This window comes from Burkholderia sp. RF2-non_BP3 (assembly GCF_001522185.1).
In the GTDB taxonomy this organism is placed as follows: domain Bacteria; phylum Pseudomonadota; class Gammaproteobacteria; order Burkholderiales; family Burkholderiaceae; genus Burkholderia; species Burkholderia diffusa.
On the sequence record NZ_LOSU01000001.1, the window covers coordinates 1 to 115,343 of the forward strand.

General features: G+C 65.2%; 94 protein-coding genes and 2 pseudogenes (1 of these 96 running past the window's edge). 46 read left to right on the top strand and 50 right to left on the bottom strand.

Going from position 1 to position 115,343, the window contains the following annotated elements; translation table 11 throughout:
• The first annotated feature begins 780 nt into the window (after positions 1–780).
• Together WS45_RS00005 and WS45_RS00010 are read left to right on the top strand one after the other, a co-directional pair.
• Positions 781–1,092, top strand: coding sequence for a DUF4148 domain-containing protein (locus tag WS45_RS00005; RefSeq protein WP_059697418.1), 312 nt, complete (start codon positions 781–783; stop codon positions 1,090–1,092).
• Between the two features lie 311 nt (positions 1,093–1,403).
• Positions 1,404–2,117, top strand: coding sequence for a dienelactone hydrolase family protein (locus WS45_RS00010; protein ID WP_059697420.1), 714 nt, complete (start codon positions 1,404–1,406; stop codon positions 2,115–2,117).
• 317 nt (positions 2,118–2,434) lie between these two features.
• Here WS45_RS00010 and WS45_RS00015 read toward each other — a convergent pair whose 3' ends face one another.
• Entirely contained in the window at positions 2,435–3,376 is a 942-nt protein-coding gene (locus tag WS45_RS00015; protein ID WP_059697535.1) for a LysR family transcriptional regulator, read from the bottom strand.
• A gap of 235 nt (positions 3,377–3,611) precedes the next feature.
• Positions 3,612–4,901: an adenylosuccinate synthase gene (locus WS45_RS00020; protein WP_059697422.1), complete on the bottom strand. Its 1,290-nt coding sequence runs from the start codon at positions 4,899–4,901 to the stop codon at positions 3,612–3,614.
• A gap of 140 nt (positions 4,902–5,041) precedes the next feature.
• Between WS45_RS00020 and gcvA the strand changes: the two genes are divergently transcribed.
• On the top strand, positions 5,042–5,944 hold the full coding sequence (gcvA, locus tag WS45_RS00025; RefSeq protein ID WP_059697424.1) for a transcriptional regulator GcvA: 903 nt from the start codon (positions 5,042–5,044) through the stop codon (positions 5,942–5,944).
• 369 nt (positions 5,945–6,313) lie between these two features.
• Here gcvA and WS45_RS00030 read toward each other — a convergent pair whose 3' ends face one another.
• A complete protein-coding gene (locus WS45_RS00030; RefSeq protein ID WP_044848822.1) occupies positions 6,314–6,640 on the bottom strand; it encodes a hypothetical protein in 327 nt (108 codons plus the stop codon).
• A gap of 2,554 nt (positions 6,641–9,194) precedes the next feature.
• Between WS45_RS00030 and WS45_RS00035 the strand changes: the two genes are divergently transcribed.
• The gene (locus WS45_RS00035; protein ID WP_059530829.1) at positions 9,195–10,511 is read left to right on the top strand and encodes a replication initiation protein; all 1,317 of its coding nucleotides are present in this window, start codon (positions 9,195–9,197) and stop codon (positions 10,509–10,511) included.
• Between the two features lie 95 nt (positions 10,512–10,606).
• On the opposite strand, the gene WS45_RS00040 is transcribed toward WS45_RS00035, so the two are convergent.
• The 3 genes from WS45_RS00040 to WS45_RS00050 all read right to left on the bottom strand — a co-directional run bounded on the left by WS45_RS00040 (position 10,607) and on the right by WS45_RS00050 (position 15,238).
• Positions 10,607–11,638: a ParB/RepB/Spo0J family partition protein gene (locus WS45_RS00040; protein WP_059697426.1), complete on the bottom strand. Its 1,032-nt coding sequence runs from the start codon at positions 11,636–11,638 to the stop codon at positions 10,607–10,609.
• Positions 11,631–12,326, bottom strand: coding sequence for a ParA family protein (locus WS45_RS00045; RefSeq protein ID WP_006759638.1), 696 nt, complete (start codon positions 12,324–12,326; stop codon positions 11,631–11,633). The genes WS45_RS00040 and WS45_RS00045 overlap by 8 nt, the downstream gene beginning before the upstream one ends.
• Before the next feature lie 1,784 nt (positions 12,327–14,110).
• Positions 14,111–15,238 carry an MBL fold metallo-hydrolase gene (locus tag WS45_RS00050; protein WP_059697427.1) on the bottom strand — a complete coding sequence of 376 codons (1,128 nt, stop codon included), beginning with the start codon at positions 15,236–15,238 and terminating at the stop codon, positions 14,111–14,113.
• 84 nt (positions 15,239–15,322) lie between these two features.
• Between WS45_RS00050 and WS45_RS00055 the strand changes: the two genes are divergently transcribed.
• Both WS45_RS00055 and WS45_RS00060 read left to right on the top strand, forming a co-directional pair.
• Complete coding sequence (locus tag WS45_RS00055) at positions 15,323–15,976, top strand: TetR/AcrR family transcriptional regulator (RefSeq protein WP_059697428.1); 654 nt, start codon at positions 15,323–15,325, stop codon at positions 15,974–15,976.
• Positions 15,977–16,169: 193 nt separating this feature from the next.
• Positions 16,170–16,661 carry a flavodoxin family protein gene (locus WS45_RS00060; protein ID WP_059697429.1) on the top strand — a complete coding sequence of 164 codons (492 nt, stop codon included), beginning with the start codon at positions 16,170–16,172 and terminating at the stop codon, positions 16,659–16,661.
• A 172-nt stretch (positions 16,662–16,833) separates the two neighbouring features.
• Here the strand turns inward: WS45_RS00060 and WS45_RS00065 are convergent, their stop codons facing one another.
• Positions 16,834–17,418 carry a DUF2889 domain-containing protein gene (locus WS45_RS00065; RefSeq protein WP_059697431.1) on the bottom strand — a complete coding sequence of 195 codons (585 nt, stop codon included), beginning with the start codon at positions 17,416–17,418 and terminating at the stop codon, positions 16,834–16,836.
• Positions 17,419–18,094: 676 nt separating this feature from the next.
• Here WS45_RS00065 and WS45_RS00070 point away from each other — a divergent pair.
• Positions 18,095–18,751, top strand: a complete 657-nt coding sequence (locus WS45_RS00070) for a ProQ/FinO family protein (protein WP_059697433.1) — start codon at positions 18,095–18,097, stop codon at positions 18,749–18,751.
• A gap of 570 nt (positions 18,752–19,321) precedes the next feature.
• Positions 19,322–20,383, top strand: coding sequence for a DMT family transporter (locus WS45_RS00075; protein WP_059697435.1), 1,062 nt, complete (start codon positions 19,322–19,324; stop codon positions 20,381–20,383).
• A 111-nt stretch (positions 20,384–20,494) separates the two neighbouring features.
• Here the strand turns inward: WS45_RS00075 and WS45_RS00080 are convergent, their stop codons facing one another.
• The 8 genes from WS45_RS00080 to WS45_RS00115 all read right to left on the bottom strand — a co-directional run bounded on the left by WS45_RS00080 (position 20,495) and on the right by WS45_RS00115 (position 27,514).
• Complete coding sequence (locus tag WS45_RS00080; protein ID WP_059697436.1) at positions 20,495–20,860, bottom strand: bleomycin resistance protein; 366 nt, start codon at positions 20,858–20,860, stop codon at positions 20,495–20,497.
• Positions 20,861–20,979: 119 nt separating this feature from the next.
• A complete protein-coding gene (locus WS45_RS00085) occupies positions 20,980–21,570 on the bottom strand; it encodes a nitrogen fixation protein NifQ (RefSeq protein WP_059697439.1) in 591 nt (196 codons plus the stop codon).
• Between the two features lie 16 nt (positions 21,571–21,586).
• The gene (locus WS45_RS00090) at positions 21,587–22,012 is read right to left on the bottom strand and encodes a TOBE domain-containing protein (protein WP_059690987.1); all 426 of its coding nucleotides are present in this window, start codon (positions 22,010–22,012) and stop codon (positions 21,587–21,589) included.
• Between the two features lie 176 nt (positions 22,013–22,188).
• Complete coding sequence (locus WS45_RS00095; RefSeq protein WP_059697440.1) at positions 22,189–23,688, bottom strand: efflux transporter outer membrane subunit; 1,500 nt, start codon at positions 23,686–23,688, stop codon at positions 22,189–22,191.
• Positions 23,685–24,638: an efflux RND transporter periplasmic adaptor subunit gene (locus WS45_RS00100; RefSeq protein WP_059697442.1), complete on the bottom strand. Its 954-nt coding sequence runs from the start codon at positions 24,636–24,638 to the stop codon at positions 23,685–23,687. Before WS45_RS00100 ends, WS45_RS00095 begins: the two co-directional genes overlap by 4 nt.
• Positions 24,639–24,640: 2 nt before the next feature.
• Positions 24,641–24,853, bottom strand: coding sequence for a DUF1656 domain-containing protein (locus WS45_RS00105; protein WP_044849171.1), 213 nt, complete (start codon positions 24,851–24,853; stop codon positions 24,641–24,643).
• 34 nt (positions 24,854–24,887) lie between these two features.
• On the bottom strand, positions 24,888–27,038 hold the full coding sequence (locus WS45_RS00110) for an FUSC family protein (protein WP_059697444.1): 2,151 nt from the start codon (positions 27,036–27,038) through the stop codon (positions 24,888–24,890).
• Positions 27,035–27,514, bottom strand: coding sequence for a MarR family winged helix-turn-helix transcriptional regulator (locus WS45_RS00115; RefSeq protein ID WP_059697446.1), 480 nt, complete (start codon positions 27,512–27,514; stop codon positions 27,035–27,037). The genes WS45_RS00110 and WS45_RS00115 overlap by 4 nt, the downstream gene beginning before the upstream one ends.
• A gap of 402 nt (positions 27,515–27,916) precedes the next feature.
• Here WS45_RS00115 and ehuR point away from each other — a divergent pair, with 402 nt between their 5' ends.
• The 8 genes from ehuR (at position 27,917) to WS45_RS00155 (ending at position 37,177) form a co-directional block, all read left to right on the top strand.
• Positions 27,917–29,329 carry a MocR-like ectoine utilization transcription factor EhuR gene (gene ehuR, locus WS45_RS00120; protein WP_059697448.1) on the top strand — a complete coding sequence of 471 codons (1,413 nt, stop codon included), beginning with the start codon at positions 27,917–27,919 and terminating at the stop codon, positions 29,327–29,329.
• 108 nt (positions 29,330–29,437) lie between these two features.
• Positions 29,438–30,409: a hydroxyectoine utilization dehydratase EutB gene (gene eutB / locus WS45_RS00125; protein ID WP_059697450.1), complete on the top strand. Its 972-nt coding sequence runs from the start codon at positions 29,438–29,440 to the stop codon at positions 30,407–30,409.
• A gap of 1 nt (position 30,410) precedes the next feature.
• Entirely contained in the window at positions 30,411–31,415 is a 1,005-nt protein-coding gene (locus tag WS45_RS00130; protein WP_059697452.1) for a cyclodeaminase, read from the top strand.
• A gap of 10 nt (positions 31,416–31,425) precedes the next feature.
• The gene (gene doeA, locus WS45_RS00135) at positions 31,426–32,634 is read left to right on the top strand and encodes an ectoine hydrolase DoeA (protein ID WP_059697454.1); all 1,209 of its coding nucleotides are present in this window, start codon (positions 31,426–31,428) and stop codon (positions 32,632–32,634) included.
• 4 nt (positions 32,635–32,638) lie between these two features.
• Positions 32,639–33,676 (top strand): N(2)-acetyl-L-2,4-diaminobutanoate deacetylase DoeB, encoded by a 1,038-nt coding sequence (gene doeB / locus WS45_RS00140; RefSeq protein ID WP_059697456.1) that lies wholly within the window; start codon positions 32,639–32,641, stop codon positions 33,674–33,676.
• 13 nt (positions 33,677–33,689) lie between these two features.
• Complete coding sequence (locus WS45_RS00145) at positions 33,690–34,160, top strand: Lrp/AsnC family transcriptional regulator (RefSeq protein WP_059697458.1); 471 nt, start codon at positions 33,690–33,692, stop codon at positions 34,158–34,160.
• Positions 34,161–34,283: 123 nt separating this feature from the next.
• A complete protein-coding gene (locus WS45_RS00150; protein ID WP_059697460.1) occupies positions 34,284–35,762 on the top strand; it encodes an NAD-dependent succinate-semialdehyde dehydrogenase in 1,479 nt (492 codons plus the stop codon).
• Positions 35,763–35,782: 20 nt separating this feature from the next.
• Positions 35,783–37,177 carry an aspartate aminotransferase family protein gene (locus tag WS45_RS00155; protein ID WP_059690998.1) on the top strand — a complete coding sequence of 465 codons (1,395 nt, stop codon included), beginning with the start codon at positions 35,783–35,785 and terminating at the stop codon, positions 37,175–37,177.
• A 169-nt stretch (positions 37,178–37,346) separates the two neighbouring features.
• On the opposite strand, the gene WS45_RS00160 is transcribed toward WS45_RS00155, so the two are convergent.
• The 3 genes from WS45_RS00160 to WS45_RS00170 form a co-directional block, all read right to left on the bottom strand.
• Positions 37,347–38,279 carry an MBL fold metallo-hydrolase gene (locus WS45_RS00160; protein WP_059697462.1) on the bottom strand — a complete coding sequence of 311 codons (933 nt, stop codon included), beginning with the start codon at positions 38,277–38,279 and terminating at the stop codon, positions 37,347–37,349.
• A 296-nt stretch (positions 38,280–38,575) separates the two neighbouring features.
• The gene (locus WS45_RS00165; protein WP_059697464.1) at positions 38,576–39,964 is read right to left on the bottom strand and encodes an MFS transporter; all 1,389 of its coding nucleotides are present in this window, start codon (positions 39,962–39,964) and stop codon (positions 38,576–38,578) included.
• A gap of 129 nt (positions 39,965–40,093) precedes the next feature.
• Positions 40,094–41,803 carry a dihydroxyacetone kinase family protein gene (locus WS45_RS00170; protein ID WP_059697466.1) on the bottom strand — a complete coding sequence of 570 codons (1,710 nt, stop codon included), beginning with the start codon at positions 41,801–41,803 and terminating at the stop codon, positions 40,094–40,096.
• 341 nt (positions 41,804–42,144) lie between these two features.
• Here WS45_RS00170 and WS45_RS00175 point away from each other — a divergent pair, with 341 nt between their 5' ends.
• Positions 42,145–43,341 (top strand): collagen-like triple helix repeat-containing protein, encoded by a 1,197-nt coding sequence (locus WS45_RS00175; RefSeq protein ID WP_082721786.1) that lies wholly within the window; start codon positions 42,145–42,147, stop codon positions 43,339–43,341.
• A gap of 165 nt (positions 43,342–43,506) precedes the next feature.
• Here WS45_RS00175 and WS45_RS00180 read toward each other — a convergent pair whose 3' ends face one another.
• Positions 43,507–44,631, bottom strand: coding sequence for a sigma-54 interaction domain-containing protein (locus WS45_RS00180; protein ID WP_082721787.1), 1,125 nt, complete (start codon positions 44,629–44,631; stop codon positions 43,507–43,509).
• A gap of 210 nt (positions 44,632–44,841) precedes the next feature.
• On the opposite strand from WS45_RS00180, the gene WS45_RS34590 reads away from it, so the two are divergent.
• Positions 44,842–45,171, top strand: a complete 330-nt coding sequence (locus WS45_RS34590) for a hypothetical protein (RefSeq protein WP_156436968.1) — start codon at positions 44,842–44,844, stop codon at positions 45,169–45,171.
• On the top strand, positions 45,168–46,271 hold the full coding sequence (gene sfnG / locus WS45_RS00190; RefSeq protein ID WP_059697471.1) for a dimethylsulfone monooxygenase SfnG: 1,104 nt from the start codon (positions 45,168–45,170) through the stop codon (positions 46,269–46,271). Before WS45_RS34590 ends, sfnG begins: the two co-directional genes overlap by 4 nt.
• Before the next feature lie 141 nt (positions 46,272–46,412).
• On the opposite strand, the gene WS45_RS00195 is transcribed toward sfnG, so the two are convergent.
• Positions 46,413–47,060, bottom strand: a complete 648-nt coding sequence (locus WS45_RS00195) for a LysE family translocator (RefSeq protein ID WP_059697473.1) — start codon at positions 47,058–47,060, stop codon at positions 46,413–46,415.
• Positions 47,061–47,166: 106 nt separating this feature from the next.
• Here WS45_RS00195 and WS45_RS00200 point away from each other — a divergent pair, with 106 nt between their 5' ends.
• Positions 47,167–48,018, top strand: a complete 852-nt coding sequence (locus tag WS45_RS00200) for a LysR substrate-binding domain-containing protein (RefSeq protein ID WP_059697475.1) — start codon at positions 47,167–47,169, stop codon at positions 48,016–48,018.
• A gap of 24 nt (positions 48,019–48,042) precedes the next feature.
• Here the strand turns inward: WS45_RS00200 and WS45_RS00205 are convergent, their stop codons facing one another.
• Entirely contained in the window at positions 48,043–48,936 is an 894-nt protein-coding gene (locus WS45_RS00205; protein ID WP_059530738.1) for a LysR substrate-binding domain-containing protein, read from the bottom strand.
• Positions 48,937–49,088: 152 nt separating this feature from the next.
• On the opposite strand from WS45_RS00205, the gene ydiJ reads away from it, so the two are divergent.
• On the top strand, positions 49,089–52,148 hold the full coding sequence (gene ydiJ, locus WS45_RS00210) for a D-2-hydroxyglutarate dehydrogenase YdiJ (protein ID WP_059697477.1): 3,060 nt from the start codon (positions 49,089–49,091) through the stop codon (positions 52,146–52,148).
• An 82-nt stretch (positions 52,149–52,230) separates the two neighbouring features.
• Here the strand turns inward: ydiJ and WS45_RS00215 are convergent, their stop codons facing one another.
• The 3 genes from WS45_RS00215 to WS45_RS00225 all read right to left on the bottom strand — a co-directional run bounded on the left by WS45_RS00215 (position 52,231) and on the right by WS45_RS00225 (position 55,237).
• Positions 52,231–52,533 (bottom strand): hypothetical protein, encoded by a 303-nt coding sequence (locus WS45_RS00215; RefSeq protein WP_059697479.1) that lies wholly within the window; start codon positions 52,531–52,533, stop codon positions 52,231–52,233.
• A gap of 88 nt (positions 52,534–52,621) precedes the next feature.
• A complete protein-coding gene (locus WS45_RS00220) occupies positions 52,622–53,776 on the bottom strand; it encodes a branched-chain amino acid ABC transporter substrate-binding protein (protein ID WP_059530729.1) in 1,155 nt (384 codons plus the stop codon).
• Between the two features lie 558 nt (positions 53,777–54,334).
• Positions 54,335–55,237 (bottom strand): DMT family transporter, encoded by a 903-nt coding sequence (locus WS45_RS00225; protein WP_059697481.1) that lies wholly within the window; start codon positions 55,235–55,237, stop codon positions 54,335–54,337.
• Between the two features lie 57 nt (positions 55,238–55,294).
• On the opposite strand from WS45_RS00225, the gene WS45_RS00230 reads away from it, so the two are divergent.
• From WS45_RS00230 to WS45_RS32785, 10 genes and pseudogenes are all read left to right on the top strand, one after another.
• A complete protein-coding gene (locus WS45_RS00230) occupies positions 55,295–56,251 on the top strand; it encodes a LysR substrate-binding domain-containing protein (RefSeq protein WP_059530723.1) in 957 nt (318 codons plus the stop codon).
• A 167-nt stretch (positions 56,252–56,418) separates the two neighbouring features.
• Positions 56,419–57,078, top strand: coding sequence for a hypothetical protein (locus WS45_RS00235; RefSeq protein ID WP_059530720.1), 660 nt, complete (start codon positions 56,419–56,421; stop codon positions 57,076–57,078).
• A gap of 34 nt (positions 57,079–57,112) precedes the next feature.
• Positions 57,113–57,580, top strand: coding sequence for a hypothetical protein (locus tag WS45_RS00240; RefSeq protein ID WP_059697483.1), 468 nt, complete (start codon positions 57,113–57,115; stop codon positions 57,578–57,580).
• Positions 57,581–57,733: 153 nt separating this feature from the next.
• A complete protein-coding gene (locus WS45_RS00245; RefSeq protein ID WP_059697539.1) occupies positions 57,734–58,216 on the top strand; it encodes a hypothetical protein in 483 nt (160 codons plus the stop codon).
• 180 nt (positions 58,217–58,396) lie between these two features.
• Positions 58,397–58,786 (top strand): annotated as a pseudogene (locus WS45_RS00250) (transposase); the annotation flags it as partial.
• Between the two features lie 212 nt (positions 58,787–58,998).
• On the top strand, positions 58,999–60,150 hold the full coding sequence (locus tag WS45_RS00255) for a TDT family transporter (RefSeq protein WP_059697485.1): 1,152 nt from the start codon (positions 58,999–59,001) through the stop codon (positions 60,148–60,150).
• 103 nt (positions 60,151–60,253) lie between these two features.
• Positions 60,254–61,240 (top strand): malate dehydrogenase, encoded by a 987-nt coding sequence (locus tag WS45_RS00260; RefSeq protein ID WP_059697487.1) that lies wholly within the window; start codon positions 60,254–60,256, stop codon positions 61,238–61,240.
• A 62-nt stretch (positions 61,241–61,302) separates the two neighbouring features.
• On the top strand, positions 61,303–62,109 hold the full coding sequence (locus WS45_RS00265; RefSeq protein ID WP_059697489.1) for an extracellular solute-binding protein: 807 nt from the start codon (positions 61,303–61,305) through the stop codon (positions 62,107–62,109).
• Between the two features lie 586 nt (positions 62,110–62,695).
• Positions 62,696–63,196, top strand: a pseudogene (locus tag WS45_RS00270) (AraC family transcriptional regulator); the annotation flags it as partial.
• 11 nt (positions 63,197–63,207) lie between these two features.
• Positions 63,208–63,636, top strand: coding sequence for a DUF3331 domain-containing protein (locus WS45_RS32785; protein ID WP_082721788.1), 429 nt, complete (start codon positions 63,208–63,210; stop codon positions 63,634–63,636).
• A gap of 308 nt (positions 63,637–63,944) precedes the next feature.
• On the opposite strand, the gene WS45_RS00275 is transcribed toward WS45_RS32785, so the two are convergent.
• From WS45_RS00275 to WS45_RS00310, 9 genes are all read right to left on the bottom strand, one after another.
• Positions 63,945–64,901, bottom strand: coding sequence for a LysR family transcriptional regulator (locus tag WS45_RS00275; protein WP_059691047.1), 957 nt, complete (start codon positions 64,899–64,901; stop codon positions 63,945–63,947).
• Positions 64,902–64,998: 97 nt separating this feature from the next.
• Positions 64,999–65,346 carry a DUF4148 domain-containing protein gene (locus WS45_RS32790; protein ID WP_082721789.1) on the bottom strand — a complete coding sequence of 116 codons (348 nt, stop codon included), beginning with the start codon at positions 65,344–65,346 and terminating at the stop codon, positions 64,999–65,001.
• A 194-nt stretch (positions 65,347–65,540) separates the two neighbouring features.
• Positions 65,541–65,975, bottom strand: coding sequence for a c-type cytochrome (locus tag WS45_RS00280; protein WP_059697491.1), 435 nt, complete (start codon positions 65,973–65,975; stop codon positions 65,541–65,543).
• 15 nt (positions 65,976–65,990) lie between these two features.
• Positions 65,991–67,235 carry a molybdopterin-dependent oxidoreductase gene (locus tag WS45_RS00285; protein WP_059697493.1) on the bottom strand — a complete coding sequence of 415 codons (1,245 nt, stop codon included), beginning with the start codon at positions 67,233–67,235 and terminating at the stop codon, positions 65,991–65,993.
• Positions 67,232–69,514: a heavy metal translocating P-type ATPase gene (locus WS45_RS00290; RefSeq protein WP_257140236.1), complete on the bottom strand. Its 2,283-nt coding sequence runs from the start codon at positions 69,512–69,514 to the stop codon at positions 67,232–67,234. The genes WS45_RS00285 and WS45_RS00290 overlap by 4 nt, the downstream gene beginning before the upstream one ends.
• Positions 69,511–70,104 carry a c-type cytochrome gene (locus WS45_RS00295; RefSeq protein WP_059691018.1) on the bottom strand — a complete coding sequence of 198 codons (594 nt, stop codon included), beginning with the start codon at positions 70,102–70,104 and terminating at the stop codon, positions 69,511–69,513. Before WS45_RS00295 ends, WS45_RS00290 begins: the two co-directional genes overlap by 4 nt.
• Complete coding sequence (locus WS45_RS00300; protein WP_059697496.1) at positions 70,101–70,700, bottom strand: cbb3-type cytochrome c oxidase subunit II; 600 nt, start codon at positions 70,698–70,700, stop codon at positions 70,101–70,103. The genes WS45_RS00295 and WS45_RS00300 overlap by 4 nt, the downstream gene beginning before the upstream one ends.
• Position 70,701: 1 nt before the next feature.
• Positions 70,702–72,366, bottom strand: a complete 1,665-nt coding sequence (locus WS45_RS00305; RefSeq protein ID WP_059697498.1) for a cbb3-type cytochrome c oxidase subunit I — start codon at positions 72,364–72,366, stop codon at positions 70,702–70,704.
• Between the two features lie 722 nt (positions 72,367–73,088).
• Positions 73,089–73,595 carry a Dps family protein gene (locus WS45_RS00310; protein ID WP_059697500.1) on the bottom strand — a complete coding sequence of 169 codons (507 nt, stop codon included), beginning with the start codon at positions 73,593–73,595 and terminating at the stop codon, positions 73,089–73,091.
• Positions 73,596–74,211: 616 nt separating this feature from the next.
• On the opposite strand from WS45_RS00310, the gene WS45_RS00315 reads away from it, so the two are divergent.
• Positions 74,212–74,889 (top strand): heavy metal response regulator transcription factor, encoded by a 678-nt coding sequence (locus WS45_RS00315; protein ID WP_027786146.1) that lies wholly within the window; start codon positions 74,212–74,214, stop codon positions 74,887–74,889.
• The gene (locus WS45_RS00320; RefSeq protein ID WP_059691022.1) at positions 74,886–76,349 is read left to right on the top strand and encodes a heavy metal sensor histidine kinase; all 1,464 of its coding nucleotides are present in this window, start codon (positions 74,886–74,888) and stop codon (positions 76,347–76,349) included. Before WS45_RS00315 ends, WS45_RS00320 begins: the two co-directional genes overlap by 4 nt.
• Here WS45_RS00320 and WS45_RS00325 read toward each other — a convergent pair.
• The 4 genes from WS45_RS00325 to WS45_RS35925 all read right to left on the bottom strand — a co-directional run bounded on the left by WS45_RS00325 (position 76,327) and on the right by WS45_RS35925 (position 83,560).
• The gene (locus WS45_RS00325; RefSeq protein WP_059697502.1) at positions 76,327–77,844 is read right to left on the bottom strand and encodes an efflux transporter outer membrane subunit; all 1,518 of its coding nucleotides are present in this window, start codon (positions 77,842–77,844) and stop codon (positions 76,327–76,329) included. The two genes, WS45_RS00320 and WS45_RS00325, sit on opposite strands and share 23 nt — an antisense overlap.
• Positions 77,845–77,875: 31 nt before the next feature.
• Positions 77,876–79,255 carry an efflux RND transporter periplasmic adaptor subunit gene (locus WS45_RS00330; protein ID WP_059697504.1) on the bottom strand — a complete coding sequence of 460 codons (1,380 nt, stop codon included), beginning with the start codon at positions 79,253–79,255 and terminating at the stop codon, positions 77,876–77,878.
• A gap of 56 nt (positions 79,256–79,311) precedes the next feature.
• Positions 79,312–82,560 carry an efflux RND transporter permease subunit gene (locus tag WS45_RS00335; RefSeq protein ID WP_059697506.1) on the bottom strand — a complete coding sequence of 1,083 codons (3,249 nt, stop codon included), beginning with the start codon at positions 82,558–82,560 and terminating at the stop codon, positions 79,312–79,314.
• A 406-nt stretch (positions 82,561–82,966) separates the two neighbouring features.
• The gene (locus tag WS45_RS35925) at positions 82,967–83,560 is read right to left on the bottom strand and encodes a BON domain-containing protein (protein WP_257127762.1); all 594 of its coding nucleotides are present in this window, start codon (positions 83,558–83,560) and stop codon (positions 82,967–82,969) included.
• Between the two features lie 445 nt (positions 83,561–84,005).
• On the opposite strand from WS45_RS35925, the gene WS45_RS00350 reads away from it, so the two are divergent.
• The 3 genes from WS45_RS00350 to WS45_RS00360 are packed head-to-tail and all read left to right on the top strand — an operon-like array spanning position 84,006 to position 85,625.
• The gene (locus tag WS45_RS00350) at positions 84,006–84,956 is read left to right on the top strand and encodes a helix-turn-helix domain-containing protein (RefSeq protein WP_059691048.1); all 951 of its coding nucleotides are present in this window, start codon (positions 84,006–84,008) and stop codon (positions 84,954–84,956) included.
• Positions 84,943–85,194, top strand: a complete 252-nt coding sequence (locus WS45_RS00355; RefSeq protein WP_059530693.1) for a hypothetical protein — start codon at positions 84,943–84,945, stop codon at positions 85,192–85,194. Before WS45_RS00350 ends, WS45_RS00355 begins: the two co-directional genes overlap by 14 nt.
• Positions 85,191–85,625, top strand: coding sequence for a DUF3331 domain-containing protein (locus WS45_RS00360; RefSeq protein ID WP_059697510.1), 435 nt, complete (start codon positions 85,191–85,193; stop codon positions 85,623–85,625). Before WS45_RS00355 ends, WS45_RS00360 begins: the two co-directional genes overlap by 4 nt.
• 83 nt (positions 85,626–85,708) lie before the next feature.
• On the opposite strand, the gene WS45_RS00365 is transcribed toward WS45_RS00360, so the two are convergent.
• The 7 genes from WS45_RS00365 to WS45_RS00395 form a co-directional block, all read right to left on the bottom strand.
• On the bottom strand, positions 85,709–86,059 hold the full coding sequence (locus WS45_RS00365) for a hypothetical protein (protein ID WP_059697511.1): 351 nt from the start codon (positions 86,057–86,059) through the stop codon (positions 85,709–85,711).
• A 155-nt stretch (positions 86,060–86,214) separates the two neighbouring features.
• A complete protein-coding gene (locus tag WS45_RS00370) occupies positions 86,215–86,955 on the bottom strand; it encodes an SDR family oxidoreductase (protein ID WP_059530685.1) in 741 nt (246 codons plus the stop codon).
• A gap of 104 nt (positions 86,956–87,059) precedes the next feature.
• Positions 87,060–87,965 (bottom strand): SDR family oxidoreductase, encoded by a 906-nt coding sequence (locus WS45_RS00375; RefSeq protein ID WP_059697513.1) that lies wholly within the window; start codon positions 87,963–87,965, stop codon positions 87,060–87,062.
• Between the two features lie 43 nt (positions 87,966–88,008).
• Positions 88,009–89,118, bottom strand: coding sequence for a HoxN/HupN/NixA family nickel/cobalt transporter (locus WS45_RS00380; protein WP_082721791.1), 1,110 nt, complete (start codon positions 89,116–89,118; stop codon positions 88,009–88,011).
• Positions 89,119–89,192: 74 nt separating this feature from the next.
• Positions 89,193–90,224, bottom strand: a complete 1,032-nt coding sequence (locus tag WS45_RS00385) for a DUF4331 family protein (protein ID WP_059530679.1) — start codon at positions 90,222–90,224, stop codon at positions 89,193–89,195.
• A gap of 240 nt (positions 90,225–90,464) precedes the next feature.
• Complete coding sequence (locus tag WS45_RS00390; RefSeq protein ID WP_059697541.1) at positions 90,465–91,697, bottom strand: MFS transporter; 1,233 nt, start codon at positions 91,695–91,697, stop codon at positions 90,465–90,467.
• Between the two features lie 80 nt (positions 91,698–91,777).
• Complete coding sequence (locus WS45_RS00395) at positions 91,778–93,085, bottom strand: sensor histidine kinase (RefSeq protein WP_059697515.1); 1,308 nt, start codon at positions 93,083–93,085, stop codon at positions 91,778–91,780.
• 322 nt (positions 93,086–93,407) lie between these two features.
• On the opposite strand from WS45_RS00395, the gene WS45_RS00400 reads away from it, so the two are divergent.
• Positions 93,408–94,229 (top strand): alpha/beta fold hydrolase, encoded by an 822-nt coding sequence (locus WS45_RS00400; protein ID WP_059697517.1) that lies wholly within the window; start codon positions 93,408–93,410, stop codon positions 94,227–94,229.
• 53 nt (positions 94,230–94,282) lie between these two features.
• Here WS45_RS00400 and WS45_RS00405 read toward each other — a convergent pair whose 3' ends face one another.
• The gene (locus WS45_RS00405) at positions 94,283–94,636 is read right to left on the bottom strand and encodes a DUF4148 domain-containing protein (protein WP_059530672.1); all 354 of its coding nucleotides are present in this window, start codon (positions 94,634–94,636) and stop codon (positions 94,283–94,285) included.
• Positions 94,637–95,077: 441 nt separating this feature from the next.
• Between WS45_RS00405 and WS45_RS00410 the strand changes: the two genes are divergently transcribed.
• The 4 genes from WS45_RS00410 (at position 95,078) to WS45_RS00425 (ending at position 99,641) form a co-directional block, all read left to right on the top strand.
• Positions 95,078–95,464 carry a response regulator transcription factor gene (locus tag WS45_RS00410; protein WP_059691031.1) on the top strand — a complete coding sequence of 129 codons (387 nt, stop codon included), beginning with the start codon at positions 95,078–95,080 and terminating at the stop codon, positions 95,462–95,464.
• A 42-nt stretch (positions 95,465–95,506) separates the two neighbouring features.
• Positions 95,507–97,702 (top strand): PAS domain S-box protein, encoded by a 2,196-nt coding sequence (locus WS45_RS00415; protein WP_059697543.1) that lies wholly within the window; start codon positions 95,507–95,509, stop codon positions 97,700–97,702.
• Positions 97,692–98,360: a response regulator transcription factor gene (locus tag WS45_RS00420; protein WP_059697519.1), complete on the top strand. Its 669-nt coding sequence runs from the start codon at positions 97,692–97,694 to the stop codon at positions 98,358–98,360. The genes WS45_RS00415 and WS45_RS00420 overlap by 11 nt, the downstream gene beginning before the upstream one ends.
• 225 nt (positions 98,361–98,585) lie before the next feature.
• The gene (locus tag WS45_RS00425; RefSeq protein WP_059530666.1) at positions 98,586–99,641 is read left to right on the top strand and encodes an alpha/beta hydrolase; all 1,056 of its coding nucleotides are present in this window, start codon (positions 98,586–98,588) and stop codon (positions 99,639–99,641) included.
• 60 nt (positions 99,642–99,701) lie between these two features.
• Here WS45_RS00425 and WS45_RS00430 read toward each other — a convergent pair whose 3' ends face one another.
• The 3 genes from WS45_RS00430 to WS45_RS00440 all read right to left on the bottom strand — a co-directional run bounded on the left by WS45_RS00430 (position 99,702) and on the right by WS45_RS00440 (position 107,387).
• Positions 99,702–100,862: an NAD-dependent formate dehydrogenase gene (locus tag WS45_RS00430; protein ID WP_059530663.1), complete on the bottom strand. Its 1,161-nt coding sequence runs from the start codon at positions 100,860–100,862 to the stop codon at positions 99,702–99,704.
• 184 nt (positions 100,863–101,046) lie between these two features.
• Positions 101,047–106,596, bottom strand: a complete 5,550-nt coding sequence (locus WS45_RS00435; protein ID WP_082721792.1) for a trifunctional serine/threonine-protein kinase/ATP-binding protein/sensor histidine kinase — start codon at positions 106,594–106,596, stop codon at positions 101,047–101,049.
• A 134-nt stretch (positions 106,597–106,730) separates the two neighbouring features.
• Entirely contained in the window at positions 106,731–107,387 is a 657-nt protein-coding gene (locus WS45_RS00440) for a response regulator transcription factor (protein WP_179949158.1), read from the bottom strand.
• A gap of 256 nt (positions 107,388–107,643) precedes the next feature.
• On the opposite strand from WS45_RS00440, the gene WS45_RS00445 reads away from it, so the two are divergent.
• The 3 genes from WS45_RS00445 to WS45_RS00455 all read left to right on the top strand — a co-directional run bounded on the left by WS45_RS00445 (position 107,644) and on the right by WS45_RS00455 (position 109,185).
• Positions 107,644–108,111, top strand: a complete 468-nt coding sequence (locus tag WS45_RS00445; RefSeq protein ID WP_059697521.1) for an MEKHLA domain-containing protein — start codon at positions 107,644–107,646, stop codon at positions 108,109–108,111.
• Positions 108,112–108,345: 234 nt separating this feature from the next.
• Complete coding sequence (locus tag WS45_RS00450; RefSeq protein WP_059697547.1) at positions 108,346–108,651, top strand: DUF4148 domain-containing protein; 306 nt, start codon at positions 108,346–108,348, stop codon at positions 108,649–108,651.
• Between the two features lie 267 nt (positions 108,652–108,918).
• Positions 108,919–109,185, top strand: coding sequence for a hypothetical protein (locus WS45_RS00455; protein ID WP_059691034.1), 267 nt, complete (start codon positions 108,919–108,921; stop codon positions 109,183–109,185).
• 234 nt (positions 109,186–109,419) lie between these two features.
• Here the strand turns inward: WS45_RS00455 and WS45_RS00460 are convergent, their stop codons facing one another.
• Positions 109,420–110,841, bottom strand: a complete 1,422-nt coding sequence (locus WS45_RS00460) for an aminotransferase-like domain-containing protein (RefSeq protein WP_059697523.1) — start codon at positions 110,839–110,841, stop codon at positions 109,420–109,422.
• 391 nt (positions 110,842–111,232) lie between these two features.
• On the opposite strand from WS45_RS00460, the gene WS45_RS00465 reads away from it, so the two are divergent.
• Complete coding sequence (locus WS45_RS00465; RefSeq protein ID WP_257130000.1) at positions 111,233–111,769, top strand: nuclear transport factor 2 family protein; 537 nt, start codon at positions 111,233–111,235, stop codon at positions 111,767–111,769.
• A 765-nt stretch (positions 111,770–112,534) separates the two neighbouring features.
• Here the strand turns inward: WS45_RS00465 and WS45_RS00475 are convergent.
• The gene (locus WS45_RS00475; protein ID WP_179949156.1) at positions 112,535–114,652 is read right to left on the bottom strand and encodes a cation:proton antiporter; all 2,118 of its coding nucleotides are present in this window, start codon (positions 114,650–114,652) and stop codon (positions 112,535–112,537) included.
• A 409-nt stretch (positions 114,653–115,061) separates the two neighbouring features.
• Between WS45_RS00475 and WS45_RS00480 the strand changes: the two genes are divergently transcribed.
• Positions 115,062–115,343 carry the 5' portion of a PRC-barrel domain-containing protein gene (locus WS45_RS00480; protein ID WP_059530875.1) on the top strand. Its footprint extends 159 nt past the window's final position, so the window shows 282 of its 441 coding nt (coding positions 1–282); the start codon lies at positions 115,062–115,064; the stop codon falls past the right edge of the window.

Genomic DNA, 115,343 nt, shown 5'->3' on the forward strand with positions numbered 1-115,343 from the left:
GCCATGCTGCGTGACGGCACCATTTACCAACCCAAGTCAGCCCCTAACGCTTGACGAAACATATAGGGGCACCCCCCACCCATCAGCCGGCCCACGCCGACGATCGGATCACGTTGTAGAAATTGCCTGCCTGGAAACGCGAACCCTTGTCGACCAGCACATCGGCAGCATAGGTCGAAGCGCCCCGTGTCTCAGCAACTCGCCAGTTGCTCGAAAACGGTCATGACACACCGAAGCAGGTCACCGCGAAATTCGGCTTCGCGAGTGTCTATACGCTCAGTCAGTCAGTCAAGGCATGTCGGGATCACATCTGCCGAATAGCGGAAACGACAGGCGATCATCGAGGGTACGCAGCGAAACGGCACGGACACTCCCGTCGGCGTATGAAGGCAAAGTCCTGTCTCAATTGCAAAGCAATTGGGCAAGCGAATTTCCGTGCCCGCCATCGATACTTCGGTATCCGATTCAATTTGACCATCTACCGAACGGGATCGGCCTGCAGTCGCCCTCCCGGAACGCGCCCGCCCATCGGTTCTGCGCCAACATGCTTTGCGAATCATCCGGTCCGCCGACGATGCTGCGCCAACTGCAACCCGCGACCGCCATCATGCACACCAACAATCATCAGACAAAACCCCATTTCGCCCTTGAATCGTTTACCCAGTTGCAATAATTATTCGCTGGAACGCGTATTTCCGACCGGTATCGCGATCGCTACGATGCAATCAACCGCTCAACGCAACCAGCGAAGCGCGAAATCTACGAAAACCGGAGGTCACCATGAAGTCGTTCATCTACGCAGTCGCCGCTGCCGCCGCCCTGTCCGCATCCCTTGGCGCATTCGCTCAGTCGAACCCGTCGGACCAACTGACGCGCGCTCAGGTCCGCGCAGAACTCGTCCAGCTCGAACAGGCCGGGTACAAGCCGGAAGTGTCCGACGTCCACTATCCGAATGCGCTGCAGACCGCACAGGCACGCGTGACGAACAGCGACTCAACGGGTTACGGCGCACAGGCTGCGGCCGGCGTGCGTACTGGCCGCGCGATCGCGGTCAAGCAGAACGCTCACGACTCGGTCTATTTCGGTCAGTAAGACCGCCGCACGCTGCGCATACCGCGATACGCCCGCTGCCGACGAAGCACCCCGCTCCCGTTCACCGGGGCGGGGTGTTTCGCTTTCGGTGCACGCGGCATGCGCGCTGCACGCAGCCCAACCGACGCGTGGGCGCGGATCGGCCGCCGCAACGCGCTGTTCACGCAGACCGCCAGCGTTTGCGCATAGAATGGCCGCGTGGTCGGCGCCGGCCGAAGCGAACGCGAGCGAAGCCTCGACTCACCGGGCATATCCACTCGCTGGCCGATCCGATGCCGCACTCATCGCATTTTTCGAAAAGGAGCGGTTTCATGTCTCAAACATCCGGTTCCATGATCACGTTTCGCCGTCCGGACGGCCAGGAACTGCAGGGCTACCTCGCCACGCCGGAAAAGACCGACGGTGCACCCGCGGTCGTCGTCATTCAGGAGTGGTGGGGCCTGAATGACCAGATTCGCGGCGTCGCCGATCGCCTCGCGCGCTGCGGCTACATTGCGCTCGTGCCCGACCTGTATCGCGGCAAGTCGACGGTCGAGGAGGAAGAAGCGCATCACCTGATGACGGGCCTCGATTTCGGCGATGCGGCATCGCAGGACATTCCCGGCGCGGTGCAATACCTGAAGACGCGCGCGGCGCGCGTGGCGATCACCGGCTTCTGCATGGGCGGCGCTCTCACGCTGCTGTCGCTGCAGTTCGCCGATGCGGACGCCGGCGTCACCTGGTACGGCTTCCCCCCGCTCGACTACCTCGATCCGTCGAAGATCAAGGTGCCGCTGATGGGCCACTGGGGCACGCAGGATGCGTTCTTCGCGATCGAACAGGTCGATGCGCTGGAGAAGAAGCTGACCGGCGCAAAGGTCGACGTCGAATTCCACCGCTATCTCGCGCATCACGCGTTCGCGAACGAAACGGCTGTCGGCCCGGGCCGCATCGGCGGCACGCAGTTCGATCCGGTGTGGTCGCAGATCGCGTGGGATCGAACACTCACGTTCTTCGGGCGCACGCTCTGGGACAAGCAGCAGTAATATCGCAGCGGATCTCCACCGCTGCTGGGCTGCGATGCACATGAAGCAAACGCCACGACCTTGCAATCGTGGCGTTGTCGTTTTATGGAGCGAATTCGTTATGCGACCATCTCGCGCGTCACGGGTTCGACACCGAAGCGCGCACGACGGAATGCGAGTGCCACGGCCGGCTCCGCAATACACCACATTTTCGAAAACTCGGCTGCGCCCTCACCATCAAGTTCGGTGTGCAAAGTATTAGCATGGCAGAACGTCGATTCACGGAGCACGTTGCGAATGCCGGGTCATTCAACCCGGCACTCGTTGTCCGCCTTCGCTCAGGACTCGCAGGAACCGCGCAGCGCCGCCTCGTCGGCGGACAACATTTCGGGCACGCATTCGCGCAGGAAATCGACGAACGTGCGGATCTTTGCATCGAGGTACTGGCGCGACGCATACAGCGTGTAGACCGTCAGCTTCTGCAGCCGGTACTCGGGCAACACGCGAACCAGCGCACCGCTCGCCAGAGCAGGCACCGCGGTCGACATCGGCAATGAGCCGATCCCGAGACCGGCGCGCAATGCGGCGCCGAGCGCATCGGCGATATTGACCTGGAAATCCGGCAGCGGCAGTTCGAACGTCTCGCGACCATCGGGGCCGTCGAGATGCCACCGGTCGCGCGGAAAGATCGGCGTGACGATCTGCAGGCACGCATGCGATTCGAGATCGCGCACGGTGCGCGGCGTGCCCCGTTCCTTCAGGTATGCCGGCGACGCACACAGCACGCTGTGCACATCGCCGAGCCGCTGCGACACCAGCCCCGAGTCGGGCAGCTCCGTCGCGCTCAATTGGAGCGACACGTCGTAGCCTTCGTCGATGATGTCGGGCACGTGCTGCGACAGCGTGAGCTCGACGGCCACCGACGGATAACGCTGCCGGTATCGCACCACCGCCGGCACCAGGTAGGCCTGACCGAAACTGGTCGTCGCATGCACATGCAAGCGGCCCGACGGCTTCGCCTGCGCGTCGGCCGCCTCGGCTTCCGCTTCGTCGATATAGCCGAGGATGCGCTGGCAGCGGTCGAGATAGCGCTGTCCGGCATCCGTCAATGCGATGCGGCGCGTGCTCCGGTTGAGCAGACGGGTGCGCAGGTGCGTTTCGAGTTGCGCGACCGAACGCGATGCGTAGGCAGTGGTGATATCCAGGCGCTGGGCCGCGCTCGTGAAGCTGCCCTCCTCCGCCACCCGGACGAAAATGCGCATCATCTGTAACGTGTCCATCGACATGTCCCCGGGATTGAAATCGCCTTGCAGCGGCGCCCGCCCCGGCACGTTCCGGTCTGGCGCGAATTGTGCGGAACAGTACCGCAGCGGTGCAGACGTGTCCAGTTTGCCGTGCGCCGCATCGGCGGGCGATCGCTCATGCGGCGCCGCATGTCGAAGGACGACCGGCACCGGATCGTTGCAGGCCGCATCGCGGCCTGCCGGGGCACACATCGCGCGTGTAGCGTCGCGCTCAGATCGGGTCGAAGGGATTGCGCAGCACGATCGTGTCGTCGCGCTCGGCGCCGGTCGTGATCATCGACACCGGCACGCCCGCGATCGCCTCGACGCGCGCGATGAAATCCCGTGCGGCACGCGGCAACGCCGCGCGCTCACGTACACCCTTCACGGTGCCGTCCCACCCGGGGAACGTTTCGTAGACGGGCGTTGCGCGCGCCTGCGCATCGACGCTCGCGGGCAGATGGTCGACACGTGCGCCGTCAAGTTCGTAGCCGACGCACAGCTGGATTGACTTGACGCCGTCGAGCACGTCGAGCTTGGTGAGCGCGAGTGAATCGATGCCCGAAATCCGCACCGCCTGCCGCAACTGCGCGGCGTCGAGCCATCCGCAGCGGCGCGGCCGGCCCGTGTTGACGCCGAACTCCTGGCCACGCGCGCGCAGCGCTTCGCCGGTGGCGTCGGTCAGTTCGGTGAGGAACGGTCCGCCGCCGACGCGTGTCGCGTACGCCTTGGTCACACCCAGCACATGGCCGAGTCTGGACGCGCCGAGGCCCGTGCCGGCCGCCGCGGCCGATGCAACGGTGCCCGACGACGTCACGAACGGATACGTGCCCCAGTCGATGTCGAGCATCACGGCCTGCGAGCCCTCGAACAAGATGCGCTCGCCGCGGTCGTTCGCATCGTTGAGGTCGGCCCACACGGGACGCACGAACGGCAGGATCTTCGGCGCGATGTCGATCAGCGTTGCCAGCATCGCGTCGCGTGAGCACGGCTCGAGCCCCAGGCCGCGGAACCATGCATTGTGGTGATCGACCAGCACGTCGAGCTTGTCGGCAAGCCGGTTCGGCTCCGCCAGATCCGCGACCCGCAGCCCGCGGCGCCCGACCTTGTCCTCGTAAGCGGGCCCGATCCCACGCAGCGTGGTGCCGATGGGTTCGCGACGCAGACGCTCCTGCGCCTGGTCGATCGCACGGTGAATCGGCAGGACCAGCGTGGCATTCTCCGCGATCGACAGATTGTCCGGCGTCACCGACAGCCCGAGCTGGGCCATCCGTCCGATCTCGGCCAGCAGCGCTTCCGGATCGAGCGCCACGCCGTTGCCGATCACGCCGCGCTTGCCGCGCACGATGCCGCTCGGCAGCAGCGCGAGCTTGTACGTCTTGTCGCCGACGACCAGCGTATGCCCCGCGTTGTGGCCGCCGTTGTAGCGTGCGACGAGATCGGCCTGCGCCGCCAGCCAGTCCACGACGCGTCCCTTGCCTTCGTCACCCCATTGGGCGCCCACCACCACCACGTTCGGCATGCTCCATACTCCATGTGAGAAATCCAGACACACATTCCGGCCACATCGGCCGTTTGTGTGCCATATTGGCGGAGCAGGATCACCCGATCAAACGATTAAATCTGAGCAGTCGCGTGAGTAAATTTCACGCGAAACGATACATGGCCCGACGACTCCCTCCGTTGAATTCGCTGCGCGCGTTCGAAGCCGCGGCCCGCCTCGGCAGTTTCACGCTCGCCGCCAACGAGCTGTGCGTGACGCATGGCGCGATCAGCCGGCATGTTCAGCAACTGGAGGCATGGCTTGGCCGACCGCTGTTCGAGCGCCACAACCGGCGCGTCGAACTGACCGACGCCGGTCGCATGTACCTTGCCGAGGTCGGTGCGTCGTTCGACCGGATCGCGCTCGCCACCGCGCAGCATTTCGGTCAGGGGCTGCAGCGCGTGCTGCGCGTCAGCGCGCCCGCGACGTTTTCACTGCGCTGGCTCGTGCCGAAGCTGTCGTCGTTCCAGGTTGCACATCCGGCCATCGAGGTGCGGCTGTCGACGTCGAACGAGCCGATCGAGAAGTTGCGCGACAAGGTCGACCTGATCGTCCGCGGCGGCCCGCAGGCGATCGACGGATATGTTGCCGAAGAGTTTCTATCCGAAATCCGGCTGCCCGTATGCGCGCCGAAGCTGCTCGAGGGTCGGCCGTTGCGTACGCCGGCCGATCTCGCCGGCTTCACGCTGCTGCATGCGGCGACGTACCCCGGTATGTGGCCCGAGTGGCTCGCGGCGGCCGGGTACGCGAATCTGGCGCCGCGGCATTCGCTCACGCTCGAGCATTTCTATCTGACGCTGCAAGGCGCGCTCGACGGCCTCGGCGTCGCAATGGGGCCGATCGCCCTCGTCGCGGACGACATCGCCGAAGGCCGGCTGGTGCAGCCGTTCAGCGAACCGGCACTACCGCCGTGGCGCTATTTCACTTACGTGGCGGCTGCGCGCGCGGAAGACGAAGCCGTGCGAGCATTCAAGGACTGGCTGAAAGCAACGGGGAACACAACGGCGGACGCGCGGCGCTGATCAAGTCGGTATGTCGGCGACCAGTCGTTGCGCAATGCGCACCAGCTCGATTGATGCGGGGTTTCGTGTTCCATTGCGCGGAGCCATATTGTTCGCGCATGATCGGTTTTCGCCTCGTGACTCATCCTGAGATCTGTTGCAATCCGTAGGATTCCTCTTAGACTGAACAAGCAGAATGGCGCATGTCGTTCAAGTAGCGAAGGATGACTAAACGAATCGAGTTGGCATTCATCTCACCGAGAAACAAAGGATATCGAATCAATTGACTCGGATATCACACTTCCATGGTGACCGGTCGCGCATCGCGTTTCAGCAGCAGAAACGACAAACCCCGGCTCGCGCCGGGGTTTGTCTCGTGGGGGGAAATGCTTATTGGCTTGCGCCAGCGGCTTCGCCCGCCTTCTTCTCAGCGTTCTGCAGATTCTGCGGATAGTTCGGATCGTTGGCCGCCGGCTTGTAACCAGCGTCTTCGAGTTTCTTCAGTTCGGCGTTGTTCTTCGCACGCGCTGCCTTGTGTTCGGCTTTGCGTTTTGCCCGTGCTGCCTTGCGTGCTTCACGTTTCGCGGCTTTCGCATCCGATGCGGCGGATGCGGCCGGTGCACTGGCGTCGGTCTGCGCGAACACCGGAGCGGCGGAGCCGAAGAGGAACGCGGCTGCCGTCGCAGCCAGCGTCAGTTTTTTGATCTGGATTCGCATCGCTGAACTCTCTTTTCTGATTGGTCACGGAGTGAAAGCACATCGAGATACCGCCCCTGCCCCTGATCGGTCTTCATGTCTCGGTCAGGGCCTTTGCATCATAACCGCGTTGAAAAAAATGTGGCGCCATCATGCGTACATTGTTGGGAATACGCGTATGGGGACGTCGTATCGTCATGTGTCCCGCGCCCGTCCGCTCCGCGTTTCGCAGGGGCCAAGTGATGCATCATGCTCGGGAATCACGCAACGTGCACGACCGCGGCAACCGCGTGGCGAAGCGGATCGTTCTACCGATACGGTGCAGATTGCCGATGAAGATGAGATCGATTTCGGTGCTTTACGCACTCGCACGACGCCGACTGTTTCACCCGTGGAATCTGCTGCTCGCGCAACGCGATCGTCGCCTCATGAACGGGATATGCGACGGAATCGCGAACCTGTGCACCATGTTGTGATTCGCTGTCGCGCGAACGACGGTTCCTCCCATAAACGACCACACTTCATTCTGTACCGAGCCTGCCGCCTTTCCCGCACGTCGACACGATGCGAACGATCGGGTAACCGATCGTCGCACGCGTGGCTACCTGTTCGGTTCTATTCGTCGCCAGATGTGGGAGATGACGTTTGCGGGTTGAGACGACCTCCGCCGCTCAAGGTGAACGCTTCGATAGGCATTTGCTCACGACTGGCACGGGCACCACGCTAACGGTCGCATGAGCGAATGCGCGACACTTGTCATCGTGCTGACGTCGCGAAAAGTCTCGAGTCTATGCGGCAAGGACGGCGACACATCAGGCGCTGCGTGCGTGCCTCACAGCTTTTCCATCGGGTGATCGCATCTGGTGCGGGGGCGTCGCGCGCACGGTTTGTTCATCCGACGGACACCCTGTAGGTGAGCTTTTACAGGACGCCGCAACTTCCAGCGGTGAGAATTTTCGGGATTCGAGTACGGGTTCGATGAGGGTGAGCCATATTGATGGCGCCAACTTCACGTTCGAGGCAGTTGCCGAGATTGTTGTGTTCGAGGGGCCCAGTCGGCGTCTCGCTCGGCACAGCGATGGGTTTTCGTCGCACCGGTCGAGACACGTCGCAATTCAGATGTCGGTTCAAAGGTAGAAAACCGCGACGGAGAGTGACCGGTGCAAGAGCCAGCCCATTTCGTCTGTGCACGGGTCATCGAGCAGAAAGCCCCAGACAGACCAACACGTGACAGTCGAAGACTTTTCCACGAAAGCACCGACTCGGACGCTAAAAAAACCGCTTGAGAACGAATTCCGATGATTTCTCACTGCCATGACGAAAACCGGCGGCACTCCCCTGTTGGTCGCGGTGGCCGTAACCTGCGGGTAATCCCGGATGGGAAACATACCGCTGGGGTGCCTTTTTCGATCCCATAGATGGGAACCTACGGACTGAAAGCGGGGATTTCCTCCCATAAGTTTCTACGTTTGAATGTTTGTTAGTGGGTACTCACCTTCATGGGGAGCCTTGCGAGACCTGGGACGCTTGCAAAATAAGGCCGAGATCGAGGGTTCCACAGGCCTTAGGCCCAGAATACCTGTGCTCGACGAGCCTCACAGGTTCGCTTTGGTAGCGGTTTATGGGGTTGCTTTTTCTGCACAGGCACACGTGTGTTTATATCTTTGGTAAACCACGTTTACTTCTTTAACTACTTTTAGACGGCTCACAGCCTTGTCTGGCAAGGGTTTGACAGGTGTTCGGTACCCATTTATGGGGGCACAGGCGGAAGGATATGGGGTTTCAGGTCTGTGGATTTGGGGAATCGGGTACCGCGCTGTGGGAAATGGGGGTTGTGGATATGGGGCACGCGTAGCCTGCTATGGGATTTTGGCCCAAAAACACCTCAGGTAACCTTTTATGGGGGGAATCTATTGGTACCCATTTATGGTGCGTCCTTGCTGATTCGTCTATGGTGGCGGGCACAGCATTTCATGTGGGGTTGCCGGTTATGGGATGGATTTCAGGTAGTCGTTTATGGGTGCCGTCGCGGACAGAACGATCTAGCCCTGCTTGTCCCCTCGGAGCTGGGGTCCCATAAACAGTATCAGGCTGGCGGAAAGGGAGCCTTCTGTGGGGAAATCCCACGGTAGTCATTCATGGGAAGTATTTTCGGCTGCCGAGCGCAGATGAAGGCAAAATGCCGAGCTGGAGGATCTGGATAGGTAACCATTCATGGGATGTGCTAAAGGTAGCGTGTTATGGGGGAATGCAGACCGTGTTGCAGGGCACCACGAATCGGGTTCACCGATCCCGTTCCTCCGGATTATTTCCCATGAATGGCTACCTTCAGTTAGGCAAGTCCCGTGCCGGATTCTGGCCACAGATCACACAGGTAGCAGGTTTTGGGAGCTGATTCTGGCGGAAAGGTAGATGGATATGGGGTTCCGCACAAATCGTAAAAGTGGAATTTTTCCTTTTAAGACGAGGCCTTAGCGGCGATATTGGAAGTGACACTGGAGAAGAAGGCATTGCCCGGTAACTCGAAAAGGTATAAAGTCCGCCATCAATACGGTCACCTTCTCCGGACATCACGATGCCGCGCAAGCCCGCAATCAAAGGCTCCGACAAGCAGGTTTCGCTATTTCAGACGCCCGAGCCCCCCGATCTGCTGCGCAAGGCGGTCCAGGCAATTCATATCGCTCCGAAGTCCGGAAAGATCGGTCTGCAGCAGCGCAAGATGTTCAGCTCGCTGATCAAGAACGCCCTTCGTCAGGAAGCGTTCGAACCCGGCCGGACCAGCTTCTCGATCTCGATCGCCGCGCTGTCGCACGAGAGCGGGTTGAACAGCAACAACACGAAGTATGTGAAGGATACGGTCAACTCGCTGATCAGTACCGTCGTCAACTGGGACTACCTTGCCGCGGACCGCTCGACGGTGTGGAAGGCGTCGGGCCTGCTCGCCGGCGCCGAGCTCGAGCAATCGGTGCTGAAGTACAGCTTCTCCGACCAGATTCGCAGCGAGCTGCTCAATCCGGAAATCTATGCGCTCATCGATATGCGGATCGCGCGCGAGTTTCGGCGTTCGCACTCGCTTGCCCTTTGGGAAAACACGGTGCGCTACGAGGGGATCGGCATCACGGCAAAGATTCCACTGCCGAAATTCCGCGACCTCATTCTCGGTCAGGACAAGGCGTCGCAGTCGTACAAGGAGTACAAGCTCTTCAAGAGCAAGGTCCTGGTGCCGTGCATTCAGGAGGTGAACGAAGTTTCCGACCATACGCTCGAGCTGATCGAACACAAGTCAGGTCGCAGTGTGGAGGCCGTCCAGTTCAAGGTGACGCGCAAGCAGAGCGCGGATACGGTCGAGGAAGGCGACGTCAAGAACGAAGCACTTGTCGACGAGGTCGCCAAGTTCGGCATCCCGCGTTCGGAAGCGCGCCGGTTGATCACGCAGTACGGTGTGCAGCGCATCAAGGCGGCGATCGCCTATACGCTCAATCGGACTACGAAGAAGAACGCAGCGCCGGTCGACAATGTGGCCGCGTATTTCCGCAAGGCGCTGACGCACGGCTATACGTTGGCCGACGGGCAGGGGACCGAAACGGCCGCGCCGGCAAAGGAATCCGGGCAGAGCAAGCAGGAACAGATTCGCGACAAATACCTGGCGGCGAAGGTCGAGGAAGCCGGCGCGTATTTCCGCGAGCTGGAGATCGACGACCAGACCAAGCTGATCGAGCGCTACAACGAAACGGTGGCCGGTTCGAAGGATCTCACGCTGTCGCCGAAGAAGAAGGCGAGCAAGCTGGCGCAAACCAGCTTCTTCCGATGGTTGGCGCTCGATACCTGGGGCGAACCGACCTCGGACGACTTGCTGGAATTCCTGCTGAAAAGCAGCCTCGCGACCAACTGATCAAGGCCTCGCAGCCTGGCATGCGCCGTGCACCGGATTTCATCCGGCAGCGCGGTGCCATGCCGGTGCGAGGCCTTTGCTTTGGACGCCTTTTTTTATTTTTGCGCGGCTACCGCCAGATCAGCGACGTATGCGTCGATCACGGTCTTGAGCCGGTCGGCGAGCGCTTCCTGGTGGGACGCATCGACTCCCTTCAGTTGCAGATCCAGACGCCCGTCCGGATAGGTCTTCAACTGGCCGATCGCGCGTGATTCGAGCGCGAAATCGTGGCGAACGCTGTAACGCGTGCGCCCCGTCTTCTTGTTGCCGTCGCTCTGCGCGCGCAGGAAATTCTCAAGGTCGCGCACCGACTTTTTCCGGTCGATCACCGCCGTGAGCAGACGGTCGGCAGCCGGTTCGCCCAGGCGCTCGAAAATCAGTTTCAGGAAGTACGCGGCCTGCAGCCCGACCACATCGTTCGCGCTGGCCATCCGTTCGAGCAATGTGTTCGGCAGTGCGTTCAGCGACAATGTCTTGCTGATCGATGCCTTGTCCTTGCCGATCTTCTCCGCGAGCGTGTTCTGGTCGGGGAATACCTTTTCGTCGAGGAGACGCTTCCATGCGACTGCATCGTCGAAAATGGTCTGGCGTTCGTGGTCGTGGTTGGCGCGATACGCGATCGTGTAGAGCTGCTCGGGCGTGTGGTCCGTGCGGAATGTCGCATTGATCGTTTCGTCGCCGTTGATGCTCGTCGCGCGCAAGCGGCGTTGCCCGTCGATCACGACGAGCTTGCCGGGAAATTCCGGAAGACGCGTGACCTTGATCGGCTCGATCTGCCCTTCCCGCTTCAGCGTCAGTGCGAGTTCGTGCAGGCTCGACTCGGAATAGAACACGCGCGGGTTGAACGGGTTCGGGATGCAGTCCTTGACCGCGACCTTCTGCGGCGCACCGAGATCGAGCGCGTCGGATGCGGGGACAGCGGTCGAGATGACGGGGGTTGTGGCTTCGACGGGAGGATTCGACGCGGGCGTCGGCTCGGGCAGGCGCGTTTCCAGCGCTGCGTTTTCCTGTGCGAGCCCGCGCAGCAAGCCTGCTGCGAGATGCAGGTTGCCGGTCGGCTTCTTGTCTTTCGATGTGTCTTTAGCCATGAGCGGCTCCGGTAGCGCGCGTCGACGCGATGTATTGGGCCATTTCGGTGACCAGTCTCTCGATTTCCGCGCGGGCTTCCTTCAGTCCCTTCAGGTATCGATTGTGATGATGGATCGTGGTGCCGAGGGCAAATGTCTGCCGGTAGACCTCGCGCTGCGCGATCTGACTGTCGAGCAGATGCTCCCCTATTTCTTCAGCCCTTAGAATTTTTAAAATTTCTTCTCGCATTTTAGTTTTTCCATTGACACTATTCAGCATCAGCGCGGAAGACAAATTCGGGTTACGAACGGCACGCATCGATTCGATCATACGAATCATCGCGACGGTGCTGTACAGGTCGGCCGGCGATGGCGACAGCGGCACGAGGCAGAAGTCGGCGACTTCGAGTACGGATGCGATGCGCGGGTCTTCGAGGTTGCCGGGGCAATCGACGACGATCACATCGAAATTTGCATCCTGCTTCTTGATCTCGCCGCCGATGCCACGGCCGGCGGGGGCCAACGACAGAACTGTCATCGGGAGCGTATTTTCGCCGCTCGTCACCCATCTGACCGATGTGCCTTGAGGGTCGGCATCGATCAAGGCGACCTTGTTGCCACCCGCCTCGAAGGCTGCAGCGATATTGACGGAGATGGTGGTCTTTCCAGTACCACCTTTTTGATTACTGACGGCGATCTTGAAAGCCATTAAATTCCTCCAAGGAGTTTTGCGTAATATATGCAGTTATTGCCAAAAAGTCCAGAAAAGCATCGGAGGAAAAGAAGGATTTTCTGATAGATGTTGTTGTCACGTGACAAGCTGGTCGAACGGTTGGAGAATTATTTGTCATTCGAATGAAAAATAAAAACATATGGCATTTCGTTCGAGATGAAGGTGCTAATGAAGTGCTGGCAACTTCAGTGCCGGTAGCATGGGTCACAGTGCTGATCCCAGATGTGATCTCGCTATCGTTGGTAATTCCGGCGCAAATTGGCAATCCGCTCGTGACTCGCCCTGAGCTGCGTCGGGATCTAAAGTTGTCACGTGACAAGCCGATTCGGTGGGTTAAGACGTCAAATGCTGCTGGCCGGTAAGCATGCAGACACGACGCGCGATGGTAATGCCGACGATTTCTTCTCCCTCGATCCCCGTTACGACGCCCTGCATTCATGACGACTGGCACTGGCACTGCGACTGAGGCGGGTTGTTACGTGACAACGCACCTAAACGATGATTCTGGACACATATCTCCTGTCTTGGCGCAGCCACTGTAGACGGCACGGGTGCAAAGAAGTCCGTGCGATATATGAGTTGGTCATGTTCGATTAGGTCCAAGTCACTTATTCGCAAGGCATTGGGTTGTTGTCACGTGACAACCGCCACGGATGGATGCCGGAATCAGCAGCTTGATACCGGCGCAGCATTTTCAGCGGTACCGTATGGGGAGGTGCTGGACCAGCCGGGGATGTGTCAGCGATCGATGCCGGTCCAGTCGGTTGATGTCTTGGGTAGACCCGCCCGAACTGTGCGTGTCTCTGGACCTGCGGAGGCACACTAATTCTGGTGATGTGATATGTCCCCAATAAAAAAGGCGGTTCGGCATCCTGAGGCCACGACGATGGCATAGGGTAGGGGCGGGACAGATATCGCATCTTGTTGTGTCGGCCGCCGCTTCGACGGTCGAGGGCATCGGCATTGCGTCACACGTTCTCGATGGGCTTTGGGGGGGGCGCAAATTCCTGGGCGTCGGCGAGGAGAGATGGCGCAAACTAGCAGGGCGTGAAACAATTCCGAAAAAAGGTGGGCATTCGGAAACCCTTGTCTAGCAATGGGTTGTGCCACTTTCTTCACGTTGTTTCACGCAAAACGAGCGCGCGCGACGGGTGAAATAGGGGCGCATGAATTTGACGTGCGTTATCGTGTCTAGGTGATGATGAACCACACAATACTGTGTTAAATAAAACGTGTTTTGTGGTATATGATACAAATATCTGGGTCGACGCGCAGTTCGATCTGCCTATTGGCGACCCGAGACATCGCGTGGATCGACCAGCAGGGACTTGATAGATGTAGCGAGTTCTATATCGCTAGTTGTCACGTGACAACGCGCTGCGGCGACGGTGCCGGATCGCAAGCCGGTCGGCATCGGGGAAATCGAAGCGGTCGCCTGGTCGATATTGCATTTGCGACGTGCACCCAGGCAGCGTTGAGCTAAGGCGGATTCTGTAGACGGCCTCGGAAGACTGTTTCCTATGTGTCTTGCCAGTGTCCATCACAATGCGGCTGAAGGGGAATCTGCAGACTTCGTGTCAACAGGGTGAAGCGCATCGCCACCGGCGGTATATATCTTCCACTTCTCCGGATGTCTGCTATCTGGGGCGACTGATCATCGTCACCGACGATCGACCAAAGAGTCCGCTACTAAGTCGCATACCACAACGAAAATTCACCGCCGCGGCGTTCCCGTCCAGAAACCTCCGCGGCCAGCGGACCTACTTCGTCGCCTGCGATGCGCACAGCTGCTGCCACCGACGCGCCTTCGTCGCAGAAGCCTTTGCTGGCTCATCGACCGTTCGCCACCAACGTTCGCCGCGATGCGGAGCATCCAGATTGAGTCGCTCGCCCATCCTGGGCGTTGATAGCTCGACGCCGCGCACCATTGCCAACGCGGTGACGCGCTCGAACGGTTCCTGCCAACGGTGCATCGCGAGATCGAACGTGCCGTTGTGAATCGGCATCAGCGTGCGCCCGCGCAGGTCGATGTGCGCTTGCACGGTTTCTTCCGGCTGCATGTGCACGTAGGGCCACTGCGGATCGTATGCCCCGGTCTCGATCAGCGTCACGTCGAAGGGCCCTAGCCGTTCGCCTATCGTCCGGAAACCGTCGAAGTAGCCGGTATCGCCGCTGAAGAACACCCGCAGGTCGTCGTCGACGATGACCCATGACGCCCATAGCGTGCTGTTGCCGTCAAACAAGCTGCGCCCGGAGAAGTGCTGCGCCGGTGTCGCGGTCAGCATCAGTCCATCGACATTGACACTTTGCCACCAGTCGAGCTGGCGTACCTTTTTTGCGTCGATACCCCATTCGATCAGGCGGTCGCCGACGCCCAACGTCGTGACGAACACGCCAGTGGTCGCCGCAAGCGCGAGCACAGTCTCACGGTCAAGGTGATCGTAGTGATCGTGCGACAGGAGCACGCCACGCAACGGCGGGAGGTCCTCGAGCGCGATCGGCGGCGCATGGAAGCGCTTGGGGCCGATGCGTCGGAACGGCGATGCGCGTTCGGCAAATATGGGATCGGTCAGCCAGAATTCGCCGCGCAGTTTCAACAGTAGCGTCGAGTGTCCTAGCCGATACAGGCTGCGGTCGGGGGCTGCATCGAGTTGTTCGCGAGTCAGTGAATCGATGGGCAATGCGCCTGTCGGAACCGTGTTGCGTGGTTTGTTGACCAGCATATTCCATGCAATGCCCAGCGTTTTACCGAAGCCTTCAGCCGGTCGCGGTGCAACGTTGCTGAAGCGTTCGCCGTTGTGCTGCGGCGACTCGCCGGACAGGGTGCGGCCACGCCTGGCGGCGGCGAAACCTAGCATGCGATGAAGAAATACGAGAGGCGAAGCCATGTCGATTCGTCCGGAAAATAAAGTACACCGAGCAGTGTAGTTTATCTCCGTAAAAAGTAAACTCAAGGGTGTAGAATTTTTCGAATGAATACGAGCACTTCTCCTCAACGGCTGACCGACCGAAAGCGTGCGGCAATACTCGCCGCGGCGATCGACGAATTCCTCGCGGCCGGCTATGACGCGACCAGCATGGATCGCATCGCCGCTCGCGCGGACGTGTCGAAGCGCACCGTCTATAACCATTTCCCAGGCAAGGAAGCATTGTTCGCGGCGATCCTGCATCAGCTGTGGGACGCTACGCTGACCGCCGGCGCGCCGGCCTACTGCGCCGACGTCCCGCTGCGCGATCAACTGATCGCGCTGCTGGGCCGCAAGTTGCGGTTGCTGAACGACGAAGCGTTTCTTGCACTCGCCCGCGTCGCGATCGGTGCGGCTATCCATTCGCCGGAGCGCGCGCGCGACATGGTCGAACGCATGGGCGAGCGCGAAGAAGACGTGACGGTCTGGATTCGTGCTGCCGCGGCGGCTGGCCGGTTGTCGTTGACCGATCCCGTATTTGCCGCGCATCAACTGCACGGGATCGTGAAAGCGTTCGCGTTCTGGCCGCAAGTGACGATGGGCCAGCCGCCGCTCGGCGTGCAGGAACAACAGAAGGTCGCGGAAACGGCTGCCGACATGTTTCTTGCGTACTACGCGCGCGCGGATCACGCCGACGTGTCACGTACAGTGCAAGACTGACCGCGCGTCGCGCGAAGCGCGATGCGGAATAGTCGCGTCGATATCCGCAACGCGAGCCTCATCCTCCGCCTCGAGGAAAGCGCCATTCGACAACCGGCGAACGCATGCACAGGTACACACGTCGACGTTGCCGGATTGAGCCGTACCGACGCATGCGGCAGGCGCCAATGAAACCGAACGCGAGCGAAAACCAATGAAGACGCTGTTGATCGTCTATCACACGATGACCGGAGGCACGCAGCAAATGGCCGAAGCGGCCGCGGCTGCTGCGCGCGCGCAACCCGGCGTCGACGTCAGGTTGCAGCGTGCGGATGCGACCAGCGCCGACGACGTGCTCGCCGCCGACGCCTACCTGTTCGCGACGCCGGAAAATCTCGCCGCGATGTCCGGGCTGATGAAGGATTTCTTCGATCGCTGTTACTACGCCGCGCTTGATCGCGTGAACGGTCGCCCGTATGCGGCGATGATCTGCGCAGGCAGTGACGGACAGAACGCGCTGCGTCAGATCGACCGGATCGCAACCGGATGGCGGCTCAGGAATGTGTCGCCAGGCCTGATCATCTGCACCCATGCGCAAACGCCGGAGCGGATCCTCGCGCCGAAGACGATTGGCAGCGAGGATCTCGCGCGCTGCGCGGAGATCGGCGCGGGGCTCGCTGCGGGTCTTGCACTCGGCGTGTTCTGATTGCCGGCGATCAAGCCGGCCGAAGCGGAGCTGCGGCAGCGCGACCCGAGCGCGACGCATGCCGTCTGGCGCCCGTTGCAGCGAATTCCCGAGACGCGCATTTTGCGCGAGACATCGCTCGTGCGAATCGCATTGCCGTTTGCGACAGCTGCACCCGTGGAATGTCGATGCCTTAGTCGGCCCTTGTCGACACTGGCGGCCGATGGTATTCGGGCCACAGGCTTTTCACGAGATCGCGTGAAGCGCCATACGCATGGCAGCTGTCGATCTTGAGCGGTTTCCCGTCGTCGCCTCGCTGATTCAGCGACGACGGGCGCACGCCGACCGTCGTCTGATAGGCCGCGGTCGCGACAGGACCGAGCATTTCCTTCAGATGCGTGCACGTGTCACACGACGGCAGACGCTTGCGGACCTCGCTGTTCCACCCGGCACCGATGCGCAGTCCGACGAGCGCCTGCAGCGTGTCGCCGCCGCCCGGACACTGCGCATAAGGATGCGACCTGATGAACGTGGATACCGCGCGCACGATCATGTCGGTGTCGAAGACCAGCGTTACGCCGAGATCGTGAATCGGCGCCAGCGCCGCGATGGTGCGCGTGCCGCCGGGCGGCGTGAAATCGTTCGTCTTGCGGTCCGCGAGACAGGCCGAGACTTCGAACAGACCGTCGCTGCGCCGATAGCCGCGCATGTCGATCTGCCGATGGTGAATCTCTTCGCGCGTGATGCCGTCGTGCGGGAGGGCGTGTCGGGGATTCATGTATTCGCTCCGTGTCGTACGGCCGGGGTCATTTTGCATTCGACCGCGATGTCGTCGGCTGAACAGCGCGTCGTGAAGCCGGCCACGGCGAACCGCCGACGCTGTCGATCCGGCCAATAGTACGCACTTTCCGATGCCGGCATGCGCTCGATGATCGATGCGGCCGCAACTAATAGCCTGACGACAGAGATCGACGCACACTCGCCACGCCACGCTCATCGTATGCGAAAGCCCGGTCTTTCGGACGATGCGAATCGGCGGAATCCGACGTATTCGCTATCCGTACCATTGCTCGCCATTTCGTACTGTGGAATAACCGATGCATCGCATGACTGGCGCACTGAAGCAGAAAGACCCGTAACGACACTACGTAACGCGAGTGTCGATCCACCGCGAAAACGCCGCCATAATGCGCAACACGACCGCGCGGACGCATTGCTTTTCCACCGGATCCGTCAAATGCGAACCGGTGAGTCAACCGACTGCCGCGCGTACCGGTATACTTCCACACCTGCCTTTGTCCGGCATCGTGGCCGGGTGCCTGAAACAGTGGTGTTGGCGATGCGGCCCCGCAATGATCCGCGTCGGTGGCAGACGCGCCGCAGGCGATGCGGCGAACGCCGATGTGCGGAATGACTGCACGAACCACACCTTATATTCCTGGTGGATTGAATTTATGGGTTTTGAACAACTTGCCGAATTGCGGGCGCAGCTCGCAGCAAAGGCCAAGCAGGAGCGCAACGCGAAGCGACCGGCTACGCAACCGGACGCAGGCGCGAAGCCAAAGTCCGGCGACCGGCCCGCTCGTGGGGCCAAATCGGGTACCGGGGCCAAAGCGTCGTCCGGCGCGAAGCCCGCTTCGGCGAAGCCGTCGACGCCGGTCGATCCGGTCATCGTCGCGATCGGCAAACTGCAGCGCCGCTTCCCGCGCGCGTTCCCGAAGAATCCGGCTCCGAAGGTGCCGCTGAAGGTCGGTATCTGGGACGACCTCGCTCGCGAGGCGCAAGCCGTCGGCCTGAGCGAGGCCGAGCTGCGCGAGGCGATGTCCACGTGGTGCCGCGGCAATCGTTACTGGTCGTGTCTCGTCGAAGACGCGGTACGGGTCGATCTGCAAGGTAACGAAGCGGGGCGCGTGACGCACGACGACGCGGCGCGTGCGCGCCGGCTGAAGTCGCGCCGTCCGGGCAACAAGGGCGGCGCGCAAGCAGCGAAGGGCGCACCGCAGCAGCCGAAGGTGGAAGCGCAGGCCGCCGCCGCGCCGCAGCCGGCGACCGCGGAAGCACCGGCCGACGCAGCACCGCAGCCCGAGCAGCAAACGGCCGCGAGCGAGTAACACGCGATGTGTCGCCGCGCGACCGCGCGGTGACGGCCTGCCTGCACCACGCATGCAGCGCACACATGACAGACCGACCTGTCCTCCGGGGCAGGTCGGGACTGCCTCCGCTGGCGACACAGCCAGTCAGCCTCACCCAATCCTCATCGAACTGCCAATCGTGACCCACGTCCACTCGCTCACGTTTCGTCCACGATAATTCGTTTTCCTAATGTAATCGGATTGAAGATGAAACCCTGGATGCGCTCCCACACGAACTTGTCGCACGTGGGCCGCAGCACAAACGCGAAGTACGGCCATATTCGAAAGGCCGCAGGGCGATGTCCGGACGCACCGCACGGCCGCCCGCCCGTCAGTTGGCGACCAGTCACACACACGCGATAATCTCCCCGGCACGAATCGTCGGGCCGGCGCGTTGCCGGTCGCGCATGACGCGAAAGCTACCTGAAAGCCGGCGCAATTCGTCCGACATTCCCCAAAATTGAAAGGCACCGGCAAGGCGTACGCGTCACCGCGTCACACGAAGCTTGCCGATTTCATACGCACAACGCGCTACGCAAAGACCGCATCATGAACCTGAGACATTCCGCGATTCTCGTCGCGCTCACGGCTGCCGCGCTGTTCGGCGCCGCGACGCCGCTCGCCAAGGCGCTGATCGGCGCGATGTCGCCGTTCATGGTCGCCGGCCTGTTTTATCTCGGCAGCGGGACCGGCCTCGGCGTTGGAATCCTGTTGCGCGGGCTGCGCCGCCGCCGCGCGCCGGCCGAGAACGCCGCGCCGCTGCAACGTTCGGACCTGCCGTGGCTCGCCGGCGCGATCGCGGCCGGCGGCGTCGCGGGTCCGGCGCTGCTGATGCTCGGACTGTCGAGCACACCGGCTGCGACGAGTGCGCTGCTGCTCAATCTCGAAGGCGTGCTGACGGCGGTCATCGCGTGGGTCGTGTTTCGCGAGAACGTGGATCTTCAGGTGTTTCTCGGCATGGTCGCGATCGTCGCCGGCGGCACGCTGCTGTCGTGGAGCCCGGGGCGCGCGGGCGTGCCGATCGGCGCGTTGCTCATTGCCGGCGCATGCCTGTGCTGGGCGATCGACAACAATCTGACCCGCAAGGTTGCCGCGAACGATGCGATGGTCATCGCGTGTGCGAAGGGCCTGGTCGCCGGGCCCGTGAACATCGGTATCGCGCTCGCGACCGGCGCGGCACTGCCTGCCATTCCGGCCGCGGCCGCCGCGATGCTGACCGGCCTCGGCGGCTACGGGATCAGTCTCGTGTTGTTCGTCGTGGCGCTGCGCCATCTCGGCAGTGCGCGTACGGGCGCGTATTTTTCGGTGGCGCCGCTGTTCGGTGTCGTGCTGTCGTTGCTGATCTGGCCGGCGCTGCCGTCCGTCACGTTCTGGATCGCGGCCGCGTTGATGGCGCTCGGCATCTGGCTGCACGTGCGCGAACGGCACGAACACGAGCACGCGCATGAACGACTCGAGCATACGCACCGGCATCGGCATGACGAACATCATCAGCACACGCACGATTTTCCGTATGACGGTGATGAACCGCACACGCATCCGCACGTGCACTTGCCGATCACGCACAGTCACGCGCATTTCCCGGACATTCACCACCGCCATCGGCACTGATTGCGCGGCAACGGACAACGACGCGCGCGTGCAATGCGCATCGAAAAGTAGCTGTTTATGGGGACGTTATCGGGTGCCCGCGGGGTCGCGTCGACGTCGTTCGATTGCGACTCAGTCTTCCGTCTGAATCAACCGGATCAACGACCCGTCCGGGTCGATCAGCGCGCCGACGGTGCCGCCCCATGCCTCGCGCTTCGGCCGATGCGCGCGTGGCCAGCCGGTCGTCTGTTCCGGAATGCCGGCGGCGAGCACTTCATCGAAAAACGCACCGACGTCGCCGAGCCGGAAACAGCAGCTGAACCAGCTCGTGGCCGGGTCGAGACCGGGATGCGGAAAGAATTCGAGCAGCAGATCGCCGCGTCTCAGGATCATCCAGCCGTCGTCGCGCCAGGTTTCGACGAACCCGAGCTTCGCGTAGAACAGCGACGTGGCTTCGAAATCGCGCGACGGCAGATTGGGACTCGCAAAGTCGGTCAAGGCCGGTTCTCCAGTGAGCGTTGCGGTCGAATGAACGCGCGGGAAAATGCGCGGATGGGATGTCGCGCATCATCGGTCAAACGATGCGCACCGACAAGCTGCGCAGGCCGCCGTCGCGATTATCGCCCCGGGGGGAAGCAGAATCCGAAATCCTCGCAGCCCGGGCATCCTGGCGCGGGCCCGGCCGGCCGGCCGAGCGATGCGGCCACTTCCTGCGCGAGGAATTTCTTCCAGCGCAGCTGCGCCACATTGCGTGCGGCAAGCGCGGGGAAATAGCGATCGAGCATCGCGGTTACCGCGTCGCGTCCGTCAAGGCCAAGATCGCGCCACAGGTGATCGGGGCGCAGGCACGCATGCGCGATGATTGCAGCGACGCAGTCGGCATCGTCGTGCGCGACGGCGAGATGCATATCCCGCATCAACAGCGCGTGCAGCGTCGCGACGAATTGCGCGTGCGCGGCCGGCAGCAGTGCGACGGTGGCTGCCGGCGCGAGCGCCGCCGCATCGGCGGAACTCAGGCGCGGAAACTGGCGGGCAAGCAGGCCGCTCAATCGGGCGGGAGACAGGCCGAGCAGCGCGAGCTCGTTGCGGCATGCGCGTGCCGCAATGAGTTCACCGAACAGACGTGCATCCGGAGAATCGGTATCGGCCGCACCGGACAGCAGCGCTTGCAATATGCGTCGATGCGCATGCTCGAGCGCGGACGTCATTGCAATCACCGGAGGATCACTCGACTCCGACGATCACGCTCGATGCCTTGAACAGCGCGGACGCGGCTTTGCCGCTCGCAAGGCCGAGACGATCGACGCTGTCGTTGGTGACGATCGCGACGATCTCGGCGCCGCCTGCGGCCTTGATCACGACTTCCGAATTGACCGCACCCTTCGCGATCGACGACACGGTGCCCGCGACACAGTTGCGCGCCGACACCTTGCTGCCGTCGACGTCGACCATCACGATCACCGACGATGCCTTGACGAGCGCGAAGGCCTTCGCGCCGGCCGCGAGACCGAGCGATGCGACGCTGCCGTGCGTGATCACGGCGACGATGTCGAGGCCGTCCTGGGTACGCAGCGTGATTTCGTCGTTGACGGCACCGGGCTTGACGGCGCTGATCTGGCCGGCGAATTGATTACGGGCGCTGGTGCGCATGATGACTCTCCAGGAAAGGGGCCGCCCGGCGGGCGGCGAGCGAACGGCGGAAATCGCGGACGAGCTTACCGGCAATGCAAGTCAAGCGCGACGTGAGCATCGACATACCGGACATGCGAAACGGCGCACGATGCTGCGCGACGGCAGGCATGTCGTGCACGCCGCCCCGCGCGCGCTTACTTCGCGGCGGCCGACGCAGCAGCTGGTGTGCCCGCCGTCGACGTCTGCTGTGCCGTAGCGGCCGTTACATCGCCTTCCCAGCCGCCGCCGAGCGCAAGGAACAACTTCACCTGGTCTGCGGCGACCTGACCTTCGGCCGCGGCGACCTGCGCACGCACGCTCGTCAGCGTGCGCGTCGCATCGAGGTCCGAAATGAACGACTCGCGGCCGGCCGTATACAGCCGATGCGTTTCGTCAGCGGAACTGCGCGCCGATTCGTAGGCCGTGCGCAGCGCGTCGGTGCGCTGCACGTCGGCTGCATAGGTCGCAAGGCTCGACTGCGTCTCGCGCAGCGCGTTCAGTACGACGCCGTCGAAGTGCGCGAGCGCGCCGCCGGTCGCCGCCTCGGCTTCGCGCACGCGCGCGCGCTGGCCGTTGACCGGGAACGACCAACTGATCAGCGGTCCGAACGACCAGCGATTCGTGGTGGACGAGAACAGATCGGCGGCGACGCCGACCGAACCGGCGGACGCGCCGATGCTGATCGACGGATACAGCGCGGCGGTCGCGACGCCGATCCGTGCGGTCGAGGCGGCGAGCTGACGCTCGGCTTCGCGAACGTCGGGACGGCGGCGCAGCAGCGCTGCGCCGTCGCCGATCGGAATCGGCTGGCGCAGCTTCGGCAGGCGCTCGCATTCGGTGACCGCCTTCGGCAGATCGGCGGGCGAACGCGCGAGCAGCGCGGCGAGCTGGTATTGCGCGATCTTGCGGCGGCCTTCGAAGCGCGGGATGTCGGCCGCGAGCGTGCGTACCTGCGTGACGCCGCGCGTGACGTCGGTCTGATTGCCGCGTCCCGCATCGCGCAGGCGCTGCGACAGCTTCACGCGCTGCTGCTGCAGCGCGAGCGACTGCTTCGCGATCGCGAGTTCGTCGCCGGCGGAGCACGATTCGACGTAGGCACGCACGACGTCCGCGACGACGGTGATGCGCGCGAGGTCGGCGGCCGCTTGCACGGCTTCGCTGTCCGCGCGCGCGGCCTCGACGCCGCGACGCAGCTTGCCGAACAGATCGAGTTCGTATGACACGCTGATGCCGACCGCGCCTTCGTTCACGACGGGCAACTTGTTTTCGAGCAGATATTGCTCGGCCGATTCCTGCGCGCGCTGCACCGCTGCCTCCGCGCTGCCGGAGAAGCCGCCTTGTTCGTTCGCGACTTCCAGCGCCGCGCGCGAACGCGCGAGGTTGGCCGCGGCGACGCGCAGGTCGGTGTTCGATTTCAGCGCACTGCGCACGAGTTCGTCGAGCACGGGATCGTCGTACAGCTGCCACCAGTTGCCGGGCACTGCGTCGCGCGACACGAGCGTGCCGTTCGCGTCGTCGAGCGCGTGGCTCGCGAGCGGCGCATTCACGTACGCCTGCTGCGGCAGCTTGTAGTCGGGGCCGACGGATGTGCACGCGCCGAGTGCGAGCGCGAGCGGCGCGAGTGCCGCCGCGAGGCGCAGGCCGTGCCGCTTCATTGCGATGCTCCCGCCGCGCTGACGGCCGCGGGCGCGGATGCCGCGGCCGCGCCGGCGGCCGGCTTCGCATTGTCGTCGCGGCGCGTGTCGGTGTGCACCGCGACGGTCGCGGTGCGGCCGGCGATCATTCGGAAGTCGTCGGGCACCTCGTCGAGCACGACGCGCACCGGCACGCGCTGCGCGAGCCGCACCCAGCTGAATGCGGGGTTCACGTTCGGCAGCAGGTTCGCGCCCTGCGTGCGGTCGCGATCCTCGATCGCGGCGACGATGCTCTGTACGTGGCCGCGCAGCGGATGCGGCTCGCCCATCACGACGATGTCGACCGGCTGGCCGATACCGATGCCGCGCAGCTTGGTTTCCTCGAAGTAGCCGTCGACGCGGAACGAATTGCGATCGACCACCGACAGCACCGCGCGGCCGGCCGGCACGTATTCGCCGACGCGCGGTGCGCGGTCGTTCAGGTAGCCGTCGACGGGGCTCACGATCGTCGTGCGCTGCAGATTGAGCTTCGCGGTGTCGAGCGACACCTGTGCATCGGCGGCGGCAGCTTCGCCCTGTTCGACGCGCGTGCGGCTTTCCTCGACCTGCTCGCTGGCGACCAGGTTGCCGAGCTGCAGGTTGCGCGCATATTCGCGCTTCGCCTGAGCAAGCGTCGCGCGACGCTGCGCGAGCGTCGCTTCGGCCAGGCGCTCCGCGAGCGTGTAGCGGGCCTGGTCGATCACGAACAGCACCTGGCCGCGCTTCACCTCCTGGTTGTCGGCGACCTGCACCGCGGTGATGAGCCCCGACACGTCGGGCGCGACCTGGATCACGTCGGCGCGCACATGGCCGTCGCGTGTCCACGGCGAGAACATGTAGTAGTTGATGATCCGCCACAGTACGAGGGCGGCCACGACGACGACGATCAGGGTGAGCAGGATCTGCCCTGCCGAGAGCCAGGTTTTTTTCACGGTTAGCTAGCCACGAGATGGTGAGACACGATGACGACCGCGGCAAGCACGAACACGTAGATGCCGAGGTCGAAGATCGAACGGTGCCAGACGAGGCGGTAAAAGCCGACGCGTTCGAGCAGCGCGCGCACGACGATGTTGATCAGGTAGGCGATCAGCATCAGCACGAGCGGAGCCGGCACGAATACGCCGAAGATGTCGATTTCGCCGATCATGGTCGCGGTCGGAAAGACAGGTTGGAAAGCGGGATCATGCGGGCGCTCCGTCCGGTGCGGCATGCGGCGGCTGCGCGGACGCGGCCGGGTACAGCGACAGGCGCAGGCCGACGAGCGCGTGCAGCGTGTCGCGCAGCCGGCGGTGTGTCGCGGGCGTGGTCGGCGCTGCGGGAGCGGCGTGCGTCGTGCCGTCGCCCGCCGATGCGGCGGCCGTGCCGGGCAGGTTGCGGCCGGCCACGCGCTGCAGCGCGTCGTCGATCGATGCGAGCAGCGCGGGCGGTGCAGGCTGTCGCGCATTCGCGGCCGCGCAGCGCGTGTAGTGATCGGTGACGCCGGCCAGCACGCGGTCGATCGCGTCGGGCACGTCGCCCGTCAGCTTGCGGCGCGAGCGGCGCAGGTCGAGCGCGTTCAGCGCGATGCGCAGGTCGCGGAAGCTCTCGATCGACGGATGGCGGTGGTCGTCCGACGCGCCGAGGCGCGGCAGCAGTTGCGTGACGCGATCGAGCATGCGCGATGCGTGGTTGCGCTGGTCGTCGAGCGGCTGCGTCGACGCGGAGCGTGCGACGTCCTCCCAGCCCGAACGCAGCAGGCGCCGCACCGCGAGTTCCGCGCCGAACGGACGCGTCGCGCGCGTCCAGACGTACGCGAACAGCAGCCCGGCGACGCCCGCGAGGTTGCTGTTCAGGAACACGAAGAAATCGGCGTCGTACGCGCTCTGGATGCTGATGAAGGTGGCGGTGTTCACCGCGACGAGCATCGTCACCATGTTGAACTGCGGGCGCGGCAGCAGCGTGCCGATCAGGATGAACGGCCCCGCGAACATCAGGACGAGCATCGGGAAGTCGTGCACGTGCGGCAGCACGGCAAACAGGTACAGCCCGGCGAACACGACGCTCGCGGCCGTCGACAGGAAGAACTTGAACACCAGCGGTGCCGGCTCGTCGAGCGCGGCGAAGAAGCTGCACGACACGGCCACGAGCGTGACGGCCGCGGCGCCGTCGTGCCAGCCTGACGAGATCCACAGCGAGCATGCGACCACGATCGCGAGCACGACGGTGAGCGTCGAGAACAGCATCATCCCGCGATCGAAGAAGCGTTCGGTGCCGCCGAGCCGCCAGTGCCGGAAACGCGGTTGCCAGACGCCCGACTCGTTCGCGATCAATGCGCGCAGCGAGCGGCAGTCCTGCCAGATGTCGATGACCTGATGCAGCCGCCACAGCGCGTTCGACAGCAACGCGCCGTCCCAGCTCGCGAGGGCACTGTCGGACGGCTGCAGCGACGCAATGCGCTCGCGCAGATTGTCCGCGACCGGATCGTGGGCCACGTCGCCGTCGGTGCCGGTCTTCACGGCCGGCAGCGGTGCATCGAACCACTTTGCCGCGTCGGCGAGCAGCGCGTCGAGTGCCGGCGGTCGCACGTGCAGGTCGCGCATCAGCGCGATCAGCGGATCGGCGAGCGACGACATCAGCGGCAGGAACAGCTGCATGCGGCCCGCGAGCGCCTGCGCACGGGCGAGCACGCGCGGGTGCGCATGGTCGTAGCTCAACTGGCTCAGCAGGAATTCGAGGCCGGTAATGGTCGCGGCGAGGCGTTGCCGGCACGCCGACAGCGCCTTGCCCGCGATGTGCCCCGACAGCGTCTCGCGACCGTAGAACGCCGCGTCCTTGAACCATGCGTCGGTGCGCTCGATCAGCGTCGGCGCGAGGCGGTTCGGGAACACGGCGCTGCCGACCACGCTCGCGCACACGATGCCGAGCACGATTTCCTCGGTCCGCGCGATCGCGACGTCGAAGATCGTCGACGGATCGGTCACCGTCGGCAGCGCGACCAGCGGCATCGTGTAGCCGGCGAGCATGAACACGTAGCTGCGCGCGGTGCGGTCGGAGATCGCGAGGTAGAGCAGTGTGCCGCACCACGTCGCGACGATGATGCTGAACAGGAACGGCGTCTCGACGAACGGCGGCACGAACAGGATCGCGGCGGCCGCGCCGAGCGCGGTGCCGAGCGCGCGATACAGCGCCTTCGAGCGCGTCGCGCCGACGAACGGGTTCGACACGATGTAGACGCTCGCCATTGCCCAGTAAGGGCGCGGCAGCTGGAAATACAGGCCGAGATACAACGCCAGCATCGACGCGGCGAACGTCTTGCCCGAGAACAGCCAGTCGCGAAGGCTCGGATAGGTCATGACGCGGAATCGGCGGGGTGAGACGGACGCGACGCCGGATGCTGCACGTCGGCCGCGTTGAACGCGTTCAACACGCGCAGCGTCGCTTCGAGATCGGCACGGGTGACGCCCTTGAGCACCTGGGCGCGCAGCACGCGCAGATCTTCCTCCATCTTGGCGGTGACCGCGCGGCCGGCAGCCGTCAGCGAGATCGTCTTCGCGCGTCGGTCGTGCGGATCCTCGTCGCGGCGAGCGAGGCCGGCCGCGCACAGCTGGTCGAGCAGGCGCACGAGCGACGGCCCCTCGATGCCGACGTGTTCGGCGAGCGTGCCCTGGCGCACGCCTTCGCCGAGGCGGCCGGCAATCAGCAACGGCGTCGCGCAGGCTTCGGACACGTTGTACGCGGTCAGCACGGTGTCGCTCGTGCGGCGCCACTTGCGCGCGGTGAGCACCAGCAGGCTGCTGACGGCGAGGCGGAGGTCGTGCAGATTGGTCATGGGCGAGATGATAGGGGCAAAAACATTCGATAGCAAACTATCGTTTTTGTCACTCGCATGTCATGCCGCACGCCCGGGGCGTCGACCTGTAACGAGCAATTTAGGCGGTCGATCCGACGCCGGTCAAGCTGTCAAATCGCAAGCGAGCGGCGGATCCTTACGTGCCGCGTGCAATCCGGATCGAACGCGGCAATCGCACGTGGCGGCTTGGCGGTCAGGCCTGGGATGTAGGGGCGTTGTAAGAAAAATGCGATCTGGATGATCGCGTACCAGCCGTGCCGCCCGACCGGGATCGCGCGATGCGCACCGTACTGTCCTGGCTCCGCACGCGATTGCACTAGGACAATAATCTCCGGGTGTCTTTCTGAGCGACCATGCGGAAGCAACGACGGAGACATCGAGATGGGACGGACCGAGGTATCGGCGCGCTGGCACGACGCGATCGGCGCGGTGCACGGCATCGAGTCGAAATACAAGCGGCTCGTGAAGGCGATCGCCGCCGACATCGAAAGCGGCGCCCTTGCACCGGGCGCGCGGCTCGCGCCGCAGCGCGACGTGGCGTCGAGTCTCGGCGTCAGCGTGCAGACCGTCACCAATGCCTACAAGGAACTCGAAAGGCAGGGCCTGATCCGCTGCGAAGTCGGGCGCGGCAGCTTCGTGGCCGCGCGCGTGACCGAATCGATGTCGAACTACATCCTCGATACGGCCGAGCGCGAACTGGTCGACTTCTCGATCGCGCGCATCGTGCACACGCCGGAACACGACGCCGCGTGGCGGGCCGTCTGTGCGGTGCTGGCCGATGTCGACGACCAGCCGTGGATCCGCTCGTTCCGGCCGATCGCGGGCCTCGATGCGCATCGCGAGGCCGGTGCCGCATGGCTCGCGTCGCTGAATCTGCCGATTCATCCCGAATCGCTGTTGATCACGAACGGCGCCGCGCACGGCATCTTTCTCGCGCTCGCGTCGATCGTCGGGCCGGGCGACACAGTGCTGTGCGAGAGCCTGACCGACCACGGCGTGATCGGCTCCGCGAACGTGCTCGGGTTTACGCTGAAGGGGCTCGAGATGGATGAACACGGGATCCGTCCCGAACATTTCGAGGAAATGTGCGACGGCGAGCGAATCAGTGCGCTCGTCTGCACGCCGACCCTCAATAACCCCACGGTATCGATGATGTCCGATTCGCGCCGCAAGTCGATCGCGCGCATCGCGTCGCGCTACGGCGTGTACGTGATCGAGGACGACGTATACGGCCCGCTGCCCGCGAAGACGGCCACGCCGATCGCGAGCCTGATTCCGGACCTCGGCTTCTACTGCACGAGCATGACGAAATCGGTGCTGACCGGGCTGCGCACCGGCTATCTCGCGATGCCGAGGCGGCTCGCGCTGCGCGTCGAGAGCGTGCTGCGCGTGAGCAGCTGGATGGCGACGTCACCGATCGCGGAGATCGCGACGCGCTGGATCGCAGACGGCACCGCGCGACGGCTCGTCGAACTGCAGCGGCAGCGGCTCGCGGTGCGCCAGGACATGGTGAAGGCCACGCTCGGCCCGTATGTGCTGGGTGCGCATCCGAATGCGCTGTCCGCGTGGTTGCGCGTGCCCGACTACTGGCAGGCCGACCGGCTCGTGCGCGAATTGCGGACCCGCAAGATCGCCGTGACGTCGCCCGATCCGTTCCTCGTCGGCGGCACCGAGCGGCCGAACGCGGTGCGCGTGTGCATCGGTGCGGAGACGACGGATGCCGCATGCAATGCCGCGCTCGCGACGATCGCGGGCGTGTTCGAGCAGTATCCGCACGTGCACGATTTTCACTGAAGCGAAGCGGGCGTCGTGCCAGCGACGCACAATGTATCAGGACATTCGAAAGCGCAATTTGGAACATTAGACTGGATCGCACTACATCAATGATGAGGCGTGCGATCCATGTCCCTTCTGTCGCTGTCCGACGTCTACCGCGCGCGCCGACGCATCGCCGGGCATGCGTGCGTCACGCCGCTCGTCGCGTCCGCCGCGTTGTCCGCGCGGGTCGGTGCATCCGTCCACCTCAAACTCGAAACGCTGCAGCCGACCGGCAGTTTCAAGCTGCGCGGCGCGACCAACGCGCTTGCCGAACTCGCGGCACGGCGCGTGACGCGCGTCGTCACCGCGTCGACCGGCAATCACGGCCGTGCGGTCGCGCATGCGGCGCGCACGTTTGGCATCGAGGCCGCCGTCTGCATGTCGTCGCTCGTGCCGGCGAACAAGGTCGACGCGGTCGCCGCGCTCGGCGCGCGGGTCGTGATCGCCGGCGATAGCCAGGACGATGCGCAGGCCGCGGCGCGGCGCCTCGTGCGCGACGAAGGCTACACGTACGTGCCGCCGTTCGACGATCCGCGCATCATCGCCGGACAGGCGACGATCGGCGTCGAGATTCTCGAAACGCTGCCCGATACGTGCACGCTCGTCGTGCCGCTGTCCGGCGGCGGATTGTTCAGCGGCGTCGCGTTTGCCGCGAAGGCGATCCGGCCCGCGATCGAGGTGATCGGTGTGTCGATGGCGCGCGGCGCCGCGATGCACGCGAGCCTCGCGGCCGGACGACCGGTCGACATCGATGAACAGCCGACGCTCGCCGATTCGCTCGGCGGCGGCATCGGCCTGGACAACCGCTACACGTTCGACATGACGCGCGCGCTGGCCGACGACGTCGTGCTGCTCGACGAGCCGGCGATTGCGCGCGGCGTCGCGCATGCGTATCGCGAAGAGCGTCTGGTCGTGGAAGGCGCGGGTGCGGTCGGCATCGCCGCCGTGCTGGACGAACGGATCGCGCACCGCGATCGCGGCGGTCCGATCGTCGTGATCGTCAGCGGCGCGAACATCGACATGGCCGTGCATCGCCGGCTCGTTTCGGAGAACTGACATGGCCCATCCCGTCACGCTGCTCGGACAGGCGCAACTGCGCGCACTGGTCCCGCTCGATCTCGCCGCGATCGACCAGGTCGAGGCCGCGTTCACGTCGCTCGCGACCGATGCGGTCGCGATGCCGCCGATCCTCAATCTCGCGCTGCCGGCGCGGCACGGTGAGGTCGACGTGAAGACCGCGTATCTGCCGCGCTTCGACAGCTTCGCGATCAAGGTCAGTCCCGGCTTCTTCGACAACCCGTCGCTCGGGCTGCCGAGCCTGAACGGGCTGATGCTCGTGCTGTCCGCGCGCACCGGCCTGACCGAAGCCGTGCTGCTCGACAACGGCTACCTGACCGCCGTGCGCACCGCGGCGGCCGGCGCGGTGGCCGCGCGCCGGCTCGCGCGCGCCGATGCGCGCCGCGCGGCGATCATCGGTGCGGGCGAACAGGCGCGGCTGCAGCTCGACGCACTGATGCTCGTGCGCGACATCTCGCACGTGACGGTCTGGGCGCGCGACGCCGAGCGTGCCACGCGCTTCGCGGCCGACGTGCGTGCCGCGCACGGGATCGACGCGGTTGTCGCGCGCTCGGTGCATGCAGCGCTCGCCGACGCGGACGTCGCGGTAACGACCACCCCCAGCCGCGAGCCGCTCGTGCACGCCGAGGATCTGCATCCGGGGTTGCACGTGACGGCGATGGGCTCGGACGCCGACTACAAGACCGAACTCGCGCCGTCGGTGTTCGGCGCGGCGCGCTACTTCTGCGACCGGTTGCAGCAGACCCGCGTGGCCGGCGAACTCGCGCACGCGATCGCCGCCGGTGCGGTCGCGCCCGACGCGGTGTTTCCCGAACTCGGCGAAGTGATCGCCGGGCGGCGCGAGGGCCGCACCCATCGCGACGACATCACGATCTGCGACCTGACCGGCACCGGCGCGCAGGACACCGCCATTGCCGTGCTCGCGCTGCAGCGCGCCCGCGCGGCCGAGGTGGGCACGATTTTTCACAACGACCTCACGACTTGAGAGGAGACAGATGTCCGCAGTCATCGAAACCCACGAAGCCGCGCCGCGCCTCGCGTTCGAGCGTAGCGAGTATGCCGCGCGCATCGCGAAGACGCGCGCGGCGATGCAGCGGGCCGGCATCGACCTGCTGATCGTCACCGACCCGACCAACATGGCCTGGCTCACCGGCTATGACGGCTGGTCGTTCTACGTGCACCAGTGCGTGCTGCTGCCGATGGACGGCGAGCCCGTCTGGTACGGCCGCGGCCAGGACGCGAACGGCGCGAAGCGCACCGTGTTCATGGCACACGACAACATCGTCGGCTATCCTGATCATTACGTGCAGTCGACGGCCCGTCACCCGATGGACTTCCTGTCGACCGAGGTGATCGCCGCGCGCGGCTGGAGCACGTTGCGCATCGGTGTCGAACTCGACAACTACTACTTCAGCGCGGCGGCGTACGCGTCGCTGCAGAAGCATCTGCCGGCCGCGCGCTGGGTCGATGCGACGGCGCTCGTGAACTGGCAGCGCGCGGTGAAGTCGCCGCGCGAGATCGAGTACATGCGTGTCGCCGCGCGGATCGTCGAGCGCATGCATGCGCATATCGTCGACACGATCGAGCCCGGCATGAAGAAGAGCGATCTCGTCGCGCAGATCTATGCGACCGGGATCGGCGGCGCGGACGGCTTCGGCGGCGACTATCCCGCGATCGTGCCGCTGCTGCCGACCGGCGCCGACGCGGCCGCGCCGCATCTCACCTGGGACGACACGACATTCGCGCGCGGCGCGGGCACGTTCTTCGAGATCGCGGGCTGCTACCGCCGCTATCACTGCCCGCTGTCGCGCACCGTCTATCTCGGCAAGCCGCCCGCGCACTTCGTCGAAGGCGAGCGCGCGGTGGTGGAGGGGATCGAGGCGGGGCTCGCCGCCGCGAAGCCCGGCAACGTATGCGAAGACATCGCGAATGCGTTCTTCGCGGTCCTGCGCCGTGCCGGCATCGAGAAGGACAGCCGCTGCGGCTACCCGATCGGCGCGAGCTATCCGCCGGACTGGGGCGAGCGCACGATGAGCCTGCGCCCGGGCGATCGCACGGTGCTCGAACCCGGCATGACGTTCCATTTCATGCCGGGACTGTGGCTCGACGACTGGGGGCTGGAGATCACTGAAAGCATCCTGATCACCGAGACCGGCGTGGAGACGTTCTGCAACGTGCCGCGCAAGCTGTTCGTGAAGGAGTAGGGCGATGCGTGCTTCTCCGATCACGCCGACCGTCGATTTCGACGCGGACGGCGAACAGCATGGCTTTCTGAAGCTGCCTTACTCGCGCGACGATTCCGCGTGGGGCGCGATCATGATTCCGGTGACGGTCGTGAAGCGCGGCGACGGGCCGACGGTGTTGCTGACCGGCGGCAACCACGGCGACGAATACGAAGGGCCTGTTGCGCTGTCGAAACTCGCCGGCTCGCTGAAGGCGGCCGACGTGACCGGCCGCGTGATCGTCGTGCCGTTCATGAACTACCCGGCGTTTCGCGCCGGCTGCCGCACGTCGCCGATCGATGCGGGCAACCTCAACCGCAGTTTTCCAGGGCGTCCGGACGGCACCGTCACCGAGAAGATCGCCGACTATTTCCAGCGGCATCTGCTGCCGCTCGCGACGCACGTGCTCGATATCCATGCAGGCGGCCGCACGCTCGATTTCGTGCCGTTCGCGGCGATCCACGTGCTGGATGACCGCGACCAGGAAGCACGCTGCGAACGCGCGATGCGCGCGTTCGGCGCGCCGTACTCGATGCGCATGCTGGAGCTCGACAGCGTCGGGCTTTTCGACACCGCGGCCGAGGCGGCCGGCAAGGTGTTCGTGTCGACCGAGCTCGGCGGCGGCGGATCGTCGACGGCCGCGAGCGTCGCGATCGCCGAGCGCGGCGTGCGCGGCTTTCTCGCGCATGCGGGCGTGCTCGCGAACGTCGACGGCGAGCGCGGACACACGCGCGGCGCGCCACGCACGACCACGCTGCTCGACATGCCGGACGGCTCATGCTTCACGACCAGCGAGCATCGCGGGCTGCTCGAGATGTGCCGCGATCTCGGCAGCGAGGTCGACGCGGGCGACGTGCTCGCGCGCGTGCACGACATCGACCGCACGGGCGTCGCGCCGGTCGAATACGTCGCGCAGCGGCGCGGCCTGCTCGCGGCGCGGCACTTCCCGGGCATCGTGCAGGCCGGCGACACGATCGCGGTGGTCGCCGACATCGTCGAGCGCAACATTCCGGTGGCCGCATGAGGATGCGCACGACGTGATCAAGCTCGACCGATACGACCTGGCGATCCTGCGCATCCTCGAGCGCGATGGGCGCATCACGAAGTCGAAGCTCGCGGAGGCCGTGAACCTGTCGATCTCGCCCGCGTGGGAGCGCGTGCGCAAGCTCGAGGAAAGCGGCGTGATCCGCGGCTATCGCGCGGACGTCGACTGGATCGGCACGTTCTCGGGCAGCCGCATCGTCGTCGAGGTGACGCTGTCGCGTCATACCGCGTCCGACATGCGGCGCTTCGAGGACCGGGTGAGCGCGGCGCCCGAAGTCGCGCAGTGCTATGCGACGGGCGGCGGCGTCGACTACGTGCTGCACGTGATAGCGCGCGACATCGACCACTACCAGCGCTTCATCGATGGCCTGCTGATGGACGACCTCGGCATCGAGCGCTACTTCACGTACGTCGTGACGAAGGTCGTGAAGTGCGAATCGGGCGGCGCGCCGGACTGGCACTGAAACTTCGCGCGAACGCGGGCCAATACGGAAAAAACCGCAAGGCGTGAGCGCCGAAACCGAAATTTCCGCAGCCGGCGGCACGACAGAATGAAGCTCGTGCCCACCCAAACGAGGAGACGCAGCATGCTGCCCGGACACCCCGTTCTGTTCAAGTCGACGTGCTATGTCGACGGTCGCTGGATCCACAGCGACAGTGCCGCGACGGTCGCCGTCGTGAACCCTGCCGATCAGGCCGTGATCGGCCATGTGCCGATGCTGGAGCGCGCACAGATCGTCGCGGCCGTCGACGCCGCCCAGCGTGCATTCGACACGTGGCGCTGGACGCCGCAAGCCGTGCGCAGCGCGGCGCTGCTGCGCTGGCATGCGCTGATCCTGCGGCATCTCGACGATCTCGCCGCGTTGCTGTCGCTCGAACAGGGCAAGCCGCTCGCCGAGTCGCGCGGCGAGATCCGTTATGCAGCGAGCTTCGTCGAGTGGTTCGCAAACGAGGCGAAGCGCGTTGCGGGCCGCACGATCCCGACGCACATCGACGGCGCGCATCTCGGCACGCTGATGGAGCCCGTCGGCGTCGCGGCGCTGATCACGCCGTGGAATTTTCCCGCCGCGATGATCACGCGCAAGGCCGCCGCCGCGATCGCGGCCGGCTGTGCGGTGGTGGTGAAGCCCGCGCACGAAACGCCGTTTTCGGCGCTCGCGCTCGCGCAGCTCGCCGACGAGGCCGGTTTCCCGGCCGGTGTGTTCAACGTCGTGCTCGGCGAGCCGCAGATGGCGATGGAAACGCTCGTCGGCGATGCGCGCGTGCGCGCGGTGAGCTTCACCGGATCGACGCGCGTCGGGCGGCTCGTCACCGAGACCGCCGCCAAGGCCGGCATTCGCAAGGTCGCGCTCGAACTGGGCGGCAACGCGCCGTTCATCGTGACCGAGGACGCGGACCTCGAGCAGGCGGTGCGGATCGCCGTCGGCGCGAAGTTCCAGACCTCCGGCCAGGACTGTTGCGCGGCGAACCGGATCTTCGTCGCGCGCCCGCTCTATGAAGCATTCGTCAACCGCTACGCGAACGCGGTGCGCGAACTGAAAACCGGCCCGGCGTTCGAGCCGGACGTCGACGTCGGTCCGCTGATGCACCAGGCAGCATTCGACGCGACGGCGGCACGCGTCGACGACGCACGTGCACGCGGCGCGCGCATCGTCACCGGCGGGCGGCCGCACGCGCTCGGCGGCTGGTTCTACGAACCGACCGTGATCGCGGATGCCGCACCCGGCATGCGCGTGTACGACGAGGAGAACTTCGCGCCGATCTCGGCGGTGTGTGCGTTCGACACGCTCGACGAAGTGGTCGGCAAGGCCAACGACACCGAATACGGCCTCGCCGCCTACGTGTGTGCGACGCGCATCGACACGATCTTCCAGCTCGTGCGACGGCTCGACTTCGCGATGGTGTCGGTCAACGGCGTGAAATTCACCGGTGCGCCGATCCCGTTCGGCGGGATGAAGGCGTCGGGCCTCGGGCGCGAAGGCGGCGCCGAAGGGTTCGAACCGTTCACCGAAACCAAGTATTTCTGCCTCGGCAATCTCGGCCTGCCCGTCGCGGCGACGGCCTGACCCATTCAAAGGAGCCCATCATGAAACAATCGATCGACGCACTGCTGCGCGAGGACCGCACCCACTTCATGCATCCGTCGACGCACGCATACGACCACGAGACCGGTGCGCTGCCGGGCAAGATCGTGCGCGGCGCGCAAGGCATTCACATCGAGGATCACCAGGGCAAGCGCTATATCGACGCGTTCGCCGGCCTCTACTGCGTGAACATCGGCTACGGCCGTACCGAAGTCGCCGACGCGATGTACGCGCAGGCGAAGCAGCTCGCGTACTACCACACGTATGTCGGCCACTCGTCGGATGCGATCATCGAGCTGTCGTCGCGCATCATCGACTGGGCGCCGGCCGGGATGAAGAAGGTTTACTACGGGATGTCGGGTTCCGACGCGAACGAGACGCAGGTCAAGATCGTCTGGTACTACAACAACGTGCTCGGCCGCCCGAACAAGAAGAAGATCATCTCGCGCGAGCGCGGCTATCATGGCTCCGGCATCGTGACGGGCAGCCTCACGGGCCTGCCGAGTTTCCACCAGCATTTCGACCTGCCGATCGACCGCGTGAAGCATACGGTGTGTCCGCACTGGTATCGCAAGGCGCCGGCCGGCATGAGCGAAGCGCAGTTCGTCGCGTACTGCGTCGACGAACTCGAAAAGCTGATCGCGCGCGAAGGCGCCGACACGATCGCCGCGTTCATCGCGGAGCCGGTGATGGGCACGGGCGGCATCATCGAGCCGCCGGCCGGCTACTGGCCCGCGATCCAGGCCGTGCTGCGCAAGCACGACATCCTGCTGATCTCGGACGAAGTCGTCTGCGGGTTCGGGCGCCTGGGCTCGAAGATGGGCGCGCAGCACTTCGGGATCGCGCCCGATCTGATCACGGTCGCGAAGGGGCTGACGAGTGCGTATGCGCCGCTGTCGGGCGTGATCGTCGGCGAGAAGGTGTGGGACGTGATCGCGCGCGGCTCGCAGGCGCACGGGCCGATGGGGCACGGCTGGACGTATTCGGGTCACCCCGTGTGCGCGGCCGCCGCACTCGCGAACCTCGCGATCCTCGAACGCGAGAACCTGGTCGGCAACGCTGCCGAAGTGGGCGCGTATTTCGGCGCGAAGCTGCGTGACGCGTTCGGCGCGCATCCGCTCGTCGGCGAGGTCCGCAGCGTCGGGATGCTGGCGGCGCTCGAGTTCATGGCAGACAAGGATGCACGCACGCCGTTCGATCCGTCGCTGAAGATCGGCGCGCAGGTATCGGCCGCGGCGCTGCAGCGTGGCGTGATCGCGCGCGCGATGCCGCACGGCGACATTCTCGGCTTCGCACCGCCGCTCGTGATGACGCGCGCCGAAGCCGACGAGATCGTCGGTATCGTGAAGGAAGCGGTGGACGAGGTCGCGGAGCGCAATGTTTCGATCGTAGCCTGAGTTTCCTGCGGGTCCGATGCGCGCGCAAGCGCGCGAAATGACGCCGTCGCACGGAAGTGCGGCGGCGTTTTTGCTTCACGACGCATCACCATCTCTGCAAGAACGGCGGCGATCGCTCAACCATCGTCAATCCGGTCTGCACGGCAGCCCGCTGCGTGCCCCGCATCACTCAGTAGTCCCACACGACAGGGACGAAGCGGAAGCCGTCGCCGTCTCTCGCAATGTGGCCGATCGACGGAAACGCGACATGCGCCGCGGCCAGCATCGCGCCGGTTTCGGCGGCGTCGTTGAACAGTGCGATCCGGACGTCGGTAGCCGCTTGCGGATCGTGCTCGAAGCCGTTTTGCCAGTCAGGATGGTCGAAGTTCACTTCGAAGATCGCGTCGCCCACGAACGTCAGTCGTTCGCCGTTCGATGCGATATCGACCACGCAGTGTCCCGGCGTATGGCCGCCGGTCACGCGCGCCGATACGCCGGCCGCAACTTCCACGGTGTGGTCGAACGGTACGATGTGCTCGCGATACAGCTCCACGAATCGCGCCGCGGCCCTGCGTAGCGCGGGCGGGACGGTTTCCGGCATCACCGTCTTGCTGAAGTCCGGATTTTTCCAGAACGCCAATTCCGCGGCCGACACGTGAATGCGCACGTCGGGGCTCAGCCGGGCCTTGACGCCGTCGACGTTCAGGCCGCCGACGTGATCCATATGCATGTGGGTGATCACGATGTCGGTGATCGCGGCGAGATCGATGCCCGCGGACTCGAGACGCATCACCGACCGTCCCGCGCGCGTGAAGTATTCGAAGCCGTCGCCCACGCCCGAGTCGATCAGGATCAGGCGATCGGCGCTGCGCACCAGCGCGATATTCAGCGCCCAGTCGAACATGTCGCGTTGCAGGAACCGTCCGTCGAACCATTCGTTGCGGTCCGCCTCGCTCACATTGGTGGACATCGTGGAAGTCGGCAGAGGCAGAACGCCGTCGCTGATCAGCACGACGTCGACATCGCCGATGCGCACCGCGTAGCGGGATGGAACGAGTTCACCAGCCGCTTCCTTGCCCAGCGGGGTCGTTACCGGGCGCACGTTGTGGATTGATCCGTTCATGTTCAATCGTCCTCTTCATCGAGTGGGGTCTTCCGCGCCGCGCAGCGCGGTTCGCGCGCGATCGTGCATGACGCGCTTTTCGTGTCGCGCGCATGCCGATCGAGCATGTCGGCGATTGTAGGGAGGCCCGGCGAACGTCTGAAGCACCGCGCCTGCGAACATCGTGTTGTCCTCGCGACAACAATCCGCCGGCGGGTTCATGGCGCCGAAATGCACATCGCCCGCCGTCCGTCGTCGGACCGCGGGCGATACAAGGGATGCCGTTTATGGGAGCGGCGTGCGCGCCGCATCCGGTATCAACCAGGCTGCCGCCCGGGTACCGTCTCGCCGCGCAGTGAGCATCCGCGCGTCTCGATCACCCCCGACAGCGCCACCAGCCCGATCGCACAGGCCGCCATCATGTAATACGCGGGAATCAGCGCATTGCCGGTCTTGCCGATCAGCCAGTCGTTGACGATCGGCGCGGTGCCGCCGAACAGCGACGTCGACACGTTGTACGCGATCGCCATGCCCGCATACCGCACGTGGGTCGGGAACATCGCCGGGAACATCGCGGAGATGGTCGCGAGCTGCGGCACGTACAGCAGGCCCAGCACCGCGAAGCCGACGAATGCGCCGAGCACGCCGTGCGTCATCAATGTGAACATCGGCACGGCCGCGACGAACAGCCCGACCAGCGAGATCCACCACATCGCCTTGCGGCCGACGCGATCCGACAGCCAGCCGGCGAACGGCAGCAGCACCATCATCGCGAGCATGCCGATCAGCGGAATCAGCAACGACATGTTCTCGCTGACGCCGACCTCCTTGTGCATGTAGGTCGGCATGTACGCGAGCAGCACGTAGTTGACGACGTTCAGTGCGACGACGAGCCCGCCGAGCAGCAGCAGTGGCCGCGCAAAACGGACCAGCAGCTGACCGATCGGCAGCGCGGTCGCGGCGGTGCTCTGCTCGCGCCGATGCGCCTGCTCCTCGAGTTCGCGGAACACCGGCGTTTCCTCGAGGCGCGAACGCAGATAGAAGCCGATCAGCCCGAGCGGCGCCGCGACGAGGAACGGCAGGCGCCAGCCCCACGCATGCATCGCGGTGTCGCCGAGCAGCAGCGCGAAGCCGAGCATCAGCAGCGCGCCGAGCGAGAACCCGGCGAGCGTCGCGAATTCGAGGAAGCTGCCGCACAGGCCGCGTCGCGAATCCGGCGCGTATTCGGCGATAAAGGTCGCCGCGCCGCCGTATTCGCCGCCGGTTGAAAAGCCCTGCACCATGCGCAGCACGATCAGCGCGGCCGGCGCGAGCCAGCCGGCGCTCGCATAGGTCGGCAGCACGCCGACGAGCAGGGTCGCGCCCGACATCGTGAGGACGGTCAGCGCGAGCACGCGCTTGCGGCCGAGGCGGTCGCCGAGCGGGCCCCAGAACAGGCCGCCGAGCGGGCGGATCAGGAACGAGATCGCGAAGGTGCCGAGTGCGAACAGCGTCGCGCTGGCCGTGTTGCCGGGAAACAGCGCGGCGGAGATGTAGGCGAGTCCGTACGCGTAAATGCCGTAATCGAACCATTCGGTCGCATTGCCGAGGGCGGCGGCCGCGATCGCGACCCGCGGCAGGCAGTGCGGCTCGTCGCCGCGGGAAGCCGTCTCGTCCGGAACGGACGTGGCGGCGGAAACGGAAGTCCACGATGGCACGTATCGCATGAGGGGTCCTCGCTATCAGCGTGCGCCCGGGCGGGCGCCGACGAGGATCAAAGTAATCCCGCCAATTAGCGATGCCCGATGTCATAGGACGATGTGGGGATCGGGGTTTTCCCGTGCCGTGGTCGCTGTTTACCGCACGTGCGGCAGCAACGCGCGCAGCCAGTACGCGACCGCCACCGCGCCGCCATCCGGCGTGCCGATCGCGCGTTCGCCGAGATAGCTCGCACGCCCCGCGCGCGGCGTCATGCCGGCCGTTCGCTGCGCGCCGTGTTCCGCCGCCTCGACGGCTTGCGCCCATGCGCCGGCGGGGTCGCGATCATGATCGAGCGCGCGATCGAACGCATCGGCGGCCGGCACCAGCGCATCGAGCATCGTCCGGTCGCCGGCACGTGCGCCGCCCAGTTCGGAGATCGCATCCACCGCGCTGCGCAATGCCGCAGCCCAGTCGCGCGCCGACGGTGCGGCGATATCCGAGGCATCGGCGAGGCGCCGCGACGCGCGCAGCAGCGCGGTCGCATAAAACGGTCCCGAGCTGCCCGCGATCGCTCGACGCAACGCGGTGCCCAGCGCCGCGAGCATGCCGGCCGGCGTGCCGTATGCGGCTTCCGGCAACGCGAGGATCGCCTGCGCGGCGCGATACATGCTCGCGCCGAGATCGCCGTCGCCGGCGGCCGTGTCGAGCTCCGTCAGCGTCGCTTCGTTGTCGATCAACGCTTGCGCGACCGCGTGCAGCGCCGGCTGCAGCCGTGCTGCCCACGCATGGCCGGCCGCATCGAGCGGCGGCAGCGGCTGGTCGGGCGCGGCTGCCGAGCCCACGCGGATCTGCGCGTTGACCGCGCCGCCGCCGGGCCATGCGCGCGCCTGCGTCGGCGCGTCGAGCAGGGCGGCGCGTTCGTCGTTCAGCCGCAGCAGCGAGATCGAGCAACCGGGCATGTTCAGCGCCGACAGGAACGTGCCGGCCCATGCCCGCGCGACGGCGATGCCGCGCCGGCTGAGGTTGTCGTACGCGGCGCGCAGCACGATCGCCAGTTCCATGTCCGGCGTCGCGCCGAGACCGTTGACGAACAGCGCGACGCGTTCGCCGCGATCGAGCACGAGATCGGCGACGATGCTCGACAGCAGCGTCTCGACCAGCAAGTCGGCCGGCAGCGGCGCGGTGCGTTCGACGCCTTTTTCGCCGTGGATGCCGAGGCCGAGCTCGATCTCGTGATCGGCGAGGCTGAACCCCGACTTGTCGGCGCCGGGGATCGTGCAGCCGTCGAGCGCGACGCCCATCGTGCCGAGTTCGGCGGCCGCGTCGCGCGCGATTGCCGCGACGCGGGCGAGCGGCAACCCGCGCGCGGCGGCCGCGCCGGCCAGCTTGTGGATCAGAACGGTGCCCGCGATCCCGCGTCGTTGCCCGCGTTCGACGCGGCCGCGCAGCGACACGTCGTCGGCGACGATCACGGTCTCCACGGGAATGCCCTCGGCGCGCGCAAGTTCGGCGGCCAGCCCGAAATTGAGGCGGTCGCCGGTGTAGTTCTTCACGACGAGCAGCGCACCGTTCGGGCCGGCGCACGCGCGGATCGCGGCGAGCACGGCGTCGGTCGGCGGCGACGTGAACACCTCGCCGCAGACGGCCGCGCTCAGCATCCCTTCGCCGACATAGCCGCCGTGCGCGGGCTCGTGGCCGCTGCCGCCGCCGGACAGGATCGCGACGGGGCGCTGCGACGGCTCGGGCAACGGCTGGCGCACGAGCACCTGCTCGTCACCGAGGATCGCGACATGCGGCGACTGCCGGGCGATGCCTTCGAGCATTTCGCGCACGACATCGGACGGGTGGTTCACGAGCTTTTTCATGGCAACGGGTTCCTGACGGTGGGACGAAGCCCGGCCGCACGCATGCGGTGCCGTGGGGCTTCGAACTTTGGATGGTAGACGGCGCACCCCGAAGGTGGCGCGCCGCGCGGCCGGCGTTACGTAACATCGAAGCATTCGTAGCACGAATGTAACGAAAACAGAGCCGCTCATGGGGCCCGAAACGTACCGAGCATGATTGCGGGCAGCACCCGCACGGGCGCGCGGAGGCTGGCGTGGCGTCGGGCAGGCCCGTTCGCCTGGCGCCAATGGCATGGAAAATGCTGTTTCTCTCCCGGTCCTCAACCGAACATTTCCATCGCCCGGACCGCGAGGAGACCACCATGTATCGAACCCGCATTGTCACGTCTGCGGCATTGCTCGCCGCCGCCGGCATGCTGGCCGCCTGTGGCGGCAACGACGTCGCCGCACCGTCGAGCGCGAACGCGAGCACCAGCGGCGCAACCGTCGGCGGCAATACGCCGGGCAGCAACACCTCGGACGGGGGCTGGGGCACCAGCGGCGCCCCTGGCACCCGTGGCGTCGTGAGCACCGCCGGCGCGCTCGCGATCGGCGTTGGCTCGACCGTCAGCGCGATATCGTTGCCGGTACTCGGGAATACCGTGACGCGCAGCGCAGGCGACACGATCTCGAGCGTCAGCACGATTTCGCGCGCCGCGACCGATGCGCTCAGCAACGGGCTCGGCAAGATCGGTTCGACGTCGAACCCGGTCGGCACGACGGTCGCCGGCCTTGGCGACGTTGTCGGCGCGACGGCGAATCCGGTCGCGGGCCTCGCGCAGACCGTCCGCGCGCTCGGCTCGGGGCCGCTGGCGCCGCTCGCGCCGGTGACGACACCCGTCGGCGCGGTGCTCGACACCGTGGCCGGCGGACTCGGCACGGCAGGCAACACGGTCGGCGCGACGCTGGCGTCGGGCGCCGTGCAACAGGTCACGCAGCCGCTCAGCTCGGCCGTCACGCCGCTCGTCATCACGGCCGGCCAGGCGACGCAGCAGATTGGCGCGACCACGGGCCTCGGGCAGCCGGTGGCCGGTCTGCTCGGACAAGTCGGTAGCACGCTGGCGACGACGGGCTCGCGAATGGGGTCCGTTTCGTCGCAGCCGGCCGTCGGCGCGGTGGGGGCGCTCGTCGGCGCGCTCGGCAATACCGTCACGAACGTGGGTGGACTCGTGAACTACAACGGCCCGAACGGCGTCGCGCCGATTCCCGGCCTGATCGTGAGTCTCGCGGGCGCGTCCATCACCACCGTGCAGAACGGTCCGTCGAACGGTTCGAGCGCGTCCGGCCCGCTCGGCGGCGTGCTGTCGGGGCTCGGCTCGACGCCGCTCGGGTCGCTGACCGGTGCGCTCGGCGGCACGACCGGTGCCGGTGCGGCAAGCCCGCTGGCGCCGGTGACGAATCTCGTGTCGACGGTCACCGGCACGCTCGGTGGCGCGGCGGGCGGAGCCGGTTCCTCGGCGAATCCGCTCGCGCCCGTTACGTCGTTGCTCGGCGGCGTGACGGGCGGCGTCGGGAAATAGTGGCGTACCGCACGGCGAGCGGCTGGACCACGCGCTGCTCGCCGTGGCGGAGGCGAGCAGCGCATCGGCTTTGCCGGTCCATGCCGCCGATGAATTGCCACAAGCCGAAGCATCGGGCGCCCGCATCGCCGACACGCGGCGCCGCGTGCTGCCGCGCGATCGCGCTCACTTGAGCGCCGCGATCGCCTTCGCACGAATCAGCCGCGCACGCAGCACATTGCGGCTGATGCCGAGCAGTCGCGCGGCCTGCACCTGATTGTGGTGACTGAAGTCGAATGCGACCCGCATCACAGTGTCCTCGATGCGTTCGAACAGGTTCTCGTGCGGCTCGTCGAACAGCGCGCAGAGTGCCAGTTCGAGCGCTTCCTGACCGGGCACGCGGCTCGCCGTTTCCCGCGCGCCGGCAACCACGGCCCGCACGCATGACGTCGACAGGTTCAGGTCGGTGTCCTGCAGCGCATCGTGGCGGCTCACCAGCAGCGCGTGATGGATCACGTTCTCCAGTTCGCGGATATTGCCGGGCCACGAATGCGCTTCGAGGCGGCGCGCCGCGCGCGGGTCGATGCTGCGCGGCCCGTGGCCGACGCGGCTGCGGTATTCGTCGAGGAAGTGGCGCGCGAGCGGCAGGATGTCGCCCGGCCGTTCGCGCAACGTCGGCACGTCGAGCCGCACGACGTTGAGCCGGTAGAACAGGTCGGCGCGAAACCGTCCGTCCGCCACCGCCTGCTGCAGGTCGACGTTGGTTGCGGCCACCACGCGCACGTCGATCGGAACGCCCGTGCGCGAGCCGAGCCGCACGACCTCGCGCTCCTGCAGCACGCGCAGCAGCTTGACCTGCATCGACAGCGGCAGGTCGCCGATCTCGTCGAGAAACAGCGTGCCGCCGTTCGCGGCTTCGAACCAGCCGGGCTTCGCGCCGACCGCGCCCGTGAATGCGCCTTTCTCGTGACCGAACAGTTCGCTGTCGACGAGCGTGTCGGAGAGCGCGCCGCAGTTCACGGCGATGAACGGGCCGCCGCCGCGATGGCTGACGTCGTGCACGTGGCGCGCGATCAACTCCTTGCCGGTGCCGGTCTCGCCGACGATCAGCACGTTCGCGTCGCTCGGCGCGACGAGCCGCACGCGTTCGAGCAGCGCGAGCGAACGCGGATCGACGAACACGGGCGTGCGGGTGCGGGCTCGCGCATGGTGCGTGGAGCGCTCGAGAACGGTCGCGCCGCGCGATTCGTCCGGCTGCGCGGTGACGACACGAAGGTTGACCGGACGCGGCGTGGCAAACAGGGAAGTCATGGCGATGAAGGCGTGAGTCGATCGAACGGTTCGAACCAGCGTCGACTGGCGCCGCGGTCCGGTTGCTGCCTGATCAGCAGAGTGTTCAGTGTTTTGCGCCGCACGGGAAACATCGATTTCTGATAACGAAAGCCGGATTGCTGCGCAGGATGCAACGGCGCGGAAGCGCGCTGTCGCGACAGCGGATTCGCCGTCATCGCGTTCGATGCAATGGCGTCCGGTCGCGGCGATCCGACGAATGGCGGGCGCGAATCTGCTGATCGAGCAGCAGCGCATCAGCAACGCTGTTTCCGTCGGTTCATCGCGTCGTGGAATATCGATGCGATGCGGCTGGCGAAACGCTTTCCATGGCTGGTTATTTGGCCGCGAATGCCATGCCCGATGGGCGATCGAATGAAACTTCGTGATGCAGATGATCTGCGCGAACGTGCATCCGTCGACAATGGCACGCTCCTTGCGAACCCGACCTGCATTCGCGCGCGCTTGTCGCCGCCGCGTAGCCCGCCTTTCGTTTTTTCCTTCGATCAGGACCTCTCATGAGCATTCACGAACCAACGGCCGACGGCGTCAAATTCGCGTACTGGGTGCCGAACGTCAGCGGCGGCCTCGTCGTCAGCACGATCGAGCAGCGTACCGACTGGAGCCTCGAGTACAACCAGAAGCTCGCGCGCACGGCCGAGGCGGCCGGCTTCGACTACGCGCTGAGCCAGATCCGCTTCACAGCCGGCTATGGCGCCGAATACCAGCACGAGTCGGTCTCGTTCAGCCAGGCGCTGCTGCATGCGACGACGAAACTGAAGGTGCTCGCCGCGATCCTGCCGGGGCCGTGGCATCCGGCCGTGGTCGCGAAGCAGCTCGCGACGATCGACCACATTTCCAACGGACGCATCGCGATCAACGTCGTCAGCGGCTGGTTCAAAGGCGAATTCACATCGATCGGCGAGCCGTGGCTCGAGCACGACGAACGCTATCGGCGCTCGAAGGAATTCATCCAGGCGCTGAAGGGCATCTGGACGCAGGACAATTTCACGTTCAGGGGCGACTTCTACCGCTTCAACGATTACACGCTGAGCCCGAAGCCTGTTCAGAAACCGCACCCGGAGATCTTCCAGGGCGGCAGTTCGCGCGCGGCGCGCGACAACGCGGCGAGCGTGTCGGACTGGTACTTCACGAACGGCAATACGCCGGAGAACCTGAAGGCGCAGATCGACGACATCCGCGCGAAGGCCGCCGCGAACGACCATCGCGTGCGGATCGGCGTCAACGCGTTCGTGATCGCGCGCGACACCGAGGAAGAGGCGCGGGCCGTGCTCGACGACATCGTCCGGCACGCACACGTCGAGGCCGTGCATGCGTTCGGCGATGCGGTGAAGGAGGCCGGCAAGGCGTCACCAGAAGGCGAGGGCAACTGGGCGAAATCCACGTTCGAGGATCTCGTGCAGTACAACGACGGTTTCCGCACGAACCTGATCGGCACGCCGCAACAGATCGCCGAGCGGATCGTCGCGCTGAAGGCGATCGGCGTCGATCTCGTGCTCGCCGGGGTCCTGCATTTCATCGAGGAAGTCGAGTATTTCGGCAAGCGCGTGCTGCCGCTCGTGCGCGAGCTCGAAGCGCAGCAGCAGGCGGTTGCCGCGTGATGCGCGCCGGTGTGCAGGACGTGGCGATCGCGTGAACGTCACGGCCGGCGCCGCGTGCCGCCGGCCGTCGACGATCGCTGCGTCACGACGAACGGCGCGGGTCGGGCGTGAATTCATCCGATCCGCGTCCTGGCGTCCGCGTCACGCCGCACCCGCCATTCTCGACGCCTCGACGAGCATCTGCACGCCGAGGCTGCCGAGCACCGCGCCCATCGCCCAGCGCTGCGCGAGCAGCAGCGCCGGACGCCCATGCAGGAACTTCGCGATGCCGCTCGAGCAGATCGCGACCAGCCCGTTCGCCGACGCGAACGCCGCGATCAGCAACGAACCGAGAAAGAGCGACTGGCCGAACACGCTGCCTTGCCGGTAATCGATGAACTGCGGCAGCAGCGACACGAACAGCATCGCGAGCTTCGGATTCAGCACGCTGGTCGTCGCGCCCATCGCGAGCAGCCGCAGCGGCTGCTCGTTCGGCAATGTCTTCACCTCGAACGGCGACCGGCCGCCCGGCCGGACCGCCTGCCACGCGAGGTAGAGCAGATACGCGGCGCCCACCACGCCGAGCACGGTGCCCGCGTACGGCACGCTCAGGAACAGCGTCGTGATCCCGAACGCGGCGCCGAACATGTAGAACAGATAGCCCACCATCACGCCCGCCAACGAAATCAGCCCGGCGGTGCGCCCCTGCGCGATCGAGCGCGACATCACATGGACCATGTTCGGCCCCGGCGTGATCGCGAGCATGCCGCCGATGACCAGGAATCCGTAGAGCGAGCCGGAGGTGTGCATGGTTGCTGCTTCCCGCGATGAATGTCGATGGCGTTCATTGTCCGGCGATGGAGGCAGCCAGTAAAACGGGATAAACTGAATCGATTGATCAGATTTTCTGAATGCCATGAAAAAGCTCGATCTCGATGTGCTGGCAATGGTGGTGGCGGTGACGGAATCCGGCTCGTTCGCGCAGGGCGCGCAAGTGGTGCACCGGTCGCCGTCGGCGGTGAGCATGCAGATCAAGGCGCTGGAGGATGCGCTCGGCAAGCCGCTGTTCATTCGCGACACGCGCAACGTCACGGCCACCGACGACGGCCGCATGCTCGCCGATTACGGCCGCCGGATGCTGGCGATGCGCGACGAGGCGTGGGCGTCGGTCGTGCGCCCGGAGATCCGCGGGCGCGTGACGATCGGCGTGCCGGACGATTACATCTCGTCGCTGCTGCCGCAGGTGCTCGGCAAGTTCGCCGCGATGCATCCGCGCGTCGAAGTGCGCGTGATCGGCCAGCCGAGCAGCGCGCTCGTGCCGATGCTGAAGGACAACACCGTCGACCTTGCCTGTCTCACGCGCATCAAGGGCGTGACCGGCGAACTGGTGCGGCGCGAGCCGATCGTGTGGACGGGTTCGGCAAAACGGAACGTGTGGGAAGAGCGGCCGCTGCCGGTCGCGTTCTTCACGCACGGCGGCAGCATGGCGCGCGATCACGCGATCAAGGCGCTGAACCGGCAGAAGATTCCGTTCCGGATGTCATACGAGAGCCCGAGCTTCCTCGGCTTGCTCAGCATGGTCGAGGCCGGCCTCGCGGTCGCGCCGCTCGCGCGCTGCAGCATTCCCGCGCATCTGGTTCAACTGTCGCCGAACGAAGGGCTGCCGCCGCTCGACGCGCTCGACGTCGTGCTGGCGCGCAGCGCGCAGTCGGCGCGCCCGCCGTGCGATTACCTCGCCGAACAGATTCTCAATGAATGGCGCGCGTGATCGCGCTGTCCGTCCGCCCGCGCGTCAGCACGATTTCAGCAGCCATTCCCGAAACGCCACCAGCGACGGCAGCGTGTCGTTTTCCGGCGGATACACGAGGTAGTAGCTGCGCTGGCTGGTGATCGCGTCGCCGATCGACACCAGTTCGTTGCGGCTCAGCTCGTCCTCCACCAGCACCTTCGGCACGAGGCCGATCCCCATCCCGGCCCGCACGGCCTGGATCAGGTGCGACGTCAGCTCGAAACTGGGGCCGATCCGCATCTCGCGATGATCGAGCCCGAAATGCGAGAACCATTCGGCCCACGCGTGCTGATTGCTCGTCACGCCCAACAGCGTCTGCCCCACCGCCCACGCCGGCGCACGCGGGCCGGCCTTGCGGCGCCCGGCCGCCGCATCGGGGCTCGCGATCGCGATCAGGAACTCGTTGTACAGCCGGTGCGCGTGCAAGCCGGGCCAGTCGCCCGCGCCGACGGTGATGGCCGCGTCGAGGTCGTCGGTGTGGAAGTCGATGCCGCCGATCCGCGAATGCAGGTGCACGGTCACGCCCGGATGCGCGGCGTAAAAATCGTGCAGGTGCGGCAGTAGCCATTTGGAGCCGAAGGTCGGCAAGGTCGCGAGCCGCAGCGTGCCGGCGCCGGCCTGATGCGACATCGCCTGTAGCGTCGCACCGCGGATGCGCCCGAGCGCGCCGCTCAGCTCGACGAAGTAGCGCCGCCCGACTTCCGTCAGTTTCACCGAGCGGCCCTCACGCCGGAACAGCGGCACACCAAGCTGATCCTCGAGCGTCTGGACCTGCCGACTGATCGCGCTCTGGCTCAGCGACAGCTCGTCGGCCGCGCGCGTGTAGCTTTCGTGGCGCGCGGCGGCTTCGAACACGAGCAGCAACGACATGGACGGGGTCAGGCGGCGGTAATTCATGAGTTTTATGCAAGTTTTGCCGGGAGAGAATTCGTTTGTTTCTCGCGATGATTCGCAAGATACTGGATTTCCGCGTTGCGGGGAATCTTGCTCAAAACTCATGTTTCCGAGCGAAGCCACGCGCCGCTCCATCCACACTGCGCTTTCATCCCATGTCGATCGCTTCGTTGCCCCGTCCCGTCAGCCCGTCCGAGGGCCGTTATCGCGACTTTCTCGCCGCCCTCCAGGCGGCCGGATTCGCCGGAGAAATCCGCTCGGACCATGCGAACCGGACCGTGCAGGCGACCGACAACTCGATCTACCAGCGCCTGCCTCAGGCGGTGGTCTGCCCCGCGCATGCGGACGACGTGCGGCTGCTCGCGCGCCTGCTCGCCGAGCCCGCGCACCGCGACGTCGCCGTGGCGGCGCGCGGTGGCGGCACGGGCACCAACGGGCAGTCGCTGACCGACGGCGTGGTCGTGGATCTGTCGCGCAACATGAACCGGATCCTGGAAATCAACGCCGGCGAGCGCTGGGTACGCGTGCAGGCGGGCGTCGTCAAAGACCAGCTCAACGCCGCGCTGAAGCCGCATGGCCTCTTTTTCGCGCCCGAGCTGTCGACGTCGAACCGCGCGACGGTCGGCGGAATGATCAACACCGATGCGAGCGGGCAGGGCAGTTGCACGTACGGCAAGACGCGCGACCACGTGCTGGCGCTCGACTTCGTGCTGATGGGCGGCGAGCAGCTGCACAGCGACGCGCTCGCCGATGACGAACTGGAACGCCGCTGCGCGCGGCAGGACCGCGTCGGCAAGGTGTATCGCACCGCGCGCCGCATCAGCGACGAAAAGGCCGCGTTGATCGACGCGAAGTTTCCGAAGCTCAATCGCTGCCTGACCGGCTACGATCTCGCGCACCTGCGCGAACCGGACGGCCGCTTCAACCTGAACAGCGTGCTGTGCGGCGCCGAAGGCTCGCTCGGTTTCGTCGTCGAGGCGAAGCTGAACGTGTTGCCGATCCCGAAGTATTCGGTGCTCGTCAACGTGCGCTACGCAGGCTTCATGGACGCGCTGCGCGATGCACGTGCGCTGCTCGAACTCAAGCCGCTGTCGATCGAGACGGTCGACTCGAAGGTGCTGATGCTCGCGATGAAGGATTTCGTGTGGAGCAGTGTGGCCGAGTATTTTCCGCAGGACGATGCGCGTCCGACGCTCGGCATCAACCTGATCGAATTCAGCGGTGACGATGCCGACGACGTCGATGCGCGCGTGCGCGCGTTCGTCGAGCATTTGCGCACCGACACGAGCGTCGAGCGGCTGGGCCACACGCTCGCGACCGGCGACGATGCGGTGAAGCGCGTGTACGCGATGCGCAAGCGCGCGGTCGGCCTGCTCGGCAACGTGCAGGGCGAGGCGCGCCCGCAGCCGTTCGTCGAGGACACCGCGGTGCCGCCCGAGAATCTCGCCGCGTACATCGCCGAATTCCGCGCGCTGCTCGACGGCCACGGGCTGCAGTACGGGATGTTCGGCCACGTCGACGCGGGCGTGCTGCACGTGCGCCCGGCGCTCGACATGAAGGACCCGAAGCAAGCCGCGCTGGTGCGGCCGGTGTCGGACGCGGTGGCCGAACTCACGCAGCGCCATGGTGGCCTGTTATGGGGCGAACACGGCAAGGGCGTGCGCTCCGAATATGCGCCGGCGTTCTTCGGCGAGCTGTATCCGTCGCTGCAGCAACTGAAGGCCGCGTTCGATCCGCACAACCAGTTCAACCCGGGCAAGATCGCGACGCCGCTGGACAACACGCTGCGGCTGCTGAAGATCGACGAAGTGCCCACGCGCGGCGACCACGACCGGCAGATCGACGAGCGCGTGTGGCAGAGCTACGGCACGGCGATGCACTGCAACGGCAACGGCGCGTGCTACAACTTCGATCCGGACGACGCGATGTGCCCGTCGTGGAAGGCGACGCGCGAACGCGTGCAGTCGCCGAAGGGGCGCGCGTCGCTGATGCGCGAATGGTTGCGTCTGCAAGGACAGGCCGGCGTCGACGTCGTCGCGGCGGCGCGCGCGCGACAGCCGTTCCTGCGCGGCCTCGTTGCGCGCTGGCGCAACAGCCGCGCCGCGCGCGACGGCGAAGCCGACTTCTCGCACGAGGTGTACGACGCGATGGCTGGCTGCCTCGCGTGCAAGTCGTGTGCGGGGCAGTGCCCGGTCAAGGTCAACGTGCCCGAGTTCCGCTCGCGTTTTCTCGAGCTGTATCACCAGCGCTACCTGCGGCCGCTGCGCGACTATTTGATCGGCTCGCTCGAATTCACGATGCCGTGGATGGCGCGCGTGCCCGCGCTGTACAACGGCCTGATGCGTGCCGGCTGGGTGCGCACGCTGCTCGAGCGGCACGTCGGCATGGTCGACAGCCCGCTCCTGAGCCGCTTCGACCTCGCGGCCGTGATCCGGCAGTGGAACGTGCGGCCGGCCGATCCGCGGGCGCTCGCCGCGCTGGGCGATGCGCAGCGCGCGCGCAGCGTCGTGATCGTTCAGGATACCTTCACGCGCTATTTCGACACCGAGCAACTGGCGACGCTGATCGAGCTGGCCGCGCGCGTCGGCTTCCAGGTGTGGCTCGCGCCGCTCGCGCCGAACGGCAAGGCGCTGCACGTGCAGGGCTTCCTCCGCGCGTTCGAGCAGGCGGCGATTCGCAATGCGACGCAACTGGCCGCGCTCGCGCGCTCGGGTGTCGCGCTCGTCGGCCTCGATCCGGCGATGACGCTCACGTATCGGCAGGAATACCTGAAGGTGACGGGGCTCGCCGACGTGCCGAATGTCGCGCTGCCGCAGGAGTGGCTGCTGCACGCGCTGCCGGAAGTCGTGGCGGGCGCGGGTTCGGGCGACGTATCGGCGGCGTATCGGCTGCTGCCGCATTGCACCGAGAAGACCAACGCGCCGGACAGCGGCAAGCAGTGGGCGCAGGTGTTCGCGCGTCGCGGGCTGCGCCTGGCGGTTCAGGCGGCCGGGTGCTGCGGGATGTCGGGGACGTACGGGCACGAGGCGCGCAACCTGCAGACGTCGCGGGCGATCTATGCGCAATCGTGGGCCGCGCATGTCGATGCGCCGGAAGAGGCGGGCGAAGCGCTGGCGACCGGGTATTCGTGCCGCAGCCAGGTGAAGCGCATGTCCGCGCGGCAGGTGCGTCATCCGCTGCAGGCGCTGCTCGATCACGTGCGTGCGGCGGGGTGACGGGCGGTGGTGAGCGTGATGCGGCAGCGCGCGCGCCGGATCGAGCGGCACGTGCAATGCCGCGACTGACACCCGCCCTGGCTCAGGCGCCGGCTTTCGCGGCCTTCCGGGCGCGTTGCTTGCGCGCTGTCGGAAACGCGCCGACGCCGCGCGGCCGTTTCGGCTCGATGCCCGTTTTACCGATGACGTGCCGGAAATCGATCTCGTGCGCGGCGAGCGCGCCGATCAGGGTCGCGATGACCGCGAGGTGGGAAGGGACGGTGCCCTTGCTCGAATAGTTCGTGATGGAACTTTCGTTCATACGGATCAGGCGAGCGAATTCCCGAGCCGTCAACTGCGCTTTCTTCAACTCCTGTTGAAATTCCGCATACGCCATTGCACACATGTCGCTTCATCTCCGCAAAACTTGAATCGGCTCCGCGCGGCGCCGGCGCCGACGGATGGCGTTCCCGTCGTGCCGGCGTCGCGGGGCGTTACATCTTCACCTGGTCGAGGAAGGTCTTCTTGCCGCTCTTGTAGCCGTAGATCGAGATGATCCCGTGCGTCAGGTCGCCCTTCGCGTCGAACGTCGTCGTGCCGATCACGCCTTCATATTTCGTCGACGGCATCGCCGCGAGGATCTTCGACGGGTCGGTCGAGTTCGCGCGCTTCATCGCGTCGACCGCGATATAGACCGCGTCGTACGCGAACGGCGCGTCGAACTTGATGCCCTGGTTGAAGCGCTTCTGGTACTTGGCCAGGAACGCCGCGCCGCCCGGCATCTTCTCGAGCGCCGCGCCGGCCTGCGAGCACAGCACGTTGTCGGCCGCCGGGCCGGCCAGCTCGGCCAGCGAGTCGGTGCACACGCCGTCGCCGGACAGGATCTTCGCGCGCAGGCCGAGCTGCTTCGCCTGCTTCGCGAGCGGGCCGCCGGTGGCGTCCATGCCGCCGTACATGATCGCGTCCGGGTTCTCGCCCTTGACCTTCGTCAGAATCGCGCGGAAGTCGACGGCCTTGTCGTTGGTCGCATCGTGGGAGAGCACCTTCAGGCCGAGCGCCTTCGCCTTCTTTTCGAATTCGTTCGCGAGGCCCTGGCCGTACGCGGTCGAATCGTCGATCACCGCCACGCTCTTCACGCCCTTCGACTGCGCGTAGCTCGCGAGTGCCGGACCTTGCTGCGCGTCGGTCGCGACCACGCGATAGGTCGTCTTGAAGCCCTGCTGCGTGTAGGTGGGGTTCGTGGCCGACGGCGAGATCTGCACGATGCCGGCGTCGCTGTAGATCTTCGACGCGGGAATCGACGTGCCCGAGTTCAGGTGGCCGATGACGGCGACGACCTTGTCGTCGACGAGCTTCTGCGCGACCTGCGTGGCCTGGCGCGGGTCAGCCGCGTCATCCTGCGCGTCGAGCTGCAGCGTGATCTTCTTGCCGCCGATCGTCAGGCCCTTCGCATTGATTTCCTCGACCGCGAGGCGCGCGCCATTCTCGTTGTCCTTGCCGAGGTGCGAGATGCCGCCCGTCGTCGGTTCGACGCTGCCGATCTTCACGACCTGGTCGGCCATCGCGCCCGATGCGGCCGCGAATGCGGCGGCGGCCAGTGCGACGGTCATCAGGGGTTTGCAGCGCATGCCGACAATGCTTCGTTCCATCTGCCATCTCCGTTGATTGATATTTCTATTGCCGCCCGGTCGGCCGCGCGCCCTCGTGAGGCGATCGGCGAGCCGGACGCGTCTCCGTGACCCATGACGGGTTCGGCATGCATGTCGCCGGGCCGTCGAGACCGGCGATTTCGTCTGACGACATGCAATTGGTATGAATATATCCGAACCCGTTTGCGGCCGCTTGCGCGAATTGCCCGGCCTTGCGCAAATATGATGCGCTTGCGCGGCTTTTCGCGCAGATGTGGCTGTTTTGTACCGTCGAATGCTCCGATTATTCGACCGGACCGCCACCGATGACCATGGACAGTGCCATGCAATCAATCGAGAACTGTTCGGTCGGTTTGTCTGCACACTTTCATCGTCACGCCACGGCGAAGTCGCCATCCACTCGATGCAACTAACGGTCAAGTCCGCCCGCGTCGATGAATTGGCGCGCCGTATCGAACTGCATGGGTATTCAGTTTTGCAGCCGACGGGGCCCGGCTTGGCGGAACCGCGCCCCCGTCGTTCTTCGAGCAAGTCTTGCCGTCCGACGAAACCGCTCGCCTATGTCCGTCCGCGCAAGGCCACGAGTATCACGCCGGCAATTGCGAGCAGGCCACCGCACACCGTCTCGATGCCGGGGCGCTCGCCCGTCAGCGCCATCGACAATGCCGTCGCGACCGCCGGCGTCAGATAGAGGAAATTGGCGGCGCGCGCCGCGCCGAAGTGGCCAAGCGCGAAGGTCCACGTCGCGTAGCCCAGCGCGGCGGGAAAGACGCCGAGCACCAGGACGGCAAGCACCGTGTCGCGCGAAGCCCCGCCGCCGAGCGACACGAGCGCGCCGGGCAGCCATGGCGTGAGCAGCACCGCACCCGCCAGCAGCGTATAGGCGGCGCAGGGCAGCGCGCCGTACACGGGAATCAGCCGCCGCTGCAACACGAAATAGCTGGCCGAACACAGTGCCGCGCCGAGAATCAGCGTGCTCCCGGAGCCGAGGACGAGACCGCCCGGCTGTCCGTGCGCGATCACCGCGATGCCGGCCAGGCTGACCAGCGAGCCGAGCCATCCCCAGCGATTGAAGCGTTCGCGCAGAAACACCGCGGCCAGCACCGCCGTGAAGATCGGCAGCGTGTTCACGATGAAGCTCGCGGCGCCGGCCGACACGGTCTGCTCGCCGGTATTGAGCAGCGCGTTGTAGAGCGCGATGCCGAGCAAGCCGCAGACGAGGAAGCGCAACGCGTCGCCCGTGGCTGGCAGTCGAGGCCGCCGCCACGCGAGCCATGCGATCACGAGCACGGCCGCGGTCGCGAAGCGTGCGGCCGCGAGCTGCAGCGGGGCCAGGCCGTGCAGGCCGATGCGGATGAACGGGAAGGCGGAGGCCCACGAGACGATCGTGAACGCCACCGCGCCGGCCGCGACGAGCGGCAGTCGCGCGCCGCGCGACGAGGAGGAAGGGAGCGTGTTCATGCGGCAATGGTGCGGCGTAGTCAGATGTTAAGCTAGCGCACAGATCAACATGCGGGTATGAATATGGCTCACAGCTCGGTGCGCATGCGGCGGCGTGTGGCGGACGCGCTGCCGGCCCTCGCGTCGGCACCCGGCCCGCGTCCGCCGCTGGCCAGCCTGGAGACCGTCTGCACGGTGGCGCGCCAGGGGTCGTTTCTGGCGGCCGCCGATGCCTCCGGTGTCACGCATGGCGCGATCAGCCGGCGCGTGGCGGCCGTCGAGAACTGGCTGGGCATGGCATTGTTCGAACGTCATGCGCGCGGCGTGCGGCTGACGCCGGACGGTCAGCGCTTCGTCGGCCGGATCGAACAGGCGTTCGCGATCATCGACGGCGCGGCCGATCAGTGGCGCTTGCCGCGCACGCCGCGACTGGTCAGGATGAGCGTGGTGCCGGCGTTCGCGCAGCTCTGGCTGCTCGAGCGCCAGCATGCGCTCGAGAGCGAGGCGCCCGCGTTGCGCATCGAGCTCGGCATCGAGCTTCGCAACGTGGATATCGCCGCCGGCGAAGCGGATCTGTCGATCCGTTACGGGCGCGGCAACTGGCGTCGGCTCGAGACGCGCGAGTTCATGCCGGAGACGCTTTATCCGGTCGCGCATCCGCGGCTCGCCGCGCAACTGGCCGCGCGGCGCCGTCGAAACGGCGACGCCGCGCTGCTCGAGATGCCGTTGTTGCACGACTCCGACGTGACGGGCTGGCGTACCTGGTTCGACGCGCTCGGCATTCCGTTCAAGCCGCGCGCGCAGGATCGCCGCTTCGAGGACTACAACCTGGTGCTCGCGGCGGCCGAAGCCGGGCTCGGCGTGGCCCTGGCGCGGATGCCGCTCGCCGATGCGTATCTCAAGCGCAGCGCGCTCGTGCGTGTGAGCCGGCATGAGGTCGAGTCGCTGCTGAGGTATCACTTCGTGCATGCGAAGGGCGAGAATCGTCCGGAAGTGCTCGCGCTGATGGAGCGGATGCGGGCGGCGCTGGGGTAGGCGACGGCAGCGTCGGGACCGGCGACACGACGTGCGTCGACGCCGCCGGTGCTCGACCGCGGCCATGGGATCGTCGACAATGCGACCGCGGAAAACCGCGAGATCCGAAGATGAACGAGAATCGACAGTTTTTGCAGACGTGCGGATGCAGAGGGAGAGAGTGAGTAATGAATAGACCAGACAAGTCGTCGAAAGCGCGTGCGGCGCTCGACCAGCTGTTTTCGGGCATGGCGCCCGCGGACGCGCAGCAGCGCGCGTCGCGTCCGGGCAATCCGTTCGAAGCGGCAGGCGACCCCGCCGGCGCCGACGGCCGCGTCGAAGTCACGTTGTCGACGAGAATCCAGTTGCGCGGCTATCCGGGCGCGGATGCGTTCATGAAGCGCATGGCCGAAGCGTGGGGCCTCGCGTGGGGCCCGTACGACGCCGTGCGGGCGACGGCGACGCTGCCGGCCGGCTGGCGCTCGCGCCGGCTTCCGGAAGTCACGCAGATCGTCGATGAACGCGACGTGCTGCGCGCGGAAAGCAGCCTGCAGGGCGGCGAGATGTCGTATCTGAAAGTGCATCCGCGCTATTACATCGATGCGCGCAAGGGGTTCGGCTGGCGCAAGTCGTCGAAGGCGTCCGACGATCCGGATCTCGACGGCCCCGACTGGAACTGCTACGTGATGGATCGGGAAAAGTCCGTCGAAGTGCACGAGATGACGACGTCGTCGTCGAAGGCCGATCTGGACAACGCCCGTGCGACGTTGCTTAAATGGCTCGACGAGCACTACCCGAAGCATCGCGATCCGTTCGCGTACTGGACGGATTGCGAACGCCCATTGTAAGGCGCGCACGGCGCGCCGTCGCCGCGGAGGGCAATTGAAGCAGACCGGTGCGGTCCCGATTCTCTGGGCGGCGTTCGGCGCGGCGTTCGGCTCGACCGTCGTCGAGTTGCTGCTCTGGCCGATCGCCGGAGAAGACGCCTTTCACAACCTGCTTCGCGACGCGCGCCTGACGGCCGCCCTCGTGATGGGGCGATCCGTGCTCGGTGCGCCAGCGGGCTTCGATCCGACGATCATGGGCGTGGCGACACTGGTGCATGCCGCGCTGTCGCTTGCCTATGCGGCCGTGCTGGCGAGAATGGTCCGCAACCTGTCGCCGGGCGTCGCGCTGCTGGCGGGCGGCGCGTTTGGATTCGTTCTCTACGGCATCAACCTGCATGTGTTCACCGCGGTGTTCCCGTGGTTCGCCGCAGTGCGCGGCGCGATCACGCTGGTCGCCCATGTGGCGTTCGGTGTCGTTGCGGCGGGCGTCTACTGCATCGTCCGGCGCTCGCCGCGCGCATGATCGCCGATGGTCCCTGCGTCGCGCATTCGCATCCCGACCCCTGGAATAATCCGGCACGCTACATCGTCTAATGATCGGGTGACCCGATACGAAGCCGCGCGTCGTTCGTGATGCCAAGGATCGGTGGTCGGGGCAATCACGCAGGAGCCGATCATGTGCAACTTGTTTCGGGTCGGGATGGGCGTCGTTTGTCTCGGCTGTTCCATGTGCGTGCTTGCGCAAACGTACGACGACACGCCGGATGAGGGCGCCCGTTGCCGTGCGGTCGTCGTGCAAGCGGAAATCGACGGCACGGAGCAGCAGATCGTCGGGCGCGCGTGCCGGCAAAGCGACGGCACCTGGCACATGATGCAAAGCCAGGACGGCACCATCGTGTGGTACCCGGACACCGCTTATCCGTACGCCGACCCGTGGTACTGGGGGCCGGCGGTGTTCGTCGGCACGGGTGTCAGTTTCGTCTTCATCGACCGTTTCCATCATCGCCATCACTTCGACCACTTCGGTCACGTTGGTCACTTCGGTCACTTCGACGGGGGCATGCGTGGCCGCGTCGGCGTTCCGATGGGCAGCGGCTTTCATCGTGACCCGACCTTTGTCGGCGGGGAGCATGGGTTCGGCGGGATGCGCCGGCATTAGACCTGCGCACACGGCGCGGCGGCCGCACACCGCAATGTGCGTCCGGCCAACGGCATCACGCAGAAACTCGACGATGACATCCATCTGCTCGTCGATCCTGAGCTTCCATTGCCATGACGATGTCTTGCCATCCTTCTGAAAGCGCTCGAACCCACGTTCGGTGAGCTGGGCAGCCAGTGACGCGTAGCCGTCACGCTGGAAGCCTCGCGCGCTGTCGAGACGCTGGAAGAAGCGTTTGCCCGCTACGGGCTGCCGGACATCGTGAACACCGATCAGGGCAGTCAGTTCACGACGGGCGCGTTCATCGATACCGTGCTGGGTCGACAGGTCAGGTTGTCGATGGACGGTAAAGGTGCCTGGCGCGACAACGTGTTTGTCGAGCGGGTCTGGCGCAGTATCAAGTACCAAGAAGTCTATTTGAAAGCGTACGAGTCGGTCAGCCACGCCCTGCGCTCCATCAGCGAATACATCAAGCTGTACAACCGGAAACGGCCCCATTCGACCCTGGCGGATCAGACGTCGGACGAGGCATACTTCGCGACGCTGCCTGCGATCAAATCGGCAGCATGATTGCCTCGGACGTCCCACTTAAAAATCTCAGAAAACTGTCCGAATGAGTGAGGCCACCTCTCAAGCCCTCCGACGCGGGGGCTTCTGCACGCCACGTCTCGCGAGCCGCATCCATAACATGAAGGTATTCGGGCCATGCAAATTATGTATTTTTTGTATGGATGCTCGACGCCTACATTGTCGATATTCGATTTCCTCCAGAGAGAACTGCGATGAAACAGACAATGCCTGGCGCGACGGCGGCAGATAGCCGACAAAAGATTGGAGACAAGATTCGGCAATTCACGCCGAACTGGTTTGCGATGACGATGGGCAACGGCATCGTGTTTCTCGTCATTGCCGGACTGCCTTGGCACTTCGCCGGCCAGATGCAGCTGGCGCGAATGCTCTGGGCAGCCGATAGCGTGCTCTATGTGGTCTTTGCCGGCATGTTTGCGGCGCGCTGGATCTTCTATGCGGACACGATCCGCCCGATGCTGCATCACCCGCTGCAGTCGATGTTCCTCGGCGCGGTGCCGATGGGTCTCGCGCCGATCATCAACGGTTTGGTCATCTTTGCGGCACCGCATGCGGGTGAAGCTGCGAGCCAGCTCGCCTACCGCCTGTGGTGCGTCGACGCCGTGCTGGCACTCGCCGTTGCCATCGCCGTGCCATACATGATGTTCACTGCGCAAGCCCATGCGCTCGAGCGCATCACGGCGGTGTTGCTGTTGCCTATCGTGGCACCCGAAGTGGCCGCCTCGAGCGCGGCCGTACTCGCGCCGCATGTCGACGGGCAAACCGCGCGTTTCCTGGTCACCGCGGGTTACGTTCTGTGGGCGGTGTCGGTGCCGCTCGCTTTCACCGTGCTCACGGTCGTCTTCTTCCGGTTGGTGATACACAAGCTGCCGCATCGTGACCTTGCACCGTCCAGCTGGCTGACACTCGGCCCGATCGGAACCGGCGCGCTGGGCTTGCTCGCACTGGGCCAGGTTGCGCCAGGCGCCTTTGCGGGCACGCCTTTCGCGGCGACCGCGATCGTCGCGCGTGACATCGGATTGATCGGCGGCTTGCTGCTTTGGGGTGTGGGCCTCTGGTGGCTGGCCACGGCGATCCTGTTCACCGTGCGGTATTCCCGTGACGGGCTGCCGTTCAACCTGGGATGGTGGGGCTTCACGTTCCCTCTCGGTGTATATACCGTCGCGACCTTCAGTCTTTATCGGACGACCGGCTTCGTCGCGTTCGCCGCCGTCGGAATGCTGCTCGCCGCCCTGCTCGGCGCGTTGTGGGTGACCGTTCTTTCGCGCACGGTGCGCGGCCTCGTCCGCGGTGAACTGTTCCACGCCCCCTGTCTTGTTGGCCGGGCACGCGTTGCATTCGCCTGAACGCGTTCTCGGCGCCAGCTTCGGCGGTCGTGCCTGCAAAGGGCGGCTTGCCGACGTGTAGAGATGTCCATGCATGTCACTGATCCTTCGAAGGAGATCCAGAATGTCCAAACCTGCCCGCCGTGTGGCCGTGACTGGAGCGGCCGGTCAAATTGCCTATTCGCTGCTGTTCCGAATCGCCCGCGGTGATTTGCTCGGCGACGATCAGCCCGTCATCCTTCAGCTTCTCGAACTGCCGAACGCGCTGGAAGCGCTGCGCGGCGTGGTGATGGAACTCGAAGACTGCGCATTCCCGCTGCTCCAGTCGATCGAAATCGGCGATGATCCGCGCGTCGCGTTTCGCGACGCCGATTACGCGCTGCTCGTCGGCTCGCGGCCGCGCGGGAAGGGCATGGAGCGGCGCGACCTGCTCGCGGCGAACGCGGCGATCTTTCGCGCCCAGGGGCAGGCGCTCAACGAGGTGGCGAGCCGGCGCGTCAAGGTGCTCGTCGTCGGCAATCCGGCCAATACCAACGCGTGGGTGACCCGTCACCATGCGCCCGATCTGCCGGTGGACGCGATTACTGCGATGATCCGTCTCGACCACAATCGCGCGGTGTCCAGGCTCGCTGCGCAATGCGGCGTGGCAGTCGATGCGGTGACTCGCATGATTGTGTGGGGCAATCACTCGCCGACGATGTACCCGGACTATCGCTCTGCATTGATCGACCGGCAACCGGCCCCGATGCTCGTAGGGGATGAGCGCTGGGTTCGCGACACGTTCATTCCGGAAGTCGCGCGCCGGGGCACCGCGATCATCGAGGCGCGCGGAGCATCGTCCGCGGCGTCGGCAGCCAATGCGGCGATTGACCAGATGCGCGACTGGATCCACGGAAGTGACGGGCGTTGGGTGTCGATGAGCATCGTCTCGAGCGGCGAGTATGGCATTCCGCGCGGCCTCGTGTTCGGCATGCCGACGATCTGCAGCGAAGGGCGATATCGTGTCGTCCCGGATATTCAGATCGACTCGTTCGCGCGCTCCCGAATCGACACGTCGGTTGCGGAGCTCACGGACGAACTGCAGGCAGTACGAGCAATTCTTGCGCTTTGATGTGATTCGAAGCAGCTCGCATTCGATCAGTTTCCGTTTCAGACAACACGAAAGGACAAGTCATGTTCGACACTTCGATCAGGAAGACGGCTTTATCATTGGTAATCCTGATGTTCTCGTCGGGAGTTTTTTCGCACGAAGTTCCCGATCCGACTATACGGCGGGATGCCCGCGACGGCGTCGTACGTTTGTACGGCGCAGGCGGCCCGGATACCGCATTTACGAAGGTCGCAAAGGTCTTTACTGACGAGACCGGTATCAAGGTGGAAGTGACGGGCGGGCCCGAACCCACATGGACCAGAAGAGCACAGGCTGACGCGGATATTCTATGGGGAACGTCGGAAGAAGATATGGCCGGCCTTCTCGAAACGTACAAGGCATTTCGCTGGAATGACGTCACGCCGATCTATATTCGCCCGGCCGTCATCGCCGTGAAGAAGGGCAATCCGAAAAATATCCGAGACTTCGACGATCTGCTCAAGGACGGCGTCCGTATCGTCGTCACGGAAGGCGCAGGGGTGGCGAATACGTCCGGCACGGGCACGTGGGAGGATGTTGCCGGCCGCATAGGGCGTCTCGACGACGTGAGACGATTCAGAAGAAATATCGTCGGATTCGGCACGGGCAGCGGTCCGAGTTTCAGGATGTTCGTCGAAAAGGACGCGGATGCTTGGATCACGTGGCCTGACTGGCCGATCACGCACGCCGACAAGGCCGACTACGTCAGCTTGCCTGCCAACAGAGCGATCTGGAGAGACGTCAATGTGGCGCTCGCTCCGGACGCGGATCCCGAAGCAAGGCAGTTCCTCGATTTCCTGAATAGCGACCGTGGTGCCGCAATCATGAAGACCGAGGGGTGGGTGCGTTAAGCGCATTGCTCGGTGGAACGATCGAGCCGCGTCGGTCGTTCCACCGGCCGGCGCGGGTGCATCGAAGCAGGTTCATGCGGATCGCCCACAGCGCTTTCCGCAGGATGCGCTTGTTGCAATGCCAGCGCCGAAATTGGCATCTCTACAGTTCGTGAAGGCAACGACGATGAAAAAACAGGCCCGCGTTGGCGAACGGTGGCTGGCTATGCCAGTTCGATCGTGGACGAACATCGAGAAGATTTACAGACTCACCAATACCTTCGTATAGCTAGCGCCATCGGTTCGTGGAGGGTGAGTTCGGCAGTGATGGTAGGCGGAGTGCCGACTCGGATGTTCGGCGTCGCGCACACCGGCCGCTCGCGGTGTCGGCGTGCGGGGCAACAGCGGAACATCCGTCCCCGCATCGGCGCACATCGTCGGTCTGTACCGCCTCGATCAGTGGATTAAACCTCGGTATGACCGACCCCACCCGTGGATAAGTTCAAGCAACTTTTTGTACGGCTGGTGCAACGTAGTCCGTTTCGATACCGTGTACTCACCGCGCTGGCCGTGCGCAGCGCTTCGTGATCCTGTCAGAAAGTCAGTCATGATTCTCTTGTCATCGTGTTCTTCCAAAACGGTCGCCGACGCCGACACCCTTGTTGGTTTTCACGCGTCCAGCCCTATCGCTGCCGAGAAATCCTGGCGCGACCCGGGCGCCGGGCGGGATTTCGACGTCGCGCTTTCGCGCTGGACGCGGAATGGTTCGGGGACACTTGAGGTGACGAACGACTGCAGTGAGAATCGGCACTGCGTCGGAATCAACCTCAAATGTACTTCTCTGACCCTCTCGCACGCGGGCCGCACGCTGGTGCAAGGCCGCCTGACGGCCGGTACCACGCAAATAACGGCACCGGGCATCGCGTGTCGCGCCGTATTCGACGCGCCGAGCGACGTGCTGCACCTCTTTGCGTCTCAAGCGGTATTTGCCGAATGCTATGCCGACCTGTTCGGTCGTGCCCGTGCGGGCGACATCGTCATCGACGATCCGCGTCTCATCCGGGATCCTGCGCTCGAGCGCCTCGGTCAGGCACTCGCCGTGTCGCATAGAGGATGACGATGAATTTCTCGACTGACGTGATGGCGATGGATCCATGGAAGCAGACGCTAAGCCTGCTTTTTCAATTGTGCCGAAGCAACGATGCGCGATCGTTTGCGTCTTCGAGCGAGTCGCTGCATGCACACCGGACGGAACATCGGTCGCGCCTGCGGACGACCGGAGCGGAGCGTCGGACCGTCTCGGTGAGTTTCGTCGATCGCGTGAGCGCGACAGAGGTAACTATTGCATGGCGCGATTCGACGCATTGCTCGTATGGCGATCAGGCGTGGCATGCAACGCGCGCTCGCGCCAGCGGGGTCTGTGTGATCAGCGGCCGGCCGGTCCGGATCGGTGACACCGTCTATCAGCCCCATGGCCGACCAAGGCCGCTCAATGCCGGGGCAATGATCCTGGCGCCGGCGCTCGACGAAGCGGAAAAAAATCGTTGATGTCTACGACACTGCGGCAAGCTGCGCCCGGGCGGGAGGCGTGCTCGCCTGCTCGCGAACCTGGTTGCCCCGATTCAGTCCGAGATCGTGCGCCAGGGCAATGATACGTCCATGCCGGGCGGTGCGCCGGCAATGCGCTTCCGAGGAAATCCTGTCTCGTTGGTCCCGAGCCGGACTTTTCTGCAATGTCGAGGCCGACGAACATCAGGCTTTCAGGCAGGGTATCGAGGCATGGCGGAGCACGAGATGCGGTGCCTTTCGCGGGAAGAACAGGGTCGACACGTGCCGCCTCGAAAGCAGCGAGAGTTTCACGCGCGCGTATCGAGAGCGCCGTTCCTTGCCCTTTGACGCAGGTCGCTGGCATCGGCCGCTGCGATCGCTGTGTTCAGCGTGCCGCTCGCCACCAGGTCGAACAATGCCTGGCTGCTGGGCGACAGCGATCGTCCCTTCGCCCATACCATGTGTAGCGGTCGGACAATCTGCATGTCCTCGACGTCGATGATGGTCAGCTCGCCACGGCGCAATTCCTCCGTCACGCTAAGCGTCGAGATGTAGGCGAGCGCGTGCTGGGACAGCAACATTCGCTTGATTGCTTCAGTGTGGCTTACCGACATCAGCGGCTCGATCTCGAGCCCGGCGCGCCGGTACGATTCTTCGATGATGGCACGCGTTCCTGACCCGGGCTCGCGCATGATGACGGCTCGATCCACGAGTTCCCGCGCATGTAGCGTCGTCCCCGCGAAGGGATGGCCGGGCGCTGCGATGATGGCGATTTCGTCGGAGCCAATGTGTCGAGCATGCAGAATGGAGTCGTCGAATGGCCCCTCGATAAAGCCGATCGTGAAGGTGAGGTCATGCAGCCCTGCTTCCACGCGCTCGGTATTCGTGACCGTGAGGTCGATGGCGACGGACGGGTGGCTTGCATTGAACCGCGCAATTGCTTCGGGTACGAAAAAGACGCCGAGCGTACCGCTCGCGCCAATTTTCATGTGACCCGAGCCGAGGCCCGAGAGCTCCGCGAGTTCCTTCTCGGCCGTATCCGCGAGTGTGAAGATGCGACTTGCATACTCGTAGAGCAGCTTGCCACCCTCCGTCAGCGCTACGCCGCGCGGCAGCCGGTCGAAGAGGATGATACCTAGGCGATCTTCAAGATCGCGGACCTCCCTGGTGACGGCCGGCTGGCTGACGTGCAAGCGCTCGGCGCCGGCGCTGATGCTGCCAGCGCGCGCCACTTCGTAAAAGGCGAGAAGATGGGTGAAGTTCATGGCGTCCGGGGAGGGTGGCGGCAACTGCGCGCCACGCATGCCCGGCAGAACTGCCGAGCGGGCGAGTTCGGCCGGGCAGCGCACGGCGCTTGGGCAGTCAGCTACCGAAATAGGGATTGCAGAAGCTCGCCGGCCCGACGCACGAAGCCGATGCATGCTTGGGTGCGAGAACGTGCTTGCCGCTTGCTGACGTACCGTCCGGCGGTGCGCTGCCGAAACCGCTCGTTGCCTGCTGCTGCTGAGCAGCGACTTTTGCTTCGGCTGCCTGAATGTCCGAAGGATACTGCGGATCGTTTCCTGTTGCCGGATTATAGCCAGCCCGTTCGACGCGAACCAGATCGGCTCGTACTTGCGCGCGCGTGAGCGGCGTGGCGCTTTGAGCGAAGCTCAGCGCGGGGGCGGTGAAGGTTCCTACGACGATGGCGAGGCATGCAAGCGTTTTCATGGTGCGACTCCTTCGGTTGGGTTGAATACGAAACACTTTTCACTGTTGACCGATTTCGCAGTTGTCCGATAGCCGTGCCGTTGACGGCGTTCGCAGGGTGACAGGTTGCGAGTCGATGAGAGAAGGTTATCGAAGCACGGCGCCCGCAAAAAATGCATTGTTTCGATGCCAGCCATGACGTGGCGTTATGGCATTTAGCTTGCCTGATTGTCGACGCCGGAGGGTCCCGCCTGCGGCTTGCGGCCATCGATACTGTTCAGGTAATGAGCCAGTGCATCGATCTGGTCCGGCGGAATGGGGGCACCGAACGCATTGCGCATCTTCGTGATCTCGACCTTCCATTCGCCTGTGGTCAGCGGCGGTTGCCGCAGCACCATTCCCGTGGAGTGGCACATCACGCAATTCGAATTCGCGATGTCCACCCCCGGCCCTGGCGGAAACGTCGACCGCCCGGGCGGCAAGGATATGCTGAGGGCGCTCAGGTGCACCGGCGGCGCGATCTCGGCCTGGCGTGCAGCCTGCGATGCGATGGATTCGGGAAAGTAATGCCGGCCGACCACGCCGAGCAGCGCGCCCAGGGAAACAGGTACGGCCAGCATTAACGCCATGCGCTTGGGTCTTGCGTTCATGTTCTTCGCTCCTTGTCAGGCCACGTCGAGCTGAATCGATTCGATGACGTTGCGCATGAACCCCGCGCCGTTCCAGTTCGGTGTGGCCGGCTGCGCCTGCCCCGTCGAGTCGACGGCGCGCACCATCAGCGTTTGCTGGCCGCGCTGCGCGAAATGCGCGCTTGTCTGCCATTGGCGGAAGCTGTACTTGCCGTAGTCGTGCCCCAGTTGCGTATCGGCCCAGGTGCGGCCGCCGTCAGTCGAAATCTGCACGCGAGCGAGCGCGTTGATACCGCCGAATGCAATGCCGCGAACCTGTATCGGTCGCCCCGCGCCGACCTTGTCGCCGGTCTTGAGGTTGGTGAAGAACGAGCGCGGCAGCATCCGGTTGATGGGAATCTGCGGCACGTCGGTCTCGCCGGGCCGCACGTTGGCGAAGTGATTGGCAGGGACCTTGTATGCCTTGGCCGTCCAGAAGTTGTCGTCGGGCGCGTCGAGCACGTCGATATCGGTCAGCATCTTGACCCAGTACGTGGCATACCAGCCTGGTACGATGAGCCGTAGCGGATAGCCGTTGAGCAGCGGCAACGGCTCGCCGTTCATCGCGTAGGCGAGCATGACCTCGCCGTCGCGTGCATGGTCGATATCCAGCGACTTGAGGAACTTGGGTGTTTGCGGAATCACGCCTGAATCGAGGCCGTTGAAGCGCACGCAAACGGCATTGGCGCGCACGCCCGCATGGTCGAGCACATCCTTCAGGCGCACGCCTTTCCATAGCGCATTGCCCATCGCGCCGTTGCCCCACTGGCCCCCCGGTACACGCGGGCTGAAGAAGCCGCGCGAATTACCCGAGCATTGATTGACCGCGGCGATTTCGTAGCGCGGGAACCTGCGCATCAGGTCGTCGAGCGAAAGATTCAGCGTTCGCTCGACGGCGCCGCGAACGGCGACGCGGTACGTGGCCGGATCGATCGAGGTTGGAATATTGGCCAGGTGCCAGCGCACGTAGAAGCGGTCGTTCGGCGTGAAGACGCCTTGATCGAAGACGTCGAACGGTGTTTCCAGCAGTGGCGGCCGAGTGCGCTGCAGGATCACGCGGGATTTCTGCGGCAGGTCCGACGTGAGCGGACGGCTCCCATTCTCGAACGGAAGCTCGATGGTGCCGCTCGATGCGCCGCGCGCGAGCATGGGCGTCATGAACGCTGCCGCACCGAGCGCGCCGAGGCCGCTCAGCAGTCGCCGCCGGTGGGACGAGACAGGATCGTAATCGTGTTGACTCATGTGCTGCTCCAGGTCTGTTCGATGGTCAAAGCGGGTGTGGGGCGCGAAGTGTCGGCGCCTGGCGAACGTATGTCTGTGCGGAGCGCGAGGCGGGCGGCGTTCAGCGTGACCGACATCGAACTCGCGACCATCAGTGCGGCCGCTGTGGCGGGCGAAACGAATCCGAAGACCGCGGCCGGAATGGCGAGCGCGTTGTAGACGACCGCGGCGGCGAGGTTCTGATGCATGGCGCGTGTGGTGCGGCGAGCGAGCCGCAAGGCGAGGTCAAGCTTTTCGACACCCGCGTCGACCAGCACGATCGATGCCGCGGCCATCGACGCGGGCAAAGCGCTGCCTACGGCGATGCCGACGTCGGCGGCGGCAAGGGCCGGCGCGTCGTTGAGTCCGTCGCCGACGAATGCGACCGCGCCGCGCCGCGTAGCCTGTGCCTCAACGATGTGTGCCGCCTTTTGTTCGGGGGACTGCGCCGCAAAGATGGCCGAATCGGCCAGGCCTACAGCCGGCGCGATGGCGCGCGCGACGGCCAACCGGTCTCCAGTCAGCATGGCCACCGCTGCACCGTGCGCGCGCAGCAAATCTATGGCTTCTCGAGCGCCGTCGCGTGGGCGATCGGCGAAGCCGAGCATGCCGCGCCAGTGGCCGTCGCGGGCGACGTGGACGGTAATGTTCGCATCGTCGATATCGGGTACCCGTACGTCGTGGCTGCGCAGGAACGCCGCGGTGCCGGCGAGAATGCGCTCGCCATGGCTGCCTCCCCACACCACGCCGGCGCCTGGCACCGCGCGCGAGGTGCCGGGCGCGGCGTCCACGACGCACGCGAGCCTGTCGGGCGAGACGAGTGAGCGGATGGCGGCTGCAATGGGATGCTCGCTGCCGCGTTCGGCGAGCGCAGCATCCTCGAAGAGTTCTGTTTCGAGAACGTCGCTCGCTGGAAGTGCACGGACGAGCCGGGGCTTGCCCTCGGTCAGCGTGCCGGTCTTGTCGAGGAAGAACGTGGAGAGTTTGCCGGCCTTCTCGATCGCCTCGACGTCGCGAAAGAGAATGCCTTCGCGTGCCGCGCGTCCCACCCCTGCGCTCAGCGCGAGCGGCACGGCCATGCCGAGTGCGCACGGGCAGGTAATGACGAGCACCGCGACGGCGCGCTCCAGCGCATTCGTCCACATCATGCCCAGCAGGCCGCCAGCGACGAACACCAGCAACGCGACGGTGGCGATGGCCGGAACGAGGCAGCGCGTGAAGCGTTCGGCGATGGCCTGGGACGCCGTCTTGCGGGCGAGCATCGCACGTACGCTTCTGGCAATCGCGTCTACGCGCCGCTCGCCCCATCCGTACTTCACGCATACGACCAGTTCCCCGTCGGCATTGAGCGCACCCGCCTCGACGAAGCTGCCGCGCCGTACGCCGACGGGCTCGCTTTCGCCCGTCAGCAGCGAACGATCGAGCGATGACTGACCGTCCGTGACGATGCCGTCCAGCGGAAGACGCTCGCCCGGCAGCACGCGAATGAGGCTGCCTCGTGCGACGCGCTTGGCGAGTACGACCGTTTGCGCGCCGTCGCTCGCCAGCACGCGCGCGGTCTGCGCAGGCAGCTCGAGCAGGACGCGAACTGCGTCCGACATGCGGCTGCGCACGCGCAGTTCGAGCCAGCGGCCCGCCAGCAGGAAGGTGACGATCATGGCTGCGGAATCGAAATAGACGACCGATTCGCCGTGCGCAACCCGCCACACGGAAAGCAGGAACGACGCGCTCGTACCCATTGCGACAAGGCAGTCCATGCCGGGCACGCATGCACGCAAGGTTCGCCACGCGGCCTTGAAGAACGGCTGCGCACAATAACCGACCACGGGCAGCGTGGCGACGCCGGCAAGGGCTGCGAGCGCATAGCGCACGTGCTCAGGCACCGTGGCGGCCGTGGTGAAGTAAAGCGTGGTTTGTGCCGTCATCACCCACATCGAACAGAAGACGGCGACGACGAGACGGACCGCGAGATTCTGAAGCAGCGCGGCCGTATGTGCGCGGCGTTCCGGCGTATCGGTTTCCGGCACGCATGCGTATCCGAGCTTCTCCGCGGCCTCGAGCAGATGTCCGAGCGAGGTGCGGCGCGGGTCCCATTCGACAGTCGCGGATTCGGAGGCGAAGCTCACCCGTGCGTCGAGCGTGCCGGGCTGGCGTTGCAGCACCCGTTCGAGCGCATTCGCACAGCTCGTGCACCACATGCCGCGTACGTCGAGCGTTGCGCTGTCGGGTGTGCCCGGCGCGATGGAAGCGGCGTCGCTCACGGGCGCCTCAGCTCGTCTTCGCCCGCCCATGGTGCCGTGCGATTGCCGATGGTCGCTCGCTCGGCTTTCACGACATCGGCGGTCAATGCTGGAGCGTGGTTGCCGAAGCTCGACCGAACATGCGAGGCCACTGCTGCGATCTCCGCGTCGGATAGCGTTGTGCCGAACGCCGGCATCGATCCGTTGAACGTGCTGCCGGCTACCGTGATCTTTCCAGTGACGCCGAGCAACAGGATGCGGGCCACGCGCTTCGGATCGCCGTTGACCCATTCCGAGCCGGCGAGCGGCGGGAACACACCAGGCAGGCCCGCGCCCGTGGCCTGATGACAGGAGGCGCAGCGGCTCGCGAAGAGCATGGCGCCGTCGGGCGTATCTTGAGCCGCGGCGACCGTTCCCGGGCCACCGGGCATGGCCCCACGGGCGACCGTCGAACCAGGCCCGAGCGCTGGATTCAGTAGGAAGTAGCTCACGCCCCAGACCGCCAGCGCGGCGGCCACGAGGCCAAGCAGCCATGGCACCGGATTGCCGCGTTCGACCGGTTCTTCGTGCTCGCGCGCGCGAACGGCATTGGCGTTGTCTTGTTCGCTCATTTCATTGCTCCCGACGGATCGGCCGGAGCCGGATAGGTGTGGTTGAGGGCCGTGAGATAGGCGACGAGATCGAGTGCGTCCTGCGACGCCACAACCTGCTTGCCGCCGGCGGGCGCGAATTGCGGCGGCAATTGCACGACGACTTCATCGGGGCGCGTGTGATCGACGACTTTGAACAGGAACGGATAGGCTGGCATCACGCTGCCCTGCGTCACCGAGCGCGGCTGATAGAGATGCGCGAGCTGCCATGCGGCGCTTGTTTGCCGGGCACCGATGTTGAAGAGATCGGGCCCTGTGCGCGATACACCGAGCAGGTGCGGATAGTCGTACACATAGTCCGCGGGCACGGACGGGCGTCCCCATCCTCGCAGTTCGTCCGGACCCAACGAGGACGCGCGCGGCTGCTGCGAGTGGCAATAGACGCATCCCATGTTCACGTAGGTTGCGCGTCCGCGCAGTTGAGCGATGGTGTAGGGCTTCAGCGATTCGGGCGGCGCTTCGTCGTGCAGTTGCCGATACGGAAGCGCGACGAGCACGAGTGTCGCCATGGCGAGCATGATCAACGAGCCGATTACGACAGTCAGGACGCGATTCATGTCAGGCCCCCATCGAGATCGCTTGACGAGCAGGTGCCGCGTCAGGGCGCTCGCTCTGCCGTCCGAATGAGAGCGCGAAGAAGTGATACGCGAATACGAAGTGGCCCGCCGTCATGAGTGCGCCGCCGAGCGTGCGGGCTTGCAGATATGGCGTGAGGACTTGCACGGATGCCATGAACGGACGCGCGGGATCGAGCAGCGCGATGCCTTGCAGGACGCCGCCGATCGTGAGCGAGACGAAGTAGATCGCAAAGCCGACGGTGGCGAGCCAGAAATGGAGCCAGACGAGTTTCGGATACGGCCACTCGCGATCCAGCACGCGTGGCATCGCGAAGTAGATCGAGCCGAACATGATCATCGAGAAGAAGCCGTAGAGGCCGAGGTGCGCGTGGGCCACCTTGTATTGCGTAAAATGCACGAGCCGGTTGAAGAACGGCAATGCCTCGAGCGACCCCTGTAGCGACACGAGCGTGTACAGCGCGGCGCCCAGCACGACGAAGCGCAGCGTGGGCGAGTGTTTCAGCGCGCCGAAGTGGCTTGCCACCGTCATGTGATGGTTCACGCCGACCGCGAGTACCGGGACGATCATCATCACGCTCTGGACGACCGAGACGCTCTGCAGCCATTGCGGGACCGGGCCGCCGAGCAGGTGGTGAATGCCGGCCTGGCTGTAGAACATGGCGAGCGCCCAAAAGCCGACGAGCGAGAGCGCATACGAGTAGATAGGGCGCCCGAGCACCTTCGCGATGAAATAGTAGGCGGCGGCCAGCCCGATCGGTGTGAGCCAAAGGCCGAGCACGTTGTGCGCGAACCACCAGTTGACGATGGCCTGCTCCACGCCGACGTGCACGCCCGGCACCTTCGCGACGATGTAGAGGATCGGAAACCACAACAGCGCGGCGGCGAGATACCACACCGAGACATAGAGATGGCGTGTGGTGCGCCGTGCAATGGTCATGAGTAGCGGTACTGCCGCGAGCGCGCCGCCCATCGCGAGTAGGATGCCGATTTGCCAGGGAATCTCGAGCCATTGCAGGCCATCGGTCCATCCCGAGAGAATGGCGGCGATGCCGGCGGCGAGGCCGGCATTCCAGAGCCATGCGCCTGCAATGGCGTAGCGTTCGCCCGCCAGCTGCGTTTTGAGCAGGCGCGGCAGCATCCAGAGGGAGATACCGATGCCTGCCATCGACGCCCATCCGTAGACCACCATATTCAGATGCGCGGTACGGATGCGGCCGAACGTGAGCCAGGCGGACTGCGTGAGAAAGTCAGGCGAGGTGAGCTTTTGCGAGGCGACGAGGCCCGCAACTGAACCCAGCAACAGCCAGAACACCGAAGAGCACAGAAAGATGAAGGTCGGCCCCCGGCTCGAAGCGTCTTGCTGCGCGCGTTCCTGGAGGTCCCGGCCTAGTGCGAGCGAGTCGCCCGATGGGCCAGGCAATGAGCCGCGTGTCGCTTGCGATGCGGCCTGCTGAAGGCGCTCGCGATGCATGACGGACAGAGCCGGATCTTCGGTCTGTCCGACTTCTCCGCCGGCGAAGATTACCTCGGCTGCATCCGGGCCCGCCCGCATCAGGCCGTTCATCTGCGCCCACAGGAACAGGAAGAGTCCTAGGACGGAGATCAGGAACGACAACGCGAGCAACGTGCCAATTGTGAAGTTCATTTCGACAAAGCTCCTCGCTGAATTGAAATTCGAGAGAACAATTAAGGCATCCTTCTGAATAGCAAGGTGCTCGAGAGAACGGCGTCAGAAAAAGATCGGCCTAATATAGCTATCGTGGGAAATTGGTTGTTTCAGCGGAAGCCAGTATAGGTATCACCAGCGCGTGTGTAATATTCAAATTAATCATCGCGTGTATGCTTTTTTTGTATGCTTGCCGATCGACGATACGGAGGATTCTGCGCACATATTCCTATAAAGCACTTGCAGTATGCGTGCTTCTCCGCTCGCGTTTTTCATTTCGCCATTTCGGGTTTGAAAATCGCACGATTACGTTGACCTGACTATCCGGCTCGCCGCGCACGTTGACAATGAATTGCTTGACCGAGGTAATGGAGATGGATTTATGCGTGCGGATGCCAAACCAGCGATGCCAATTTAGAGGAATGCCGCTTCGTTGAATGCGCGTCCCGTCGTGTAGAAATCGGCCTGATCGGGATGGTCGAGAAGGCCGTATCCCGGCTGACCGGCAGGTAGCGATCCGACACGCGATCGTAGGTCATCGGATGTCCCAGCGGCGTGCGTGTCGAATTCGCACGCAAGAATGCCGGGCGAAGAGAACGCATGGGTCGGCAACTGTTGGGAGGGGCGAAGAATTCGCACGCACCGCGATTGGGTATGTCGCGTGCCGGGCCCCGGTCAGCGGGGCATCCGGGCGGCACGCGCTAACGGCAGGCTTCGGCCAGAAACCATGCGCGCCGTTGAGCGTCGTCGATCCAGTTTTCGATGAGGCTTGCCGTCGCCACGTCATGATGCGCGTCGCAAACAGCATGCGCCGCGAGCATGAATTGGGCGAGCAGCAGGTTGTCGCGGCGCAGTTCGTCGAGCATCGCCTCGGGTGTGGCGTCCGCCGCATCACTGTCCGCCAGGCGTTGACGTCGCGCCACGTCCCCGATCGACCGCAGCGTGGCTCCGCCGATCTTGCGCACGCGCTCCGCGATGTCGTCCGTGATCGAGAATATCTGGGTGCCGTGCTCGTCGAGCATCAGATGGTAGTCGCGGAAATGCGGCCCACTCATGTGCCAATGGAAATTCTTCGTCTTTACGTAAAGCGCGAATACGTCCGCGAGCAGCGGGTTGAGCGCCTCCGAGATTGCCTCGACAGCGCGCTCGTCGAAGCCGGTCGTGGCTGCGGGAGTCCCGGGGCGTATGATCTGGCTTGCTTTTGACATGATGTAGCTCCTTTCAACGGGAAGGGCGAACGCGTCACGCGCAGTGCTCGTGACGCGTGGCGATGGATTCGCCGATTCGAATACATCGCGCGTTAGGCGGCATGTCGGTGAGCAGGCGAAAGGCCGAAACGTGCGGGAATGGTGACGGACTTTTCGATCGGCGATTTTCGAGTTCGCCCGTTGTACCGCTGATTCGCACGGAGGAACGGCGATCCTCGGGGAAGCGATGCGTAGCGCGTCCTGGCGCCGGAGCCTGAATTCCGCGGATGAGTGTGCTGAGGCGAAAACCCCGAACGGTATCAAAAGGAGCCGAGCGTGTGCGTGGCGATATAGCAGCCGTGTCGCCGTCTCGCCGAAACTGTCGGGTCGTGCCGCAAGGGTTTCCTATCGTTCCAATAGATTTGGACGTAATTCACGGCGACTCATTGGTGAACGGGCGATCGGGAAGGCGGACATAGCCACCGCGTCCTGCATCAAGGCTTCGCGACCGCATGCCAGGCTGACCGCTCGATTACCATTTTGTAATCAACGGCGTTCGCGCCCGCGCGGAGCGATTGCTCGTCGCTGTTTCCCGGTAACATCGTCGGATATCCCCACAAATACGACGGAGTCAGCCATGCGCATTTTGATAGTCGAAGACGAACCAAAGACGGGCGCATACCTGAAGAAAGGGCTCGAGGAATCGGGCTTCAGCGTCGATCTTGCGAAGGACGGCGGCGAAGGGCTGACGCTCGCGCAGGAAGAGCGGTACGACGTGATCGTGCTCGACGTGATGCTGCCCGTGCTCGACGGCTGGGGCGTGCTCAAGCGGCTGCGCGATACGCATACGACGCCGGTGCTGTTCCTGACCGCGCGCGACGACGTGCAGGACCGCGTGCACGGTCTCGAACTCGGCGCCGACGACTACCTCGTGAAGCCGTTCGCGTTCGTCGAGCTGCTTGCCCGCATCCGCACGCTTGCGCGTCGCGGGCCGCCGCGCGAGACCGAACACCTGGCGGTCGGCGATCTGGAAATCGACGTGGTGCGCCGCCGCGTGAAGCGCGGCGCCACGCGCATCGACCTCACGCCGCGCGAATTCTCGCTGCTGCAGCTGCTCGCGCGCCGGCAGGGCGAGGTGCTGAGCCGCACGCAGATCGCATCGTACGTGTGGGACATGAATTTCGACAGCGACACCAACGTCGTCGAGGTCGCGATCCGGCGCCTGCGCGCGAAGATCGACGATGCGTTTCCAGTCAAGCTGATCCATACCGTGCGTGGCGTCGGCTACGTGCTCGAACCGAAGGACGACGCATGACGCGGCCGCGCTCGCTCGCCGCGACGCTCGCGCTCGCGTTCGCCGCGACCACGCTCGCCGCGTTCGCGCTGGTCGGCGCATACGTGTATGCGGGCCTCGAACGGCAGGTGAACACACAGGACGACCTCGACATCGTGCTGGCCGCGCGCCACACGCGCCGGCTCGCGGGCGAGCTCGAGTCGCTCGATGCAGTCCGCACCCATGCAGAACGGCTCACGAGCCAGGTGCTCGGCAACGAGGCGCTGTCGATGGTCGTCGTCAATGCACGCGGCGACGTGCTCGCGCGCCACAACGTCAGGCTCGCCGCGCTCGACGATGCGCCGGTTCCCGCATCGGGCGCGTTGCCGGCCGACGCACAGCTGTTTGCGCCGCATGCGCTGCCGGTGCCCGCGAACGACCGGATCACTGCCGACAGGCTCGCGACGTGGAAGGCCGACGGCGGCACGCCAATGCGCGGCGTCGTGATCGAGGCTGCGCTCGGCGATCACACGCCGATCCGCATCGCGGTCGCGCGCAACATGCGCGACCGCGCGACGTTGCTCGGCGGCTACCGTGACCGACTGAAGCTCGCCGGTGCGCTCGGCGCGCTGTTCGCGCTGCTGCTCGGCTACTGGCTGATCCGCAAGGCGCTCGCGCCGCTGCGCGAGATCGTCGACAACACCGGCCGGATCACGGTCGACAAGCTCGACACGCGGCTCGACGCATCGCGCGCGCCGGCCGAGCTGCGCGCGCTCGTCGATGCCCAGAATGCGATGCTCGGCCGCCTGCAGCAGGCGTTCGCGCATCTGTCGCAATTCAGCGCCGATCTCGCGCACGACCTGCGCACGCCGCTGAACAACATGCGCGGCGCCACGGAGGTCGCGCTCGCGCGGCCGCGTTCGGCCGACGAGTACCAGACGCTGCTCGAATCGAATCTCGAGGAATACGATCGTCTCGCTCGGATGATCGAGAACGTGCTGTTTCTCGCGCGCGCCGAGCATCCGAGCTTCGTCACGCGGCAGCGCGCGTTCGACGTGCACGACGAACTCGAACGCATCGCGGAGTATTTCGAGGGGCTCGCCGACGAAGCGGGCTCGACGTTGCGCGTCGAAGGGCGGGGGCATCTGACCGCCGACGTCGAACTGTTCCGCCGCGCGGTGGGCAACCTGCTTGCGAACGCGCTGCGTTACACGCCGGCCGGCGGCGTGATCACGCTCTCCGTCGACGACACGCCGGACGCGCTGCGCGTCGTGGTCGCGAATCCGGGCGAGCCGATCGATCCCGCGCTGCTGCCGCGGATCTTCGACCGGTTCGTGCGCGGCGACCCCGCACGCAGCGGCGGTGCGCCGGGCGGCACGGCCGGGCTCGGCCTCGCGATCGTGCGTTCGGTGATGGAGTTGCACGGCGGCACCGCGCAGGTTGAAAGCGATGCGCGCGGCACGCGCTTCGTGCTTACGTTCAACCGGCCGTCGGCTGCGTGACGACGGGATCGGGCAACGGGGCGGCCGTACGTTCGTCCGCGCCGGTTTTCGATGCCGCGTCCGCGCTCGCTTGCCAGCCGCCACCCAGCGCCTTCAGCAGGCCGACCGCGGCCTCCATCCGGCGCGCGTCGATCTGATCGGCCGTGCGCCGGTTCGTCAGCGCGATCGTCTGCGCGGTCACCACGTCCAGATAGCTGACGGCGCCGGCGTTGAAGCGATTCGTCGTCAGCTGCAGCGACAGGTCGGCCGCGTCGGTCGCGCGCTGCTGGCTACCGGCTTCGGACGCGAGCGCGTCGAGCGTCGACAACTGATCCTCCACCTGTTGGAACGCGACGAGTGCGGTCTGCCGGTAATCGGCGACCGCGCCGTCGTATTGCGCATGCGCGCCGCGCAGCGACGCACTGTGGCGACCGCCGTCGAACAGCGTGCCGGCGAGTTGCGGGCCGAGCGACCAGAACAGGCTCGGCGCGGCGAGCCACGGCGCGAAGAACGAACTCTCGAGGCCTGCGCTCGCCGACAGCACGAGATCCGGGAAGAACGCGGCGCGCGCCTCGCCGATCTGTGCGTTCGCGGCCGCCACGCGGCGCTCGGCGGCCGCGATGTCGGGCCGCCGCTCCAGTAGCTGCGACGGCACGCCAGCCGGAATGGCCGGCACGTGGAACGCCTGCACGCGCGGCGGCAGCGCGAACGTCGACGCGCTTTCCCCGACGAGCGTCCCGATCGCGTGCTGCAACTGCGCACGCGACGCGTCGATGTCGGTGTCCTGCGTGCGCGTCGATTCGAGTTGCGTCTCGGCTTGCGCGACTGCCGACGCATCGATCGCACCTGCCGCGAGCTGTTGCTTCAGCAGCGTCAGTGCGTCCGCGTAAGCGCGCACCGTGTCGTCGAGCAGTTGCTTCTGCGTGTCGAGCGAGCGCAGCGCGAAATAGTCGGTCGCGAGTTCCGCCGTGATCGACAGCTTCACGGCCTGCAGGTCGGCCGCGCTCGCGGCGGCGTTCGCCTGCGCGCTCGTCACCGCATCGCGCACGCGGCCGAACACGTCGGGTTCCCAACTCGCGGCCACGCCCGCCTGGTAGTCGGGTGTCGTCTTGCCTGCGAGCGACGAGCCGAGCCGGTTCTGCGACACGCGCGCGCGGCTCTGCGAGGCGCCTGCGGTGATCGTCGGCAGGAATCCGGCGTGCTGGTAGTCGACCATCGCGCGGGCCTGTTGCAGATCGGCGACCGCTTTTTTCACAGTCTGGTTCGACACGTCGACGCGCGCTTCGAGCGCGTTCAGTTCGGCGTCGCCGAACACGGTCCACCATGCGCCGCGCGCGGCGCCGTCGGCCGGCATCGCGACATGCCAGCCGGCCTGCGCGGCCGGTGCGCCCGCGTAGTGTGCGGGTACCGTGACGGCGGGCGGCGAATAGGGCGGCAGCGTCGAGCAGGCGGTCAATGTGGCGGCGCCGAGCGCGACGATGCGGCGAGCGAACGGGAGCGGGTGAAGAGGGCGCATGGCAGGCATCTCGTGGGTTGTCGTCGACGGGTTAGCCGTGCGTGGGCGCCGCAACCGGCGCCGATGCGGCCGTCGCGGTACCGGCGGCGCGCATCGGCGGCACGTCGCGCACGGCGGTGGCGGAAGCAGGTTGCGCGGCCCGGGCGGGCGAAGCCGCGGCCGGCGCCGCAGCGGGCGCGGTCGACACGATCTTCACGGCTTCGCCGGCCGTGATCGCATCGCCCGGGTTGTCGACCACGCGATCGGTCGCCGCGAGCCCCGCAACGATCTCCACGCGCGTGCCGAAATCGCGTCCGATCTGCACGGTCTTCAGCGCGGTTCGCCCGTTCGCACCGACGGTGGCGACCGTCACGCCGTTCGGGCGGAACAGCAGCGCACTGACCGGCAGGTCGAGCGCCGGCGCCGCGCTCGGCACGACGAGATGCGCCTGCGCATACGCACCGGGCATCAGCGCGCCGTCGCGGTTGTCGACGTCGATCTCGACGCGCAGCGTGCGCGTGACGGGATCGATCGCGCCCGCGCTGCGCGCGACACGCGCGGCAAAGCGCCGCCCCGGATACTGCGGTGTCGTCAGGTAAACCGTCGTGCCGGTCGATACGCCGGTCGCGCTGTCTTGCGGCACGTCGACGAACACGCGCAGCGTGTCCGTCTGTTCGAGATGAAACAGTTCCCCGGACAGGCCCGGGCTGCCCGGTGTGCCGCCCGCCGTGACCAGCGTGCCGACGTCGACGCTGCGTGCGGTGATCACGCCGTCGAACGGCGCGGTGACGGACTCGTACGACACGAGTTCGGCAAGGTGCGCGACGTTCGCCTGCGCGGACGCGAGCATCGCGCGCTTCGCGTTCATGTCGGCGACCTTCGTGTCGGTGTCCTGCTGTGACACCGATTGCGTTTTCAGCATGTCCTGCCAGCGCTGCGCGGTCGATTTCGCGTAGTCGTAGTTCGCCTGCACGCTCGCTTCGTCGGCGCGCGCCTGGCGCAACTGCGCGTCGAGATCGGGCGCCGAGATCTGCGCGAGCGTCTGGCCGGCCTTCACGTGCGTGCCGAGATCGACGCTCCAGTGCGCGATGTAGCCGCTCGTGCGCGCATAGATCGACGCGTCTGCATACGGCGCCACCGAACCGGGCAACGTCAGCGTCTGGTCGGCCGGCGCCACGCCGGGCACGATGACCGACACCGGCACCGCCTGTTGTGCGGCCACCTGTGCACGCTGTGCGGCGCGTGCATCGATACGCGGCACGATGCCGAGCGCGAGCAGCGCGGCGGCCAGCGCGACGGCCGCGAGCGGCACGGCCAGCTTACGGCCGTGACGAGCCGGCGGGGTGTCGGGCGCGGCGGACGGCACAGCTGTGGCCGCGGTGGCCGATTCGGCGGCGGGCGGCGGGGCGACGGGTTCGATCGAGTCGTTCATGATGGGTCCGGGGTCGGGCGAATCGAAGGATGATGAGGAGGGGCGGCCGTCCGAGCTCAACGCAGCGCCGGCGCGTCGGGCGCTTGCTGCGTGCGCCGCGTGGCCGAGGCGTCGCGGCGCCGCGCGAGCCATGCGTGGACGAAGCCGAACAGCACCGGGACGAACAGCAGCGTCGAGAACGTGCCGAACGCGAGGCCGCCGATCACCGCGCGGCCGAGCGGCGCGTTCTGCTCGCCGCCGTCGCCGAGGCCGAGCGCCATCGGCAACATGCCGATCAGCATCGCGAGCGCGGTCATCACGACGGGCCGGAAGCGGCTGAAGCCTGCGTCGAGTGCCGCCTGCCACGGCGACGCGCCGCTCGCGAGCAGCTCGCGCGCCGCGTTTACGACGAGAATGCTGTTCGCGGTCGCGATGCCGATGCACAGGATCGTGCCGGTCAGCGCGGGCACCGACAGCGTGGTGCGCGTGACGAACAGCATCCACGCGATGCCGGCGAGCGATGCCGGCAGGCCGCCGACGATCACGAGCGGATCGAGCCACGACTGGAAGTTCACGACCATCAGCAGGTAGACCAGCGAGATCGCGAGTGCGAGGCCGCCGAGCAGGCCCGCGAACGACTCGTGCATCGCCTGCACCTGGCCGCGCAGCACGATCGACGAGCCGGGCGGCAGCTGCGCGCGCGCGGCGTCGACGAGCTTCGTCACGTCGGCCGTGACGCCGCCGAGATCGCGCCCCTGCACCGACGCGAAGATGTCGAGCACCGGCTGCACGTTGTAGTGCGACACCACGGCCTGCTGCGTCGAGCGCGAGAACGTGCCGAGCGCGCCCAGCAGATTCTGCGCGGGCGCGCCCGCGGCCGGGCCGCCAGCCGGCGTCTGCGGTGAGCGCGCGGTGCCGGCGGGCAGCGGCACGTTCGCGAGCGACTGCAGCGAATTCACCGTGTATTGCGGCGTCTGCACGAGCACCGGGTAGCTGACGCCGTTGCGCGGATCGAGCCAGAAGTTCGGCGTCGTCTGCGAACTGCCGGACAGCGCGATCAGCAGGTTCTGCGCGACGTCGCGCTGTTCAAGGCCGGCCTGGATCGCCTTCGTGCGGTCCACGTTCACATTGATCGCCGGCTCGTCGCCGGGCTGCTGGATGCGCGCGTCGACGAGCCCGCGCACGCCGCGCAGCTTCGCGAGCAGCGCATTCGCGACCGCGCGGTTCTGGTCGAGCTTGTTGCCGACGATCTGGATGTCGATCGGCGCGGGCAGCCCGAAATTGAGGATCTGGCTGACGATGTCGGCCGGCAGGAACGCGAACGTCACGCCGGGGAACGACTGCGCGAGCACGTTGCGCAGCTTCGCGACGTATGCGGCGGTCGACGCGTGATTCGGCTTCAGCGTGACCAGCACGTCGGCGTCCTCGGTGCCGATCGGATCCGATGAATCGTACGTGAGGTTGATCCCGCTCACCGGCACGCCGATGTTGTCGAGCACGCCAGCGAGTTCGCCCGCCGGAATCACGCCGCGGATCTTCGCTTCAACCTCGTCGGTCAGCCGCGCGGTTTCCTCGATCCGCGTGCCGGTCGGCGCGCGCAGATGCAGGCGGATCTCGCCGGTGTCGACCGACGGGAAGAAGTCCTGCCCGGCGAACGCGTAGAGGCCCGTCGACGCGACGCATGCGAGCAGGAATGCGGCCGCGAAGCGGCGACGCCGCGCGATCGCCGCCGAGAGCAGCGCGCGATAGCGCAGCCGCACGGCCTCGAAGCGATGCTCGAACGCAGCCTGGAAACGCGCCAAATGCACGAGCGGCGCGAATACGCCGCGCGGCGGCCGGCCGTTTCCTTTTGCGCGCATCAGCGTCATCGCGAGGGTCGGCACCAGCGTGCGCGAGAAGAAGTACGACGCGATCATCGCGAAGATCACGGCCTCGGCCAGCGGCACGAACAGATAGCGCGCGACGCCCGTAAGCAGGAACATCGGCACGAACACGATGCAGATCGACAGCGTCGACACGAAGGTCGGCACCGCGATTTCTCCCGAGCCGGTCAGGATCGCGTCCTCGAGCGGCGCGCCGAGCTCGAGATGATGCGTGATGTTCTCGATCGCGACGGTCGCGTCGTCGACGAGGATCCCGACCGCGAGCGCGAGCCCGCCGAGCGTCATGATGTTGATGGTCTGGCCGAGCGCGGACAGCGCGAGCAGCGACGTGAGCACCGCGAGCGGGATCGTGATCGCGATGATCAGGGTGGCGCGCCAACTGCCGAGGAACAGCAGGATCATCAGCGCGGTCAGGCACGCGGCGATCAGCGCCTCGCGCACGACGCCCTGGACCGCCGCCTTCACGAACACCGACTGATCGTCGAGCGGAGCAATGTGCAGCGCCTTCGGCAGCCCGGCCGCGATCTTCGGCAACATCGCCTTCACCTGGTCGATGATCGTCAGCGTCGATGCGCTGCCGGTCTTTTCGACCGTCAGCAGTGCCGCGCGCTTGCCGTCCGCCCGCACGATGTTGGTCTGCGGCGCGTAACCGTCGCGGACGTGCGCGACGTCGCGCACGTACACGACATTGCCGCCGATCGTCTTCACCGGCAGATCGTTCAGCGCGGCGACCGTCTGCGTGCTGCCGTTCATCTGCACGTTGTATTCGTGCGTGCCGATCTTCGCGGTGCCGCCAGGCAGGATCAGGTTCTGCGCGTTGATCGCGTTCACGACGTCGATCGGCGCGAGCCCCTTCGCCTGCAGCGCGCGCGTATCGAGGTCGACGACGATCTGGCGGATCTTGCCGCCGAACGGCAGCGGCACCGCCGCGCCCTGGACGGTCGCGAGCTGCGTGCGGATGAAGCTGTTGCCGAGGTCGTACAGCTGCTGCTCGGCGAGCGTGTCGCTCGACAGCCCGAGCTGCAGGATCGGCACCGTCGACGCGTTGTACGTGATGATGTTCGGCGGCAACGTGCCGGGCGGCAGGATGCGCAGGATCGACGCGGCATTGCTCGCGGCTTCCGCGATCGCGCGATTGATGTCGGCGCCCGGGTGGAAGAAGATCTTCACGACCGACACGCCGTTCAGCGACTGCGACTCGATGTGCTCGATGTCGTCGACGTCGGACGTGAGCGCGCGCTCATAGTTCGACGTGATCCGCTTGGCCATGTCCTCCGCGGAGAAGCCGTTGTACGACCAGACGATGCTGACGACCGGAATGTCGATGCTCGGGAAGATGTCGGTGGGCGTGCGCAGCAGCGCAAGCGGTCCCGCGATGAAGATCAGCAGCGCGAGTACGACGAACGTGTAAGGCCTGCGTAACGCCAGCCGGACGATCCACATGATGGTGCTCCTCGAAGCAGGGCTCGGATGCGCATTCGATGCGACGAGCGTGCAGTCTGCCGGCGCGGCGTTGACCCGATCCTGACCCGAAGATTACGAAGCCGTTATCTGCACGGGCGGGGCGGCATTAGACGTGGATTTCGAATTTGTCATCTGCCGGTCAGCGCCGCGCGCAGGTGCGTTACCGAGAATGCTCATGTCAGGCAGCCGCCGCCGCGGCCATGCTGCCGGCGGCGCATCGACGATGCGCGCGTGTCGAATCCGTCGGGAGCGTGTCGTGATGAAACCCGTATGCATTGCCGAGATCGCGGTTTCGCCCGCGTTCACGACCGTCGCGCCGGCCGTGGTGGCGCACGCGAGGCATCGCGCCGTCGGCGCGGCGAATGCCTCCGCCGTCATGTGCTCTTCAATGTCCGGCTTCCTTCACGGACAGGCGGTTGACCACCGACTTCGCCGGCGCGGCGGCCTGCGCCGCAGTTTGCGCGAGCTCGATCTGTGCCTGGTCGGGAACAGTGCCGTCGAGCGTGATCGTGTCCGCACGCGCGACGACGCGAATGTCCGACGTCGCGAGGCCGCGTGTCGACGTCAGCGCCTTGCGCACCTGCGTTTCAGTGTGCCAGTTTGCGCGGCGGAGCTGCTTCTTGCCGGGTGTCGATACGGCGGATGCCGAAGCGGGGGCCGCAGTTTGCGCGACTGCGGCGGTCGCCACTGTGAACAGCGGGATGAGTGCCAAGACGGCGAGCTTGATGGGGCGCATGTTTTCCTCTCGTTGAACGTGGCGCCGAGCCGCGCGTCGACGCCCGGCCCGTGCGTGTGTGGACATCCCCGCTCGCGACGCACCGGTGCGATCGCGGCGCGAGCGGGCCGCCGGCGCGGTCAGGCGCGAGACGGCGCCGGCGTCGCGTGGCGCATCGATATCGTCGTCGTTCGGGTAACCGGAGTATCGGCTCCGCGCTCCGGTCAGGATTGCCGGAACGCACGCCGGCTTGTCCACTGGCACGGTGTGGGCGCGCCGTACCCGCGCGGGGCGCGCACCGTCCGTTCCGGTCGTGCATATCGGAAAGCCAGCGTTCGCCGTTGCGGGTGGAATGCGCGCTTGCCGGGCGGCGGGACGGTTTCGACGTTCGTCGCCATCGCGCCACCCGATCGCATCGCCGGACTATACGAAGGTATGAAGGCGTTCGCCGGATCGATGCCCCGTTCGATCGGCGCCATGCCGGCGTGCGGCGGCGCCATGCGGGCGGCACGCCGCGCCATGCGGGCGAAACCGCCGGAAGGTGTCCGCATCGCGGCATTAAACCTTGATATGACGCGACCCATCGATTGCCGCTTTCGCGCATCCCTATGTACGGCTGGCCCGCGCGGTACCGATTCGCTACCGTTGAGTCGACGCGGCGCACCGCTGCCGATCATCGTCTTACGATCTTTTCCGGATAACCATCATGATGATTTCCTTGCCGAATCTCCCGGGTTCCGTCGACGGCGTCGACGCGTGCGGCCGGCTGCCGGCCGCGCACGATCCGATCAACGTCGAGCGCGCGTGGCGCGAACCCGGCGCCGCGCCGCAGGCCGACATGGCGCTCTCGCGGTGGACACGACAGGACGCGACGTCCGTCGCCGTGTCGCACGACGGTAGCGATCGATGGCACTGCATCGGCATCAGCCTCAAATGCACGTCGCTGACGTTCACGCACGCGGGGCGTGTGCTCGTCGACGGACGCGTGACCGCGGGCGCCGCGCAGGTCACCGCGCCGGGCGTGCACTGCCAGGCGGACTTCCACGGCGCGAGCGACGTGCTGCACCTGTTCGCGTCGCAGCGCGTGCTTGCCGAATGCTACGAAGACCTGTTCGGCCGGCCGCCGTCGGGCGATGTCGTCATCGACGACCCGCGCCTGATCCGCGACCCGGCCCTCGAGCGGCTCGGCCAGGCGCTCGCGGTGTCGCATACGCGTGACGGCGTGCTCGGCAAGGTGTTTGCCGACGGCGTCAGCCTCGCGATCGTGTCGCGCGTCATCGCCCGACACTTCTCGGTGCCGCAACGCGATGCGCGACGGACGGCCGAGCTGCCGTCGTGGCGGATGCGGCGCGTGGTCGAGTACGTGGAAGCGCATCTCGCCGATTCGATCGGCCTCGCCGACATGGCGAAAAGCGCCGGTCTCACGCGCATGCACTTTGCCGCGCAGTTCCGTCACGCGACGGGGCTGCGTCCGCACGAATACCTGATGCGCCGCCGGATCGAGCGCGCGCAGCAGCTGCTGCTGGAATCGCGCCACAACGTGCTCGACGTGGCGTTGAGCACCGGCTTTCGCTCGCAGGCGCACTTCACGACCGTGTTCAAGCGCTTCGTCGGTCAAACGCCTTGCTGCTGGAGGACGAGCGTCCATGAACAACGGTGAGCGGATCAGCGCGTTCCTCGCGATCAGCGAGCGGTTTCTGTGCGGCGCCGCGCGCGCGCATGACGATACGCCGCGGTGGCGGCAACCGACGCCGGCGCCGACGCGCGACACGATCGCGTCGTGCGTAGTCTGCACGGGCGGCAGCGCGGGGCACGCAGCGGGCTGGCACGCAACGATGCCGGTGTGCGACGCGCGGCAGGAAAGGGCGATGGGTTCATGCAACGGAGAGGAGCGATGATGGAACTTCGAACGAACGCGACGGACGTCGATCCGTGGACGCAGACCCTCGGCCTGCTCACGCAACTGTGTGCGCCGCGCGACGTGCGTGCGTCCGCACGGCCACGCGAAGCGCGTCGCACGCGCGCGGGCGCCGACGCGAGGAACAAGCCGCATGCGATATCCGAACGGCGAGCGGTCGCGATCAGTGTCGTCGAGCGCCATAGCGCGACGACCGTGTCGATCGCATGGCGCGATGCGACGCGGTGCTCGTATGGCGATCAGGTCTGGCAGACGGCGCGCGCGCGCGTCGGCGGCGTGTGCGCGGTGAGCGGGTGTCGGATCGAGCCAGGCGATCCGGTTTACCGGCCGCGGCCAACGCGTCCGGTACCGATCAATGCCGGCGCGATGATTCTTGCATCGATGCTGGAACAGATCGAGGAAACGGCGTGAGTATACGCGCGTGCAGTCCATCGTAAGGGCGCGCGCACCGGTGCGGTGCGCGCGTCGCTCGCATCGCGGCCGCGCATATCGCGCTAAGTCCAGCATTTCGCATCGTTGATCTCGTGCCGGTAACCGCGAACGCGGTCGGCATGATCGAGCCGCTTGGCGACGTGCGCTCGACGAGTCGCGGCGGGATGATCCGCGGCGTTCCGTGCGGGCAGACGCGCGGGCAAGCGCGCGGACGCGTGCGTGGCATGCGATTCCGCAGCGACGAATGTGCCGCCGATCGCGATGCGCTCGAGCGGCAATTCCGTATCCGAGCCGACTACTTCGATCGTATCGACGAACCGTGGCGACCGGGCCGCCCCGACGATGCAGGCGGCAAGTGCTACGGCGCTCGACAGGCACAGTGCTTTCAACGATCGGATGACGAGCGGGTTCATGAAGGCTCCTTATCGAACGACGGCAGGCGGCGCGAAAGACGCCGACCGGGCAACGTGCACTCGTGCGTGTCGGCGTAGGATCCGGTAGGCCGGTCGCAGCCCGCCGCGATGCGCGCGTGGCCGCTGGGCGGACACGCGCGCTCGCCCAGCGCGCCTTAGCACATTCCGCCGTTCGCGCGCACGATCTGGCCGTTGATCCAACCGCCCTGCGGGCTCGCGAGGAATGCGACGACTGCCGAGATGTCCTCCGGCTGTCCGAGCCGTTCCATCGGATTCATCTTCTCCATGCGCTCGATGAGTTCCGGGCTCTTGCCGGCGAGGAACAACTCGGTGGCCACCGGCCCCGGCGCGACCGCGTTGACGCTGATGCGACGGCCGCGCAGTTCCTGTGCGAGAACCTGCGTGAGCCCTTCGACCGCGCACTTCGTCGCGATGTACACCGCATAGGTCGGCAGACGCACGCCGGTCACGCTGGTCGTCAGGTTCATGATCCGGCCGCCGTCGCGCACGCGGCGCGCGGCTTCGCGGCACACGTTGAACGCGCCCTTGAAGTTGATGGCGACCGACCGGTCGAAGGTTGCGTCGTCGAATTCGGCGATCCGTGCCTGAAGCATGACGCCGGCGCTGTTGACCACGACGTCGACACCGCCAAACGCCTTTTCGGCCGCATCGAACATCGCGATGGTGGCCGCCGGATCGGCGACGTCGGCCTTGACGAGCAACGCGTCGCCGCCCGCCTGGCGGATGCGCGCGACAACTTCTTCCGCTGATGCCGCATTGCTCGCATAGTTGACGACGACCTTGAACCCGTCGTGCGCGAGGCGAACCGCGATATCGGCGCCGATGCCGCGCGACGAACCGGTGACGAGGGCGATCTTGCCGGACGATTGAGACATGTGAACTCCTTCGATGAGTGCCGGGCGGCCGCGGACGCGACGCGTCGCGCGGCCGAACCGGACGAGTGGATGATCGGGTACGGGTGCAACGGTGCGCGATACGCTCAATCCGGCGTCGGGACGCGCGGCGACAGAAGATCGGACAGGCCGACGCGATGCAGCATCTCCGCGCGCAGGCGGTCGAGCACCGCGAAGCCGACGTTCGCGCCGTCTTCGGTCGGATCGACGTGTACGCGGAACGGCCGCTTGCCGGCAGGCGCCGCGACGACGCTCACGATCGCATCGGCGACGAGGCTCGCGTGCGCGTCCGCCGGCACGATCGCGGCGAACGCTTCCTGCACTTCGCGGCCGAAGTCCGCATAGGGGCCGGCGTCATATTCGGCCGCACGCGCAGTGTCGGCCGGCGCACTCGCGTGCGCGAAATGGTTCGTGCCCTGCGTGAATGCACCGGGTACGACGATCGACGTTTCGATGCCCCAGCGCGACAGTTCGCGCGCGTACAGCACGGCGATCGCGTCCATCGCGGCTTTCGCGCCGAAATACGGCGCGAGATATGGCGGCGTACCGCCGGCGGCGCTGCTGCTCGATACCCAGATCAGCAGCCCCTCGTGCCGGCCGCGCAGGTGCGGCAGCACGGCGCGGTTCACGCGCTGGGTGCTGAGCACGTTGATGTCGTACAGCTGCGCGTACTGCTCCGGCGTGAACGCTTCGGCCGGCCCGAACGCCATGTGGCCGGCATTGTGGATCAGCACGTCGATGCGGCCGGCTTGCTCGATCACCTGCGCGACAGCGCGATCGATCGATGCGTCCGACTGTACGTCGAGTTCGAGCGGGCGCAGGTCGACGCGTGCGTCGTGTGCGAGCGTGCGCATCTGTTCGAGCACCGGCGCGTTGCGCCCGCCGATGTCGCGCATCGACGCGTAGACGGTGTGACCCGCGCGCGCGAGCGCCTCGGCGGTCAGCCTGCCGAAGCCGCTGGATGCGCCGGTGACGAGTATGACTTTGCTCATGATGGATGCCCTCCGTAGGCGGTGAACGTCGTGTTGCGGAATGCTATGCGTCGCGGCCGACTGCCCAACGCTGCTCGATGCGTCCGAGCTTCCAGATCGCTATCGAGACGGCCCAGGTCGCGACGAACAGGCCGACGATCGCGAAGCCGAGATCGTTCAGATCGAGCGCCGCGAGCCAAGTGCCGGCCACGCCGTGCGTGCCCAACGCGCGGTTGAGCAGGCCGAGCACCTCCACGGTGCCGATGACGAGCGCGACGCTAATCGAAAGACCGGTGACGACGAGGTTGTAGTAGATCTTGCGAACGGGCTGCGCGAGCGCCCAGCTGTACGCGACGTGCATGAACGAACCGTCGATCGTGTCGAACAGCAGCATGCCGGCCGCGAACAGCACGGGCAGGCAGAGGATCGCGTACCACGGCAGACCGGACGCGGCTCCGGAGCCGGTCAGCACCAGCAGCGCGATTTCCGTGGCCGTATCGAAGCCGAGCCCGAACAGCAGTCCAACGAAGTACATCTGGGGCGGCTTGCGCACGATGCGCATCAGCGGCGCGAGCACGCGCGCGACGAGACCACGCGAAGCAAGGTGTCGCTCGAGCTGCAATTCGTCGTAGCGGCCCGTGCGCATCGCGCGAAAGGCCGCATACAGGTCATGGAACGCCGCAACGTTCAGCGCCGCGATCGCATAGAGGAAGACACTCGACACGATCGCGCCCAGCACGCTGGTCACCCCGCGCAGCGTCGACCCTGCGTCGACGATGTGCGCAGACAGCGAGCGCATGCCGAGCGAGACGAGCACGGCGAGCCCGAATACGACGCTCGAGTGACCGAACGAAAACCAGAAGCCGACGCTCGCCGAGCGCTGGCCTTCGCCGAGCAGCTTGCGCGTGGTGTTGTCGATCGCGGCGATGTGGTCCGCATCGAACGCATGGCGCATGCCGAGCGAATACGCGGTGATGCCCGCGCCGATTCCGAACGCGCGGGAACCGACGCTCAGATGCTGCGGGACGATCAGCGCGATCAGCGTACCCCAGCCGACGACGTGCAACAGCACGATGAACGCGACGATCGCGATCGCGGCAGGACTGAACGACGTGACGCGATGTCGGCCGGCCCTGGCTGCGCCGGGTAGCGGGAGGTGTCGACGTGCATGCATGGCAGCCTCGAAAAAAGGTGAGACGGCGCACCCGGCGCGCGCGGACGCCGGGTACCGGAGACGCCGGACCGGCGTCAGGCCTTCGGAACGTACGGGAACGTGGGCGACGGCTTCGACGTGACCGACTCCTTGCCGATGCCGAGCCGGATCGGCGTGTTCGAAGCGATCGTGAACATCACGTCCGGCGCGTTGTCGGTAAGCGATCGCCCGTTCCACTCGACCATGCCGAACACGGCGGGCGTGCCGATCGTGTACGGCAGGATGTTCGGCAGGAATCGATGCGCGACGGCCGTTGCGTAGCCGATCGGATCTTCGGCGGTGCCGTTCGCGCGCACCGCGCCGGCCACCGATGCAATCACCGTTTCGCCGTACGTGGCGAAGTCGTCGGCGGGGCGGCCCGCATTCAGCCGGTCGCCGAGGTCCTCGTTGTATTGCGTGAAGAGCGGATGAATCATCGGCAGCCCGACGCGATTGATCGATCGCCAGCCGCCCGCGTCCGTCGCGAGCGTCGCCACCGCCCATACGCCGACCTTGCGGTTCGCGCTGGCATTCGTGACAAGCTCGGCGTCGGGCACTTCGAGCACGATCGAGTACACGGTATGGCCCGCGAACAGGTTGCGCGCATCGCCCGGCTGCCACGTGCCGAGGTCGAGCGGCGTACCGTCCTGGAACGCATGGCCGACCGCATGCAGCACGTCGGGTTCGATCCAGAACGGATCGCCTGCCTTGCCGGCCCATACGCGCGTACCGGACGGCGCAGTGACTACTTCGTCGGTGCTGCCGCGCACCACGAGTTCGCCGTCAGCATGCGGATCGGTGGCCGCCGCACCTGCGATGCGGCGCAGCTCGAAGCGCTGGCGCCCGTGCGCATCGCGCGCGTCGAAGCAGATCCGGTACGTGAGCTCTTCGAGCGCATCGCCATTCAGATCGAGCTTGAATTCGTAGAATCCTTCCGGGTGATAGCCGGGCGTCGGCACGTCGCCCGCGATCGAGTGGCAGACGTTGATCGCGAGTACCGTTCCCGTGTCCCCGCGAAAGCAGTAGAGGTCGGTGATGTCGAGGCGAATGTCCTGCCGCGCGAGCGGGGAGTCGAGATGATGTGACATGGTTCGATCCTGTCCGAAGTGGGGCTGCGGGTTGGGAGACGTGCCGTCTCGCGTATCGCGCGATACGCGCCGGCACGGTCTTCGACGCTTTTCAGCGGGACGTCGGCCGCTTCGATCGAAGATGCGTCGGACGACAGGCGGATTCTGGAAGGGAGCAGGGATGGGCGCTGTCGGCAAACGGCGGGCAATTGCGGAATCGCACGACGGCGACGTGGCGGCAGCCGCCGCCGGAAGCGGCGCTCAGCGTCGAACGGCGGATGTTTGCGCGTCGGTTGCGTGAACGACGGCAAGCGCGACCAGCGTGACGGCGGCCGATACGAACACGTATGCGCCGGCCGCGACGTGCGTGCCGGCCCATGCGTTCACGGACGCGACGACGAACGGCGCGGTGCCGCCGAACAGCGCAACGCCGGTCGCGTAGACCACGGACAGGGCGGCTGCCCGGCCGCGCGCGGGGAACATGTCGAGGATCGCGACGATGCTCGGCGCGCCGGCGAGTGCCGACAGCCCGGCGAACAGCGCGACCACGCCGAGCAGCGCGAGTGGATGCGCATGGACGGCCGCGAAGTGGAATGCCGGGAGGACGACGGCCATCGTCAGCGCGCGGGCCAGCACGATGGTGCGGATGCGGCCGATGCGATCGGCAAGACGGCCGCCCGCGATCGACAACGCGAACGTCACCGCGCCGACGGCCGCGGTCGTCACGAACGATGCATACGCGGACGGCGGCGGGCCGGCGACGCCGAACGTCGTCGTATAGGTGGCGACGTACGTTGGCACCGTGCCGCCGAAAATCAGTGCGATCGCAAACAGCCATCGGCCGCGATGCTGCAGGAGCAGCCCGCCGAACGCGGTCGTTGCGGTGCGCCGTTCCCACGTCTCGTCGATATGGCGGCGCAGGTAGATTTGCACGGGAATCAGCGCGGCCGCGAGCGCGAACGGCACGCGCCATCCCCAGTGCTCGATCTGCGCGACGCTCAGCGTCGCGTGCAGCGCGATCCCGCAGGCGCCGGCGGCGGCCAGAGCGAGCCCCTGTCCGGCCATCAGCCAGCCCGCGTACGTGCATTTGCGCTCGGGCGGGCACCGCTCGATCAGCAGCGCGCCGGACGCGCCCATCTCGCCGCCCACCGCAATGCCCTGCAGGATCCGGCACAGCAGCACGGCGATCGGCGCGGCGATGCCGAGCGTCGCGTAGCCCGGAATTACGGCGAGCCCGAACGAGCCGACCGTCACGAGCGCAGCGCTCAGCAGCAGCGCCGGCTTGCGTCCGGCGGCATCCGCATGGACGCCGATCGCAATCGCGCCAAGCGGCCGCGACAGGAATCCGGCGGCGAAAGTGCCGAGCGACAGGAGCGGGCCGTAGGCACCGACGACGTGAGGGAAGAACGTACGCGTGATGAACGCCGCATAAACGGCATACGAGAAATAGTCAAAGAATTCGAGCGCGTTCGCCGCGACGACCGTCGCGAGGATCCGGTGCTCGGATGCACGCCGCTGCGCAGCGGCGGTGCCCGCGCGCGCAGCGCCGGCGGGTGGTTTCGCGCGGTGCCGGCTCAATCGTCGGCCCGGCCGGGAGCCGGTCCGGCACCGTCGGGCGCGCCGCGGCGTTCGCTTTGCGCGGCCGCCGCGTGCGCAGACGAAGGCAGCGTGAAGCAGATCCGCGTGCCGTGCGGGCCAGTATCGCCGATCCAGATCGTGCCGCCGTGCGCTTCGACAATCGATTTCGAAATCGGGAGGCCCATTCCCATGCCGTCGCGCTTGGTGCTGGAAAACGGTTGAAAGATCGCTTCGTGCGGCGCGCCCGAGATCCCGCAGCCGTTGTCGACGACTTCGAACAGCGTGTGCGTGTCATCGTAGCGGCCCGCTCGCACGCGCAACAGCGGCTCGCGCGCATCGGCGGGTGCCGCGTCGATCGCGTGAATGCCATTGATGAGCAGGTTCGTCAGCACTTGCTGGAGTTGAATCCGGTCCGCATGCGCCGTCGCGCCGGCGGCGACTTCGGCGGCGAGCGTGATCGCATGCGCGCTTGCTTCCGACGCGACCAACTGCACCGCGGAGGCCACGACCTCTGCGCAGTCGAGTTCGACCGCCTCCACCGGCGCACCGGCCAGGAACCCGCGCAGCCGCCGGCAGATGTTCGCCATGTCGTCCGTCCACCGCGATGCGTGGCGAAAGGCGGTGGTGGCCTCGGCGACGTCCGGCTCGGTGCGGTCCAGCCACCGGACGGCCGCGTCGAGCGCCGTGCGGATCGCACCGAGCGGCTGGCCGATCTCGTGCGTGATCGACGCGACGAGCTGTCCCATCATCGACACCCGGGCCGTGCGCGCGAGTTGCGCACGCAGCGCGTCGAGCCGTTCGCCGTTCTCCTTGTACTCGGTGACGTCGAATGCGTAGAAATGAAGTCGGCGATATTTGTCGTCTTCGGCCGGCAGCGAGCAGCGCCAGACGATCGGCACTTTCCTGCCGGTCAACGTGGAGAGCGTACGTTCTCCCTGGCACGCCGAACGGCCTTCGAACATCGCGTGCAGGACCTGCGAATTGCTGATCCGGCTGGCTGGCAGCAGTTGTCCGGCCGCGGCGAAAAACGCGTCCTTCGATGTCGCCTCGAACAGCGACAGCGTCGCGTCGTTCGCATCGACGAACGCATGCAGCCGACGAACTTCGTCGATGACGTCGGGATGCGCGTCGAGGTAGGCCTCGAGATCCGTCACGCCGCGAGCCTTCAGCGTATCGATCCAGCATTTGATGCCGAACCAGTCTTCGATCAGGATCGGGATCGGCGCGCAGCGGAACAGCGCGTCGTCGCCTGCGCGCGTATCCCGATCGTGCATCGTGTCAGCCGCTGCGTGAGGTTCGTTCATTGTGGGATGCCACGTTGGCCGTGCGTCCGGGCGACGCCCCACGACACGGGGCACCATCTCGCCGAAAAATGCGCGCCGATTATACACAGACAAAATGGCCGGATTGCCGCTCGAAGCCGCACCGGTCGATCGCGACACGCCCGATGTCGCCGTCGTGCGGAACGGAAATGCAGCATGCGTCCGGAAATCCGGTCGGTCACGCGATGACGAGAATGGCGCGGATGCACGGCGGCGCGATCGGCAAAGGGCCAGCGCGCGCCGTGCGACACCGCCGCATGCCCGCAATGGCGGGCGACAGCGGCATTCTCGAAGGAGCATGAAAATGGCAAAGCTCGCACTGAAAGACGGCACTGAACTGTTTTACAAGGACTGGGGCACGGGCCAGCCCGTGGTGTTCTCGCACGGTTGGCCGTTGAATGCCGACGCGTGGGACGCGCAGATGATGTATCTCGCCGAGCGCGGCTTTCGCGCGATCGCGCACGACCGCCGCGGACACGGTCGCTCGAGCCAGCCGTGGAACGGGAACGATATGTCGCGTTACGCCGACGACCTGGCCGAACTGATCGAGTCGCTCGACCTGAAGGACGCGGTGCTCGTCGGTCACTCCACCGGCGGCGGCGAAGTGGCGCGTTACATCGGCCGGCACGGCACGCAGCGCGTCGCGAAGGTGGTGCTGATCGCCGCCGTGCCGCCGCTGATGTTGAAGACTGCCGCGAACCCCGGCGGGTTGCCGCTGTCGGTATTCGACGATATCCGCAGCGGGGTCGCCGGGAACCGCTCGCAGTTCTTCAAGGATCTTGCGGTGCCGTTCTACGGCTTCAATCGCGACGGTGCGAAGCCTTCGCAAGGCACGGTGGATGCATTCTGGTATGCCGGCATGCAGTGCTCCATCAAGAGCGCATACGACTGCATCAAGGCCTTCTCCGAAACGGACTTTACCGACGACCTGCGCCGCATCGACGTGCCGACGCTCGTCCTGCAGGGCGACGACGACCAGATCGTGCCGCTCGACGATTCGGGAAGGCTGTCGGCCGAGATCGTTCGCGACGCGCGACTGACGATCTATCCCGGCGCGCCGCACGGGCTGTGCACGACGCATGCCGATCGCGTGAACGCGGATCTACTCGCATTCATCCGCGCGTGAATCGCCGTCCCGCCTCGCGCGCGCAGGCTCGGCGCGCGGGCGGGCGGCGCGGTTCAGCTGCCGAAGTACGGATTGCAGAAGCTGGCCGGTGCGACGCAACTCCCGCCGTTCGCGACAGTGCGTGCGGCGCGGGTTCCGGCCGCGCTGCGACCCCAGTCGGGCGCGCCGCCGTATCCCTGCGCGAGCGCCTGCCGTGTGCCGTCCGCAGCGATTTTCGCTTCGGCGGCCTGGATGTCGGCCGGATAGTCGGCATTGGCGCCGCGCGACGGCAGATAGCCCGCCTGCTCGACGCGAGCCAGGTCCGCGCGTACCTGCGCGCGCGTGATTGGTGCGGCGGTTTGCGCGAAACCGGCGGCGGGGATCAGCGCGCATGCGCTCAGAATAAGTGAGACGGCGATGTTCTTCATGATGACGCTCCTTCGGATATCAGCGGGGACGGTGGCGATGCGTGCAAGCACACCGGTGACGACCGGTGCTGCGTGGAGCTCGGTCGATGCGGCGGCCCGGGGGTACGCCCGGCGTGCAGGATCGCCGCGACTGGAGTGGCGACGATGGCGTGCCGGCTGTCGATCGTTGATCGACGCCTGGAATATAGAGAGCGCGCGTCGCGCGTCGTTGAGCGAACGCACGCAAGACTGCGAATTCGCCGGATCGCGAGCGGCGCCCGCCCGTCGCGCCGCGGTGCGACGGCGGTTGCCGGTCCGGCCGTCGGCCCATGGCGGCCGGGAAGGGGCGGCGACTATACGTACATATGATTTCCGCGGACCGCCGACTTCTCTAATATGACTGTGGTTGGGGCGGCCGGTAGCGGGCTGCCCGTCGTACGATTTCGGCCGAGGGCCCGAGGTTTGCAGAAAAATCCGATCGTTTCGATTATCGACGATGACGAATCCGTTCGCGTCGCCACGTCGAGCCTGGTGCGTTCCCTTGGCTGGACGGCCCGCCTCTATGCGTCCGCGGAACAGTTTCTCGCAGCGGGCGGCCTCGCGGACGTCTGCTGTATCGTCTCGGACGTCCAGATGCCCGGCATTTCCGGTCTGGAAATGTATCGTCGTCTCGTCGACGGCGGCATCGCGCTGCCGGTCATTTTCATTTCCGCGTTTGCGTCGGATTCGGTCCGGCGGCAAGCAATCGACATGGGCGCCATCTGCGTACTCGGCAAACCGGTGGACTCGGCGGAAATGGCGCGTCATCTGGAATCGGTGAAGGCCGGCGGGACCGATGCGGCACGCTGATCCGCTTTTCCTTTTGTTCTCGCGGCGTGCCGCACGATGGCGATGATGCTCAACCAAAGCACGATCAAGCTCTGGCGCGAGGACTCGCGCGTGTTGTATACGCTGGCCGGCGCGCTGGCCGCTGCGGTCTTCGTCATCGACCTGACGCCGCTCGACATCGCGATCGCGGTGCTGTACGTGGCCGTCGTGCTGCTCGTCGCATCGGCCGGCTCGCGTCGCGCGACTTCAATGACCGCCTGCACGTGCATCTCGCTCACGTTGCTCGCGCTCGCGCTATCGCACGACGAACGCTATTCTGCCGGCGCGCTCGCGCGCTGCGGGGTGAGCCTGCTCGCGATCGTCACCACGGCATTCCTCGCGTTGCGCAATCTGTCGAACACCGCGACACTGCGCGAGCGGCTGCAACTGCTCGACCTGACCCACGACGCGATCGTCGTCTATGACCTGCAGGACAGGATCGCATTCTGGAATCAAGGCGCAGAGGCGCTGTACGGATGGACGGCGCAGCAGGCGATCGGTCAGCCGGTTCACGAGCTGACGCAGACGCGAGCATCGGTGCCGCTCGAGGACATTCACCGCATTGTGCTGACGTCCGGGCAGTGGCAGGGCGAACTGCAGCGCGTGCGCCGCGACGGCGAGACGGTGATGATTTCCAGCCGGCTCGCGTTGTGGCGCGATGCCGGCGGCAAGCCGGTCGCGATCCTCGCGACCAACAACGACATTACCGACCGCAAGCGCATGGAAGGCGAGCTGCTGCGTCAACAGAGCGAACTGCGCGCGATGATCGACGCGATACCGGGAATGGTGTGGAACTCGGGCAGCGACGGCAAGATCGGTTACGTGAACCGGCGCTGGGCCGAGTTCGGTGTGTCGGTGGCCGAGAACGGCGAAGACATCTGGCGCGCCGTCGTCCATCCCGACGACTTCGATACGATGCACGTCGCGTGGCGGCATGCGGTTGCGACAGGGGCGCCGTTCGAGAGCGTCGCGCGTATCCGGCGTCGGGACGGCGTCTACCGATGGGTGCACATCGGCGCCGAGCCGCTTCGGGATGACGGTGGGCGCGTCGTGCGCTGGTACGGCGTGAATACCGATATCGAGGCGCGCAAGCAGGCCGAGCATGCGTTGAGCCGCAGCGAGGCGCTGCTGTCGGACGCGCAGCGCCTCAGCCATACCGGAAGCATCGCGATGCGGGTGCCGGAGGGCGCGATGTGGTGGTCCGACGAAACCTACCGGATCTTCGAGCTGACGCGCGATACGACGCCGAGCATCGAATGGATTACCGGCCGCACCCACCCGGACGACGTGTTGCGAGTGACCAACGCGTGGCGCCGGCTGATGGCCGGCGAACCGTATCTCGATATCCAGTTCCGGCTGATGATGCCCGATTCCCGCGTCAAGCACGTTCATTACGTCGCGCATCTAATGCCGCACCCGGCCGATGCCGAATACGTCGGCGCGTTGATGGACGTGACCGAACGTGTTGTCGCGCAGGACGCGCTTGACCGATCCACCGCCGAGCTCGCGCACGCGACGCGGGTCACGATGCTGGGCGAGCTGGCCGCGTCGATCGCGCATGAAGTTACGCAGCCACTCGCCGCGATCGTGACGGCAGGCGACGCGGCGCTGCGCTGGATCGACCGCCCTGAGCCCGACCTGCGCGAGGTGCAGCAATCGGTCGGACAGATGATCCGCGACGCCAAGCGGGCGTCGGACGTGATCCGGCAGATTCGCGCGATGGCGCGTAAGCGCGCGCCCGAGCAGACGTCGCTCGATCTGAACGTCGTTGTGCGAGAATCGCTCGAACTCGTGCGCCGCGAGCTTGACAGCCAGCGGGTCGACGTCGAAGCCGACTATTCGGCAACACCGCAGCGCGTGCGCGGCGACCGCGTGCAACTGCAGCAGGTCGTCATCAATCTAGTGATGAATGCAGTGCAGGCGATGTCGGCCGTCGCGCCCGGCGCGCGCCGTTTGCGGATTCGCACGCACACGTGCGACGACGGGCAGGCTCAGGTCGTCGTGGAGGACAGTGGCACCGGGATCCGGCATGCCGATTTCGACCGTCTGTTCAGCGCGTTCTTCACGACCAGGGGGGATGGCATGGGAATGGGGCTGTCGATCTGCCGATCGATCGTGGAAGCGCACGGCGGGCGCATCTGGGCCGACCTGCGCGAGTGTCCGGGTGCGGTCATGCAGTTCGTGTTGCCAATCGATGAGGAAATGTGTAATGAGCACTGACGCGCAAGATTCGCCCGAGCAGTCGATCGTCTACGTCGTCGACGACGATGAATCGATGCGCACGGCCATCGATATGCTGCTTCGGTCGGTGGGAATGCGCGTTCAGTTGTTTGCGTCCGCGCACGAATTTCTTGCGTTCGACAAACCCGACGTGCCGAGCTGCCTGATCCTCGATGTGCGCCTGAAAGGTCAGAGCGGTCTCGCGGTTCAGGAGCAGATCGCAGCCGCCGACCTGCGGCTGCCGATCATCTTCATGACCGCGTACGGCGACATAGCGATGTCGGTGAAGGCAATGAAGGCCGGCGCAATGGATTTCCTCGCGAAACCGTTCCGCGAACAGGACATGCTGGATGCCGTCTCCGCCGCGCTGGCACGCGACGAGCGATGCAAGAGCGCGCAGCGCGCGCTGGCCGATCTGCGTTCCCGATATGCAACGTTGTCGGCACGCGAGCGCGAAGTGATGGCATTCGTCGCGAGCGGACTGATGAACAAGCAGATTGCGGCCGAAATGAACCTCAGCGAAATCACCGTGAAGATCCATCGTGGGCAGGCGATGAAGAAGATGGACGCGCGCTCGCTGGCCGACTTCGTCAAAAAGGCCGAAGCGCTGGGCATCGCTGAATCCGACGACGCCACGCCGGGGACTCGCCGGACCTGAATCCGGGCGTCGCATCGCGACCGCCCCAAGCGGCCAGCAAAGGCGCGTCGCCGTTCGAATCGGCAACCGCGCTCGGGTCGCGAAAAATTCCCCCGATGCAACTGGGCATGATGGCTCCGCCTGCGAGAACGTTCGCTCGCGGCGTGCAGGTCGCGCACTGCGTATGGCGCAGCGAAAAGGCGCGACGCGTTATCCCATCACATCTGGAAATGCTAAGGAAATCAAATGAACATGCCACTCAGGAAGATGCTCATTGTCGCGGCCATCGCCGCGTGTGCGACGCTCGGCGTCGCGACGCCGTCCTACGCCGCGTCACCGGCGGATCCTGCGACGGACGAGCACATCGATCCGCAGATTCGATCGTTTCTCGTCGCGCTCAACAAGGACAGCAGCCCGTTCTGGGAACTACCGCAGCCGAAGCCGCAGGAGATCCTGACGCATCTTCAAAACCAGACGCCGGTCGACATGTCTGGCATTACGACCACCGAGCGGACGATTACCCAGGACGGGCGCACGGTGAAGCTCTACATCGTGAAGCCGACTCACGTCGAAGGTAAGCCGGGCGTGCTACTGTTCATCCACGGGGGCGTGTGGATCGTCGGCAACTTCGCGAATCACCAGCGCCTCGTGCGCGACCTCGTGGTCGGCTCGGGGCAGGTCGCCGTGTTCGTCGAATATACGCCGCTGCCGCAGGCGAAATTCCCGACGCAGCTCGAGGAATCATATGCGGCGCTGAAGTGGGCCGCCGCCAACGCAAGCCAGTTCGGCGCCGACGGCTCCCGGATTGCGGTGGCAGGCAATTCGGTCGGCGGAAACATGGCTGCGGCGCTGACGTTGATGGCCAAGGATCGCAACGGTCCGAAGATCAGCTACCAGGCACTGCTGATTCCGGCGACTGACGCCAGCGTCGATACCGATTCGTATCGCATGTATGCGAAGGGGCGATTCCTTGCCCGTGACTTCATGAAGTATGGCTGGGATCTGTACGCGCCCGATGCGAAGACGCGCGAGAACCCGTACGTGTCACCGCTGCGTGCAAGCAACGATGAACTGAAGGGGCTTCCGCCCGCGCTCGTGGTGACCGCGGAGAACGATCCGCTGCGGGACGAGGGTGAGGCGTATGCACGCAAGTTGAAAGACGCAGGCGTGAGCGTCGCGGCCGTCCGCTACAACGGCACGATTCACGACTTCGTCCTTCTAAACGCGCTGCGTCAAGTGCCGTCGACCGAGGCGGCGCTCGAGCAGATCAGTAGCGGCATTCGCGAGCACATTGGGCAGTAACCTTGCAACAACGGCCGCGAGCGTGGCCGGCTGCGGCGTTGGCCGGCCCCGCTGTGCGCTTTACGTCAGGTTGTACGATGCGGCGCCGGTGCCGGCGAGCTTGCCGCCATCGGCGATCAGATATTCCGGACGGATCGGCCTGCCTTCGAGAAAGCATTGCAGGATTTCGAGCGTGCCGGCGGCATAGCGCGCTTGCGCGGACAACGACGTGCCCGAAATGTGAGGCGTCATCGCCGCGTTCGGCATCCGGCGCCAGGGATGATCGGCCGCGGCCGGCTGTGGAAACCACACGTCGCCGCCATAGCCGGCGAGGCGTCCGGATTCGAGCGCGCGCACGACCGCGCCCGTGTCGCACAGCTTGCCGCGCGCCGTGTTGATCAGGTATGCGCCTGGCTTGACGTGACGGAACATCTCGTCATCGAACATATGTTCGGTCGACGGATACAGCGGGCATTGCAGATTGATCACGTCGCAGACCTGCACTAGCGATTGCGGGGTGGGATGGTAGACGAGACCGAGTTCGTGTTCGAGATCGGACGAGAGACGATGGCGGCTCGAGTAGTGCAGATGCACGTCGAACGGTTTCAGTCGGCGCAGGACGGCGAGACCGATGCGTCCCGCACCGATCGTCCCGAAGTGCATCCCTTCGAGGTCGTAGCTGCGGCTTACGCAATCGGCGATGTTCCAGCCGCCGTTCACCGCGAAGCGGTGAGCCGGAAGAAAGTTGCGGACGAGGGCGAGCACGGTCATGACGACGTGCTCGGCCACGCTGATGCTGTTCGAGAAAGTTTCCTCCGCAACGACGATACCGCGCTCCGTCGCCGCCTGAAGATCCACATGGTCCGATCCGATGCCCGCGGTCAGTGCGAGCTTCAGATTTTTCGCTTTCGCAATCCGCTCGCGCGTCAGGTACGCGGGCCAGAACGGCTGCGAAATGACCACGTCCGCGTCGAGCAAGTGCTGCTCGAATACGGAGTCCGGCCCGTCCTTGTCGCTCGTCACGATCAACTCGTGGCCATGCGCTTCCAGATACGGCCGCAGGCCGAGTTCACCCGACACGCATCCGACCAGCTCGCCCGGCGTAAACCCGGGGCTACCTTGCGGGGATGGCACGCGTTGCCCGCCCGGATACGCGGTGATGACCGGTATGTCGTCTCGCACGGAATACGGCGGATAGCCGGTCGTCGGGTCGGGATACAACACACAAAGCACCTTCGCCATTCTTCTTCTCCTGGTTTTACGAATTCAATCGTCTGCGGAACGCGTTCTCGTCGCAGATTAGGAGAGGTGTTGAGGGCGTCGTTCTATCGGTGCACGGATCTTTGCCAAATCGCATGGGCCTGCATCGCAGTGCGCTCACGCGCGACGTTGCCGCCGTTGCACGGCGGTTGCCTGTAGAGCACTGTCAGACTCGCGCTGACGGAAGCGTGACGTGAAATGTCGTACCAGATGGTTCACGACAGCTCGCATGCAACTGGCCGCCGTGCGCGAGAACCACCGAATGAGCGATCGACAGGCCGATGCCCATCCCCGTATCCTTCGTCGTGAAGAAGGGCTCGAAGAGCCGTTCCATGTGGGCGTCCGATACGCCGGGCCCCGAATCCGTCACGCGAATTTCGACGCTGCGGCCTTCGATATTCGACGTCGAAATGACGAGGCTTCGGCGGCCCTCGTTGACTGCGTGCATCGCCTCGATCGCGTTGACGATCAGGTTGAGGATCACCTGCTGGAGCTGGACGCGATCGCCGACAACGAGCGGTGACGGTGATGCGAAGGTCGTGTCGATGCAGATGCCGTTCTTTTCCGCGTCGCGCCGCGTGACGAACAGGATGTCAAGAATCGCTGCGTTGACGTCTACCACCTCTTCGCGAACGGGCGATTTGCGGACGAAGTTGCGGATGCGGTCGATGACGTCGCCGGCGCGCAACGCGTCGCGGACGATCAGGTCCAGCGCCTTCGACGCCCGTTCAATGTTGGCTGGCCGGGCAGCCAGCCAACGCGCCGCGGCATCGGCATTCGCCGCCATCGCGGCAATCGGCTGCTTGACCTCGTGGCTGATCGTCGCGGTCAGCTGCCCGACGGCCGACACGCGGTTCGCATGCGCGAGTTCCTTCTGCATCTCGCGGAAGCGACTCTCGCTTTCGCGCGCACGTGCGTCGGCACGCTTGCTCTCGCTCAAGTCCAACACGAACGCGACGCCGTGCTGACCGGTCGACGAAAACATCGCCGCGCCGACCAGGACGGGTGCGCGACTACCGTCCTTGCGAAAATACTCCTTTTCGATCGGCGCAAGCACGCCGGTCGCCCGGAGTGCCGGCTCGTGGATCTGGAAATCCGCCTCGATCCATTCCGGCGGCGTCAGCGATCGCCAATTCAGCTGCCCGTGCTCCAGGTCCTCGCGGCTGTAGCCGATCAGGTCGAGGAGCGCGGAATTCGCTTCGACGATCGTTCCGTCGAGCGCATAAATGAAGATGCCGACGATGTTCGCATCGACAAGCCGGCGAATCCGCGCTTCGCGCTCGGACAGCTCGCGATACAGCCGTGCGTTCTGCAGCGTGATCGCCACCTGCGACGCGAGCACGCCGAGCGCCGCGAGGCGCGTCGGTGCGAATACGCCGGTGGTGAGTCTGCTCTCGAGGTACAGCACACCGGTCAGTTCATCTCCGCGCACGAGCGGCATGCACAGCATCGATCGCACGCGCTCCGCGAGCGTATAGGGATCGGACGCGCAGACCGGCTCTTTCGACGCATCGGGGCTGGATATGGTCTCGCGGGTTCGCAGCACATAGTTGATCGTCGCAATCGGCAGGCGACGCGCATCGAGCGGCGAGCTTTCCTGCACGACGATCACCTCGTCGCCGTGAACCGTGGCGTCAGCGCGGATGCTTGCGTCGCCGTCGCCGGAGGCGAGGATCAGCAATCCGTGATCGGCGCCCGAGTGCGTGAGCGCGGCCTTCATGAACGTGTCGATCACCTTCTCCGGATCGATCTCCGACGAAACGCGCTGCGATACATCGATCAACATCGCGTAGTCGACTTCGCCGGCCGTTGACCGGATCGTTTCGCGGCGATCGCGGCTGCCTGTCTCGGCGCCAAGATGCGGACACGTCTCGTCGAGCTGGCGGACTTTCGCGTCCGCACCCCAGCGGATGTACCCGTTGCGGGCATTGCGCAAATACGCGTCGGCTATGATGTCGAAGCCTCGCGCGCGATAAAAGCGGGCAGCAAGTTCGCTCGCGATTGCTTCCTGGTGCGGAAATTCGCCCGCGCGGGCCGACTGGATTGCGTGCTCGTACAGATGTTCCGCATCGAGCATGCGCGATTCGACGCGCGCACGCTCGGCACCGACCAGCGCCGCGCGGGTCTCGAAGTTCTCAGGGAACTGGCCGGCCAGCACGTCGATACGCGTCTGATGCGTGACGAAGCGCGCGAGCAGGCCTGCGCGTTCGTCGGCCGCGGCCTGGTCGATCGCGGCGGCCAGCGTGAGTGCCCCATACAAATGGAACTCCGCCTCCTCCAGGAACATCGACGACGTCCATATCAGCGACTCCGCACGCCGCAGCGATTCGAGCGCCGTTCCGTTATCGCCAAACAGATAGCTCGCCTGCATCTTGCGTATCCAGTACCAGCACTCGGCGATCGCGAGGCCCGGATTGGCGGCGAGATGCGATTCGAACGTGTGCTCGTCGAACTGTGCATCATCCAACGATCCGGGCCGTCGCGTTTGTCCACGCAATGTGCGGACCAGAGCGAGCTGCGTCGACAGGATGTCGACGACGAGGCCATGTCGCGCGTTGCGTGCGAACGCCAGTCCACGTTCGGCCTCGTCGCCGACGGCCGGCAGCGGATCGCCGGCAAACAGGAAATTCGTGTTCAGGCACGTGAGTGAATACGACGCGTACAGCAGGTCGCCGGCCTTGTTCGCTGCGGCGAACACACGCCTCAGCGCATCCTCGGACAGCCGGACGTGCATCATCCAGCGCAACGTGAAGATGACGAACACCATGCAGGTGCTCGCATGGAACCGATGCTGTGCATTGAGTTCGGCAATCCGGTAGCCGGCCTTGCCGAACCGGATGCCGAGCTCGAAATCGCCAAAACGCGGTCCGGCGATCCGGCTCAACGTGCCGTACGCAACGCACGATGCTTCGCAGTTTCCGCTGATGAGGCTGATGTTGATGGCCTTGCATGTGATCAGCGAATTCAAATTGAAATCGGTAAAGCACGCAGCGGACAGCAGGCGCGTCAATACTTCGAGCGTAGTCAGCCCGACTGGATCGCGCATCGACGGCAATTCGACGATGTCGTCGACCGTCAGACCGGCCGCGCGGCGCCGAAGCGCCGAGTATTCGTCGCTAACCTCCAGATCGGATGGGTGCGCCGAAGCGTCGATGCCCACGCCAGACAGGAATGCCAGCGCGACCGCGATCGCGTCGCCGCTTCGATCGAGCGCCGTATAGACGTCCATCGCCCGGACGGCGACGCGGCCGCGATCGATTACATTCAGCGTATCGACGCGCAACGCCGCAAGTCGGCGCTCGGCCGCCGCGAGTTCGCCTGTCAGGAACTCGCATTCGGCAAGCTCCAGCTCGTACTCGAAGCGAACGCCGGGCCAGCGCGTGTCCGGCACGCGCGTCAGCAGCTCCACTCCGGCGTGCAAGTAGCGTAGTGCGGCACCGTACGCTGCGGACGCTTTCGAGCGAATGCCGGCGCGCAGGTTGAGCGTCGCCGCTACGTATCGCTCGTCCGCCGACATCGCGTGACTGCCGGCCCGCTCGAATTGCCCGACGATTTCGAACAGCAGCCCGTCGTCGTGGGCGTCGGGCAGATGCGGTAGCAGGCGCCGACCGATGTCCCGGTGCGTTTCGGCCCGTACCGCCTTGGGAATCAGCGAATAGGCGGCTTCCTGGATCCGGTCATGCGCAAACCGGTACGTATCGCCGACGCGTTCGAGGAGTTGCTGTCGAATCGCTATCCGAAGCTCCGCATGCAGCGCGTCTTCAGTCGAGTGCCGGGCGATCGCGATGCTGCGGGCAGAAGCGCTATTTCCTAGGCATGCCAACGCACGGAGCGCGTCTTGGCACGCATCCGGCAGGCGTTCGAGCCGCGCGGACAGCAGTTCTGCAACGTTGTCCGTATACCGCGCGCTCCTGACGGCCTGCGTGTTCCATGACCACCGTCCTGCCGATCGATCCATCAGCAGTACGTTCTCTTCGGCAAGCGCCTGCAGAAACTGGACGACGAAGAACGGATTGCCTGCGGTCTTGGTGTGGACGATTCGCGCAAGTTGCTCAACGCGCTGGTCGTCGGATCGCAGGATGTCGCCGACGAGGGCAGTCGCTTGCGGGACCGTCAGCGCGGTCAGCCGGATTTCGTCGACGGCGACGCCGGCCGACTTGAGCCGCGCGAGCTGTTGCGGCAACGGGTGAGCGACGTCGACCTCGTTGTCGCGGTACGCGCCGATCAGCAGGATGTGGCGTATCCCGGACCGGCTGCCGATGCTTTCGAGCAGATCGAGCGTGGCCGCGTCGGCCCACTGGAGATCGTCGACGAACAGCACGAGCGGCGGCTTAAGCCGCGTGAACACCTGGATGAAGCGGTGCAGCACGAGCCGAAAGCGCGCCTGCGCCTGCTGCAGCGGCAACTCCGGCACGCCAGGCTGTTCGCCGAGCAGCAACTCGAGGTCGGGCACGAAGTCGGTGATCAGCTTGCCGTTGGGTCCGATTGCGTCGACGATCGCGTCGCGCCAGCGGCGCAACGCATCCTCGCGTTGCGTGAACAGGGACTTCACCATGCTCTTCAGCGCAAGCACGATGGCCGCATAAGGCGTGTCGCGGTTGTGCTGGTCGCACTTTCCGACAGCAAACGTGCCTTGCGACGGCCCGACCGCTGCTTGCAGCGCGCGTACCAGTGACGACTTGCCGACACCCGCGTACCCGGAAACCAACGCGAATTCGATGCGCCCGCCGTGGACGATCCGTCCGAACACGCGCATCAGCCGCGCGAGGTCGTGCTCGCGGCCGTACAGCCTGACCGGACCGGGCAGTCGGTCCGGCAGGTCCACGTCGCCGAGATCGAACGAATCGATCGTCGCATCGGTGGACCACTGCGCAACGCAGCGGCGAAGGTCGCGCTCGAGCCCAGCCGCGCTTTGATAGCGGGCTCCGGGCTCCTTCTCGAGCAGCTTCATCACGATCGCGGACAGCTGGGCGTTGACCCGTTCGACCCGCAGATGCGGTGGAACGGGTTTCCGGGCCGTATGGCTGTGCATCCATTCCGTTGCGCTCGCCGCCGAGAAGGGCAGCGTCCCGGTCAGCATTCGGTAGAACACCACACCTATGCTGTACAGATCGGTGCGGGCGTCGATCGGGCAATTCAGTCGTCCGGTCTGCTCAGGAGCCATATAGGCCATCGTCCCCGCAATGATGTCCGGCGGACTTGTACGCTCACGATCTCGCGGTGCGTCGGACGCGATTCCGAAACCGGTAATCCTCACGAGGCCGGCCGCGTCATCGACAAACAGATGTTCCGGTTTCAGATCGCAATGCACGATATCTCGGGCGTGCATGCGGTGGACAGCGGCGGTTATCGCGGTCGCGAGCGTCAAGAAACGCCCGGTCGACAGCCTTTCGGTCAGGAGGGGTTCGAGCGGAATTCCGCCAGGGTCTTCCAGAACGAGCGCGATGCTGTTGCCGTGTCTTTGCAGATCGATTGGCCGCATAGCCCATGAGGCGTCGAGCCTGTCGCGCATCCGGTATTCGTTCAGCAAGCGCTCGAACGCAGCAGGATTCGATGCGCCGCCTTTCGGCTGCGCGACCAGGACTGGAATGCGCTTGCCATTCGGGTCCGTCAGCAAAGCGCGACCATGGATGAGGTCTTCGTCTTCGCATACGACGGAAAGGGGCAGGGTGGCGGCAAGTTGCGCCATCACGGACGCATGCGGCAGATTATGCATGGGCTGCGCTGCGGCCGGCACGATGTTCGCGTGCGCGGAGGGAACAGGGATTCGACGATTCGTTTCCAACTATGTGCTTCGCGATGACTCCTGTCGCGTTGTGGTTGCCGACCGTACTCGATCGTGGCCGCGTGTCATGCATGCTCGACCAGCCGGCTTTCGCGATCGACCAGGCCCAGCGCTTGCGCCTTCAGTACAAAATCCGCGAGCGACTGCGATTTCATTTTCTTCATCGCTTGGCCGCGGTGCAGTTTCACCGTGATTTCGCTCAGATTCAAATCCGTTGCGATCTGCTTGTTCAGCAGCCCGTTCGCCACCATAGCCATGATCGTGCGCTCGCGCGGCGTCAACGATTCGTAGCACGTACGCAATATCGCGGTCGAACGATCGACCGCACGTCGCCTGCGGTCGCTTTCCAGCGCGCACGTAACCGCGTCGATCATGTCCTGACCGCGGAACGGCTTCGGCAGGAAGTCAACCGCGCCGGCCTTCATCGCCTGAACCGACATCGGGATGTCGCCGTGAGCGGTCATCAGGATGACCGGGATACGCAGTTCGCGCGTGATCTGCTCTTGTACGGCAAGCCCGCTTTGCCCCTTGAGCCGTACGTCCAGAACGACACAGCTCGGTACGTCGGGCAAGTCAAGCGCCAGGAATGCCTGTGCGTTATCGAACGACTTGACACGCAGTTCGACGGAGTCGAGCAACGTTTCGACCGCTTCGCGAATAGCGCTGTCGTCGTCGATCACGAAGACGACAGGATCGGCCGTGTCGCTGGTCATACTGGTCATATCGCCCTCTGCCCGTGAAATTCGAAGTAGAAGCGTATTCGCCCGATGTTTCTGTTTAACGATTCGGGACGGATGCTCGTGCATTTTATGTCCAAAACGGTAGTCGAGCGATCGTGTCAAAAACTTGCTGAGCGACCTTTGCGCCGTACCGGGCAGCAATTGCCCGTTCCGACCGCGGCGTGCCGCTTCATTCATATAATGTCGACCGTGAACCGTCGCTCATTGACTTATCCTACCGATTTCAGGAGCCTTACCGATGTCGTTGCGCACAGATCCAGACTTCTTCGTTCTTCTTGCCGACTCCTACCATCGGTTTCTGAACCGGCCGCTCGTTCCCGACGGAATGAGCGCATCCGACGGCGCAGCGTGGCTGTACCGTGCGGCGCCGTTCGGCATTCTCGCGCACGATGCGTCGGCCGATCCGGTCTTTGTATACGGCAACAAGCGCGCGCAGGCGATTTTCGAATACGACTGGGATGAACTGACGGCCTTGCCTTCGCGGCTTTCGGCGGAGCCGATGGAGCGCCGCGAACGCCAGTTGTTTCTCGACAAGGTGACGCAGGACGGCTTCGTGTCTGAATACCGCGGCGTGCGTATAACGAAGACCGGCAAGCGTTTCTGGATCGAGAGCGCGATCGTGTGGCAACTCACGGACGCGGCCGGGAACGTGCGCGGCCAGGCTGCGATGATTCCGCAGATACAGCCGGTCGATGCGTCCGCATGAACACAGCCATCGACCGATATACGGATTTCGTTGAGCGCCTGCGTCGTATTCGACGAACCAGGTCGGCCCGCACGCGACGTGCGGCAGCGATCAGATGACAAGACCGTAATCGAAGTCTCACCTTCCGGAAAGCGCGCGAATCGCAGAATGGACACAACTCTTCATCGCATCGATGCGGAGCGGATGTCCGGCTGGTCAGCGGACGCGAAAACGCCATCTTGAGAGGTGAACATCATGAACAACCTGATTCGTGCAGTACTGCTTTCCTGTGCGCTGAGCGCACCGATCGCCGCATTCGCGCAAACCGCCGTCGGCACGATCACGCGCGCCGACGTGCGCGCCGATCTCGTCCGCGTCGAAAAGGCCGGTTATCGGCCCGTCGGCACCGATCCCTACTATCCCGACGACATCCAGGCAGCCGAGGCGAAGATCGCCGCGCAGCAATCGCGGTCGGTCGCGGCACAGCCGACCGTCGCCGCGAAGACCACTACGGTGTCGCTCGCGTCGCTCGATGCCCAGCAGTTGTACGAGCATCACTGAACGCGATTTTCAACTGCCTTCCGCGGCACGACGCCGGGTCGTTCAATGACAGGCGCCACGGCACGGCGCCGGCCCGACGCTGACAAAGTTCATGTCCACACGACCCGAGGTGGCGGCCGCGGATTTCGAATTTCTCATCTGCCGGTCAGCGCCATGTGCCCCCCCCGTTCGCGGGAATGAACGTGTCAGGTAGTGAATCGCTGTAACGGTCGCGCCGGCGGCGCATCGACGATGCGCCCTCATCGAATCTTTCCCGGGAGTTTCATCATGGATCGCACACTGATCGTAGCCGCATTGCTGGCCCTTTTCATCGGCAAGCCGGTCGCCGCTTTCGCACGCGGACAGCCGCAACTGCCCGATGACTACGGCGAGCGCGCGAGTGTGCTTGCAGCGCTGAATCCGTGGCTCAATTCGGCGCGCGGTCCGTCTTGCTCGGCGGCAGACATGCGGACGATCAACATTCACGGAGCGCCCATTGAGCGCGCAACTGCAGCGAATCCGCACGCAGACAACAGTACGCCTGGCGCCGGCTGATCGGTATCCCAACGCCCGAAGAGAGTCCGTACCGTGCCGCGCCGCTTGCCTTCTTGTTGATCTTTGGGCGTCTTGCCACAGCGCTTGTCCATGCACGGCCCTGCCGCGATGGTGTGTTCGAGAGATGGCGGGAGGCGAACGAACGCAATAATGAGTTGCGCTCGCGTTGTGTGTATCGCGGTGCGTGGCGTACGTGTCTGCGAACTCGGTAATGCGTCCCGTCCGCCATCATCGCTAGGCGCAGAGCGCAGCCAACCTGCCGATTGTGATGACAGCTTGCTCGATTCCAGCCGACCACGGGCTGCTGTAGTTCAGCCAGATGAAGTTCCGGTAGCTGTCCGAAGCCGAGAACGTGTGCCCAGGCCCGATAGAGATACGGTGCTCCAGCGCAAGCTGATGGAGGCGCACCACGTCGACTTGCGCCGGTAATTCCACCCAAAGTGTATAGCCTCCCGAGGGGCTCGAAATTCGCGTGCCTTCCGGAAAGAACCTCGACACGAACGTACGCATCAGATTCGCCTGTTGCGCGTAGGCCCTGCGCAAGCGTCGTAGGTGATGCTTGTAACCGTCTCGCTCAAGAAACTCCGCGATCGCGAGTTGCGGCAGAGACGGCGTCCCGAGCGTGTTCAAGAATTTCAGGTTCTCTACCTGATCGCGGTATCGGCCCGGCAGCGCCCAGCCAATCCTGTACGCAGCCGTCAGGCTCTTCGAGAACGACGAGCAATGGAGAACCAGCCCATTTCTGTCGTACGACTTCAGCGTGCTGGGATGCGTATTTCCAAAATGCAGTTCGTTATACGCACCGTTTTCTATGATCGGAATTCCTGTCTTCTCGGCGAATCCGACGAGCTCACGCTTTCGGTCGTCTGGCATTTGGAAGCCGAGTGGATTCTGAAAGTTCGGCATCACCATGCAGGCGGCGATCGGCTGTGATCTTGCAGTCTCCGCCAGCGCTGCAATGTCGATTCCGTACTCAGGATGAGTCGGCACTTCGATCGCTTTCATGCCCATCCGCTCGATAGCATGCAGCATCGAATAGAAAGTTGGTGATTCCACCGCGATGACATCACCGGGTTTTGCCACTGCCTGCAAGCACAAGTTGATTGCCTCCGTTGCACCGACTGTCACGACGATTTCATTTGCGTCGACTGACATGCCGTTCTCCAGATAGCGACGCGCGATCTGTCGCACAAGGCGTGGATGGCCGGGCGGTAGCCCGTCCACCGCGCCCCATAGTGACTTGTCACGGCCGGCCGCATATGCATAGCGGTTCAGCTTCTCGAATGGAAAATAGTACGGATCCGGGTAGGGCGAGCCTAAGGGCGCGGCATCAGCGATGCCCATCGAGCGCAGCGTCGAGAGTACCAGCCGGCCCTGGTCAACAGGGGACAAACTCGCTGTCGGCCTCGATGGCTCAAGTTCGTGCACTTTTAGGTTCCCGTTATCGGGTTGCACGCGCACGAAATAGCCAGACTGCGGCCGACTTTCCAGCAAACCACGATTCTCGAGCAGCCGGTATGCATGCAGCACGGTCGTGATGCTAATCCTGTGCTGTTGGCTCGCTTGCCGGACCGACGGCACCCTGTCGCCGTGCTGGTACACCCCCTGAAGGATTAGCCGTTCAATGTCGTCAGAAAGTTTCTTGTAGAGATTCACTGGGCAGAAGGAGAAACAGTCAAGTTTTCGGGGGTGATAGCGCGATTCGCCGTGGTGGTTTGTGAAAACAATCGATGGCATACCGGCGCGTTAGGACATTTACTGATTCACAGTAGATGGCAGCACAATGCTCTAACTGGACTTCGCATCTCGCAAATCCTATTTAAATTTTGAATCCGTTTCGATCTTCTGAATCACTTGACCGTGTGAATCCTAAAAATAGGTACCCTATGCAAAAAAGCCAGGTTGCCTGGTTTCGTAGCATCGGCTGGATTCCTCTCGTGGTACGACGATCGTTTTCCACGGCCGATCACCTTTACACAACTAGGAAATAGCAATGCAAGGACATATCGAAGACCACCTCGCAATATCCGATCTTATGGCCGGCTGGATGTATCGCGATCTCGCGAGTTGGGACAACCTCGCCGATTTGTTTCACCCGGATGCAACCATCGAGGTCACCTGGTTCGAAGGAGCGGTGGCCGACTTCATCGCTGGCTCGCGCATGATGGGAGGATCCGCTTTGCATACCAAACACCTGATTGGCCAGCCCGTCATCGAATTCAACGGGACGAAAGCACTAGTTGAGACGAATGCGATCATCGTGGCCGACCAAGTCGTATTGAAGCTTGGATGTGCAGTGCACAATCGCTTCTACGACTTCGTCGAGAAACGTGACGGGATGTGGAAGATTGTCAGGCGTCAGAGCATTTACGATATGGGTTGCTTTACGTTTCCGTTGAGCATTGAACCGATCGATGGTGACGTTGTGGAGAGGTTTCCACCCGAATACGCGGCGCTGGCCTATCTGCTCGAAAAGAGTGGGTTTCCTGTCCGACGTGTTTTTGCGACCAGAGGCAGCGCTCTGGAAATGGACATGAAGCAGCGTGGCGCCGCATGGCTCGCGGACCGGCCGGCGAACACGTAAAGATCCGACGGTCAATATTTGGCGATGCGGCTGTTGGAGCGGGGCGTCGATCATGGTCTGCGACGCAAGGAACAGCGCTTCCGTCCCTTGTGCCGTGCCGAGCTTCCGGATCGGGATCGAGACGCCCCAGGTCACGACAAAGAGCCCAAAGCTGGCGCAGCCGAGCGTGCTCAGATCGATCGCGGACGTCCACGGCCAGAACCAGGGATGCGGGCCAAGCGCGTTGTCGAGCAGGCCCAGTAGCTCGACGCTGCCGAAGACGAAGGCGATCGCGACTGACAGCCCGGTGACGACGAGGTTGCCAGTCTGGTCGAGAAAGCAGTAGAGATCGGTGCTGTGGAGTCGGATGTCTTGGCGTGCAAGCAAGCAGTCGAGATGGTGAGACATGAGACGATCCTCTCCAGAGTGTCACGATGCGTCGGATGGTGTACGGATTGTGTCGTGGATCGGGCCGGCCAACTGTTGGGAAGGATCGGTATTTGTGGATTCGCACGGCCACGTTCCGTCCAGCGAGTGCGCGCCGAAGGCCTAGCGGCTTGACGCAGGATGGGGGCGTCCGGAGCGAGCGGAGGCCTCATGTCGCCAGCGCTGAACGTAGTCGTCCAGGGTGCGAAGCAAATCGGCGGGGTATCGCCGAAAATCAGGGCGATTGCGAACAGCCATTGCCGTCCGTCGTGTCCGATTAGGTCGCGAAGCCGCACGATCCTGACCGTTACGTACCATGCCTCGTCGATATGGCACCGTAGATTAAACGTCGCGCGAATTTCATTCATCATCGGCAGAAAACTCCGGCCGTTCAATTGCGTTGCGCCATGCACGCATGAAATCGCGGCTGACCGATTCGTACACTTCGCTGGAAATCGACTGGTCCCGGTACAAATGCTCGACACGATCGCGTCCCGCGTTCAGCGCGACGAGCAGCAACATACGTCGCTCGAGTTTGCGGGTGTAGTGGCCGAAATCCCCTCGCATCTCGGTGATTGCGTGTTCGGTTCTGTCCATGCGGCCATGTAGGATTGCCGACAGCGTCTTGGTCGTTTCGGGACCGAGTAGCGGTTGAAGACTTGTTTCGGTATAGCGATGTAGTTGTTCCAGCACGGCGCGCCGGCATATTAGCAATTCGAAACGGTTCTGGAGCGCGCAAGAGAAAGGCCAGCTTAATTTCAACCACGAATGGATCCACCGTGCGGCCCGATAGCTCCATCGGATCTGCAGAATTTGTGCCGCCGCCTGCCGATACGCGGCGCGCCCGCCGCGCCGGACGGCTTCCGTCATCGCAGCTGCGTTCGCGATCATGCGATCCAGGTTTTCTACTGCGACGATTCCGTTGCCGTATCGAGGTATGAGATCGCCTTCCCTGCGTGCAAGAGCGAGCAAGCCGGCCGTCAGCCGGTCTTCGTCGGTCGTTGCGATGTCGTCAGAGCGCAAGAAGTTATCGAGCGATGTGCTGTCGTGATAGGCATCGATCGCATCGCATGCGAGATTCGGGTCGATCCGGAGAGATCGCGCTGAAGCCCGCACGAGCGCGTCGATTTCCGCCCCGGCAATGCCAACGGCGCGTTCCTGCAGCGCCATGTCTTGCGGCGAGAGGTGATCGAGCCCGAGGAAGCGGATCAGGGGGCGAAGCGTCGATCCGTTAACGGCCAGCGAGAAGAGGACGAAGCCGGTTGCCAGCACCGAAACAAGGCGACGTGTGGGTTCAGGCAACGCCGCGTTGCCCTCGATACCCAGTGCGAGGATGATGGTGACTGCTCCGCGTAAGCCACCCCAGGTGATCACTAGCCTGAAGGAACGCGTGACGGTGTTGCTTAACCCTAGTCGGGACACCGAGGGAAACACGCCAAACAGTACCGCGAGTCGTGCGGCGAGTGCAGCGATGATGATTGCCCCGAGCGCCAGGGCGTCAGACGCCCGGGCGGCTCTCAGCAGACCGGGCACGCGGATCGTCGCGAGGAGGAATACAAGCGTGCCGGCGATTCCAGCCACCTGCTCCCACATGAGTTGCAAATGCGACCAATTGCGCGGTGTGAGGCGAGCCCGCCCAAGCCCACTGATCACGAGTCCCGCCGTCACGACAGCCACGACGCCAGAGACATGGAAGAACTCGTTGCCGAGAATATAGAGCGGGTATGGCACCGCAAGGGTCAGCGTGAGCTCGGCCTTCCCTTCGCCGCCAAGGTGAACGAGTCCCCAGGCAAGCATGCGTCCCACGACCATGCCCAGTATCGCGCCGCCGCCGAATTCAGTGGCAAAAATCTGCGATATCTCCGCTACCGTCCGTGAGACCGAATCGGCACTGCGGGACGCCTCGAGCAGGACGGTGGCAATCGAAATCGCGGCAGCATCGTTTAGTAAGCTCTCACCTTCGACGAGCCGTACGAGCCGACTAGGTGCCGTCACGCTGCGGAATACGGCAAGGACCGCCGATGCGTCGGTCGTTGCGATGATCGCACCCAGCAAAAGACCGTCCCTGGCCGGCACGTTTGTGGTCCATGACGCGACGAAGCCAATCGACACGGTTGCGACGAACACGCCGATGATCGCGAGAATCAGGATCGGCAGCCAGTCGCCTAGCATCTCGCGAATCTCGACGCTCAACGCCGCCTGGAATAGCAGCGGCGGCAGAAACAGCGTCAGGCACATGTCCGCTGATAGCGGCCATGCAACGACTGGGTCGACAAATGCCAGCGCCGGCTCCGGAAGCCACGCGTGCATCGCGAGAAATAGCGCTCCGAACAGAATGCCGACGAACGACACCACGAATGTCTGTGGAAGCGAGAACGCGACGCTTGCCGCCTGGACGACACCGGTGACCGCGATGAGCATCGCGCCGAGCAGCAGAATCTCTGTCGACATCATCGGCCGCGCCGAATAGCGCGGCATCTTCTTTCGCGCGGGCAGACCGCAAGCCAAGGCGACAACGGGCCGCGTTCGCTTTCCGTCGCGTTGCGTGTGTCGATCTCCATGATTCGAATTCCTCGGGTTCAGGTCAATGTGACGGCTGGTTGCGGCCATTTGACGACGACAACACTTTATTCGGCGAGCGCCGGTGGCTTTTCAGGAATCGCACGAAATCAGCGATTCACTCTCGCTGCTGCAGTCGCTCAGTGGACACCACCGTGCGTATTCGAAAACGCGCTGGGAACTGCGAGAGCACAGTGTCAGAAACGCATCGACATGCTTCCGTGTCAACGGAGACGCGGCGCCAGCATGCGTCGGGGCGGGCCGCGGCGATCGTATCGGCTATCGCGGGTCGCAGTTGCCGTGATTTCTGTACTGACCGGAGTGAATGATGAAAACATCGAAATGGATCGCAGGAGCGGTTGTAGCCGCGTCGCTCGCATGCGGCGCGACGCTTGCCGACGCGCAAGTCGCCGGCACGCAGGTGGTCGGCGTGAGCATCGAACAGGCGAGTCTCGTGGTGAACGGATGGAGTGCGAAGAAGAGTCTGCTGGGCAAAGTCATCTACAACGATCGCGGTGAGAAGGTCGGCGTACTGCACGACATCATCGTCACACCCGACGACGCCGTTTCGTTCGCGATCGTCGCGGCACACCAGTTCCTTGGTGTGTCA

What these genes read in the sequence shown, in the direction of transcription:
- WS45_RS00005 (WP_059697418.1), top strand. Translation starts at nt 781, where the DNA reads ATGAAGTCGTTCATCTACGCAGTCGCCGCTGCCGCCGCCCTGTCCGCA.
- WS45_RS00010 (WP_059697420.1), top strand. Translation starts at nt 1,404, where the DNA reads ATGTCTCAAACATCCGGTTCCATGATCACGTTTCGCCGTCCGGACGGC.
- WS45_RS00015 (WP_059697535.1), bottom strand. Translation starts at nt 3,376, where the DNA reads ATGGACACGTTACAGATGATGCGCATTTTCGTCCGGGTGGCGGAGGAG.
- WS45_RS00020 (WP_059697422.1), bottom strand. Translation starts at nt 4,901, where the DNA reads ATGCCGAACGTGGTGGTGGTGGGCGCCCAATGGGGTGACGAAGGCAAG.
- gcvA (WP_059697424.1), top strand. Translation starts at nt 5,042, where the DNA reads ATGGCCCGACGACTCCCTCCGTTGAATTCGCTGCGCGCGTTCGAAGCC.
- WS45_RS00030 (WP_044848822.1), bottom strand. Translation starts at nt 6,640, where the DNA reads ATGCGAATCCAGATCAAAAAACTGACGCTGGCTGCGACGGCAGCCGCG.
- WS45_RS00035 (WP_059530829.1), top strand. Translation starts at nt 9,195, where the DNA reads ATGCCGCGCAAGCCCGCAATCAAAGGCTCCGACAAGCAGGTTTCGCTA.
- WS45_RS00040 (WP_059697426.1), bottom strand. Translation starts at nt 11,638, where the DNA reads ATGGCTAAAGACACATCGAAAGACAAGAAGCCGACCGGCAACCTGCAT.
- WS45_RS00045 (WP_006759638.1), bottom strand. Translation starts at nt 12,326, where the DNA reads ATGGCTTTCAAGATCGCCGTCAGTAATCAAAAAGGTGGTACTGGAAAG.
- WS45_RS00050 (WP_059697427.1), bottom strand. Translation starts at nt 15,238, where the DNA reads ATGGCTTCGCCTCTCGTATTTCTTCATCGCATGCTAGGTTTCGCCGCC.
- WS45_RS00055 (WP_059697428.1), top strand. Translation starts at nt 15,323, where the DNA reads ATGAATACGAGCACTTCTCCTCAACGGCTGACCGACCGAAAGCGTGCG.
- WS45_RS00060 (WP_059697429.1), top strand. Translation starts at nt 16,170, where the DNA reads ATGAAGACGCTGTTGATCGTCTATCACACGATGACCGGAGGCACGCAG.
- WS45_RS00065 (WP_059697431.1), bottom strand. Translation starts at nt 17,418, where the DNA reads ATGAATCCCCGACACGCCCTCCCGCACGACGGCATCACGCGCGAAGAG.
- WS45_RS00070 (WP_059697433.1), top strand. Translation starts at nt 18,095, where the DNA reads ATGGGTTTTGAACAACTTGCCGAATTGCGGGCGCAGCTCGCAGCAAAG.
- WS45_RS00075 (WP_059697435.1), top strand. Translation starts at nt 19,322, where the DNA reads ATGAACCTGAGACATTCCGCGATTCTCGTCGCGCTCACGGCTGCCGCG.
- WS45_RS00085 (WP_059697439.1), bottom strand. Translation starts at nt 21,570, where the DNA reads ATGACGTCCGCGCTCGAGCATGCGCATCGACGCATATTGCAAGCGCTG.
- WS45_RS00090 (WP_059690987.1), bottom strand. Translation starts at nt 22,012, where the DNA reads ATGCGCACCAGCGCCCGTAATCAATTCGCCGGCCAGATCAGCGCCGTC.
- WS45_RS00095 (WP_059697440.1), bottom strand. Translation starts at nt 23,688, where the DNA reads ATGAAGCGGCACGGCCTGCGCCTCGCGGCGGCACTCGCGCCGCTCGCG.
- WS45_RS00105 (WP_044849171.1), bottom strand. Translation starts at nt 24,853, where the DNA reads ATGATCGGCGAAATCGACATCTTCGGCGTATTCGTGCCGGCTCCGCTC.
- WS45_RS00110 (WP_059697444.1), bottom strand. Translation starts at nt 27,038, where the DNA reads ATGACCTATCCGAGCCTTCGCGACTGGCTGTTCTCGGGCAAGACGTTC.
- WS45_RS00115 (WP_059697446.1), bottom strand. Translation starts at nt 27,514, where the DNA reads ATGACCAATCTGCACGACCTCCGCCTCGCCGTCAGCAGCCTGCTGGTG.
- ehuR (WP_059697448.1), top strand. Translation starts at nt 27,917, where the DNA reads ATGGGACGGACCGAGGTATCGGCGCGCTGGCACGACGCGATCGGCGCG.
- eutB (WP_059697450.1), top strand. Translation starts at nt 29,438, where the DNA reads ATGTCCCTTCTGTCGCTGTCCGACGTCTACCGCGCGCGCCGACGCATC.
- WS45_RS00130 (WP_059697452.1), top strand. Translation starts at nt 30,411, where the DNA reads ATGGCCCATCCCGTCACGCTGCTCGGACAGGCGCAACTGCGCGCACTG.
- doeA (WP_059697454.1), top strand. Translation starts at nt 31,426, where the DNA reads ATGTCCGCAGTCATCGAAACCCACGAAGCCGCGCCGCGCCTCGCGTTC.
- doeB (WP_059697456.1), top strand. Translation starts at nt 32,639, where the DNA reads ATGCGTGCTTCTCCGATCACGCCGACCGTCGATTTCGACGCGGACGGC.
- WS45_RS00150 (WP_059697460.1), top strand. Translation starts at nt 34,284, where the DNA reads ATGCTGCCCGGACACCCCGTTCTGTTCAAGTCGACGTGCTATGTCGAC.
- WS45_RS00155 (WP_059690998.1), top strand. Translation starts at nt 35,783, where the DNA reads ATGAAACAATCGATCGACGCACTGCTGCGCGAGGACCGCACCCACTTC.
- WS45_RS00160 (WP_059697462.1), bottom strand. Translation starts at nt 38,279, where the DNA reads ATGAACGGATCAATCCACAACGTGCGCCCGGTAACGACCCCGCTGGGC.
- WS45_RS00165 (WP_059697464.1), bottom strand. Translation starts at nt 39,964, where the DNA reads ATGCGATACGTGCCATCGTGGACTTCCGTTTCCGCCGCCACGTCCGTT.
- WS45_RS00170 (WP_059697466.1), bottom strand. Translation starts at nt 41,803, where the DNA reads ATGAAAAAGCTCGTGAACCACCCGTCCGATGTCGTGCGCGAAATGCTC.
- WS45_RS00175 (WP_082721786.1), top strand. Translation starts at nt 42,145, where the DNA reads ATGTATCGAACCCGCATTGTCACGTCTGCGGCATTGCTCGCCGCCGCC.
- WS45_RS00180 (WP_082721787.1), bottom strand. Translation starts at nt 44,631, where the DNA reads ATGACTTCCCTGTTTGCCACGCCGCGTCCGGTCAACCTTCGTGTCGTC.
- WS45_RS34590 (WP_156436968.1), top strand. Translation starts at nt 44,842, where the DNA reads ATGGCGTCCGGTCGCGGCGATCCGACGAATGGCGGGCGCGAATCTGCT.
- sfnG (WP_059697471.1), top strand. Translation starts at nt 45,168, where the DNA reads ATGAGCATTCACGAACCAACGGCCGACGGCGTCAAATTCGCGTACTGG.
- WS45_RS00195 (WP_059697473.1), bottom strand. Translation starts at nt 47,060, where the DNA reads ATGCACACCTCCGGCTCGCTCTACGGATTCCTGGTCATCGGCGGCATG.
- WS45_RS00200 (WP_059697475.1), top strand. Translation starts at nt 47,167, where the DNA reads ATGAAAAAGCTCGATCTCGATGTGCTGGCAATGGTGGTGGCGGTGACG.
- WS45_RS00205 (WP_059530738.1), bottom strand. Translation starts at nt 48,936, where the DNA reads ATGAATTACCGCCGCCTGACCCCGTCCATGTCGTTGCTGCTCGTGTTC.
- ydiJ (WP_059697477.1), top strand. Translation starts at nt 49,089, where the DNA reads ATGTCGATCGCTTCGTTGCCCCGTCCCGTCAGCCCGTCCGAGGGCCGT.
- WS45_RS00215 (WP_059697479.1), bottom strand. Translation starts at nt 52,533, where the DNA reads ATGTGTGCAATGGCGTATGCGGAATTTCAACAGGAGTTGAAGAAAGCG.
- WS45_RS00220 (WP_059530729.1), bottom strand. Translation starts at nt 53,776, where the DNA reads ATGGAACGAAGCATTGTCGGCATGCGCTGCAAACCCCTGATGACCGTC.
- WS45_RS00225 (WP_059697481.1), bottom strand. Translation starts at nt 55,237, where the DNA reads ATGAACACGCTCCCTTCCTCCTCGTCGCGCGGCGCGCGACTGCCGCTC.
- WS45_RS00230 (WP_059530723.1), top strand. Translation starts at nt 55,295, where the DNA reads ATGAATATGGCTCACAGCTCGGTGCGCATGCGGCGGCGTGTGGCGGAC.
- WS45_RS00235 (WP_059530720.1), top strand. Translation starts at nt 56,419, where the DNA reads ATGAATAGACCAGACAAGTCGTCGAAAGCGCGTGCGGCGCTCGACCAG.
- WS45_RS00245 (WP_059697539.1), top strand. Translation starts at nt 57,734, where the DNA reads ATGTGCAACTTGTTTCGGGTCGGGATGGGCGTCGTTTGTCTCGGCTGT.
- WS45_RS00255 (WP_059697485.1), top strand. Translation starts at nt 58,999, where the DNA reads ATGAAACAGACAATGCCTGGCGCGACGGCGGCAGATAGCCGACAAAAG.
- WS45_RS00260 (WP_059697487.1), top strand. Translation starts at nt 60,254, where the DNA reads ATGTCCAAACCTGCCCGCCGTGTGGCCGTGACTGGAGCGGCCGGTCAA.
- WS45_RS00265 (WP_059697489.1), top strand. Translation starts at nt 61,303, where the DNA reads ATGTTCGACACTTCGATCAGGAAGACGGCTTTATCATTGGTAATCCTG.
- WS45_RS32785 (WP_082721788.1), top strand. Translation starts at nt 63,208, where the DNA reads ATGAATTTCTCGACTGACGTGATGGCGATGGATCCATGGAAGCAGACG.
- WS45_RS00275 (WP_059691047.1), bottom strand. Translation starts at nt 64,901, where the DNA reads ATGAACTTCACCCATCTTCTCGCCTTTTACGAAGTGGCGCGCGCTGGC.
- WS45_RS32790 (WP_082721789.1), bottom strand. Translation starts at nt 65,346, where the DNA reads ATGAAAACGCTTGCATGCCTCGCCATCGTCGTAGGAACCTTCACCGCC.
- WS45_RS00280 (WP_059697491.1), bottom strand. Translation starts at nt 65,975, where the DNA reads ATGAACGCAAGACCCAAGCGCATGGCGTTAATGCTGGCCGTACCTGTT.
- WS45_RS00285 (WP_059697493.1), bottom strand. Translation starts at nt 67,235, where the DNA reads ATGAGTCAACACGATTACGATCCTGTCTCGTCCCACCGGCGGCGACTG.
- WS45_RS00295 (WP_059691018.1), bottom strand. Translation starts at nt 70,104, where the DNA reads ATGAGCGAACAAGACAACGCCAATGCCGTTCGCGCGCGCGAGCACGAA.
- WS45_RS00300 (WP_059697496.1), bottom strand. Translation starts at nt 70,700, where the DNA reads ATGAATCGCGTCCTGACTGTCGTAATCGGCTCGTTGATCATGCTCGCC.
- WS45_RS00305 (WP_059697498.1), bottom strand. Translation starts at nt 72,366, where the DNA reads ATGAACTTCACAATTGGCACGTTGCTCGCGTTGTCGTTCCTGATCTCC.
- WS45_RS00310 (WP_059697500.1), bottom strand. Translation starts at nt 73,595, where the DNA reads ATGTCAAAAGCAAGCCAGATCATACGCCCCGGGACTCCCGCAGCCACG.
- WS45_RS00315 (WP_027786146.1), top strand. Translation starts at nt 74,212, where the DNA reads ATGCGCATTTTGATAGTCGAAGACGAACCAAAGACGGGCGCATACCTG.
- WS45_RS00320 (WP_059691022.1), top strand. Translation starts at nt 74,886, where the DNA reads ATGACGCGGCCGCGCTCGCTCGCCGCGACGCTCGCGCTCGCGTTCGCC.
- WS45_RS00325 (WP_059697502.1), bottom strand. Translation starts at nt 77,844, where the DNA reads ATGCGCCCTCTTCACCCGCTCCCGTTCGCTCGCCGCATCGTCGCGCTC.
- WS45_RS00330 (WP_059697504.1), bottom strand. Translation starts at nt 79,255, where the DNA reads ATGAACGACTCGATCGAACCCGTCGCCCCGCCGCCCGCCGCCGAATCG.
- WS45_RS00335 (WP_059697506.1), bottom strand. Translation starts at nt 82,560, where the DNA reads ATGTGGATCGTCCGGCTGGCGTTACGCAGGCCTTACACGTTCGTCGTA.
- WS45_RS00350 (WP_059691048.1), top strand. Translation starts at nt 84,006, where the DNA reads ATGATTTCCTTGCCGAATCTCCCGGGTTCCGTCGACGGCGTCGACGCG.
- WS45_RS00355 (WP_059530693.1), top strand. Translation starts at nt 84,943, where the DNA reads ATGAACAACGGTGAGCGGATCAGCGCGTTCCTCGCGATCAGCGAGCGG.
- WS45_RS00360 (WP_059697510.1), top strand. Translation starts at nt 85,191, where the DNA reads ATGATGGAACTTCGAACGAACGCGACGGACGTCGATCCGTGGACGCAG.
- WS45_RS00365 (WP_059697511.1), bottom strand. Translation starts at nt 86,059, where the DNA reads ATGAACCCGCTCGTCATCCGATCGTTGAAAGCACTGTGCCTGTCGAGC.
- WS45_RS00370 (WP_059530685.1), bottom strand. Translation starts at nt 86,955, where the DNA reads ATGTCTCAATCGTCCGGCAAGATCGCCCTCGTCACCGGTTCGTCGCGC.
- WS45_RS00375 (WP_059697513.1), bottom strand. Translation starts at nt 87,965, where the DNA reads ATGAGCAAAGTCATACTCGTCACCGGCGCATCCAGCGGCTTCGGCAGG.
- WS45_RS00380 (WP_082721791.1), bottom strand. Translation starts at nt 89,118, where the DNA reads ATGCATGCACGTCGACACCTCCCGCTACCCGGCGCAGCCAGGGCCGGC.
- WS45_RS00385 (WP_059530679.1), bottom strand. Translation starts at nt 90,224, where the DNA reads ATGTCACATCATCTCGACTCCCCGCTCGCGCGGCAGGACATTCGCCTC.
- WS45_RS00395 (WP_059697515.1), bottom strand. Translation starts at nt 93,085, where the DNA reads ATGAACGAACCTCACGCAGCGGCTGACACGATGCACGATCGGGATACG.
- WS45_RS00400 (WP_059697517.1), top strand. Translation starts at nt 93,408, where the DNA reads ATGGCAAAGCTCGCACTGAAAGACGGCACTGAACTGTTTTACAAGGAC.
- WS45_RS00405 (WP_059530672.1), bottom strand. Translation starts at nt 94,636, where the DNA reads ATGAAGAACATCGCCGTCTCACTTATTCTGAGCGCATGCGCGCTGATC.
- WS45_RS00415 (WP_059697543.1), top strand. Translation starts at nt 95,507, where the DNA reads ATGATGCTCAACCAAAGCACGATCAAGCTCTGGCGCGAGGACTCGCGC.
- WS45_RS00420 (WP_059697519.1), top strand. Translation starts at nt 97,692, where the DNA reads ATGAGCACTGACGCGCAAGATTCGCCCGAGCAGTCGATCGTCTACGTC.
- WS45_RS00425 (WP_059530666.1), top strand. Translation starts at nt 98,586, where the DNA reads ATGAACATGCCACTCAGGAAGATGCTCATTGTCGCGGCCATCGCCGCG.
- WS45_RS00430 (WP_059530663.1), bottom strand. Translation starts at nt 100,862, where the DNA reads ATGGCGAAGGTGCTTTGTGTGTTGTATCCCGACCCGACGACCGGCTAT.
- WS45_RS00435 (WP_082721792.1), bottom strand. Translation starts at nt 106,596, where the DNA reads ATGCATAATCTGCCGCATGCGTCCGTGATGGCGCAACTTGCCGCCACC.
- WS45_RS00440 (WP_179949158.1), bottom strand. Translation starts at nt 107,387, where the DNA reads ATGACCAGTATGACCAGCGACACGGCCGATCCTGTCGTCTTCGTGATC.
- WS45_RS00445 (WP_059697521.1), top strand. Translation starts at nt 107,644, where the DNA reads ATGTCGTTGCGCACAGATCCAGACTTCTTCGTTCTTCTTGCCGACTCC.
- WS45_RS00450 (WP_059697547.1), top strand. Translation starts at nt 108,346, where the DNA reads ATGAACAACCTGATTCGTGCAGTACTGCTTTCCTGTGCGCTGAGCGCA.
- WS45_RS00455 (WP_059691034.1), top strand. Translation starts at nt 108,919, where the DNA reads ATGGATCGCACACTGATCGTAGCCGCATTGCTGGCCCTTTTCATCGGC.
- WS45_RS00465 (WP_257130000.1), top strand. Translation starts at nt 111,233, where the DNA reads ATGTATCGCGATCTCGCGAGTTGGGACAACCTCGCCGATTTGTTTCAC.
- WS45_RS00475 (WP_179949156.1), bottom strand. Translation starts at nt 114,652, where the DNA reads ATGCCGCGCTATTCGGCGCGGCCGATGATGTCGACAGAGATTCTGCTG.